Below are 115,343 nucleotides of genomic sequence, written 5' to 3' on the forward strand. Positions count from 1 at the left end.
AAGACCTGACCTTGAGAATTACCGAATTGAAGAGGTCCGAGCTTACTCATACCATATTCCATAACCATGCTTCGAGCTATGCCCGTTGCACGTTGGAAGTCATTATGAGCACCGGTACTCACTTCTCCGAATGTTACTTCTTCGGATACGCGGCCACCCAAAAGTCCTACGATTTTATCTTTAAGTTCAGGTTCCGTCATGAAGAAACGATCTTCTTTCGGCAGCATAACTGCATAACCGCCAGCTTGACCACGAGGGACAATCGTAACTTTATGAACGACTTCCGCATCATCCAGAACCAATCCAATAATGGTATGGCCCGCTTCATGCCATGCAACAATATTCCGTTCCTTTTTGGAAATGACACGATTTTTCTTGGCAGGCCCCGCGATAACGCGATCCGAAGCTTCATCCAAATCGGACATGTCGATCTTCTTCTTATCTTGACGGGCAGCTACAAGCGCCGCTTCATTCAGTAAGTTTTCAAGATCTGCACCAGAAAACCCTGGTGTACGCTGAGCGATTGCTTTCAAATCGACTGTTTCTGCTAAAGGTTTATTACGTGCATGCACTTTCAGGACTTCTTCACGGCCCTTAACATCAGGGCGGCCTACCGTTATTTGACGGTCAAAACGTCCTGGACGCAATAATGCCGGATCCAATACATCAGCACGGTTAGTTGCAGCAATGATAATGATTCCTTCATTCCCACCGAAACCATCCATTTCTACCAGTAGTTGGTTCAGTGTTTGTTCACGTTCATCATGACCGCCACCAAGACCTGCGCCACGTTGACGTCCTACTGCATCAATTTCATCGATAAAGATGATACATGGTGCATTCTTCTTAGCATTTTCAAACAAATCACGAACACGGGATGCACCGACACCCACAAACATTTCAACAAAATCAGAACCACTGATTGAGAAGAAAGGAGTACCGGCTTCACCAGCTACTGCCCGTGCAAGTAAAGTTTTACCTGTACCAGGAGGCCCAACTAAAAGTACCCCTTTAGGAATACGGGCTCCGAGCTCGGCATATTTGCGAGGATCTTTTAAGAATTCAACGACCTCGACAAGTTCCTGCTTTTCTTCGTCCGCTCCGGCAACATCATTGAAGCGTACTTTTTTCTTATCATCATTATACAATTTCGCCTTACTTTTCCCGAAGTTCATGACACGGCCACCACCGCCGCCCTGAGCTTGGTTAAGTAAAAAGAAGAAGAGGATAAAAATGATTACAAATGGAATGATGGAAGTGAAAAATGTCACCCAACCACTTGTCTTTTCTGGAGGTTCAACAGTGATGATGTCTTTATCCAACTTGGTAACGGCATCATTAATTCGACTCTGCGAATATTCACTGAAAGGCACGTAAGTCACAAAGAATTTATTTTCCTCATAACCTTTGAGCTTCCCTGTGATTTCAAAAACACTGCTTTCGGGCTGCATCGTTAGTGCTGTGACGTCCCCACTCTCCAAATGCTTATAGAATTCATCTTGGGTCATTTTCTCTGTTGGTTCATTGTTATTATTAAAGATGCTTACAATCCCAATGATGACCAAAAAGATCAGTAAATAAAATATGGTATTACGGAAGATCCGATTCATCCCTTACCTCCTCCCACGGGTAAACAAACTATAGTAAATACTATCATACAAAATTAATGAATTACAATAATTTAACACCGCTGTTTTTATCTGGTCTTCTCTTTCAAACAGGTACGATTAATTCGAGTAAATTTCAGGCTTCAATATGCCAATATACGGGAGATTACGATACTTTTCTGCAAAATCAAGACCGTATCCGACAACAAATGCATCCGGAACGATAAACCCAGCATAGTCCGGAGTGATATCCGCTTTCCTGCCTGTTGGTTTATCCAATAAGGTAACGATTTTAATTGATTTTGCTTTTCGATAACGGAAAAGTTCCGCAAGATAGCTAAGGGTTAAACCGCTGTCGATAATATCTTCGATGATTAAAATATCCCGGCCTTCTACAGATGTATCAAGATCTTTGATGATTTTCACTTCACCGGAAGATACAGTGGAGTTACCATAGCTTGAAACATCCATAAAGTCCATTTCAAGATGTGTATCCACCCGTTTCAGTAAATCTGACATAAATGGCATGGCGCCTTTCAGCACTCCGATGGCCAACGGGAACTTTCCTTGGTAATCAGCTTCAAGCTGCGCACCCAGTTCCCTGATTTTTTTTTGAAGTTCTTCCTCAGTTATTAAAACTTTTTCAATGTCGTTTTGCATGGTCATGTAATTAATTGCCCCCCATGAAGAATTAAGCTTTTTTATATTCTAAGTAGATTAAAGATTTTTCATCAGAAATTATATCCGGTTCAACATTCGATTTCTTTAAACCAGGAAGCCAAATGGCCGTTCCAGCTTGATCGATGATGACCGGCCACACATTTCTTTCTAGCATCGGGATCTTTTCATTAATAAAAATCTCCTTCAACTTTTTAGTTCCACCCAATCCCTTGACTGCCATCCGTTCGCCTTCATTCCTGGTTCGGACTGTAAGCGGGAACTGAACTGCAGATTCGGGAAGTATAAAAGAATTGTTTCCTCTAAGAGCCGGAATTTCTTCTTTTATATAGTGCGCTTTAATCTTATATCCATTCGGAAGAATAGTCTCACCGGGAATTTGTAATTTAAGGGAATATTTATGGCTTTTTTGCCGGAAAAATCTAAACGTGCAAGTTTGATATGATTTTTCAGCAATAAGGCCCTCCGGAAGATGCAATTCAGCAGATGGTTGAGGATTTAAAAACAAAACTAAAAGTTGGTCAATATGTAATGCCGAAAGCGATGAAGGTCTCTCCAAATAAAGATAGTTTAATATTAGTTGAATCGCCCTTCTTTGTAAAGGTTTAGGCATCGCGAGAACCTTATCAATCTGAATAACCGCTTGATCTTTATCCTGTTGTATCCAAACCTCGGACATTTTGCTTGAAACCAGGTTCTGAAAAAACTCTTCATCTTCATAAAGCTCTTCACTGAATCTTTGAAAATGCTCATGAACCCTTCTATTTTCTTTCTTTAAAAATGGAAGGACTTCATGTCTAAAACGATTTCTTACATAGACATCTTTTTCGTTACTCGGATCAAACCTTGGTTCAATATTATGAAGACCCGCATATTCGATAATTTGGCTTTTCGTGATTTCAAGAAAAGGCCTGATCAGGTGACCGGAATGAAAACGTCTCTTTATAGGAATACCTGCTCTTGCCTTACCTGTCGCCCCTCTTGTTAAACGCATGAGCATCGTTTCAATTTGATCATCTCCATGATGTCCCAGGACAAGGGTGGAGGCTTGATGCTTATCCATCATTTCTTCATAGAAAGCAAAACGTAACTTTCTTGACGTTATTTGGGAACTTTCCCCCGTCTGTTCCATCCTGGCAGGAACATCGATCCTTTTTCCTTCAAATGCGATGCCCCACCGTATACATATTTGCTCTACATATTTATAATCCTCATATGATTCTTCACCACGGAACATATGGTCAACACTTGCAACAATCATCTTGTAATGAAAAATAGATTGAATTTCCTTAAGGATATGGAGAAGCACCAACGAGTCCGGCCCCCCGGAAACGCCTATGAGCAACTTCGAGTTTTCCTGAATCAATTCGTTTCTATAAATGGTGTTCAGAACTTTTTTCTTTAACATACAATCTTCCTTCTTTATGACAGGCATTAGTTTATACGATTCAAACATGAAATGGTTTCAACTATTCCACGCATTCATCAATTAACTATATCATAACAACTGTTCATATATGTAAAGAACATAGAGCATCGATATTATGGCAACCAGCAAAAAAGTTTCAAAAAAACCTCCCCTTTTCTTATTGGAGTAGTTTTGGGACCTTCTAGCTTGCCTCGTTGAGGGTTGGATTGTTGATGGCTGACCTGTCGCTGCCTGACTCTGGCCCTTATTCTTCAAGTTATTTTGCTTACTTATCACAGTTATCAAATCCTCCCGCATTTGGAGGGCTGAATCATACTGCCCGTGGAGTGCTTTATCCAACATCTTTCTATATGGGTGCAATTCCTTTTTCTGCTTAATCAAGTCGTTAAGCTGTCTATACCCCTCCCCTTTCTTATGGAAACGTCCAGGATAGGCAGAATTGATTATAATCATCGCCACAGCGAACAAGTCATATTGCGGATCAGCCTTTCTTGATCCAAGTCCCCAGTACCCTCTATCAAAGAACTCGGTGAATTCTTTAACAGATCGCCCAATCAAGGTGGTTCCTCCTACATCCACGCACCGGACTTTATAGGCTGGTGAAGTCACTATCAAATTCTCAGGTTTTAAATCCCCGAACACCCAGCCGTTAGTATGCAAGGCAGACAAACTGGTTAAAAGCTGAAGCATCAAGACCCCAATCCACGATGACCCTTTCTTATCGATGAAACGCAAAAAATCGTGTCCATGGATATATTCCATGACATAAAAAGGGAGCTGCTTTCCTGTTTTCATGAAATCATCCGCTTCCAAAAAGGAAGGTCCAAGGGTAGACCCCTGGACCTTTGAAAAGGATTTTAGGATATTCATCTCCGAAATAATGGACGTCCCATTATCACTGAGCTTTAAAGCATAATGACGATTTTCTCTTTCAACCAAATAGACGATCCCGTTCGCTCCACACCCCAATTCCTTAATTATTTTGTACTGGTTCTTATTCCATTTTCCAGTGACCAAACTGTCAGGCAGGAGTTTACATTGATTCCTCAAAGTATTGTTCATCATCATGTGATAACAATCCCCTCAATGAACGTTTTTTATTGAAATATGTTAAAGCTTCACGAATGGCCGGACCTGTCGGAGTGAGTCCCCCAGTACTAAGCTTAGGAAAAGTTGCCGTCAAGGCTTCAAGGTTCGGGGTCCAATCCAGCAACTTTTCCACATCATTTCTTTTCCCAGGAAATACGAATACGGAAAAACGGCTGTCACCCATTCTTGCATTCATACTCAGGGAAAGATCCAATAAAGAATCTTTTACGGTAGGAAGTTTATGTTTCATGCTTGCACTGGTATCGACAAGAATCAGTACTTCGAGCTTGCTTGTTTCCCCAAGCTCATCAACCACCTCCATCACTTCCCCTCGTTTTTCCGGCGGAAGATCTTCCATCGTTCTTGAATCTCCAAGTATTTGTTGAAGTTCACGATTGATAACTCCCTGTATAGTTTGAGTCATTGCCTTTTGGGTCACCATTTGGACGGTTTGGGACAACTGCTGGGCATAGACTATTTGACTTACGCCACCTCCTGAACCAGCAATCTTCTCGATTTCCTTAAGTCCCTTTTCATCTATCACATCATTTTCCATAACACCTATGACATTGATGGTTATGCCTTCCTTCCTTGCTAACTCGGCCATGGCAGAAGGCTCCTCACCATGATTTGAACATCCGTCGGTTATAAGCAAAATCTGTCTTAATGTTCCTGCTTTCATGTTTTGCTCTCCCTTCCTTTCAATCTGTTACCATAATTGACTAAAAAGGGGGAATTTATACGCCAAAAACATACGCAATCAAGTCACATTCATGGCCTTGTGTTTATCTTTTTACCTTTTATCCGTCTTCCAATAAATCACCTCATTTATCGTTTTATTTATTTGATATATATAAACGGCCCCCTACTGGGCCTTTTTGCGTTTTGGAGAAACGGGAATCGATGCCCATTTCGGTGTATTATGTTTAATTTTGGATGTTACCACTGTCATATCATCATCTATGATCCCTTTTGTTCGGATGACCTCCTCCAATATTAAATCAGAAATTTCCTGCGGATCGTCTGTCTCCATTTCTTTTATTTTTCGTTTAAGCCAGAACTCAATATTTTCGACATGGGAGGGACCATCGAATACTCCATCGCTCATCATGATTAATATATCCCCTGCCTTCAGCTCTTCTGATACAACATCAACATCGAAATCCTGGATGATTCCCATAGGGAGGTTACTCGATTCAATTTTTATTATCCTATCCCCCCTTTTAATGAAACTCGGTATTGAACAGATTTTTAAAAACTTAGCCCTTGCGTCCTGAAGATCAATCATTGCCAAATCAAGAGTTGAAAAAATTTCATCGGTAGTGCGTAGAGATAATACGGAGTTTACGGATTTAATGGCTATTTTTTCTTCTATTCCCGATTGTAAAAATTTTTGAAGCAGCTTCAATGTCTCTGTACTCTCAAAATGGGCCCTTTCCCCATTTCCCATGCCATCACTAATGGCTATTGCGAATTTTCCGCAACCAATTTCCATGGTCGTATAACTATCTCCTGAAACAAGCCCTCCCCCCTTGGCAGCATGAGCCACACCCGTTTCGACCGTGAATTTTTTTGCTGACCTAAATATCACCTCACATTGCCCGTTTGGATACGTTGCACACTCTTCTGAATGAACGACTATCGTTTCCCCTAAAATGTCCGAAAGCATTGGTGCTATCAACTTTTCACATTCCCCTCTGCCCTGGCAGTATGGGACACTCATCTCTATATCAACATTTCCTTGTTCTAGACTGTATATTTCAACATAGCCTATATGCAGGCCAAAATCCTGGATGGCCTCCATAATTGATTCTTCATGTATATGATGATTCTTCCTTTCCCTTTGAATTTCTTTTGCAAAATCATCCATTACTGCAGAAACGCCCCGCAGCTGATCCGCAACCAGTTTCCGGCTTTCTTTCACCTGCCTTTTTAACTTTTGGTTTGCTTCAAAATAAGTAAGCTCCTGTGATATCGCCCCAATGACCTGAGGTCCGCGACTACAATATTTCCCCCATTCTTTCGAAGTCTTTTGGGGTAGTTGCCCATCATTTTCACTTAACTGAAGCATAATTTCCTGCATACCCTCATAAGTTGTATTAAAGTTCTTGGACCAGCATTGTTCCTTTTTAAAACAGAGCTGGCACGTCTTTTCCGTTACATTACTTAAGAAGTAGTCGAATTCTTTCTCATCTTCCTCCAATCTCCCCCTTTCATCCACTTGGGAAAAGCTATTTGAGAGCGCCTCGAATACATGTGAGAATTGCTCCACCCTTTGAGCGGTAACATCCCTCACTTTCCGGGCATACTGCTGCTGTTCATCGGAATTCTCGACGGTTCCCGGTATATGTTTCGCTATTTTGTTGATTATGGATGTCGGGGTTAATATAAATAAAGCCACCGCTACAAGTGATTCATAAAGGGTCACCATAATATTATTGGTGCCCTCACCATATAAACCTATCAGTGTCGTAGCGATTAAGAGGCCTGCTGCGACCCCTATCTTCCTTCCTTCCTTCAACAACCCGCCCAAAAGCCCGGAAAAAGCGAGAAGGCTCATTTGATAAAGACTTGCGATACTTGCCAAGCTGAATATCAATCCAGTAACTACACCTACAGTGGAGCCTATGGCGGCCCCTCCCGCCAGCCCGAAGAGGAGGACCAAGTATCGTGAGAATATATGGTCGAGTGATAAATCGTATATCATCCAGCCTATGGTTCCGGTCATCACCGAAGCCAGCAAGATGATGATACTGACGATTTCCTCCGTCTTTAATGATTGGGTTTTTGTCCGTACGGTTAGCAGCGGGATGGACTGTATGAAGATTAAGGTTAAGATCATGGCGAGTCCCGCCTCTACTCCTATCATCATCAGGTCGTACAGCTGAATCGTTCGAAATACCAGATATTGCTCGGCCAGGTTGACCAGGAATAGTGAAGCAAAGACGTACATCGACATCGTCTTGAATTGTCCTTCTACGGCGGGCCTCTTGATCTTATGAAATAACAGAAGCAGGAACGCCGATGCAAAGATGACTAAACTATTGGAATAGTGAACGGTCAGCCCACCTGCAATCAATCCGAATAATGCAAGTGGAGCCCTGTCACGCCTCATGAGAAAAACGGCTGCGAAAAACGGAAGTCCAAATGGTGCCAGCTGCGAAAGTATTAATGCCCGTCCTAATAAAAAACCGATAATGGCTAAAGAGATACCTTTCTTTATGAATATGTCTTCCGACTTCATTTGCAGTTGTTGGATCCAATTGATGGCTCCTGCCTTCGCTTCTTTTAACTGAACATCTCCAAGTGGTTCCATCATGGGTCTTTCTACTTTTTCCATTTCAACACCCCATTCGTATTAGTGATTTTTATTATATAGAGGGCTTGTTTATTTTTTTGTCAGAATTTTATAAGCTGATAAGAAAAACGTTCGACGAAATTCTTCTTGAACAATCATTTGTATACAGGTTTTTGTGCCTTTTTTTTCAATACAGAAACAGGTGTTCTTTTATTTTTGAAGAAAAGCAAAGTTTTTAGGTTATTTTTGCGGAAAATAACATGAATAAATAATCAGGAAATGGAAACCGACAAATTTTATTTTTTTTGTTGACATTTTTTCTTCACGAATGTAAGATATAACTTGTGCTTCAGTAGCACATACCATTTTGGCGGCGTAGCTCAGCTGGCTAGAGCGTACGGTTCATACCCGTGAGGTCGGGGGTTCGATCCCCTCTGCCGCTATCCTTTATTATTAAAATCATGGCCCGTTGGTCAAGCGGTTAAGACACCGCCCTTTCACGGCGGTAACACGGGTTCGAATCCCGTACGGGTCATCAAATACCAAAAGCGCCTCTGCACACTTATCCGAGTAAGTGTACAGAGGCGCTTTTTCTATTTATTGCCGTTGAATTCAATTCGATGAGTAAAACCTTATAAAATTAAAAGAAGACAAGCCGGCAAGCTTGCCTTTATCTACACTATGAATAATTTCACAGGAAAAGTTGCTAAACTATTATTTTTCAGCAGCAGTTTTATCCGCGTCTTCCTCCTCGACCTCCCCGTTTCGTTTCAGTGCTACGTTTAAGGGTCGTTAAGCGGTCTTCGCTATCTTTTAAGAATTTAGCCATTTTTTGCTCAAAGTTTTCCTTGGGTTGGAAACCATTACTTTTCGAGCGGAAGTCTTTGGAACGGCTGTCATTCCCTCTTCCTTGGCGCGGACGTGGTGTGTATGCAGGTTTTTGCTCACTTTCAGGTCGGTCTATCGCTTTTTTTATGGACAAGCCAATCTTGCCATCTTTCACATTGATGACTTTCACCTCAACCGTATCGCCCACTTTTAAATGATCATTGATATCTTTTACATAGTTATCAGCCACTTCACTGATATGGACAAGACCGGTTGAACCTTGAGGGAGCTCAACAAATGCACCAAAATTAGTTATGCCTGTTACTTTACCTTGTAACTTGCTGCCTACTTCGATTGACATAAAAAAAATGTTCCTCCTTAGAAATGTTAAAAAATCTCTTCACACTATATTATAACGAAAGTAAAAAAACAGTGTCAATATTAGTCACTATCTTCCTTCCCTTTTGGAAGGGTAAAAATGATTTCACCTTTTTCAGATAAGAAATAATCACGTCTGGCTATTTTCGCTATATAGTCGTCGTCATTTAGCTTCACGATTTCTTCTTTAAGAAGGGTCTCGTCTTTTTCCAATTTAGCTAACTTTCCCTTCAATTCTTCCTTCTGTTGAACTTTCCCATCCAGTGCAACATTTTGCGTTATCATGGTGGGAACAGCCAAAATCAAAAAGACAGCGGCGAAAACTGAGTATAGAGTTAATCTACGCATTAGACCACGCTTCTTTTTTTCTACGGTTTGCACTTTTTTCTCTTCTTGAGCGACGTAGGGATTTTCTATTTTTGCCACTTTCCTTTTACGAAGGCTACTCATTTTTTATCGCTCCTCATTTCTTTTTAGTTCTCCATCTTTTTAGCATTCTAATTATAGAATTCTTTATTTTCAATAAAATCCCTTTTCCTTTATTATAAAACTTCCCGACGTTTTTCGTAACAAAAACCGGCAATAAATTCCATATATGGGTCAGAATCCATTTTACTGGCCTCCAGAAAACATTTAATATAAAGAGAAGTATTTTCCCCGCCCATTTTAATAATGCTAAAACGAACTTTCCCATCCCGATGATGATGGCTATTAAAGATACTATTACCCATTTTATCGGAAGAAATATCAGCATGTGAACCGAATTCGTTATAAATCTCGCCAACTTTATCACCAGTATTATCAAAAACTCCAAAAACCGTTGATAGAAACCTTTGAAAAGTGCTTGATAAGCTGAAAAACCGCATAATAAGGCCAAAAATAAATAGAGGCGAAACTCCCCCTCATTCACTAAAAACAAAACATAAAAAATAAGGAGACCCTGAATGATCCAGAAAAGGAAGTCATGGATGAATACAATCCACCTTTTCCTTTCTGAACGCTTCAGAAACCGGCTATACGTATCTAGGGCAGCTCCAAAGCCACTGCCCATGCCTATCATCGCAAGCAACGTATAAAATTGGATCGTTAAGGTCATTTGAACAATTTGCCAAAGAAGCCTTTAGCTTTCTCCCCTGATTGCTCATCTAAATAAACAAGGTCGAAAATTTTTCCCTTAATGGAAACAATGCCTTTATCAACGTCCAAATTCTTCATTTGCAAGTTTTGACCCCTGATGGATAAGAACCCCATTACCGTTTCGAGCAGAAACTCTTCATTATCAAAGCTTTCCACTTGTTTGACACCGGTAATATCAAGTAAACGGCGGCCTTTCATCGTTACATCATGCTCTTGGATCGTTCCCTTTGTATAACTAGCATTCGGATCATTATATTGGCTCATTTTTTCATCCCTCACAGTACCACTGATTTTGTACAAGTGTATGTCAGTAAGAATGGAATTAGAACCAAGCCTGTCTTTACTCCTCCGCTAGCTTTTCTTCCTTTACGATGGTATACATGTCTGCAGCCGCTTCTTTTTTCGTCGTTTCTTGAATTTTATCGACTCGTACCGTAACCAGCTTTTGACCGAATCGGACAGTCAACTCATCACCATCTTTAACATTCGAACTTGCCTTTGCCTGTTGTCCGTTAATCGTGATTCTCCCTTTATCCGCGACTTCTTTCGCAAGCGTGCGGCGCTTGATCAATCTTGAAACTTTTAGGAATTTATCTAATCTCATCGACATTCAAATCTCTCCCTTAATTAAAGTCCTTTAGCTTTTGCCTCATCCCAATATGAATCCAGTTCTTCCAATGTATAGTCCTCAAACTTCTTGTCTGCCCTTTGAATGCACTCTTCTATATATGTAAAACGCTGGTGAAATTTCTGGTTTGCTTTGTAGACGGCTTCTTCTGCTTGTATGTCATAATAACGTGAAATGTTGACAAGCGCAAAAAAGAGGTCGCCCAGTTCCGATTTGATTCTTTCGACATCCCTGTTTGGGGTTAATACTTCCTCTTCTAATTCCTTCACCTCTTCCAAAACCTTTTTCCAGGCTTCGGAAACCTCATCCCAATCAAATCCAACCTTCGCAGCCCTTTTTTGGTACTCCTCGGCCCGAAGTAAGTTTGGCAGCGATTTTTCAATACCATCCAGTATGGAATGCATAGCTTTTGGTTCGCTCCCCTTTTCTTCTTCTTTGATTTTCTGCCAATTCACCAACACATCTTCCTCGCCATTCACTTCAACATTTCCGAATACATGAGGGTGGCGTCGAACCATTTTTGCCGTAATGCCTTCAATTACATCATCTATCGTGAACATGCCCTCATCTTCACCGATTTGTGAATGAAGCATCACCTGAAGCAGAACATCCCCCAGTTCACCAACCATGCCCTCATCGTCCTCTTGATCGATGGAATCAATAAGCTCGTATGCCTCTTCTATTAGATATTTCTTCAAGCTTTCATGAGTTTGTTTCTTATCCCAAGGACATCCTTCTGGACCTCTAAGTTCTGCGATGATTTGCCGCAGCTTGGAAAACTCCCGATACTGTAACGCTTCTGCTCTAACAGGCGGGACATAAACACTCGTCAAGTTACTTAACTCCATCTGACGGTCGAGTTCGAACAGGGCGCACTTTGTCACTTTTTCCTGACTGCTGCCTGCCGCTGTAACGATATATACCTCGTAGTCATCTGGAAGCTTTTCCATTAAAGTCAACTTCACATTCGATGCGCTGAATGCGTCATAAACCTGTCCGATTATCATATGCTGGGTAATGTGCAGATCATCGGGTGAAAGATCTGTACCATCCAACAACTGGAACCCTTCAATCGGATCGATTCTAACAGCCTGAAACAGGGGGTCAAGGAAACTTTGGCCGCCTTCCAGCTTAATGGCTATTCCAAGGGCCGGACCCTTTTCGAGCAAAAGCTGAACCGTTTTTTCCGCAACCATGGGATGCCCTGGAACCGCGTATAGAACGGAGCGGTTTAAGGCCTCTTGTAATAATGTTCCGGCTATTTCTTCATATACCGCTTCAAATTGGTCGTGCTTTTCATATATCTCGTCAAAAGCCGTGAAATTGACTCCTTCTTTTTTCAAGTCACCGATTACCGGATGATCCATCGTTCTGACGAAGCATTGTTCAGTTTGTGTCAATTTTTTGTAAATCCCTAGCGGTAACTGATCTAAATCCCCTGCACCAAGGCCTATTATAGTTATCTCATTCATGATTTCGTATACTCCTATTCGTTATTATAAATCGTTTAAGCTTTGAACCTGCAGGGATAAGTGAAAGTTCTTCTTCACCAAATAAGCCTGCACGAATGGCGGTCATCACAAAAACGGCTGCACCGATCCCCACACCGATCAGCGCTTGGATCGTAGCTAACATCCGGCTATCACCTGAAAACACCAATTGGAATATGGCATTGAATAAAACGACAACCGTACCCATGTAAACCGTACTCTTCAAGATTATTAACAGGTACTTCTTTTCAATTAATGTCTTTTTGATATGTACTCTCAAAACCGTATAAAATAATACAGTCATGATCATAAATGCAAGTACTGTTGCAGAGGCTGCTCCCGCAATTTTGTAATGGGGAACAAGAACAAGGTTCAAAGCCCACTTGCTGCCCACCCCCACAATCGTAATGATCACCGGTATAAACGAATAGCCTAAACTTTGAATCACTGCCGCTTTTGCCATTATGAGGGATGTGAATAAAATCGATAAGGAAAAAATCGCTAAAGTAATTGTCCCTTTGGAATTCGTGAACAGCATATGATTGACCGGCTTCATCGTCACTATCAGCCCAATCGCAGCAGCGATTCCAATCGTCGTACTTACACGCAGCGCCAATTTAATCTTATTGACTAATTCTTGTTCACTCCTCTTCTGAACGAATCCGGATATTACAGGTACAAGCGCCAAAGCAAAAGAATTAGCCACGACTGTCCCTAGCTGAAGCAAAGGCTGTCCACGGTCATATACCCCTTTCCACTCTTTAGCTTCCCTTTCCCCCATCCCCGTTTCCCTTAATAGAGAATACAGATGTAGTGAGTCGACAAACTGAAACAAGATAAGGATCAAGCCAGTTATGCAAAACGCCAATCCTTGGAAAACCAGGACTTTTGAAATTTTGATGAAATTTACCGGTTTGATTTTCACTTGTGAAAAAAGCTTCCATTCTGCTCTTAAAATAACGAAAGCAATAAGTAGGACAAGGCCGGTTATGCCGCCGGTAATCGAACCGAAGACGGCGCCCTTACCGACCACATAAGGAGAGTAGCCTAGATTCACGAATATCGTTGAAAGCACCAGTATCGTCAATACACGGATGCATTGTTCAGCGACCTGCGAACTTGCCGTGGGTAACATGTTGTTTATTCCTTGAAAATAGCCTCTTAAAACAGATGAAATCGGCATTAATAAGTAGGAATAGGCAATGATTCTCAGCAGACTGGCTAAATCCGGATCCTTCATCCATCCGGCAATCCAATCAGCGCCCAGGAACAGTGCTGCAAACATAATGATTCCTATCGAACTTAAGACGACGAATGATGTCACTAAAATGTCCTTGACCTCAAAATTATTTTTAGAAGACTCCCGTTCTGCGATCAGTTTGGATATGACAACCGGGAAGCCTAGTGTGGATAATGTAAAGGCTACACCGTAGAAGGGATATACCTGCTGATAGATATAAAACCCGATGTCACCCGCAATGTTCTGATAAGGTATGCGATAGGCCGCGCTCAAAACTTTTACGATAATCGCTGCTGCGCTCAGGATCAGCGCACCTCGCAAAAGTTCATTTGATGTTTTATAAGGCTTTTCAGCCATTCTTTTTCCCCTTTTCACTCATATGTGGTAGTTATTATAGCATAATTCAAGTGGTTATTTTTCAATTGCAACCACACTGTTAATTAATTTCCATGTTCATCTCAAAGAATTCTCTTCATTGCCCTTCCCAATCCGTTTAACCTTTAAGAAAGAGCAAAAAGGACAGCGATTGCTGCCCTTTCCACCTTTAAAAATATAATGGCATGTCCAAGCTTACTGTTCCATTTGTCTAGCTAGGAAACTTGCTGCTGTTTCAACCGATTTCTGTTCCACTTCACCAAGTGTACCTTCTTTTGAGAAAATCAGGACGGCACCAATCGGGTCGCCACTCGCAATGATTGGAGCTGCAGTATACGATTGGACTTCTTCATCATTTGAATCAACGAAAGAAATTTGTCCGTTCGGAGATTCCAAGACAGGATTTCTTTCTTCCATGATTTTTTCCACTAGTTCACTAACGCTTTTATTTAAGTATTCTTTTTTGGAGCCGCCTGCCACTGCAATGTAAGTATCCCTATCACAAATCATAACTGGATTTCCAAGGCTATCATAAAGTGCTTCTGCATATTCTCTTGCAAAATCGCCTAATTCACTAATAGGAGAGTATTTCTTTAAGATTACTTCTCCATCTCTATCCACAAAGATTTCCAAAGGATCCCCTTCACGAATACGGAGGGTCCTTCGAATTTCTTTCGGGATGACGACTCTTCCTAAATCATCAATTCGGCGAACGATACCAGTTGCTTTCATCTAATGTTGCCTCACTTTCATCTAATTGATTTGATAAATCCTCTTTTTGTAGCATTATAATCATCACCAGCTATTGTACTTAGTATTTTTCTAATGGTAAGTTCTATGCACTTTGAAAAAATTTTTCTTTTTGTTGCATTTTTTTACCATGGTATCTTAAAAACAATTTCTTCAAGAGGACTATCATTCACTTCAGTTTTTTGTGGCTTGAGTCTCTTTTTTTACATGCTGTAAACCCTTGGCCATCTCAAATAGTATGTTAAGCCATTTGCTTTGTTCTACACCTTTTATGTGCAGGACTAGCTTCATTCGATTTCCATCCATGCCGAAGCCGACCATACGGCCATACTTTGACCCCAGCTCAAACACTTTTTGTCCATCCACATCGCTGCTTACCTTTTCCCTGAGGAGAATGCTGATTTCCTGCTTCAATTGTTTAATGCTTTCAATTCCAGCCTTTTCAGCATATACCTTCATTTCGGCAATCATGAATAAATAGGCTACTTCTTCTGGATACTCTCCGAAACGATCGAGCATTTCATCTTGTAATTCTTCCACTTCTTCAAGAGAAGTAATGCCCCTGAACCTTTTATACATTTCTATTTTCTGATGTCCATCCATTATGTAGGCATCAGGGATATAAGCATCCACTTCAACGTCAATTTCAAGGGTGTTCTTTTCTTCGGTTGGCTGGTCATTACGTTTCGCGTCCACTGCTTCTTTCAACATTTGTGAGTACAAATCAAAACCAACTGAATCGATGAAGCCATGTTGTTGAGCCCCTAGAATATTTCCAGCTCCCCTGATGGATAAATCACGCATCGCGATTTTGAATCCTGAACCCAACTCTGTAAATTCCTTAATGGATTGAAGACGTTTTTCCGCCACTTCCGTCAACACTTTATCTTTCCTATAAGTAAAGAATGCATATGCAACCCGATTGGATCGCCCTACACGGCCACGTAGCTGATAGAGCTGTGAAAGTCCCATTCTATCTGCTTCATTCACTATAAGCGTATTGACATTCGGGATATCAACACCCGTTTCTATAATGGTTGTACTTACCAAAACATCATATTCGCCTTCCAAAAAGCCGAACATAACCGCTTCCAGTTCTTGCTCCGACATTTGCCCATGAGCAAAGGTGACTCGGGCATCGGGTACCAACATGGAAATTTCTTCTGCTTTTCTTGCTATATCCTCTACCCGATTGTATAGGAAATAAACCTGGCCATCCCTGGCCAATTCCCGTTCTATCGCTTCCGTTACCAACGAGCCATTATACTCCATGACATATGTTTGGATCGGGAACCGATTCTCAGGCGGTGTTTCGATAACGGACAAATCCCTCACGCCCAACATGGACATATGAAGGGTCCTCGGAATCGGTGTCGCAGTCAAAGTCAGTACATCCACATTTGTTTTTAAGCGTTTGATCTTCTCCTTATGTGTAACGCCAAAACGCTGTTCTTCATCAATGATAAGCAAACCCAAATCGCGATACACTATATCTTTGGATAAAATCCTGTGCGTGCCAACCACAATATCCACCGTGCCTGCCTTCAATCCTTTAATCGTTTCCGTTTGCTGTTTTTTTGTCCGGAAACGGCTCATAAGACCAATCGAAATGGGATAATCCTGAAAACGTTCCCTTAGTGTTTCAAAATGCTGCTGGGCGAGGATGGTGGTCGGAACAAGAAATGCAACTTGCTTGCCATCCATAATGGCTTTAAAAGCGGCACGGATGGCTACTTCCGTCTTCCCATATCCGACATCGCCACATAATAAACGATCCATCGGCCGTTCCCGTTCCATATCCTTTTTGATTTCGACTATAGAACGTAATTGATCCTCCGTTTCGTTATAAGCGAATGATGTTTCGAAATCTCTCTGCATATCACCATCAGGTGAAAAGGCATAGCCCTTGGCCGCTTCCCTTTCTGCGTATAGCTTGATTAAATCATCAGCAATGTTCTCAACGGATGATTGAACTTTACTTTTGACACGTTTCCATTCCGTTCCACCTAGCTTATAAAGCTTCGGTTCTTTCCCTTCAGAACCGACATATTTTTGCACAAGATCTATTTGGTCGACAGGAACATACAATTTGTCATCCGCTTGATAACGAATATGTAGGTAATCTTTATGGACCCCATTTATCGTAAGGGTTTCAATTCCCAAATATTTACCGATACCATGGTTAACATGAACGACATAGTCACCGATCTTCAGTTCGGAATAACTCTTGATTCGCTCCGCATTCGATAGTTTCTGTCTCCGTATCGATTTCTTTGATTTCTTATTAAACAATTCCGTTTCCGTAATGATACTGAATTTCTGCATGGGTAATTCAAAGCCGCTGTTAAGGCTGCCTCGTAAAATCTGTACTTTACCTGGAAGAATGCTGTTCGCATCAAACAGTTCTGTGGCCTCTATATCATAATCGGCTAAAACCGAATGCAGCTTTTTTACCCGTTCTTCATCCTGTCCAAGTATGACGACTGTATATTTCCCTTTTTTCCAACGTTCCAGTTCAGCTTTGAACACATTCATCTGTCCATGGAAATTTTGCATTTGTTTACTGGCAAAATTCAGGATATTCTGAGGATTCGTATGCGGTACATGCCGTAAAAACAATGAAAGATATACAAACGGCCTGCTGGATTTCATTATTAATTCCTGCATGGGATGAGCCAATTTTATGTCATGGATAATCTGTCCCTGACTTAAAAGGTCAGTGTACCAACCAGCCTCTTCCTTTTCCAATGAATCATTGATTTCCTGGATTCTACTGATCTCATCTAAGAAAACCAAACCGTTTACAGGTAAATAATCTATTAAACTAGCTGGATCTTCATAAGCCAAACTTAAGTATTTAAAGATTTGGTCGGGTTTATTTCCCATTTTCAGCTGTTCTAGTTCATAGCTGATCGTTTGAACCAGTTGTTCCTTTGTTTTCTCATCTTTAAGTTTCTTCAAGCTTTTACTTAATCCGCTCTCAAGCCTTGTTATGATTCTTTCGATATGCTCTGTCTCTAGCAAGGCCTCACTGACGGGACCAATCATCACTTTCTTGAGTTTCTCGATGGATCGCTGATCTTCGCTTGAAAAAGTCCTTATTGAATCTATTTCGGTATCGAATAACTCTATTCGTATTGGATTAGGTTCCGTGATCGGATAAATATCGATTATACCGCCACGGATACTGAATTCACCTGGTGAAGCAACCATTTCAGACCGGTTATAACCCATAGCAATGAATTTATTAAGTGTTGGTTCGAGCTCGATGTCTTCCCCTAAATTAAACGTAAGCTGATGCCTCTTCCAAATATCCTTAGAAGGAAGCACACGACGGACCCCGGGAATCGGCGCAATGACAATCCCTTTCTTTCCCTCCGCCCAAAAGTTCAATGCTTCTACACGTTGGGCCCTTAATTCCGGACTGGCCACACTCAAATCGGCCGCAATCAATTCATTGGCGGGATATATATATAATTCTTCCTCGGGAATGAAACTGGATAAATCCTCATGGAATTTTTGTGCTTGCAATAAATTATGGGTAACTAATAAAATCGGCCTATTCGTCTTTTCATATACGGAAGCCAGCAATAGTGATCTCGAGGAACCTGTCAGACCAGAGACTATTTGTTCCTTAAGTCCTTCATCAATGCCGGCGATTAACGAATGAACATCATCTTGTTTGGAGAACAAGTTTTGCAATCCATTCATTTTCTTCCCCCCCTCTCTTTAACGTGCGAAAACCATTTGTAATCCTTTTATTTAAACTTGGCCAATTTAACCAAGCGTCCTCTTTATTAACGGCAATTTTTCATTTTATGTGCCTTTGTAAACCAGACAAACGGAAAAATGCTTTGGATTTTGTCCAAAGCCCTCTCCCGCTAATGAATAATATAATCGTTTTCATATAATTCAGGGTTCCTTTGCAGCGATTCATGACAATCTTCACATATCGCCCTTACATGCATATCCCCTTCAGAATCATAAACGATCATCTCTTGTCGCTCTTCATCGGTAAGTTGATTAAAACCTAACTGCTCCGTACTCAGTGAGTGTGCCTCGATTGAGCCCAGCTTAGTTCCGCAATGTCGGCATCGATAATGGAGAGCCATTTCGTAACCCCCTATTTTTGTAATAGTGTTAGTATGTACAATTAGAGGGGATTTATTCAGCGAAACAGGAAGATATTATTCTTTACTTATATCTACTCTTTGCTTATTGGTTATATTCGTTCATGACCTGTATAAATGGTTTTTCCATCCAAGCTTCACAAGAAGCCGCGCTTTTTTCGATCGTTGCCCCTACATGATCCCATTCTTCAGGCGAAAAACGTCCTAATACATAATCAGGTACTGGAATACGGCCAATCGGGCGGCCAATGCCTATTCTGATGCGATTGAATTCTTGCGTACCCAAATGGGCAATTGAAGATTTTATCCCATTATGACCGCCTGCACTTCCTTTTTGACGAAGGCGAAGCTTCCCTGGAGGCAAATCAAGGTCATCATATATAATGACCACATCCGCGATATCCACCTTAAAGAAATGCATGACAGCCGAAATGGATTCTCCTGATAAATTCATGTAAGTTAAGGGTTTAAGCAATAAAACTTTTTCTCCCTTTACCATTCCTACACCATAGATACCCTTGTGTTTTGCTTGATCAAGTGGAATTGACCATTTTCTGGATAACTCATCTATTACTTCAAAGCCGACGTTATGCCGAGTTTTTTCATATTGTTTACCTGGGTTCCCTAACCCTACAATAATTTTCATGATTCACACTCCGTCATTACGGTTATTTAGGGAGTTACGTTGGGACGAAGTTTTTCCAAGCTTATTGACCTTAGAAAAATAGTACCCTAATTTCAAGCTGGCCTGCAAGCGACCGGAGAACTAATTAGAAAAAAACCCTAATTAAAGGAATCAGTTCCGGAAAATGGACCTGTTTAAATTGACGCATCCAGAGATTGAAAAGACGTAACTCATTAAGAGCTACGCCTATTATATCACGATTCACTTGTTTAATCCCTGCATCATGACTCTGGTGATGCCTTGGTTTCCCTGCCCTCTTCATTTTCAGGGATACCGCCATCTTGCTGTTCACCTGTACTTATTTCCTCTTCCTGACGAGGAGCCAAAACAGATGCAACTACTTCCTCACCATCGTTGTCGATTGTAACTTGCTTATTCGTTTGGATATCAGATATGTAGATTGTATCCCCTACCTGAAGTTCGGTAACGTCAACATCGATGGAGTCAGGAATGTCATTTGGTTTAGCCGTAACCGTCACTTCATGAAGAGACTGCTGAAGGACCCCACCGTCTTTCACGCCTTTACAAACTCCGACAAGGTTAATGCGAACTTGTGCCTGTAATTGAGCGGACATATCTACAATTAAAAAGTCTGCATGATAAATGGAGTTCTTTATAGGATCCTTTTGATAGTCAGAGAGCATGACTTTATAACTCGTTCCTTCCAAGTCCAAAGAAATGATACCATTACGGCCTATTTCCTTGATTGTCTTTTGAAGCTCAATATTATTGACTGAAATGGCTGTACTGTCATTTTTATTGCCATATACTATCGCTGGGATTTCCCCGCTTTCCCTCAAATTCCTTAAATTAGAGTGTTTTGAATCCGTACGTTCTTTTGCAGCTAATATATTACTCATACATCCTCCGCCTTCCTAAATATGAATTACAAGTCTCTCTATATTTAACATTTCCCTAAATGGCGAATCATTAAACATGGAAGGTAAAATCCGAAGGCTGCCACAAGAGGCTAAACATATGGTAAACATAGGAATTCACCGTAAAATCTTTTTTCTTGAATTTAAGCGTGAATCGCTTTGTTTTCCCTTTCCCCCTCAACTTGCATGACTCGGTTAAGGATTTGGGCTGCTAGTGAGGAATATTGAATGCTATCCTTTTTCCGTGGTCTCGGCAGATTGATTTCCTTATTCATTGCGACTTTGCCTTCTTCAATTAATATGACACGGTCGGCAAGCAGTACCGCTTCTTCAACATCATGTGTAACAAGTATGGCAGTAAAATTCCTTTTCCTCCATAATTCTTCAATCAGCCTTTGCATGCCAATTCTTGTCAAAGCATCCAATGCCCCTAACGGCTCATCCAAGAGGAGAATGTCAGGTTGGTTCACCAATGCCCTCGCTAAGGCTATCCTTTGCTTCTGCCCACCAGATAAAACGGACGGCCAATCATTTGCTCGATCTGCAAGGCCCACTTGTTCCAGTAATTCCATAGCGTTTGACTTCCAATCCCCTTTTAAGCCGACACCAATATTTTGAAGGATTCTTTTCCAAGGAAAAAGCCTTCCATCCTGAAACATCGTACGTGACGATTTATTCAATCCATTCAATGGTCTTCCATTCACCAGTATCTTCCCGCCCGTCGGCTTTTCCAGTCCTGCCACAAGGCGCAGCAAGGTGCTCTTTCCACATCCACTCTTACCGACAATGGCTACGAATTCCCCTTTTTTAAAAGTGAGATCCATTCCCTTTAAAACTTCAAACTCCCCAAAACCCTTTCTTACGCCCTGCAATTCCAACGAATTTCCATTTATCATATTAATGACCTCCTCATTGGTATGATGGATGCCACTTTAAGCATCTTTTTTCAATTAATTTGGCCGCAACGTCCGATATTTTTCCTAATAATGCATATAAGAGAATACTGAGAACAACAATATCCATCCTCATGAATTCCCGGGCATTCATAGCCATATATCCTATTCCGGAATTAGCGGATATTGTTTCTGCGACAATTAATGTGACCCACATGATTCCAAGGGAGAAGCGGATACCCACCAAAATGGATGGAAAGGCTGCAGGGAGGATCACATTCCAGAATAAAGAAAGACCACTTAACCCATAAACCCTTGCCGCTTCAATTAAATCCTTATCCACCGATTTCACTCCATGAAATGTATTTAAATAGATGGGAAATAGAACCCCTAAAGCGACAAGGAAAATTTTCGCTTCTTCTTCTATACCAAACCATAGGATCACCAGTGGTATTAAAGCTAAATGCGGAATGTTACGCAACATCTGAAGCGATGTATCGAATAGGCTTTCAGCAATGGATGATAACCCATTTAACAACCCTAGTACAAAACCAATAATCCCGCCGATTAAAAAGCCGATGAAGGCCCGCTGAGCACTGATGCCGATATAATCTATAAGTTCCCCTGTTTTCAATAAAGTGACGCCAGCTTGAAAGACTTCAGTCGGGGCAGGCAATATCCGTTCCGACAGAATCCCCCACAAAGAAAGGAGCTGCCAAGTTACCAATAGCAGAATGGGCACAAGCCATGATATGAGGTGGAACCTATTGAACTTTTTGTTTAACTTCTGCATCTTCAATTTCACTTCCTTTTGTAGGGTAGTGGTCATTCGCCAGTATTTCCCCGAACGGACTCGTCGCTTTCGAAACGGGAACTTGCAGCTGTTCGACAGGGAGTAAAGGGAATAATAATTCCGCAACACGGTACGCTTCTTCCAGGTGAGGGTACCCAGATAAAACGAAGGATTCTATTCCGATTTCTTCATATTCCTTCATTCTGGCGGCAACATTTTCTGCACTTCCGACTAGTGCTGTACCGGCACCCCCGCGCACAAGACCTACACCCGCCCATAAGTTTGGACTAATTTCGAGTGAATCCCTGTTTCCATTATGAAGTTGCGACATCCGCTTCTGGCCCACCGAATCAAATCGCCCAAAAATCTTTTGTGAATTTTCAATCATTTCATCATCCACATATTTAATGAGTTCCTCCGCTGCCTGCCAAGCTTCTTCTTCCGTTTCTCTTACAATGACATGCATGCGAATGCCGAATCTGACTTCACGCCCATACTCTGCTGCTTTTTTACGTACCTTTTCAATTTTTTCAGCCACTTGCACCGGCGGCTCACCCCAGGTCAAGTACACATCAATATGCTTTCCTGATATATCGATGGCTGGATCGGATGAACCTCCGAAATATAGCGGTGGGTACGGTTTTTGTACAGGTGGCAACAGAATATTTCCACCTTCAACCTTTAAGTGCTCCCCTTCAAAGTCCACTCTCTCACCGGATATTTCCTTTCTCCAGATATCGAGAAATTCATCTGTTTGCTCATAGCGTTCCTTATGATTTAGAAACACGCCATCACCTGCCAATTCAACTGGGTCACCCCCAGTTACTACATTGATCAAGAGACGGCCATTCGACAACCTGTCGAAGCTTGAAGCCATACGCGCAGCTAAGGTTGGCGACATTAAACCTGGACGAATCGCAACTAAAAATTTCATTCTTTCCGTTGCGGAAATCAATGAAGAACCCACCACCCAAGCGTCCTCACAAGACCGACCTGTTGGAAGCAAAGCCCCTTCAAAACCTAAATGATCGACTGCCTGTGCTATTTGTTTTAAATAAGGGAGTGTAATCGCCCTCCCTCCCTTTGTCGATCCTAAATAGCGACTTTCTCCATGTGATGGCAAAAACCAAAATACTTTCATTTTATTTCCCCCTTAATTTTTTTTAACATCTGCAGATGCATCTAGAACATTAATCTTGCTTGGAATTAATTTAAGATTAAAAAATGTATCGGCAATCTTTTGTTGATCATCCAAAACCGTACTGGAAATCTCCTCAAGTCCATATTCTTTTCTTTTTAATGTTTTTTCTAATGCTTCCACACTAATCCCAATTTCTGGAGATAAAAATTCAGCGACGTCGCTTGGGTTTTCTTCAATCCATTTATCAACCTTTATCAGTTCTTCTTTGATGATTTTCAAAGCCTCTTCGTTCTCGGAAAATGAATCAGTTGCCAAAAAGAATTCACGATTCGCCACTAGTCCTTCTCCATCCTGAATCGTTTTCGTTTTAAGTTCCAATTCCGCCGCTGATAAAAATGGGTCCCATATTACCCAGGCATCGATTTGGTTTCCTTCAAAAGCGGCTCTCGCATCAGCCGGTGGCAAGTAGACGGGCTGAATGTCATCAAGAGTAAGACCTGCTTCCTCTAAAGCTTTGACCAATAGGTAATGAACATTTGAACCTTTATTCAAGCCAACCTTCTTACCTTTTAAATCTTTCACATTTTTAATGGATGAATCCTTTTGCACGACTATAGCCTCTCCTGAAGGGTTTGCGGGCTGATTAGCAATGTAGACAAGTGGTGCATTGGCTGCCTGTGCAAATATCGGTGGCGCCTCCCCTGTGTGCCCAAAATCAAGGCTGCCGACATTCAAGGCTTCAAGTAGCTGAGGTCCCGCAGGGAATTCAGTCCAATCGACGGTATATCCCAATTCTTTTAAATGTGTTTCCAGCTCCCCTTTGGATTTTAAAATATTTAATGTCCCGAATTTTTGATAACCGATTCGAATGGTCTTATCCGTTTCTTTTGCGTCAGCACTTTTGGAACTGTTCTTTTCCTGTCCACATCCACTTAATATCAGCATGAAGATGCTAATAATGGAAATCAGCCACAAATTTCGTTTTTTCTTCATATTCTGCACACCCTTCTTAAACTATTTATATAAAAATAAAAGGCTCCTTTCCTTAACCAATAGGACAATAGGGCAAAAAGATGCCTAATGTTCAATGGTAAGTGAAAAGGAGCCTTCGGTAGTCCGATCGGCGCTAACCAGTATGCACTTGCGTTAGTACAGTTTTTCATTTCAGAAAATATGAATTGAATATTTGTATAGTCATTTTATTATTAGTATTCATATCTGTCAACTAAGAATTAAATATTTTCTGAAACTTTTAAACGAAAACACGGCGAGCCCGAAGGCCCGCCGTGTTTTCGTTTATTTTATTATCAATCGAATAATGTGCTGACTGATTGTTCCTCATGGACACGAATAATCGCCTCTGCGATCAAAGGTGCTACAGAGAGTCCAACAATTTTATCGATTTTCTTATCTTCAGATAGGGCAATCGTGTTAGTCACGACCAATTCCTTAATCGTTGAATTTTGAATCCTTTCGATGGCAGGACCTGAAAGGACTGGGTGTGTACAACAAGCATACACTGCTTTAGCACCATTCTCTACAAGGGCATTGGCCGCTAGTGTAATAGTGCCTGCGGTATCGATGATGTCATCAATCAGTATTGCTGTCTTCCCTTCAATATTACCAATGATGTTCATGACTTCAGCCACGTTCGGTCTTGGGCGGCGCTTATCGATAATGGCAATCGGTGCTTTTAGGCGATCCGCCATTTTACGAGCCCGTGTAACCCCACCATGATCAGGGGAAACGATGACGATATCACTTAAATCTTTTTCCTTGAAGAAATCAGCTAAAATTGGAACAGCAACAAGGTGATCGATCAGAATATCGAAGAAACCTTGAATTTGTGGCGCGTGAAGATCTAATGTGATTACACGGTGTGCACCAGCAGTTTCTAAAAGATTTGCGACAAGTTTAGCTGTAATTGGTTCACGTGCACGTGCTTTACGATCTTGTCGGGCATAACCGTAATATGGCATTACAATATTGATCGTTTTAGCTGAAGCACGTTTAAGAGCATCGATCATAATTAAAAGTTCCATTAAATTTTCATTGACTGGTTGGCTTGTTGATTGGATTACGTAAACGTCACAGCCACGAATACTTTCTTCAATATTAATCTGAACTTCACCGTCACTGAAACTTGTTACGCTACATTTTCCAAGTTCAACACCGATTGCAGCAGCGATTTCTTGTGCTAAATCGAAGTTTGAATTTAAAGAGAATACTTTTAAATTAGGATCTAAATACTGATTTGACATGATGACCTCCGTCGGTTATTTATTGAATTTCAAATTCTTGACATAATCTTCTTTGTTAACTTGACGAGCCCGAGCAACGGATAGGGCTTCCTGCGGTACATCTTGTGTGATGGTTGACCCAGCAGCCACATATGCTCCTTCTCCTATCGTCACAGGTGCAACTAGATTAGAATTGCAGCCTATGAAGACATTGTCTTCAATCTTCGTCGAATGTTTATTTTTCCCATCATAATTCACGGTAATAGATCCGCAGCCTATATTAACATTCTCCCCAACCTCTGCATCGCCAATATAACTCAAATGAGAGGCCTTGCTTCCTTTGCCAAAAACGGCCTTTTTAATTTCGACAAAATTACCGATTTTAACGGAATCCTTAATATCTGATTGAGGTCTAACATGTGCGAAAGGACCGATTTTAACAAAACTTCCAATATTGCTTTCGTGTACAACCGATTGTAGGACTTCCGTTCCATCACCGATTTCACAATTACTGATTTCCGTATTCGGGCCAATCAAGCAATCCTGTCCGATAATACTTTTTCCTTTTATGAATGACCCAGGGTTAATGACCGTATCCTGTCCGATTTGCACATCCGCTTCAATGAACGTTGTAAGCGGATCGACGATCGTTACGCCATTCCTCATATGCGATTCATTAATGCGTTTCCGTAAAATATGCTCAGCCTGCGATAAAGCCACTCGGTCATTTACACCTAATGTCTCTTCGAAATCACTGGATTGGAAGGCCGTCACCACTTCCCCTTCTTCTTTTAAAATTTCAATAACATCCGGTAAGTAATATTCTCCCTGGACATTTTCATTTGAAACCTTTTTCAGCGCGCTAAATAATGCTTGGTTATCGAAGCAATATGTACCGGTATTTATTTCCTTAACATATCTTTCTTCATCAGTGGCATCCTTATGCTCGACGATTTTTTCTACAAGTCCGCCTTCACCTCGAAGGACCCTTCCATAGCCAGCTGGGTTATCTGCATATGCTGTTAAGATTGTTGCTTTCGCCTGACTTTGCTCATGCAATGCTATAAGCTCTTTCATCGTTTCCGCTTTGATCAAAGGCGTATCACCGCAAATCACAAGGGTCGTTCCACTTTTAACGGATAAAACGCTTTCCGCTTGCATTACAGCATGTGCCGTACCTAATTGCTGATCTTGTAAGGCATACTTGCATGAATCACCAAGTTGTTCTTGAACTTTTTCAGCTCCATGGCCAATGACTGTTACAATATCTTCTATTTGAAGTTGATTGACTTGATCGATAACATGTTGTACCATTGGTTTCCCGCAAACAGGGTGCAAAACCTTATAAAGCTTAGATTTCATCCTAGTACCTTGCCCAGCGGCCAATATTATTGCATAGCGATTACTCATAACAGGCCTCCATTTTCACCTTTTTATCCACTAAAAATATTATCTCATATAGTGATTCTTTTCAAGGTAACAATTAAAAGTACATATAATTGTCAACCGCGAAGGTAAGAAAAAATTCAAATTCCGACTTCCTTCAAACGTTATTATTGGATCTGTTAGCAGTCTTTTTAATCATTCAAATAATAATATTTGCTTGATCAATGTCATTTTCATTATTAGCATAATACAGAAATCGCGCCTTCTTCCCCTGTTAACACCAGTCACCCCCCATCATCCCAAAACATACCATGATTGCACTACGCCCTATGTACAGGCCATTAGGAAGCACTGCATCCGTTGTTAACTCCCATTCCGATATCAGGTTGCCGATTCATCTCATATTCACGTCATTGGAGGTTATGATAATTTTCATAAATGGTATTCCTTCCATCCGCTTACAGGGATTTTAATATATCAGGATGTATAAAAAGGTTTGAAAAATAAAAAGGAGGGGTACTTAAACCATTGAAGATGGCATCATAATATATACCATTTTAGTAAAATTACTAGATGGAAAGGGAATAAGTTCTAAACTTATCGTTTCAGAATAAAATAAAAAAGAGCACTACTAATGAAGTAGGCTCTAGATGCACGAATTATAAAATAAAAGTTTAAAGGTAAGTTAATTAAGAAGCACCTGCTCCAGCTTCCTCTAGTTCAGTTTCAAGTTCTCCCAATCGGTGATATTCTGTCAAGACAGCTTCTTGAATTTTCCCGCGTGTCGAGGAATTGATTGGATGAGCGATATCCCGGAATTCTCCATCTGGAGTTCGTTTACTTGGCATTGCTACAAATAAACCATTGTTTCCGTCGATCACACGAATATCATGAACCACAAATTCATTATCCAGTGTAATTGATGCGATAGCTCTCATACGACCATCCGTATTCACACGGCGTAATCTTACGTCAGTTACTTCCATTTAAGCTCACCATCCCTTTTTGTTGTTGTTAAAACTTAAAGTACATATTCAACAAAAAAACGGGAACTCCTTCTATTATCTGTAATTTTTTTAGAAAATTCAGCCTAGTTTTCTAAAATACTATAAATACCCCTTATATTACAGGAAAATTACCCATTACGAATTCCCCTTAAAAAATAAAAAAAAACGCCCGTTTATTTAACGAGCGCAACCACTTCTATTTCCACTAGTGCATCTTTAGGAAGCCGGGCAACCTCTACACATGAGCGAGCAGGTTTATGATTAGAAAAATATTCTCCGTATATTTCATTAATCGAACCGAAATCTTCCATACTTTTAATGAATACAGTAGCTTTAATAACAGTTTCCAATGAGGCTCCTGCTTCTTTCAATACAGCTTGGAGATTCTTAAAGACCTGGTGTGTTTGTTCCTTAACATTCCCTGTTATCATCTCACCAGAAGCAGTAAGTGGGATCTGTCCTGAACTGAAAAATAACTTATCCACGATAACGCCTTGTGAATATGGTCCGATCGCTGCCGGTGCTTCATCCGTATGTATCGTTTTCATGAAATGATTCCCCCTATTCCTTTTTCGTAAAATAATTCCCACGGCTGACCTTGATTTTTTTGTCTCTTTCGACCACCTGTGTCAACTTGATTAAAGAAACATAGTCCTCGACAAGGCACTCCTCCGTATGTTCGGATTCGACCAGCACCGCTATTCCGGCAACTGTTGCCTTAAATTCATCCAATAAACTGACCATACCGTTAATGGTACCCCCAGCCTTCATGAAATCGTCTACAATCAATACATTCGAACCCTCAACCAAGCTTCTCTTAGAGAGTACCATAGTCTGAATCCTCTTTGAAGAGCCTGAAACATAATTGATGCTCACTGTAGAACCTTCCGTTACTTTATTATTTCTACTTACAATGACAACTGGAACATTCAAATAATTTGCCACGGCGTATGCTAATGATATCCCTTTGGTTGCCATTGTCATGATGACTGAGACATTTTTCTTGGCATACATTGAAGCGATTATCCTTCCAACCTTATTCACTGTTTGCGGATGTCCTAATATGTCTGTCATATATAGATAACCGCCAGGAAGTAGCCTTTCGGGACTAGCGATCGTATCGCATAATCCGTCAATGAAAGCATTGGTTTCTTCTTCCTTGATGGACACAATATATTTCACTCCACCAGCCGCACCTGGAACGGTTGTTAAAGATCCTATCCCGCGTTGTTCAAAGGTATCCTTGATGATTGTCAAATCTTCACTGATTGAGGACTTTGCCGAACTGTACCTTTCAGCAAAATAAGTCAGTGAAACCAATTCCCCCGGATGTTCTAATAAATAATTGGTCATATCGACTAGCCTCTCGCTGCGACGAAATTTCATTGAGACACCCCCTTTGTGAATTCCGAATATTATATAGCAACTATACCACTAATGTACGTTTCTATTCAAGATTGTTTCGATCACCCAATAAACGGACCGCATAAACTTGATCACAAAATCCCCGAAGCCCATTATAAATTCTTTGCATGCGCGAATCATGTTCCACCAAACCAAAAACGGTCGGACCACTTCCGCTCATCAAGACCGAATCTGCTCCAAATGTCTTCATTTGATCTTTAATGTTCGCAACCTCTGGGTATAACTGCAATGTCACTTGTTCCAGAACATTGCCCAATCCCCCACATACATCGTGATAATTGTTTTCCTTAATAGCCGAAATCATTCCAGGTACATCCGGATGCTCCATTTTTGAAATTTGGAGCCTTTTGTATATATCAGCAGTCGAAACACCGATTGTCGGTTTGGCCAAGATGACCCAGCATTTTGGCGGTGCAGGAAGATGCGTGATTTTTTCCCCGCGCCCTCTGGCCAATGCCGTACCTCCATATACACAAAATGAAACATCAGAGCCAATTTCAGCTCCTATTTCCGCAAGTTCATCCATGGAAAGACCAAGCTTCCACAGTCTATTTAAGCCTCTCAACGTAGCTGCGGCATCACTGCTTCCACCAGCAAGTCCTGCGGCTACAGGTATATTTTTCTCTATAGTTATAGAAACACCTTTATTGATTCCAAAACGTTCCTTTAGAATAAATGCGGCTTGATAAGCTAAATTCCGATGATCATCCGGAACAAATCGATTATGGGATAGAATTTGTATATGATTTCCCTTTATTTCCTTTAATTCAATTCTATCGGCAAGGTCGACTGTCGTCATGATCATTTCCACCTCATGATACCCATCAGGCCGTTTGAAAAGCACATCCAAAGCCAAATTAATTTTAGCCGGGGCTTTTTCCATAAGCTTCAATATGTCCACCTACTTTAACGTTCTTAAAAGTTCTTGTCCTATTCTATCATATTTGTTTATATTCTAAAGGTTTTTTCATCGTAATTTCAATGTAATGAAGCTAAGACTGACCTTTAGAGGAGAATAGACACATGTAGGCACATGGGGTGAGCAGCACGTTCCTGCTTCCCAAAAGACTTGCTACATATCCATATAGCATCACCGATACATAAAAAAAACCAGACTCCATATCTACAATGTAAGCAAAAATGAATAGGGCTATACATTGTATAAAGAGTCTGGCTTCTTCAATAGGACAGCATGATGCAATTAAGTGTTTTATCTTACTCCTTGTTCACCAATTGACGTTGTGCTTTTTCGATAGCAAGTTTTACCATGTTTCCTGCGTCCTTGGCCCGGATTCCTCCCCAGCCTTCTTTCTGGACAACATCGTAAAATCCAAGTTCTTTTGCCAATTCTTCTTTAAGATCATTTGACATAATCCCTTTTTTCCTGCCCAAGCGAAACAACCCCTTTCACATGCTGTCACATGCCTAGTCTTTGCATCATACGCTATTTCATTACATCCTTTTTAAGCCTTTATTGGAGCTCACAGGATATTTTATACAAAACAAAAAGCAGCAAACATAATTGTTCGCTGCCTCCTCTAAGTTACATCTCTTGTTGTTTGTTTAAAAATGTTAGTTCTACGGTTTCCGTTAAAACATCCGCATAGCTGTAAGATACTCTTTCAAACGCATTTTCATCTTGGTCGAGCTCAATTACAAAAACAGCCGGATAAGTTTCCGCCAAAGTTCCAAAACGTTCTACAGTCTTTCTTCTTCCACCGTTTGCTTTTAAGAGCAATCTTTTACCTAGGTTTGAATCAAGTGCAGTTTTAATGTCAGCTAGAGTTTTTGGCATTTTCGGTCCACCTCACTAAGTTAAGTATATCACAATTTACAAATACACGCAAACAAAATAATAAATTATATCAGCACTTAAAAATGTAGTCAATATATTTTTATCTGAAATTCGGCAAAATCGCGAACATTTTTATTATATCCTGGGAAATGAAAAATTATGTAAACGAACTATTTCATTATTCAATAAGCCGAATTTTCGTAATTAAATCCTCACCTAGTGTCATTACTTAACAAAAACCCTGGTATTTTGTCATAATATCCGAATTCTGACACGATGAAAGCAAGCTGCATTCTTTCAAAATGCAGCTCGTTCATTCTTCCTGAAATGGCTTGAAAGGCAACCCGGTCCGGAGCACTCCTTTTGTCTCAATTCCCCCTAACCCCTTCTCTCCCGTTAATGTATTCCGAAGGACATCCCATACATGGATATGCTCAGAAAAAGGCGTAAAGCTTATCTTTCCGACAATATATACTGGATCAAGAGCATGTATATTAACACGGGAAGGGGAACTTGCAAAGTTTGCCCCCGCTTGTATTAGCGATTCAAAATGCGATTGACAAGCTCCGGCAAATATAATCAGTTGGTCTAAATGAGAAACCTTTCTTCTCGCTTCTCTTACTGTCTGTACAAAATCCTTTGAGTGACGGTAGGCGTTGATATCGGACATTGGTCCTTTTGATTTTGAATAGGCATCATGACCGGTGACAACAAGGATATCCGGCCGATAGTGGTCCAATAACCCCCCGATTCTTTGGGGCATTTCCTTTTCATTGCAATAGATACCATTGACCGGAATACCGAATTTCTGATATAGATCCATGCATTTCCTTAAGTATGATGCATCCCCATCAACATGGAGGACCCTGCCTGGTATCTGAAAATATTCACCGCTATAACGATATCCATTACTGGATTGATAGCCGTTTTTTTGTTGTTGTAACTCTAAATCTTGTGTTAATAAGCGGTAAGATTGTTCTTGAAGTACCTCATTCGACCTTTGCCGATCATGTCTTTCATTATCATTTATGATTATTAAATCTTGAAAAGGTGCATCTGCAATCAATCGGATATCTTCCCCATAAAGAACAGCTTGGCGTCTTCCGTCAATATCATGGATATCGATTACCCGGAACAACACGTCACATTTATAAGAAACCCGACCAACAATATCGTTTATTTGAATATTCATGGCCCCACCCCATGAGAAGACTTATTTTCAGCCCGCCCTAGTTTATTTTCATTCTTAAGTTATGCGAACCATTCTTGAATGGTGAAAGGTGGCATTGACTACATTTTGGTTACGTTCCATTCATGGTAGGCCAATTTAAAAATGAAAAAAGCCGGAAGCTGGGAGTGACCCCGTTCCGACTTTGAATTTTCACATAACCTTTATTTGAAATTTGGCAATAACGCATCACTCAAGCGTCCAAATTCTTTGATACTCAATGTTTCACCACGTCTGGAAGGATCAACTTCCGCGACTTCGAGAGCGGCAAGTATGAGTTCTTTTTTCGATTTACCATCTGGCAGCTGACTGGTTAAGTTGTTTAAAATCGTTTTCCGACGCTGCGCAAAACTCGCCCGGGTCACAATGAAGAGGAAATCCTCATCCAGGACCTCGACGATTGGCTTAACCCGCCTAGTAAGGCGGATTACAGCTGAATCAACATTAGGTTGAGGCATGAATACCGTTTTGGGTACGATCATCACTGTTTCAGCTTCGGTATAATATTGAATGGCAATGGATAAAGAACCGTATTCCTTTGTCCCAGGTTTAGCGGCAATTCGATCAGCCACTTCCTTTTGCAGCATGCACACGATGCCTCTAATGGGCAGATCCTCGGACAATAGCTTTAAAATGATGGGCGTCGTGACATAGTAAGGCAGGTTTGCAACAACCATCAGGTCCGAGAAGCCAGCAAATTCTTCCTCGATGACCTTCTTAACATCAGCTTTTAGAACATCGCCGTGAATGATGTTTACATTGTTATAAGGAGACAGTGTATCCGATAAGATCGGCAGTAGTCGCTGATCAATCTCAAAGGCCGTAACCTTTTTGCTGCTTTTCGCTAATTGTTCCGTCAGCGCGCCGATCCCCGGCCCAATTTCAATGGCACCACTTTCCTCTGTCAAATTTGCATGTTCGACAATACGTTTCAAGATATTCGTATCGATTAAAAAGTTTTGACCTAAGCTCTTTTTAAAAGAGAATCCGTACTTCTTTAATATATCTTTCGTTCTGACAGGGGTTGCAATATCCTTATTCATTTTTTTCCTCCTGATTTATCTGTACCATCGCTTCAGCAAAAGCCTCAGTTGATATTTGGAACATTTTTAGTCTCTTATATAACTGTTTACCATTGGTAAACCCAATTTTCAAAACAGATCCAAGTTTTTCCCTTCGTTCCTTGGCACCGGATCCCCCAATTAAACCTGCATCTATTAAATCCTGCTGTGAAATCTCTTCTGAAGCCTCTTCATCCATTAGTTGGGCATCCTTTAAAGCATTACGAATTGCCTCAGGAGAAGCATGTTCAACTCCTATCCCTCTACCTGACTTAGGAAGGGCTTCCTTCTTCGTTAAAAAGGCGTGTTTGCAGCCTTTTACTTGTTCTGAAATTGCATTCCTGATTTTTTGACCAGGAAAATCAGGGTCTGTGAAAATGATGGCTCCACGTGTCTTTTGTGCAAGCCTCACCTGCTCAATACAGGAATCATTCACCGCGGAACCGTTCGTTTCTATTGTATCAGCATTAACAGCCCTTTTTATCGCTACCGTATCGTCTTTACCTTCTACAACAATAATTTCTTTAATCTTTTTCATGTTTTCCTCCATACAGAAAAGCGCAAGCGCTTTGATTGGCTCTTTATAAACGTAACTGGTCCCCGTAAGACACCCACCCATTTTCATAGGAATGAAACCAGTCAACATCATTTATGAAAGTTTAAACGATTATGAAATCTTATGGAATATTGAGACGTCTATCTTATTAAAACAGTTTTATATAGGGTTTTTCAACAAATGGAAAATAAAACGTCAAAAAACAGGAGACGAATTCATCTCCTGCGAGAGAAACCTTATTAGTTCAATACGCGAATCTTAACTTTCTTTACACCCCAGCGATAGGCATCATCTTTTGAGGAAAAGAAGACATCAATCCTATTTCCCTTTATTGCTCCGCCTTTGTCAGCAGCCACTGCATAGCCATAGCCCTCTACATATACTTTCGATCCCATAGGAATCACACTTGGATCGACAGCTATGATTTTCGCTCCCGGATTACTCTTTAGATCGACGCCTGTAGACGTGACACCGGAACAGCCCTTACAACTGGCAGTATAAGCCGTTGATGATACGTATATTTCTTTTCCACTTGAAGAACTAACGTTAGTTACTCCGCGTGATGCCTGGGCAACCGTCGTTTGAGTTCCGACCGTGACAACTTTATCCTGCTTTTTATTAACTACTTTTTCTGATAGTAATTCTCTTTTGACCTCTTTGCCATTTTCTTTAATAACTTCATATTTTTTGGAAATCAGTCCGTCTTTTCCTTCTTTGACAACTTTCTCTTTCCCTTTTGATAAAGAGTCATCTTTTTTAGTTATGACAGCAAAGTCAACTGGTTCTTCCACTACATCGGTGACTTTTTCAATTCGAATTACGTTTACCGTATTCTCAGCTTCAACTTTTTCGGCTAATTCTGGCTCAACTCGGTCCAAATCATTGAGCTTTACTCCTTGTTGCTTTAAAAAGTCAGCGACAGTAGTCGAAGTTGACCATACCTGCTTTTCTTCCCCACCTACAACTAATTTCAGTGAAAAGGCTTTGTCTATGGCAACTTCCATATCCGCTTTCAGCTTCATATTTTTTGAAGGCGTGATCTTATCATGTTCCTTCACACTAAGATCTTGTTCTTTTAAAAGTTCGTCTACCGTATCGGCAGTGGACCAAACTTCCTTCGGTTTACCGTCTTGTACCATGACGATTTTTTGTGCAGGCTTCCAAACCACCTCTAAATCACCATCAACCTCTGTGTTTCTTGATGGGTGGACATAGTCTGCTGCTTGAACGGTAATCTCTAAATCTTTCAACATATCATTTACAGTAGCCGCGTGTGTCCGCACTACCTCTTTTTTTCCATCTAGCATAATTGTGACTGTATGCTTTGTTCCTTGATAGATAAGTATTCCCAATGCTGTAGAAACAAGAATCGCACTGCATATGGCAATTGCCATTCTCTTCTTCCCAAAAGGTTTGGGAATAAGGTTTTTCATAGTTTTTAATAGAATGAAAAACTCCTCCTTCCTCCCGGTGATTATATAGACATAGTTATCAAGCTGTCAACCCATTCACTTCTCATTAAGGAAATTAATACCTATTATGCATATTCCATATTAAAAAGGAAAGGGCGAATTCTCGACATAATAAGCCTATAATTGGAGTGAGATTTGTAGAATCCTAAAAAAATGCGATTTTAGCTAGCGAATCCCGGGAGATATTGTAAAAAAAACTGTCAGTTAATGCCGAATAATTTCTTGGCATTTTCCGTTGTTGCCTTGGAAACTTCCTCTATTGTGAGCTGTTTGATTTCTGCGATTTGTTCAGCAACAAACTTCACATACGAAGGTTCATTACGCTTCCCTCTATATGGATGGGGAGCCAGATATGGACAATCGGTTTCAATCAGTAAACGGTCTAAAGGTACGGCTGCTGCCACCTCTTTTGGTTTTTTTGCATTCTTGAAGGTCACAGGGCCGCCCAATGAAATATAAAAATTCATATTAATGCATTCCAAGGCAGTTTCTGCACTTCCGCTAAAGCAATGCATGATTCCTCCTACCTCTGAGGCCTCTTCTTCCTTTAATATCTTCACGATATCCGCAGTCGCTTCCCGATTATGGATGATAATGGGCAGACCCACTTTTTTCGCCAAACGGATTTGCTTCCTGAACACCTCCATTTGAACTTCTTTCGGTGATTTATCCCAATGATAATCGAGTCCCATCTCACCTATAGCCACAACCTTTGGATGATTGGATAATTCCTCGATCCATAGTAAGTCCTCCCCGGTCATATCGATAGCATCAACAGGATGCCATCCGACTGCGGCATACATGAAATCATAGGCTTCTATTAATTCCATTGCCCTTATAATAGTAGGCCGGTCAAAACCAACGACTACCATATTGTTCACTCCTGCTTCCTTAGCTCTTTCTATGACGTCCTCTAGATCCTCGTTGAATTGTTCCGCATTAACATGTACGTGTGTATCAAATAGCATTATTTTTCTTCCTTTCTAGCACTATTTTATTAAAAAATGAAAGTTTTATGTTTCACATTTAGGTAACAAAAAGATTACAAAGGAGCCTATATGCCCAACAAGTAAATTTAGAACTAATAAAACCTTTATAATTTACTGTTTCCAAAAGCATAAAGAAAAAAACATAAAAATGTTTCATATGAAACACCTTTATGTTTTCGAGGGTTTATTTCACCTTTGAACCATTTGGAATCGATGAATCTATTGTAGCGACTGAGAGCACACCATCCTGGCTGCCCGCCAAAATCATTCCTTGAGAGAGCTCGCCACGAAGTTTAACAGGTTTCAAATTGGTTACGCATATCACTTTTTTGCCTACTAAATCTTCAGGTTTATAGTGCTGTGCAATGCCTGATACGACTTGCCGTTTCTCATAACCTAAATCAAGCTGCAGTTTAAGAAGCTTATCCGCTTTCTTTACCGGTTCGACTTCCAAGACCTGGGCAACACGAAGTTCCACTTTTGTAAAGTCATCAATAGTGATTTCATCAACCTCTGGAATCGTCTCCACCACTTTTTCCTCGGCCTTAGGGGCTCCACCCTGCATTTGTTCTTTTATATATGAAACTTCCTCTTCCATATCCAAACGAGGGAAAATCGGGTCGCCCTTCAAAACTTTTGTTTCAGCAGGAATTTGACCGAACTCCGCTAAACTGTCCCAGGATTTTAAAACACTATCCGTGATGTTAAGTTGAGCAAAGATTTTTTCCGGTGTTTGCGTCAAGAAAGGTTTCAAAAGAATGGCCGTCCTGCGTAATGATTCCGCCAAATGAACCATGACACTACCAAGGTCTTCCTTCCTTGATTCATCTTTAGCAAGAGTCCAAGGCTGGGTTTCGTCAATGAATTTGTTAGTTCTGCTCACGAGTTGCCAAATGGATGTTAGTGCAACTGAAAATTCCATGTTTTCCATGGCTTCCTCATACTTGCCTACCGTATCTTGGTTCATTTCAAGCAAAGCCTTTTCAAATTCGCCATTGGATCCTTCGTAACTTGGAATCACACCATCAAAATATTTATTGACCATTGCTACTGTCCGATTTAATAAATTACCTAAATCATTTGCCAGGTCAAAATTGATCCGTTCCACAAAACCTTCCGGTGTAAATACACCATCAGAACCAAATGGGACTTCACGCAATAAGTAGTAACGTAAAGAATCCAAACCGTATCGATCAATCAATGTAACGGGATCCACTACATTCCCTTTTGATTTGGACATTTTACCATCTTTCATGAGAAGCCAGCCGTGGGCAAAGACTTTCTTTGGAAGCGGTATGTCCAGAGCCATTAACATAATCGGCCAATAGATTGTATGGAAACGAACAATTTCCTTTCCGACCAGATGTACATCGGCAGGCCAATAATTCAAGTATTTAGAATCATTATCCGTTCCATACCCTAATGCCGTTATGTAATTGGTCAATGCATCAATCCATACATAAATAACATGCTTTGGATCTCCAGGTACCTTGATGCCCCAATCGAAAGTAGTACGTGAAACGGCCAGATCTTCCAATCCAGGTTTGATGAAGTTATTGATCATTTCGTTTTTGCGGGATTCCGGTTGAATGAAATCAGGGTTTTCCTCATAAAACTTCAGTAATCGGTCCGCATATTTACTCATCTTGAAGAAATAAGACTCTTCTTTCACCTTTTCAACTGGTCTGCCGCAATCTGGACAGTTACCATTGCTTTCTTCCACCTGACGCTCCGTGAAGAAAGATTCACAAGGTGTACAATATAACCCTTCATATTGGTCCAAGTATATATCACCCTGGTCCAAAAGCCTTTTGAAGATCTTGGCTACAACCTCTTTATGGCGATCTTCCGTCGTCCTAATGAAATCATCATAAGATATATCAAGCTTTTCCCAGAGCTCTTTAATCCCTGATACGATATTATCTACATATTGCTGTGGAGTGATTCCTTCTTCAGCCGCTTTACGCTGAATTTTTTGACCATGTTCATCAGTGCCTGTTAAATACATGACATCAAAGCCACGCATCCTTTTATAACGAGCCATGGCATCCCCTGCCACTGTCGTATACGCGTGCCCTATATGTAAATTACCACTCGGATAATATATGGGTGTCGTGATATAGAATGTTTTTAATTTATCTTGCACTTCGTTCCCTCCTCATCTTTTGGAAAACCAGCTTTGGGTCTAGGCCAAAGCCATTAGACTATATTTAAGCTATTATCTCTATTTTAACGCTATATACCATTCTACGCGACAATAATCACTAATCAAATCATGATGTTAATAGAATAGAAAATATTATAAGTGAATGTCATTTTAAACTAAGGGATCATGATGTAAAATTCCCTTATTTCAGCATTACCTCTTACCTCAACAAAATATACCTAAAATTCTTTTTTTGTGCAACAACTCACATATTCGAACTTTTTCGGAAAATTATCCTTAATTCAGAACTTTTGTTTTGAAACTAAATTGTAATTAATCATATAATAAAAGAGGAGAGGTATGTTCTTATATGCACACTTTGTCGAATTGTGATGAAGTGAGTAGTTCTTTGTAACCTATCGTTTCTTGAATTATAAAGACATAACCAGTTTTTTCTCATTAAAGCCGTTTGTTTCAGCGGAATGCAGCCACACTATTACTTACAAAAAAATGAAAATAAATCATTGACGAATTTGGGAATGGCTGGTATTATAAATTTATAAAAAAATTTGTCGAATATTGGCGAAAAAAATAGAAATAGGGTACTAGATTGTAACTGAGAGGAGAATTTTTAAAAATGAAATCTACAGGTATTGTTCGTAAAGTTGATGAGTTAGGCCGGGTGGTAATTCCAATCGAACTTCGTCGTACATTGGGTATCGCTGAGAAAGACGCTCTTGAAATCTATGTTGATGACGAGCGCATCATCCTTAAAAAATACAAACCAAACATGACTTGCCAAGTTACTGGTGAAGTTTCCGATAACAACCTTACACTTGCTAATGGTAAATTGATTCTTAGTCGTGAAGGTGCAGAATTACTTATCCAAGAAATTCAACAAAACTTCACTACTTCTAAATAATTGATATAATAAAAAACTTCCGATTTTCGGAAGTTTTTTTATGCTTATTTATCATTGTATATCAATGTGATACGCTTGATATACATCGCGCTTTTGTATATTCCGATCTTTTGCGACCTGCTTGATTGCGTCCTTGGAAGTGAACTGCTTGGCTTCTATATAATGATTTACATGACCGACTATATCAAGGGCCATCCACCAAGATTCTTCAGGTTCATCATCCGACCATTGCCCACCTTCTATTATTAAACAGAACTCACCGCGAATCTCGGATTCCATTGCCCAAGTCAACGCTTCACTCACCGTCCCCCGAATGAATTCTTCAAATTTCTTGGTTAATTCGCGGCATAAAACTATACGGCGGTCACCTAAAATTTCATGCATATGTTTCAACGTTTCTTTCAATCGATGTGGCGATTCATAAACGATCCAAGTCGTTTCCATTTTTTTTAATTTTTCCAGCTCCTGCTTTTTTTCTTTTGCTCCCCGTTGTAAAAAGCCATAAAAGTAAAAAGGCTGCGGAATGAGTCCCGATGCAATCAATGCAGTTAATGCAGCATTGGCCCCCGGCAACGGTATGACTTTAAACTTTTCGGCAATGGCATCTTTGACCAGTTCATATCCCGGGTCGGATATCGTCGGCAATCCAGCATCACTTACCAATGCGATTACCTCTCCTGCTCGAAGCCTCTCGAGCATCTGCTTCCCGCTATATTCCTTATTATGTTCATGGTAGCTGACGATAGGTGTCGAAATTTCAAAGTAGTTACATAATTTCTTCGTATTTCGCGTGTCCTCAGCAGCAATGACATCAGCTTCCTTTAAGATTCTTAGAGCCCGAAAGCTCATATCCTCAAGGTTTCCTATCGGTGTAGGAACCAGATAAAGAGCTGGCTCCAACCCTTCTTTTTCAAAACTCTTTTGCTGCCACATATCATGTATCCTCCTTTGCCATCCACTTTTGCTTTTGTTTTCTTGTTAATTGCTTAAACTGGTATTCAGCCTGCATGGCCATTGTCTGTGTTTCAAAAACTTCATGGTAAATCAGTTCAACCGGGGTCCGCCCTCGCGTATACTTTGCCCCCCTGCCTTGATTATGGGCATCAATCCTGCGATCCAGATTATTTGTATACCCAGCATAATAGCTGCCGTCCCTGCATTTTAAAACATAAAAATAATGCTTATTCCTCTCCATATAAAATCCTTCTGATTTCCGGATTATAATCATTTTGATCATTATACACAACGAGCGGAGGAAGAATCTTCAAATCGGGGTTACCGTCCTTTATCCCTTCAATAAGAATCGTATTCGCTTCCTTTGAACTTTTTGGATAAACGAACTGCAGCCGCTTCGGTTCAATTCTGTACATCCTCATTAAATGGAGGATATCCATAAGACGGCCCGGTCTATGAACGAATGCCGCTTTCCCACCTTGACGTAGCAACTGACTTGAAACACGTATGACGTCCTCAAGATTACACATTATTTCATGCCGGGCAATTGCAAAATGCTCATTTTTATTTATTTCCTCGATAGATGGCGTCGGGAAATAGGGTGGATTGCAAGTAACAACGTCATATTTGCTATACCCTATCTGTTTTGGAATCTCTTTTATATCCCCATGAATCATCTTGATCCGGGAGGATACGCCATTATAGTCCATGCTCCTCTGGGCCATGTCATATAACCGCTCTTGAATCTCAACACCCGTAATTTCCCCTTTTGTTCTTGTACTCAGCAGTAAAGGTATGACCCCATTCCCTGAGCAAAGATCTACGATTTTCCCCTTTTGAATCGGGACATTTACGAACCTTGATAATAAAACGGCATCTAATGAAAAAGAGAACACCGATGGGCTCTGGATGATCCTTAAATTCTCAGCCAATAGATAATCCAGGCGTTCATCTCCTTTAAGTTCTACCATTGCTGTTACCCTCCTAATTATGTATCGAAAAAGCATGTTTAGGGTCCATGCTACGACATTCATATCGAACAAAAAGGGGCCTGACTCATAGTATGCGTCAGACCCCGAATCACTATATATTGTAAACGGTCCACTATCACGTAAAAGAGATGGAACATCTTTTATATTATTCCATTATCACTTCTTGTTTAAAAAAGATAAACAGAACAGGCAATCCCCTTCTTTTCGCAAACTGCCGAAATGCAGATTGCAAATATGAAAGCCTTCTTGATAGATACGGGCTAAATTATCATAGCCTTCCCCGATATCCATAACCTTGTCCGAACTAGCAGTACGGTTTTTCACTTTTTGTTTAACCTTTACTGCAGCAGGCGCGCTTTTTACTTCCACAAGGCCTAACCGTTGGCGCAAGTGCTCGTTCTCCAGCTTGAGCGACTGGTTTTCCTCTAGTATTTCAGCTAAGTTCTGCTTCAATTCTCCAAGCTGCTTATATAATTGGCCTATCTGGGTTTCCATATTGGTCACCGACTCAAATATATCTTTCTTATCCACGCTCTCCCACCACCTTAATAATCTGTGGCTTGAATAGAAACGGCTCCCTCTTTTAGAATCTCATCTAGAGTATACTCTAATACTCTTTCCTGCTCGATTAGTTCAATCTGAAGTACGCGTTCTAGAATATTAAGCCCCACTACCTTGCCTTTGCCACCAGGCGTATTAATCATTTCACCTAAATCAGGAAGCATTTCCTTCGCACTTTCATACTCATCATTTTCATATTTCAGACAGCACATCAATCGACCGCATAATCCTGAGATTTTTGTAGGGTTTAGTGATAAATTCTGATCCTTCGCCATTTTGATGGAAACCGGTTCAAAATCACCAAGAAATGTGGAGCAACAAAGCATTCTGCCACAAGGCCCGATGCCACCAAGCATCTTAGCCTCATCCCTGACCCCAATTTGGCGCAGTTCTATACGAGTTCTGAATATGGCAGCTAAATCTTTGACTAAATCACGGAAATCCACGCGACCATCCGCTGTAAAATAAAACACGACTTTATTTCTGTCGAAAGTATATGACACATCAACCAGCTTCATATCCAGCTTATGCTCAACAACCTTTTGACAACATATAGAGTAAGCCTCTTCTGCAGCCGCTTTGTTCTCGTCAACTATAAGCTTATCTTTTGCATCAGCGACCCGAAGCACTTTTTTCAATGGCAGGACAACATCGTTTTCATCTACTTGTTTACGGGCTGTAACAACTTTACCGAATTCAACACCGCGGACAGTCTCCACTATTACAAAATCGTCCTTAGGAATAGCGAATTCGCCCGGATCAAAGTAGTATATTTTGCCCGCCTTTTTAAAACGGACACCTACAACATCATACAAATCATGATCCCTCCTGCAAATTCAGCACAAGCTGTTCCATCAACAGCTGTGGATTCGTGTTGGACATCAGCTTCCTTTTTGCTTCCAAAATACAACCCATATGTTCAGCAAGGCGTCTTGGGGAAAGATGAAGAGCGTGAGTTTCAAATTCCTTCAGTTTATTTTGGAACACAACGAAGTCCTTTTTGTCCAACTGAATGTATAATAAATCCTTATATATAAGAAGTAACAAATCAAGACCTCTGTCAACCTGTTCTCTTTCTTTAAAGTGTGCAAACCAATCCGTCTGAAGGTACAACAATGCCTTCAAGGAATTAAGTTTTAACACTTCATATAATTTTACCACTATTTTTTGAGCTTGTACAAACCATTCATCATGACTAAGCTCGATTCCGGCTTCCACATTCTGTGTTATATGCGAGATTACCGAGGCAAGCTGTGGTTCTAAATCATGTTCCATCAGCTTCCGTTTCACATTCTCCGGGGATAATGGCTTAAATGAAATCACTTGGCATCTTGATAATATGGTCGGTAGAATCCTCTGAATCTGTTCAGTCATCAATATGGCAACGGTATCGGCCGAAGGTTCTTCTAAAAATTTCAATAGACTGTTGGCGGCCCCCACCGACATTTTGTCTGCATCTGCAATCATATAAACCTTTCGATCGGCCTCTACGCTTTTTTTCGAAAATTCTTCTTGGAGCCCCTTAATTTGTTCTTTCTTTATCGAGAGACCGTCTCTCTCAATCAAATGGACATCAGGATGATTCCCGCTTGAAATCCGTTTGCAATTCCGGCAAAGTTCGCATGGCTTATAACCTGCTGTCGGGGCTTCACATAGTAAGCTTTTGGCAAAGGTCTTGCTTATATCTTGCTTACCTGTACCTTTTTCCCCTTCAAATAAATACGCATGAGCCACTCTGTTCTTCATTATGCTGTTTTGCAGCATCGTCATTACCTGCGGCTGAATTTGACTCATGTCCTGCCATGTTTTATCCAAAACCATCAACTCACTTAAGTATATAAATTAATCAGAAGCCCTTTAATTTCACCTATCATTTCCAATATTTCAAGCGAGCTTTTTTCTTTATTAAGAATTTCCTCGCTTAACTGAACTAGTCTTGCATCTATCGTTTCCACGGTTTTCAACGGCCGGCTCTGTCCAAATTGGTTCCAGCTCGTGGATTGCTTCAGTTCCAGTCCATATTCAACAGCTTCTTTTACAAACCGTTTCACCAATGCTTTATATTTTGCCAATTCCCTAAAAGTACGTGACCTCACCAAACGCTGGCCCGCACCTTCAATATCGCCTATCAAACGGTTTAATGTTTGGATTTGCATCTTTTGATCCTGTGTTTGGACCATTTGTTGAAATCTCCCATTTCCGGTTTGAAACTGTTTGGCATCCTGTCGGGATTTATCAAGCTTAATAGGGATATCATGGTTGATTTTCATAATGAACCTCCCTGCAACTAACCGTTAAAATTGTAAAAAGTTTTCGACCGGCAGTACAAAAATGGTCGCACCGCCTACTTGAATCTCCACTGGATAAGGTACATAGGACTCGGCATTCCCGCCCATCGGTGAAACCGGTGATACTAACTGGGATCGTGACTGGCAATTCTGTTTGATGATCTGGATGGCTTGATCAACACGTTCATCCTCGGTGCCAATCATAAAGGTCGTATTACCTGATTTTAAAAACCCGCCAGTGCTGGCTAGCTTGGTTGTTCCGAAATTATTTTCCACTAATTCATTCAGCAGGCGATGACTATCCTTGTCTTGAACGACAGCAATGATCATTTTCATTCTCATCATCCTCCGGTTACTCTGAATTTTTCCTAACTCCATTATAGCAACTAGTCTTTGCCTGGAATAGTATTCGGTTGAATAATATGGAAACCTATATTCATTTTCCAGCTTTTTCTAAAAAATCTAACAAACCTGCTTTCGTTTCTTCAAAAACTTCATCAATTGTCCCGCCTGCATCCACGATAATGAAACGGTCTTTCCATCTATTTATAATGAACTGATACCCGTCACAAACTTTTTTATGAAAATCCAGGGCTTCAAGATCCAGCCGGTTCACTTCCCGTTCTCCATTGGACTGGATACGCCTCAATCCTTCTTCTGGGTCGATATCAAAAAAGAACGTGGCATCCGGCATCATATCTCCAATTGCGAATTTATTGATATTATAAACCTCTTCAATATCCAAGCCCCTTGCATGGCCCTGATAGGCTAGAGAACTATCTATAAATCGGTCACAGAGGACAATTCCCCCTCGTTCCAACTCCGGCATGACCACTTCCACTAAATGCTGACGTCTTGCAGCTGCATATAATAAAGCCTCTGTTCTCGAATCCATAGCTGTATTATCCTTATTAAGGATCACTTCCCTAATTTGTTCTGAAATGGGGACTCCTCCTGGCTCACGCGTTAATAGCACTTGGTAGCCTTCTTGTTGCAGAGCCTTGCCAAGCATTTGGGTAATTGTTGTTTTCCCAGCACCCTCGGGCCCTTCCATTGTTATAAAAATACCGCGTTTCATCGATGTACCTCCAAGGTTCTTTGTTTGTAGTATATCATTTTAACCAGCCTGCCCGCTTTCATAAACGATCAACTCTCCGTTTGAAAGGGAGGAACCGCCATGAAACCTTGATCCCAGTTCAAGCAGTCTCCTTAAATTGGTTATATGCTCCGGAGTAATCATTTCCCCGGACATAATTAAAGGGATTCCCGGCGGATAAGGAATCACCATCTCCGCTGAGACCTTTCCTATTGCTTTCCTTAATAGAACAGGTCTCGACTTACTATGCTTCATGACGGAATATGGCATTTCTAGACCTGTCATTGACCTTCCTTCAAGCCAGCTAACCCCAAGATCTGCTTCCCCGTTTCCGGTTCTGTCTTTAGTGGCACTTTTTATATTTTGAACGATTTCATGAAAAGGAAAATCGGTACTCATTTTTAATAAGGGTAAAATCATCAATAAATTATTAGGATCAGCTAATTCTGTAAAAATGCCTTTTGTTTCACATAGCTGCTGTAACTCAAACCCACTTAAACGACTTGTTGATTGAATGACTACTTTCAATGGGTCTGCTGAAGTACCTAGTGGTGCCTCCAGCACCCTTACTGTTTGTAGGGAACCTAATTCCCCTCTGAAATCTGATATCTTTTTAATAAGGGATATTTTATCTTCTGATGTAAAAGCGGCTAAGTAGGCCCTGGCTAAGTCGAGCGATCCCATAATCGGGTAGGATGGACTGCTCGACTGAAGCATTTGTAAATAGAATGATACTTGATCCACATCAACTAAGGATGAATTGACATGAAGATACGACCCCATCGTCATAGCCGGCAGTGTTTTATGCGCTGAATGGACAACGGCATCTGCCCCTGCCAAGATGGCTGTTTTAGGAAACGGACTCCCTAACTGAAAGTGAGCGCCATGTGCCTCGTCCACCAGCACCGGGATTCCCTTTTGATGTGCAAGTCTAACCATTTCCGTCAAGTCTTCACCAAGACCATAATAATTCGGATAGGTTACAACGATGGCTTTTACATCTGGATGGGCACTCAAGGCTTTTTCAATTAATTTTGATCCTACACCGCCAGCAATGCCCCATTTCTCATAAAAAACCGGTTGTAAAAAAATAGGTTGTACATTCGCTAACATCAATCCATGTAAAATTGATTTATGGCAATTTCTTTGGACAAGCACCTTATCACCTTCGCGGCAAGTAGCAAGAATCATCGCAATGTTACCTACGGTTGACCCGTTAATCAGAAAATAACTCCTCTTTACTCCATATAATTCAGCGAGTAGTTGCTCGGACTTTAAAATCGCTCCCTCTGGAGCATGCAGGTCATCTAAACCGCTTAGCTCCGTGGCATCTATACCAAGCAGTGGGTTATACAACGCTTGGCCCTTTTCACTAAATACCCAACCATTTTTATGTCCTGGGACGTGCAGGGATATTGGCCTTTTTTTATAAAAAGCACTCATTGCATCGAACAATGGTGTCTGTGATTGATTCATTTATCTCTTCCCTCAAATCATAGTATTCCTTCATTTTATCAAATAAGTTCAAATTTATCTCATATTGCTTCGACAGAAAGGCAATTATATATCTCCCAACAGTCTGTTTGGAGGGAACCTACAGAAACATGCAGCTTGTTGCCAAGCATTCTTCTAAAGTACTAAAAAAAGAGTCAGAGAATAAAGAAAACAATCCATTTCTTTATTCTCTGACTCTTCAACTTTCCATAAACTATTTTTTCATGAAAATATTTCAGGATTAGTGATTTTTCTTAATTGCTTTAAGTAATATTTGTACTTGGGATCGTTCGTATCCGTCCCGATCATATCCCTTTCGCATTCCTCACAAATAAAAGTCGTATATAGATGTATTCCCAGTCCTTTTATTTGTTCACAAACCACGCACGATTCCCCTGCCGTTGTTTTGATTGTTGTTGTTCCCAACATCTCCACCTCCATACCTGCATTCTCCCCAAAAACCATTGTTCGCATACATTAATTTAAATAGTTTAAGAGAACCCGGGATGCTTTTAACAATGTATGATGAAGATTTTCATTACGTGTATGTCTTTATAAAAGTTTCCATAATTGATAAACCCTTCATATCCAATGGTTTTTCTTTTCATTAAGCAAAAAAAGACCAGCCAGATGGCTGATCTTAGAAATGGCTTGGCGGCGTCCTACTCTCACAGGGGGAAACCCCCAACTACCATCGGCGCTGAAGAGCTTAACTGCCGTGTTCGGAATGGGAACGGGTGTGACCTCTTCGCTATCGCCACCAAACAATAAAGGAACGTTGTTCCTTCAAAACTAGATAATAAGAAGGTATTTCATTTTTTATAAAGCGTTGGTTAAGTCCTCGATCTATTAGTATCAGTCAGCTCCACATGTCGCCACGCTTCCACCTCTGACCTATCAACCTGATCATCTTTCAGGGATCTTACTAGCTTGCGCCATGGGAAATCTCATCTTGAGGGGGGCTTCATGCTTAGATGCTTTCAGCACTTATCCCGTCCGCACGTAGCTACCCAGCTATGCCTTTGGCAAGACAACTGGTACACCAGCGGTGCGTCCATCCCGGTCCTCTCGTACTAAGGACAGCTCCTCTCAAATTTCCTGCGCCCGCGACGGATAGGGACCGAACTGTCTCACGACGTTCTGAACCCAGCTCGCGTACCGCTTTAATGGGCGAACAGCCCAACCCTTGGGACCGACTACAGCCCCAGGATGCGATGAGCCGACATCGAGGTGCCAAACCTCCCCGTCGATGTGGACTCTTGGGGGAGATAAGCCTGTTATCCCCGGGGTAGCTTTTATCCGTTGAGCGATGGCCCTTCCATGCGGAACCACCGGATCACTAAGCCCGACTTTCGTCCCTGCTCGACTTGTAGGTCTCGCAGTCAAGCTCCCTTGTGCCTTTACACTCTACGAATGATTTCCAACCATTCTGAGGGAACCTTTGGGCGCCTCCGTTACTCTTTAGGAGGCGACCGCCCCAGTCAAACTGCCCACCTGACACTGTCTCCCACCCCGATAAGGGGCGCGGGTTAGAATTTCAATACAGCCAGGGTAGTATCCCACCAACGCCTCCACCGAAGCTAGCGCTCCGGCTTCTCAGGCTCCTACCTATCCTGTACAAGCTGTACCAAAATTCAATATCAGGCTGCAGTAAAGCTCCACGGGGTCTTTCCGTCCTGTCGCGGGTAACCTGCATCTTCACAGGTACTATAATTTCACCGAGTCTCTCGTTGAGACAGTGCCCAGATCGTTACACCTTTCGTGCGGGTCGGAACTTACCCGACAAGGAATTTCGCTACCTTAGGACCGTTATAGTTACGGCCGCCGTTTACTGGGGCTTCGGTTCAAAGCTTCGCTTGCGCTAACCTCTCCCCTTAACCTTCCAGCACCGGGCAGGTGTCAGCCCCTATACTTCGCCTTGCGGCTTCGCAGAGACCTGTGTTTTTGCTAAACAGTCGCCTGGGCCTATTCACTGCGGCTTTTCCGGGCTATTCACCCTAAAAAGCACCCCTTCTCCCGAAGTTACGGGGTCATTTTGCCGAGTTCCTTAACGAGAGTTCTCTCGCACACCTTAGGATTCTCTCCTCGCCTACCTGTGTCGGTTTGCGGTACGGGCACCTTACATCTCACTAGAGGCTTTTCTTGGCAGCGTGGAATCAGGAACTTCGGTACTATATTTCCCTCGCCATCACAGCTCCGCCTTAATGGAAACGGGATTTGCCTCGTTTCCGGCCTAACTGCTTGGACGCGCATATCCAACAGCGCGCTTACCCTATCCTTCTGCGTCCCCCCATCGTTCAAACGATGTATAGGTGGTACAGGAATATCAACCTGTTGTCCATCGCCTACGCCTTTCGGCCTCGGCTTAGGTCCCGACTAACCCTGAGCGGACGAGCCTTCCTCAGGAAACCTTAGGCATTCGGTGGAAGGGATTCTCACCCTTCTTTCGCTACTCATACCGGCATTCTCACTTCTAAGCGCTCCACCAGTCCTTCCGGTCTGACTTCAACGCCCTTAGAACGCTCTCCTACCATCGACACCTAATGGTGTCAATCCACAGCTTCGGTGATACGTTTAGCCCCGGTACATTTTCGGCGCGGAGTCACTCGACCAGTGAGCTATTACGCACTCTTTAAATGGTGGCTGCTTCTGAGCCAACATCCTGGTTGTCTAAGCAACTCCACATCCTTTTCCACTTAACGTATACTTTGGGACCTTAGCTGGTGGTCTGGGCTGTTTCCCTTTCGACTACGGATCTTATCACTCGCAGTCTGACTCCCAAGAATAAGTATTTGGCATTCGGAGTTTGACTGAATTCGGTAACCCGTTGGGGGCCCCTAGTCCAATCAGTGCTCTACCTCCAATACTCTCATCTTGAGGCTAGCCCTAAAGCTATTTCGGAGAGAACCAGCTATCTCCAGGTTCGATTGGAATTTCTCCGCTACCCACACCTCATCCCCGCACTTTTCAACGTGCGTGGGTTCGGGCCTCCATTCAGTGTTACCTGAACTTCACCCTGGACATGGGTAGATCACCTGGTTTCGGGTCTACGACCTCATACTCATTCGCCCTATTCAGACTCGCTTTCGCTGCGGCTCCGTCTTATCAACTTAACCTCGCATGAAATCGTAACTCGCCGGTTCATTCTACAAAAGGCACGCCATTACCCATTAACGGGCTTTGACTACTTGTAGGCACACGGTTTCAGGATCTATTTCACTCCCCTTCCGGGGTGCTTTTCACCTTTCCCTCACGGTACTGGTTCACTATCGGTCACTAGGGAGTATTTAGCCTTGGGAGATGGTCCTCCCTGCTTCCGACGGGATTTCTCGTGTCCCGCCGTACTCAGGATCCACTCAGGAGGGAACGAAGTTTCAACTACAGGGTTTTTACCTTCTTTGACGGACCTTTCCAGATCACTTCATTTACCCCGTTCCTTTGTAACTCCATGTTGAGTGTCCTACAACCCCAAGAGGCAAGCCTCTTGGTTTGGGCTAATTCCGTTTCGCTCGCCGCTACTCAGGAAATCGCATTTGCTTTCTCTTCCTCCGGGTACTTAGATGTTTCAGTTCCCCGGGTCTGCCTTCAGTACCCTATGTATTCAGGTAAAGATACTGTTCCATTACGAACAGTGGGTTTCCCCATTCGGAAATCTCCGGATCAAAGCTTACTTACAGCTCCCCGAAGCATATCGGTGTTAGTCCCGTCCTTCATCGGCTCCTAGTGCCAAGGCATCCACCGTGCGCCCTTTCTAACTTAACCGTTAAAAAGATCTTACAGATGCTTTGAAAAAAATTAATTGCCTTCTATCTATTATCTAGTTTTCAAGGAACAAGTTGTCCCAATCACAACGTGATTGATTCATTGGTGGAGCCTAGCGGGATCGAACCGCTGACCTCCTGCGTGCAAGGCAGGCGCTCTCCCAGCTGAGCTAAGGCCCCGTTTTGGGAAATGGAATGGTGGGCCTAAATGGACTCGAACCATCGACCTCACGCTTATCAGGCGTGCGCTCTAACCAGCTGAGCTATAGGCCCATTCACATAAATAATAAGCTTCTGCTTCCCAAGCTTATCGCGGGATTACTATTAAATTGAATGAATCACTCATTCAAAACTGAACAAAACAAAAGCGCTCTCGTAATTATCCTTAGAAAGGAGGTGATCCAGCCGCACCTTCCGATACGGCTACCTTGTTACGACTTCACCCCAATCATCTGTCCCACCTTAGGCGGCTGGCTCCATAAAGGTTACCTCACCGACTTCGGGTGTTACAAACTCTCGTGGTGTGACGGGCGGTGTGTACAAGGCCCGGGAACGTATTCACCGCGGCATGCTGATCCGCGATTACTAGCGATTCCGGCTTCATGTAGGCGAGTTGCAGCCTACAATCCGAACTGAGAATGGCTTTATGGGATTCGCTTACCTTCGCAGGTTTGCAGCCCTTTGTACCATCCATTGTAGCACGTGTGTAGCCCAGGTCATAAGGGGCATGATGATTTGACGTCATCCCCACCTTCCTCCGGTTTGTCACCGGCAGTCACCTTAGAGTGCCCAACTGAATGCTGGCAACTAAGATCAAGGGTTGCGCTCGTTGCGGGACTTAACCCAACATCTCACGACACGAGCTGACGACAACCATGCACCACCTGTCACTCTGTCCCCCGAAGGGGAAAGCCCTATCTCTAGGGTTGTCAGAGGATGTCAAGACCTGGTAAGGTTCTTCGCGTTGCTTCGAATTAAACCACATGCTCCACCGCTTGTGCGGGCCCCCGTCAATTCCTTTGAGTTTCAGCCTTGCGGCCGTACTCCCCAGGCGGAGTGCTTAATGCGTTAGCTGCAGCACTAAAGGGCGGAAACCCTCTAACACTTAGCACTCATCGTTTACGGCGTGGACTACCAGGGTATCTAATCCTGTTTGCTCCCCACGCTTTCGCGCCTCAGTGTCAGTTACAGACCAGAAAGTCGCCTTCGCCACTGGTGTTCCTCCAAATCTCTACGCATTTCACCGCTACACTTGGAATTCCACTTTCCTCTTCTGTACTCAAGTTCCCCAGTTTCCAATGACCCTCCACGGTTGAGCCGTGGGCTTTCACATCAGACTTAAGGAACCACCTGCGCGCGCTTTACGCCCAATAATTCCGGACAACGCTTGCCACCTACGTATTACCGCGGCTGCTGGCACGTAGTTAGCCGTGGCTTTCTGGTTAGGTACCGTCAAGGTACCAGCAGTTACTCTGGTACTTGTTCTTCCCTAACAACAGAACTTTACGACCCGAAGGCCTTCTTCGTTCACGCGGCGTTGCTCCGTCAGACTTTCGTCCATTGCGGAAGATTCCCTACTGCTGCCTCCCGTAGGAGTCTGGGCCGTGTCTCAGTCCCAGTGTGGCCGATCACCCTCTCAGGTCGGCTACGCATCGTCGCCTTGGTGAGCCATTACCTCACCAACTAGCTAATGCGCCGCGGGCCCATCTATAAGTGACAGCCGAAACCGTCTTTCCATCTTCTCTCATGCGAGAAAAGAACGTATCCGGTATTAGCTCCGGTTTCCCGAAGTTATCCCAGTCTTATAGGCAGGTTGCCCACGTGTTACTCACCCGTCCGCCGCTAATCTCAGGGAGCAAGCTCCCATCGATTCGCTCGACTTGCATGTATTAGGCACGCCGCCAGCGTTCGTCCTGAGCCAGGATCAAACTCTCCGAAGAAATGTTTGACTTGCTCATTTTGCTTTTTTAATAGTGTGTGCTCACTTAAAATTTAACGTTGGCGCTTTGTTTTGTTCAGTTTTCAAAGAGCGATACTTCGTTGTCCGCTTCATAAGCGACTTTATTATCTTATCACTTAGCTAATCTAATGTCAACATTTATTTCATATTGTTTTTTGATTGAGCATTTGTGATGTCGTTATTGGCGACTCCTAATATATTATCAGGTTAATCGGCTATCGTCAATGGTTAAATCAGTTTTTTTCAAAAAACACAAATGACCTATAAACATGATAAAAACCCCAAGGAGGTATCCATGAGGTTTTCATTAAAGTGACATCGAAGCATATAGCCTTTAAATAATCCAATAACCAATGGCCGCCAAAGCTGCTACTCCTGGTATTCCAAGCAGGCCGGCGACTGCCGAGGTAACAGGGTTGATGGGTACATGGATGCCCGCTTGATTCCCAAGTGTATTCAGAAAGAACAAAAAGGCTGCACCGATGATGATTTTTATAATCCCCTGCCCTATAAACCGGACGGGTCTTAAAGGCGCCCCGATAATGAGAAGCATTAAAATCAGGCCACCAACTACAGCAACAAAGACAACTGGTTCCAAACTCATTCCTCCCCGCAAGCTTGTACTACACTTATATGAACGGATCTACGGATTAAGAACTGAAACAAAAAAATGGCTATGAGGAAAATGCAATCCTTCACAGCCATCTCCTTATCATCTTTTTAAGCGGACGTTCCTTCTTTTAACTTCCCTGAATAAGTAGAAATATTTCACTTCCGCCAGTCTTGCTTGGGCGATTACTTCCTCAGATGGATCAACGCTTTTTTCAAGTAATGATTTTTGATTATGCCAATTCCATTTCAAATGTTCAAGCTCCTCGATTAATGAATCATTGAATTCATTTCGAAGTTTCTTTTTTTTACGAAAGAACAAGTGAAGTCCTCCCAGCTATCTTATATTTCTCTTCTTCCTTCTATTGCTTTTGATAGCGTTACTTCATCCGCATACTCCAAATCTCCGCCAACTGGAAGTCCGTGGGCAATTCGGGTCACTTTAATCCCTGACGGTCTGAGCAACCGCGAAATATACATGGCTGTCGCTTCACCTTCAATGTTAGGATTAGTAGCCAAAATGACCTCCAACACAGTTTCATCTTGCAGGCGCTTTAATAAATCAGGAATATTTATATCTTCCGGACCGATTCCGTCCATCGGGGAAATACTGCCGTGCAGTACATGGTATAAACCACTGAACTCTCTCATCTTTTCCATGGCTATTACATCTTTTGGGTCCTGAACCACACAAATCAAACTTCTGTCCCTCTTTTGATCTTCACATATATAACAGGGATCTTGATCTGTAATATGACCACAGACTGAACAATACATTAGATTCCGTTTGGCATTCACAAGTGCTTTTGCAAAATCCAAAACAGTATCTTCCTTCATGCTTAGTACATGAAAGGCTAATCGAGCAGCAGTTTTAGGCCCAATCCCCGGCAATTTCATAAAACTGTCAATGAGCTTGGAAATTGGTTCTGGATAATGCATCGAATTCCTCCTAAAAATTTCAAAAGAAACCTCCTGAAAGGAAGTTTCTTTTGAACTTGCTTAAAACATACCCGGAAGGTTCATTCCCTTAGTGAATTGTCCCATCGTTTGGTTTGTCAGTTCTTCCGCCTTTTTCAAAGCATCGTTAGTTGCAGCCAGGACTAAATCCTGAAGCATATCTATATCATCCGGATCGACAACTTCCGGTTTGATGATTACATCAACTATTTCCTTATGGCCTGTCACGATAACCGTTACCATTCCACCGCCAGCTGTGCCTTCAATCTTTTTTTCACCTAATTCTTCTTGTGCCTCTGCCATCTTCTTTTGCATCTTTTGCATTTGTTTCATCATGTTTTGCATATTACCGCCGCGCATACCCATTTTCCTTACCTCCAATTATTCTTTAATTTCAAGTAAATCATCGCCGACTAATTTTCTAGCCTCTGCTATAAAGGGGTCTTCTTCTTTTGATTCCGTTTCTTCTGGACCGTCGAACTGCTGTGTTGAGATGAAATCCTCCCGCAACCTTTGCCACTGGCTCTCCGGAACACCAGCGATTTCCATTCTGTGTCCGGTCAATTGCTGCATGATCGAGGCAATCACTTCCACGAAACGGTTATTTTCCATTGCCATTTGACAATGAATATCATATTTGAATTTTACCACAAAAGCTTCAGTTGACGCAGCAACAGGTTCTGCCTCCGTTAATAAAGCTGCCAATGACTTTTGGTTTTGCTGACCTAACTGTTCAAGGACTTCCCCCCACTTACTTTTCACAGCATTAAGACCTGGCTTAGTAGCTTGTTTCAAAACTTGATTGATCTTTCCTGCAGGAGCTTTATACGCCTTTTTAATGGACCTTTGTGCCTTTGCCTGCTCTGCAGGTTTTTCTGTCATGGCTGCTGGAACGCCATTTTTCTGCATTTCCAGTAATTTCTTCTCTAAATCCTCTATTTTCTGCTGCAGCTGTTGAAGCTGCCCATTATCCACTTGATTGGGCCTCTGCTCATTACATAACTTCACAAGTGCCACTTCAAGGAAAATCCTTGGATGATTTGTCCATTTCATATCCTGCTGTGTTTGATTGAAGCTTTCAATAATGGAGTAAATCGATTCAGATGAAATTACTTCTGCCAATTCTTTAAATTGGGGATCTATCAATACACGCTCGAAGGATTCTGCCAGTGCCGGTGCCGTTTGAAACAAAAGCATGTCACGGAAATAATAAATCATGTCTTCTATGAACCTAGCCGGGTCTTTTCCCATAGCTAGCAACTCTTCAAGGACTTCAAGTGCCACCGCTACTTCTTTATCATAAATAGCTTTTGCCAACCGGCTTAAAAATGCCTGCGAAACTGAGCCGGTGACAGTCAATGCATCTTCCATAGAAACCGTATCTTCACTGAAGGAAATCGCTTGATCAAGAAGGCTTAGGGCATCTCGCATCCCGCCTTCAGCTGCCCTTGCAATGATATGCAGGGCTTGTTCATCACATGAAACACCTGTCTCTGCGATGATCTGTGACATCCTGCCAACTATATCTTGAGGCTGAATCCTTTTAAAATCAAACCTTTGGCAACGGGAGATGATAGTTAGTGGAATCTTATGAGGTTCAGTCGTCGCCAATATGAAAATTACGTGCTTCGGGGGTTCTTCCAATGTCTTTAAAAGCGCATTGAAAGCCCCTTGTGAAAGCATATGTACCTCGTCAATGATATAAACTTTATATGTAACCGCGTTCGGTGCATATTTGACCTTATCACGAATGTCACGGATTTCCTCGACACCATTATTGGATGCTGCATCAATTTCTATAACATCTGATATGGAGCCATCAGTGATTCCGCGGCAGGTAGCACATTCGTTACAGGGCTCACTTGTCGGGGCATGCTCACAATTCACTGCTTTTGCAAGAATTTTGGCAGCACTTGTTTTCCCTGTCCCACGTGGACCGGAAAATAAATAGGCATGCGAAACCTTTTGCCCGACCAAGGCATTCTGCAACGTTTTCGTTACATGTTCCTGCCCCACTACATCAATGAATTGTTGTGGCCGCCATACCCGGTATAATGCTTGATACCCCACGGAAATCCCTCCTTTTTTTCTCCATCTTGTTTATTATACATTACTGATTTCCTTAATTTCAAAGTCTAAAAAGAAATTTCATGATTGCCTGATTTTTTTCAAAACGCCAATCAGTTTACCTTCTTGGCATAAAAAAAAACCCACCCGAAACGAATGAGTTTTTTGTTTATGTAAAATAACTGCCGTGCACCTTCTGTCGATTAGCAACCATAAGCGTTACTTAAGCAGTTAGCTCGGCCCAGGCAACCCTGCGGCACATGAGAACTTCCACTTAATGCTGCTTCCTTCCGGACCTGACATGGTTCATGGAGTCCCATTGCGCAGGACCCGGGCGTCAACACCACTTACTTAAGGCAGGCCCTACAGAATGCTAACCTCGAGAAGGGATTCAACCTCGCTAGAGCGGATTGCGAGTACAGGGCACCGCTACCTCCCCGTCTAGCACGGCAAATGTAATACCAATTTCGCAGCGTCATTACGACGCATAATTCATTATACTAAGGTAACAAAAAAAACGCAAGTGTTGTTAACGGAACAGTATGATTCCATTTTTTTCAAAAGAAGCAAGGCCGCATGTTCAATGATCATTTTTTACCTATTTATTTTCTTCGACTCTCTTTAGTGCCTGCTCTCTTTTCAAAGTTTTCTTTCTATTCCTAAGCTCTTTAAAAAAAGAAGTCAATATCCAACCACACTCTTCGCCTAATACACCGCTAGTTACTTCACATTGATGGTTAAAGCGTTCATCTCGAAGTAAATCCATGAATGTCCCTGCACAGCCAGCCTTTGGATCGTGCGCTCCAAAAACAACCCGTCTTATCCTCGATTGCAAAATGGCACCGGCACACATGGGACAGGGTTCCAACGTTACATATAACGTCGCATCCTCAAGACGCCAACTGCCAAGTGCATTGCAAGCCTCATTGATCGCAAGTAGCTCCGCATGTGCCGTCGCATTCTGTTCCGTTTCCCTCAGGTTATGCCCCGTCGAAATAACTTGATCATCTATTACGATTAAAGCGCCAATCGGCACCTCATTCAACATCTGCGCCTTTTCTGCTTCCTTTAAGGCTAAATTCATGTAATAAAAATCATCCTTCATAAAAAAACCCCCTCATATTAAGTAGGAGTAAACAGACAAATATAAGACAAAATAAAGGTCATACTACTTATTCTAATGAATAGTAACGCAATCTGCATATGTGCCGCAAGTAAATTCTCACATTAAAGGAGCATATACCATGAATCGACCAGAATCGCCTACTTTCGCCTTACTTATCATTGATATGATCAATGATTTTGATTTCAAATACGGGAATATGCTCCTTGAACATACGAAGGATATCGTCGATCCGATATTGAAATTAAAAAAGCAAATGAAAGAAAAAGGATTCCCAATTATATATATCAATGATCATTACGAGTTATGGCAGGCTGACTTCGATAAAATTATTGATACATGTAAAAATGATCGAAATGCCTCTTTAATAGAACGGATAAAACCTCAGCAAGACGAGTTCTTTCTCATCAAGCCGAAGCATTCTGCATTTTACGGGACAGCCCTCAACACATTACTCAAACGATTAAAGGTGGATACCCTGATCATTACCGGCATAGCTGGTAACATCTGTGTGCTATTCACGGCCAATGATGCCTATATGCGTGAATATCAATTATGGATACCCAAGGATTGCATCGCTTCAGCCTCAAAGGAAGATAATCATTATGCATTAAAGATGATGAAACATGTTCTCAAGGCATCCATAAAATGTGGGGAAATTTAACAGACGAACCAGGCACTAACCTATCATATCTCCTCGTTAAACAATCTTTCATTCTCCTTCATTAGCAAGCTGACAAAAATATCACTTAAGACCCAAGTCTGTGTTACAATATCTCTTGGCTGAAATACCTAATAAACTGGGAATTTTAGTTTGATACCTCATGAAGGAGGACAGATTGGATGAAATCCACCCCATTTATCACTGTCGAAGGTCCAATTGGCGTGGGAAAAACATCACTTGCAAAAGTTATCGCAGATCATTTTCAAATTTCATTATTGAAGGAAATCGTTGATGAAAATCCATTTCTCGGGAAATTCTACAACGATATTGATGAGTGGAGCTTTCAAACAGAAATGTTTTTTCTATGTAACCGTTATAAACAATTGGAAGATATCGAAAAGAATTATCTTACCAATGACCAAGCCGTGGTCGCTGATTACCATATATTCAAGAACTTGATATTTGCTGAACGAACTTTAAAAAATGAACAGTACAATAAATACCTTGAAATATTCAATATTTTAACACGGGATATGCCCAAACCTAATATGGTCATTTATTTAAACTCAAGTCTAGATACCCTTCTCTCCCGAATCGATAAAAGAGGCCGTGAATTCGAAAAAAATATATCCTCCGTTTATTTAGAGCAGTTATCCGCGGATTATCGAACATTCATGGAAACGTTCGAGATACGGCACCCTGACATACCTGTTCTTACATTCAACGGAGATGAACTGGATTTCGTAGGCAACAAGGATGATTTGAAAACGATAATCAACCAAATAGAGAATGCCCTGCAAAAAGGAGTAAAGTCAAATGAACTTACGAAAGAAATATAATATTCCAAACAACGCCGTCATTACGATAGCAGGGACGGTTGGAGTAGGAAAATCGACCATGACCAATGCATTAGCCGATGCCCTTCAATTCAGGACATCCTTTGAAAAGGTTGATACGAACCCCTACCTGGATAAGTTTTACGATGATTTTAATCGTTGGAGTTTCCACCTGCAAATCTATTTCCTCGCTGAACGTTTTAAAGAGCAAAAAAAAATCTTTGAATATGGCGGCGGTTTTATCCAAGACCGTTCCATTTATGAAGACACTGGAATATTTGCAAAAATGCATTATGAAAAAGGTACGATGAACGATGTCGACTACGAAACATACACAAGCCTTTTCAACGCGATGGTTATGACGCCATACTTCCCGCACCCTGATTTACTTATCTATCTCGAAGGTTCACTGGACGATATCCTCGACCGGATCCAAGAGCGTGGGCGTCCAATGGAACAGCATACCCCAATTGAATATTGGCAGGAGATGCATGGCCGTTACGAAGAATGGATCGATCAATTTAACGCCTGTCCTGTCCTTCGATTAAATATAAACGAATATGACCTTATGCAGGATGAAGCAAGTATCGAACCTCTTATAAAACGGATTGCCGAATATATGGAGCAAACCAAATTGTTACGAAATATGTAAAACAGAAAAACCACCGATTATCTGGTGGTTTTTTAATATATTAGAAAACAAAAATTCCGTTACATTTCTGTAACGGAATTCATCGATATCCAATTTATGCGCTGTGGTTATTAATAAGTTATGGAGGAGGTAGAGGGATTCGAACCCCCGCGGGATTTGACTCCCCTGTCGGTTTTCAAGACCGATCCCTTCAGCCGAACTTGGGTATACCTCCGTATCAACATTTATTATAATACATTGATTTAAAATTAAAGTCAAGCAGTCTACAAAGTTTTTTTAAAATAATTTTCAAACTTAGCTAAAAAGGAGAATCAGCCTCTTATATTAAGAAGCTGATTCCTTTTAACTTACGGTTTAATGACTTCCGCACCGCGCATATATGGACGTAAAACTTCAGGAATGATGACACTGCCATCTTCCTGCTGATAATTTTCCAAAAGCGCGGCGACTGTGCGGCCGATTGCCAAACCTGATCCATTTAGAGTATGGACATGTTCCGGCTTACCTTTTGCATCACGTCGGAAGCGGATATTGGCACGTCTAGCCTGGAATGCTTCAAAGTTACTGCAAGAAGAAATTTCGCGATAAGTTCCATAACTCGGGATCCAAACCTCGATATCATACTTTTTAGCAGCAGTGAAACCAAGATCTCCCGTACACATGCTTAGTACTCGATATGGAAGACCTAGCAATTGAAGGACCTTTTCGGCATGACCTGTAAGATTTTCTAATTCCGCATAAGAATCTTCCGGCTTCACGAACTTCACTAACTCAACTTTATTGAACTGGTGCTGACGAATTAAGCCGCGGGTATCACGACCAGCAGATCCTGCCTCTGAACGGAATGAAGCACTGTATGCCGCATAGCTTATTGGCAGATCGTCCATGCTCATGATTTCATCACGATGGAAATTTGTCACCGGGACTTCAGCTGTAGGAATTAAGAAGTAATCTTCACTTTCAATACGGAAGGCATCTTCCTCGAATTTTGGCAATTGACCTGTGCCAGTCATACTTGCACGGTTCACCATATATGGAGGCAGCATTTCTTCATATCCATGTTCTTCAACATGAAGGTCTAACATAAAGCTAATTAAAGCACGCTCTAATCGAGCACCAAGACCCCTATAAAATACAAATCGGCTTCCGGTCACTTTTGCTGCCCGTTCAAAATCCAGGATACCTAGATCTCCAGCAACATCCCAGTGTGGTTTCGGTTCAAACTTGAATTCCGGCAATTCTCCCCATTTACGGATTTCAACATTATCGTCTTCCGTTTCACCCACTGGCACACTTTCATGCGGAATATTAGGAATGGAAAGAAGTAATGTTCCTAACTGGGCTTCCACTTCACGAAGCTCATCATCGAATCCTTTGATTCGATCGCCAACTTCACGCATTTCAGCAATCAACTGATCAGCATCTTTTTTCTCCCGTTTCAATATGGCCACTTGATTTGAAACTTCATTTCTTTTGCTTTTCAATTTTTCCGTATCAGCAATCAAAGCCCGACGCTTTACATCCAATTCCTCAAATTTACCTAAATCGGTTAAATCTTCACCTCTAAATTGCAGTACACGTTTCACTTCTTCAAAATTATTTCTTACATATTTCAAATCCAACATACTCAATTCCTCCTTAATATTTTGATGATCTATCAAAGAACGCAAAAAACTCCCGTCCCCTGAAGAAGGGACGAGAGTTAACCCGCGTTGCCACCCTAGTTGAAGGCATATGAAAAATGCCTACCACTTATCACGATAACGGCTTTTAACCGAAAGCATTTACTGACCCAAAAGGCTTTCCATACTCTGCTCCAGGAGGGATTCACAAAACTCTCACACCGATTTTCACCAGCCATCGGCTCTCTATAGAAAGAAATACTTGTTACTATATCCTGTCATTGCTTTCTTATATATCAGATTGTTTTCCATAATGTACTATAATTTTGTACATTACGCAACCGTTTTATACACGAAACTTAAAACCAGCCTTTAACAGTAGAAGCTACACTGCTCCATACATCACCAAAGAATCCGCCAACCGCTCGCATTGATAACACGAACCAGTTTGCCTTTTCAACAGATTCAGCAGCTACGACGTTAACCTTCACTGGATCACCGTTAATGTACCCGTAATCTTCGCCGTTTTTAGGAGTGACTGTGATGTAACCAAGCTTTTCACCTTTTTTGATTGGTGCAGACAACTTACCATCATCATTCAATTTGTTTTTATCGATCACTAAGTCTGTTTTATAGTTATCTTTCTCGCCATTTTCAACAAGCAGCTCGATCGCTTTTTCAGATTGAATCTTAACGTTTTTTTCCTTACCTTTTACTACCGAAAGAGTTTCTTTCCCTTTCACCTGGTAATTGGCTGGAAGGATTTTTTCTTTTTTAAAGGTTGCATAAGCATAGTCCATCAGCTTAGTGCTATCTGCAAAACGTTCATTTTTATTAGTGGACTTCATAACCACTGTAATATAGCGCTGACCATTCTGGATAACCGTCCCTGTATGACCATAACCGGCAAAGTCGGTAGATCCAGTTTTCAGTCCATCTACGCCTTTATATTCAAATATCAGACCAGGCAACATCCAGTTGAAGTTAGGATATTCTTTTCCATCACGGAACTTCAATTTAGAAATACTTGCGATTTTTAACACTTCCGGATAATCGTTTATTAGACGATAAGCAAGAAGAGCAGTATCTTTTGCTGTCATGATATTTTCTTCATCTTCTTTACCCGCAGGATACTGCCCTAATAGATCGGTGTTATTCAAACCGCTGGCATTAACGAATTTATGGTTTTTCAAGCCTAATTGTTTTGCTTTTTCGTTCATTAATTTAACGAAATTCTTTTCACTTCCGGAAACCAACTGTGCTAAAGCAACTGTTGCCGCATTTCCGGAATAGACGGCCATAGCTTGATATAGTTCCTTAACTGTATAATCTTCACCTTCTGTTAACCCAACATTCGACAAATTCGGTGCTTTTGAAAGATCATGTACGTATTTATTTATTTTAACTTTTTGATCCCAACTGATTTTCCCATTTTCAATTGACTCCATTATGATGTACTCAGTCATCATTTTTGACATGGATGCAATCCCTAATACTTTATCGGCATTTTTTTCATAAACGATTTGTCCTGTTTCGCCATCAATGATGATGGCTGCTTCTGCTTTTAAATCTAAATTATCAGATTCAGCAACAGCTTCCCCCGGTTGATAGGCAAATTGCGACATAACAAGAACAAAAACAAAAGTGAAAATGAGGGTCATCTTGCTGATTTTTTTCAATTTCCAATACCTCCAACTTTTAAGCTAATCTCTATAACAAAGAAGAAACTTTATGTAATTCCCTTGACACCTTGTCTAGTTTATCACAGAAAAAATAAAAAAAATAGACAGAGTAATCGTAGACTCTGTCTATTTTAACAATAAATTTTAATGACGATTATATGTTAAATTCATTACATTGAGTAGTTAGGTGCTTCTTTAGTAATTTGGACATCATGAGGGTGGCTCTCCCTTAATCCGGCACCAGTCATTTTGACAAATTGAGAGTTTTCTCTTAACTCTTCCAATGTGGCTGTACCGCAATATCCCATACCTGAACGAATGCCGCCAATCAGTTGGAAAATGGTATCTGAAAGAGGTCCTTTGTATGGAAGGCGCCCTTCGATGCCTTCCGGTACGAATTTCTTGTTATCTTCTTGGAAGTAACGATCCTTAGATCCCTTTTCCATTGCAGCAACAGAACCCATACCCCGATAAACTTTAAAACGGCGACCTTGGAAAATTTCCGTTTCACCTGGGCTTTCAGTTACACCCGCAAGCATACTGCCTAGCATTACTGCATGTCCGCCTGCAGCGAGGGCTTTAACGATGTCACCAGAGTATTTGATTCCGCCATCAGCGATAATCGTTTTACCATATTTTCTTGCTTCTGTCGCACAATCGAAGACTGCCGTGATTTGGGGAACACCTACACCAGCTACAACCCTTGTCGTACAGATCGATCCTGGTCCGATTCCCACTTTCACTACATCAGCTCCCGCTTCAATCAATGCTTTCGTTCCTTCAGCTGTTGCCACATTACCAGCAATGATCGTCAATTCAGGATATGCCTTGCGGATTTCCTTCACCATTTCAAGGACGCCTTCTGAATGACCGTGAGCAGTATCAAGTACAATTGCATCGACTTGAGACTTAACAAGCATTTCTACACGTTTCATTGTATCTTTTGTCACACCGACAGCAGCACCTGCAAGTAATCTTCCTTGCTTATCTTTCGCCGAGTTCGGGAACTCAATGACTTTTTCAATATCCTTGATCGTAATGAGTCCTTTAAGAACACCATTATCGTCTACAAGGGGAAGCTTTTCAATTTTGTATTTTTGAAGAATCTTTTCTGCTTGTTCCAAGTTAGTTCCCACTGGCGCTGTAACTAGATTCTCAACAGTCATGACACTGGAAATCTTCAAGGAAAAATCGGAAATAAATCGCAAATCACGGTTTGTAATGATACCCACAAGTTTTTGATCCTCTATATTGTTGACTACAGGCACACCCGAAATGCGATATTTGCCCATTAAATGCTCTGCATCAAATACTTGATGATCTGGCGTTAAGAAAAACGGATCGGTAATAACACCGCTTTCTGAACGTTTTACTTTATCCACCAGTTCAGCTTGTGCTTCAATAGACATATTTTTATGAATGATACCTAATCCACCTTGACGAGCCATGGCAATTGCCATTTCAGCTTCTGTCACGGTATCCATTCCTGCGCTGATGATAGGAAGGTTGAGCTTTAAATTTTCAGATAAGCTGACTTGAAGGTTAACATCTTTCGGCAAAACCTCTGATTTCGCTGGAATTAATAGGACATCATCAAAGGTTAAACCTTCTTTTGCAAATTTATTTTCCCACATTATTTTCCCCTCCTGCTTAAAAATATTATTTGTAGGTTATCAATAGGACATACTACTGTCAAGAAGAGAAATAAATGTTTGATTATTCTATTAATTCGGAGGAGAGGCTGCAATGCCTGAAAACAATGATAATTTCGATAAATATACACCTTTTTTTTCCGCATCTGCCTCACAACTTTTTTTACAAAAATGTTACACGCATGAAAAAATTGCAGAAGCGGAAATAAAAAGTTACGAAAATTGTTATCCATTTATATACCATCTTGAACATGCTAAAACTTATTATAATCAGGCTGCGATCGCTCCACTTTCCATACAACCAATCCTAACATTTTATGGATTCGCCCAATTGTTGAAGGCCTGTCTGCTCACGATTGATCCCAACTATCCCGAATCAACTTCGTTACTTGCCCATGGGGTAACTACGAGAAAAAGGAAAAAACAACAATACGAATTTATAAAGGACGAAGTGAAAACGCAAAAGAATGGACTTTTCACCTGCATTGCCGAGAAGTTATTCCATATCAAGCATCTGGAGGGCGAAAAATTTTCCATGGGTACGTTATTGAAGGAAATCCCAGATATGCAAAACTTTACATGGTCTATTTCCAAGAAAAATTTCGTCGTCCTGTTACCCTCTTCAAACGGCTTTCAATTACCTTCATCCGTATTGGATAGCTATCAAATGTCCAGCAATCGATTGGAAGAATTTTTAAAATCCAAAACGAACCAAGTTTACAGTATTTCAGAATCTCCTGGGACACTGCATTTAATAACAGATAACGTTCCTATTTATAATGCTACCTCTCCAATACGCTATAATTTGGCAGAAGGAGAGTTCATGCTATCACTCAATAAAGATTCGTCGGCTTTTTCATTACCTGAACTTTTAATACATTATTTGATTTCTTATAACCTTAGTATAATAGCCCGTTATGAAACAGAATGGTGGGCAGAGCTGATGAAAACTATGCCTAATGATGATTACCCTTGCATTGTGCAATTCCTTAAAATAAGCCAAGCTAAGGTGCCATTCTTAATATTTGAATGGATTAAGACAGAAAGGTTAAACTTTTCATCCTTTTAACTATCAATGTTGAAATGATCTATCCCAAAACGACGAAAAAAGACCAGCCGGATGGCTGATCTTTAAAATGGCTTGGCGGCGTCCTACTCTCACAGGGGGAAACCCCCAACTACCATCGGCGCTGAAGAGCTTAACTGCCGTGTTCGGAATGGGAACGGGTGTGACCTCTTCGCTATCGCCACCAAACAATAAAGGAACGTTGTTCCTTCAAAACTAGATAATAAGAAGGTATTTCATTTTTTATAAAGCGTTGGTTAAGTCCTCGATCTATTAGTATCAGTCAGCTCCACATGTCGCCACGCTTCCACCTCTGACCTATCAACCTGATCATCTTTCAGGGATCTTACTAGCTTGCGCCATGGGAAATCTCATCTTGAGGGGGGCTTCATGCTTAGATGCTTTCAGCACTTATCCCGTCCGCACGTAGCTACCCAGCTATGCCTTTGGCAAGACAACTGGTACACCAGCGGTGCGTCCATCCCGGTCCTCTCGTACTAAGGACAGCTCCTCTCAAATTTCCTGCGCCCGCGACGGATAGGGACCGAACTGTCTCACGACGTTCTGAACCCAGCTCGCGTACCGCTTTAATGGGCGAACAGCCCAACCCTTGGGACCGACTACAGCCCCAGGATGCGATGAGCCGACATCGAGGTGCCAAACCTCCCCGTCGATGTGGACTCTTGGGGGAGATAAGCCTGTTATCCCCGGGGTAGCTTTTATCCGTTGAGCGATGGCCCTTCCATGCGGAACCACCGGATCACTAAGCCCGACTTTCGTCCCTGCTCGACTTGTAGGTCTCGCAGTCAAGCTCCCTTGTGCCTTTACACTCTACGAATGATTTCCAACCATTCTGAGGGAACCTTTGGGCGCCTCCGTTACTCTTTAGGAGGCGACCGCCCCAGTCAAACTGCCCACCTGACACTGTCTCCCACCCCGATAAGGGGCGCGGGTTAGAATTTCAATACAGCCAGGGTAGTATCCCACCAACGCCTCCACCGAAGCTAGCGCTCCGGCTTCTCAGGCTCCTACCTATCCTGTACAAGCTGTACCAAAATTCAATATCAGGCTGCAGTAAAGCTCCACGGGGTCTTTCCGTCCTGTCGCGGGTAACCTGCATCTTCACAGGTACTATAATTTCACCGAGTCTCTCGTTGAGACAGTGCCCAGATCGTTACACCTTTCGTGCGGGTCGGAACTTACCCGACAAGGAATTTCGCTACCTTAGGACCGTTATAGTTACGGCCGCCGTTTACTGGGGCTTCGGTTCAAAGCTTCGCTTGCGCTAACCTCTCCCCTTAACCTTCCAGCACCGGGCAGGTGTCAGCCCCTATACTTCGCCTTGCGGCTTCGCAGAGACCTGTGTTTTTGCTAAACAGTCGCCTGGGCCTATTCACTGCGGCTTTTCCGGGCTATTCACCCTAAAAAGCACCCCTTCTCCCGAAGTTACGGGGTCATTTTGCCGAGTTCCTTAACGAGAGTTCTCTCGCACACCTTAGGATTCTCTCCTCGCCTACCTGTGTCGGTTTGCGGTACGGGCACCTTACATCTCACTAGAGGCTTTTCTTGGCAGCGTGGAATCAGGAACTTCGGTACTATATTTCCCTCGCCATCACAGCTCCGCCTTAATGGAAACGGGATTTGCCTCGTTTCCGGCCTAACTGCTTGGACGCGCATATCCAACAGCGCGCTTACCCTATCCTTCTGCGTCCCCCCATCGTTCAAACGATGTATAGGTGGTACAGGAATATCAACCTGTTGTCCATCGCCTACGCCTTTCGGCCTCGGCTTAGGTCCCGACTAACCCTGAGCGGACGAGCCTTCCTCAGGAAACCTTAGGCATTCGGTGGAAGGGATTCTCACCCTTCTTTCGCTACTCATACCGGCATTCTCACTTCTAAGCGCTCCACCAGTCCTTCCGGTCTGACTTCAACGCCCTTAGAACGCTCTCCTACCATCGACACCTAATGGTGTCAATCCACAGCTTCGGTGATACGTTTAGCCCCGGTACATTTTCGGCGCGGAGTCACTCGACCAGTGAGCTATTACGCACTCTTTAAATGGTGGCTGCTTCTGAGCCAACATCCTGGTTGTCTAAGCAACTCCACATCCTTTTCCACTTAACGTATACTTTGGGACCTTAGCTGGTGGTCTGGGCTGTTTCCCTTTCGACTACGGATCTTATCACTCGCAGTCTGACTCCCAAGAATAAGTATTTGGCATTCGGAGTTTGACTGAATTCGGTAACCCGTTGGGGGCCCCTAGTCCAATCAGTGCTCTACCTCCAATACTCTCATCTTGAGGCTAGCCCTAAAGCTATTTCGGAGAGAACCAGCTATCTCCAGGTTCGATTGGAATTTCTCCGCTACCCACACCTCATCCCCGCACTTTTCAACGTGCGTGGGTTCGGGCCTCCATTCAGTGTTACCTGAACTTCACCCTGGACATGGGTAGATCACCTGGTTTCGGGTCTACGACCTCATACTCATTCGCCCTATTCAGACTCGCTTTCGCTGCGGCTCCGTCTTATCAACTTAACCTCGCATGAAATCGTAACTCGCCGGTTCATTCTACAAAAGGCACGCCATTACCCATTAACGGGCTTTGACTACTTGTAGGCACACGGTTTCAGGATCTATTTCACTCCCCTTCCGGGGTGCTTTTCACCTTTCCCTCACGGTACTGGTTCACTATCGGTCACTAGGGAGTATTTAGCCTTGGGAGATGGTCCTCCCTGCTTCCGACGGGATTTCTCGTGTCCCGCCGTACTCAGGATCCACTCAGGAGGGAACGAAGTTTCAACTACAGGGTTTTTACCTTCTTTGACGGACCTTTCCAGATCACTTCATTTACCCCGTTCCTTTGTAACTCCATGTTGAGTGTCCTACAACCCCAAGAGGCAAGCCTCTTGGTTTGGGCTAATTCCGTTTCGCTCGCCGCTACTCAGGAAATCGCATTTGCTTTCTCTTCCTCCGGGTACTTAGATGTTTCAGTTCCCCGGGTCTGCCTTCAGTACCCTATGTATTCAGGTAAAGATACTGTTCCATTACGAACAGTGGGTTTCCCCATTCGGAAATCTCCGGATCAAAGCTTACTTACAGCTCCCCGAAGCATATCGGTGTTAGTCCCGTCCTTCATCGGCTCCTAGTGCCAAGGCATCCACCGTGCGCCCTTTCTAACTTAACCGTTAAAAAGATCTTACAGATGCTTTGAAAAAAATTAATTGCCTTCTATCTATTATCTAGTTTTCAAGGAACAAGTTGTCCCAATCACAACGTGATTGATTCATTGGTGGAGCCTAGCGGGATCGAACCGCTGACCTCCTGCGTGCAAGGCAGGCGCTCTCCCAGCTGAGCTAAGGCCCCGTTTTGGGAAATGGAATGGTGGGCCTAAATGGACTCGAACCATCGACCTCACGCTTATCAGGCGTGCGCTCTAACCAGCTGAGCTATAGGCCCATTCACATAAATAATAAGCTTCTGCTTCCCAAGCTTATCGCGGGATTACTATTAAATTGAATGAATCACTCATTCAAAACTGAACAAAACAAAAGCGCTCTCGTAATTATCCTTAGAAAGGAGGTGATCCAGCCGCACCTTCCGATACGGCTACCTTGTTACGACTTCACCCCAATCATCTGTCCCACCTTAGGCGGCTGGCTCCATAAAGGTTACCTCACCGACTTCGGGTGTTACAAACTCTCGTGGTGTGACGGGCGGTGTGTACAAGGCCCGGGAACGTATTCACCGCGGCATGCTGATCCGCGATTACTAGCGATTCCGGCTTCATGTAGGCGAGTTGCAGCCTACAATCCGAACTGAGAATGGCTTTATGGGATTCGCTTACCTTCGCAGGTTTGCAGCCCTTTGTACCATCCATTGTAGCACGTGTGTAGCCCAGGTCATAAGGGGCATGATGATTTGACGTCATCCCCACCTTCCTCCGGTTTGTCACCGGCAGTCACCTTAGAGTGCCCAACTGAATGCTGGCAACTAAGATCAAGGGTTGCGCTCGTTGCGGGACTTAACCCAACATCTCACGACACGAGCTGACGACAACCATGCACCACCTGTCACTCTGTCCCCCGAAGGGGAAAGCCCTATCTCTAGGGTTGTCAGAGGATGTCAAGACCTGGTAAGGTTCTTCGCGTTGCTTCGAATTAAACCACATGCTCCACCGCTTGTGCGGGCCCCCGTCAATTCCTTTGAGTTTCAGCCTTGCGGCCGTACTCCCCAGGCGGAGTGCTTAATGCGTTAGCTGCAGCACTAAAGGGCGGAAACCCTCTAACACTTAGCACTCATCGTTTACGGCGTGGACTACCAGGGTATCTAATCCTGTTTGCTCCCCACGCTTTCGCGCCTCAGTGTCAGTTACAGACCAGAAAGTCGCCTTCGCCACTGGTGTTCCTCCAAATCTCTACGCATTTCACCGCTACACTTGGAATTCCACTTTCCTCTTCTGCACTCAAGTTCCCCAGTTTCCAATGACCCTCCACGGTTGAGCCGTGGGCTTTCACATCAGACTTAAGGAACCACCTGCGCGCGCTTTACGCCCAATAATTCCGGACAACGCTTGCCACCTACGTATTACCGCGGCTGCTGGCACGTAGTTAGCCGTGGCTTTCTGGTTAGGTACCGTCAAGGTACCAGCAGTTACTCTGGTACTTGTTCTTCCCTAACAACAGAACTTTACGACCCGAAGGCCTTCTTCGTTCACGCGGCGTTGCTCCGTCAGACTTTCGTCCATTGCGGAAGATTCCCTACTGCTGCCTCCCGTAGGAGTCTGGGCCGTGTCTCAGTCCCAGTGTGGCCGATCACCCTCTCAGGTCGGCTACGCATCGTCGCCTTGGTGAGCCATTACCTCACCAACTAGCTAATGCGCCGCGGGCCCATCTATAAGTGACAGCCGAAACCGTCTTTCCATCTTCTCTCATGCGAGAAAAGAACGTATCCGGTATTAGCTCCGGTTTCCCGAAGTTATCCCAGTCTTATAGGCAGGTTGCCCACGTGTTACTCACCCGTCCGCCGCTAATCTCAGGGAGCAAGCTCCCATCGATTCGCTCGACTTGCATGTATTAGGCACGCCGCCAGCGTTCGTCCTGAGCCAGGATCAAACTCTCCGAAGAAATATTTGACTTGCTCATTTTGCTTTTTTAATAGTGTGTGCTCACTTAAAATTTAACGTTGGCGCTTTGTTTTGTTCAGTTTTCAAAGAGCAATTTGTATCGTTCGTTTAGAAACGACTTTAATAATATATCAACTATATTATTTTTTGTCAACAACTTTATTCTTTCGCTGTCGACTTAGTTATTATATCTAGTATCAGAAATAAAAGCAAGAGTTATTTTAAAATAAATAAAATACATGAATCCATAGATAACAATAAATTTGGTTGTCCACCTAATAGCAAGAAAAAGCTTATCTTTTTAGGAGTAAACTTTTTCTTTAGCATTATAGTATTTCTTCTATATATAATTCACGATTTAACCCTTAATTGATTATTTGATCACTATCTTTCACCTTGATAATCGGTCTTGTTTACGAGCTGGCATCAATAAAAATGATTTCAGCGATGAATCCATTGTTTAGTTTGACCTTGTTTCCCATAGAAAAGTTAGCGAATCCTGATAACAGGGTATTTACTACTCCAATACCAAATTTACCAAAGTCATCATGGAAGATCATTTCTAAAACCTTGAATGGTGACTGTCTCTTTCTATATGTCCTTTCTGAAGTCATGGCGTGAAAGACATCTGCAACAGCGATGATTTTTGAGAATAAGTTCATGGACTTTGTTTTCAACCTTTGGGGATAACCCGTTCCATCTAATCTTCCATGATGTTCTAGGACGGCTATCTTCACACTATCCTTAATACTTGAACTATCTTTTATCATTTTGTAGCTGAAAATAGGATGATTGTGAATCTCCTCATAATCCTCGGCAGTTAGACTTTCCGTTTTATTTAATAACCTAGGTGGCAGCTTTGCCATCCCGCAGTCTGCCAAACATCCGCCAATTGCGGCCTGGTAGACATCCGCCCTATTGCATTTCATTTAATATTCAATATATCCTCCTATCAATCCAATTGAAATGGCATGATGGTATACATAGTCTTCTTTATTGCAATAGTGGTGCAGCATCAAAATGTTTCCTGGTTCCTCTAAAGCTTTGTCCATTAAAGGAACCAGGATTAAACGAATCATGGCCACATCGACTTTACTGCCCGCTTGCCAATTTTTAAATAATCGTTTATATGTTTGTACTGACTCAAGATACAAATCCATAAAATCCGATGACTCTTCCATTTCACCCAAATAAGGATCTATTACTTCTTTCGGTAAAAATTTCTTTCCATCAATCAAAGTTTTTTCAACACTTACCTCATGTATTAAAAAAGCTTGCAAAGCCTCAATTAACCCCTTGGTCAATATTGTTTTTTCATACAGGCGGTCCGAAAGACCTCTAATCTCTTTCGAGAGTATGCAGCCTTCGATTAAATCCCTAAAAAAATTCAATTTATTAGCATTACAATCTTTAATTTACTTGAAATCATAAGAATTTTTACCCACACCCAAGCACTGTAGTATATTTTTTTGTAAAAGCATCTAATACAAAAAAAAGACCCAGCATAATTGCCAGGGTCTTTTTTTATGGAATAATTATTCTTCCGTATCTTTTTCAGTTACTTCATTTTCTTCGATTACAGTAGGTTCCGAATCAGAATCAGAATTGGTATCTATTGTTGGACCCTGTTCTGTATCCATATCTATTTCTTCTTCTTCTTCTCTTCCAACGATGGCTACCGTAGAAACATATTCATTATCTGCGGATTCGAGTCGGATGAGCTTAACACCCTGTGTGTTACGTCCCGTTTTAGAAATGCCTTCGACTTCCATTCGGATTAATACACCAGCTGCTGTAATCAGCATCAAATCCTCATCTTCACCCATTACTGTTTTCACAGCTATAAGTTCACCATTTTTCTCAGTGACATTACATGTTTTTATCCCTTTGCCTCCACGGCTTTGAATACGGTACTCTTCCGCAGAGGTCCGTTTTCCATAGCCGTTTTTCGTAACGATAAGGACTTCTTCATCATCTTCAAGAATTTCCATGCCGACCACTTCATCATTGGCCCTTAAGGAAATCCCTTTCACTCCCGCTGCAGTACGTCCCATTGTCCGTACATCCGTCTCAGGGAAACGAATCATCATCCCGGCTTTCGTTCCAATTATGATTTGCTTCTCTCCATTCGTAAGACGGACAGAAATCAATTCATCATCTTCACGTAAACCTAGGGCAATTAAACCGTTATTACGGATATTTGCAAACGACGACAAAGGTGTACGCTTCGATATCCCATGTCTGGTCGTGAAGAATAAATACCAATCGTCAGCAAATTCCTTCACCGGTATGATTGCATTGACCCACTCACCTTTATCGACTTCCAACAAGTTGATAAGCGGCAACCCTTTTGCCGTCCTACCATATTCAGGTATTTCATATCCTTTGGAACGATAGACCTTACCTTTGTTAGTGAAGAATAATAGAGTGTCATGAGTCGAAGTGGTTAACAAGTGACCGACAAAGTCATCTGTATTCGTTCCCATACCCTGTATCCCGCGCCCTCCGCGTTTTTGACTGCGGTACGTGGTTGCAGGCAAGCGTTTAATATAACCGTTATGCGTCAGTGTCACGATTATATTTTCCTCTGGAATTAAATCCTCATCTTCAAGGCTTTCAAAGCCGGCCAATGTGATTTCAGTTCTCCGTTTATCATCAAAACGTTCTTTAATTTCAAGAAGCTCTTCACGAATAATTTCAAGAACCTTTTCCTCATCAGCAAGAATGGCTTTATATTCTGCAATTATAGCCATTAAAGCCTGATACTCATCTTCTATTTTTTCACGTTCCAGACCTGTCAAACGTTGTAAACGCATATCCAGGATAGCTTGCGCCTGTTTCTCGGAAAGCGAAAATTGTGTCATTAAGCCTTCACGGGCAATTTCCGTCGTTTGGGAACCACGGATTAATGAAATGACCGCATCCAAATTATCAAGTGCAATGCGCAAACCTTCCAAAATATGAGCACGGGCTTCCGCTTTCCGTAATTCAAATTCAGTCCTACGCCGTATGACTACCTGCTGATGCTCTAAGTAATAGTGTAGGCATTGTTTTAAATTCAACACTTTAGGCTGACCGTCCACCAAAGCAAGTAGATTGATTCCGAAGGTTGTCTGCATTGCAGTATGCTTATACAGGTTGTTTAAAAGGACATTTGCATTAACATCCTTTCGAAGCTCCATTACGATACGCATGCCATTACGATCCGATTCATCCCGTAAATCGGTAATGCCTTCGATTTTCTTATCTCGAGCAAGTTCTGCAATTTTTTCAATCAATCTTGCTTTATTTACTTGATAAGGGATTTCTTTAACAAGGATTACCTGTTTTCCATTAGGTTTTTCTTCAATCTCGACTCTCGCCCGTTGAATGATTGACCCTTTTCCAGTTTCATAGGCCTTCCTGATTCCGCTTCGTCCTAAAATTAAACCGGCGGTCGGGAAATCCGGACCAGGGATATATTCCATCAACTCTGGAATTGTAATTTCAGGATTCTTGCTTAAAGCCAATACGCCGTCAATTACCTCACCTAATTGATGGGGTGGAATATTGGTTGCCATCCCTACTGCTATACCTGATGAACCATTCACTAACAAGTTCGGGAAACGGGCTGGCATAACGGCTGGTTCTCTTTCTGAACCATCGTAGTTATCCTGGAAATTAACCGTATCTTTATTTAAATCGCGAAGTAACTCCATCGAGATCTTCGACATTCTTGCTTCTGTATACCTCATTGCGGCAGCTTGGTCTCCATCAACCGAACCAAAATTCCCGTGACCATCGACAAGCATATAACGATAGTTAAAAGGCTGCGCCATCCGTACCATCGTTTCATATACGGCAGAATCACCATGCGGGTGATATTTACCGATAACTTCCCCTACAATACGGGCTGATTTTTTAAATGGTTTATCCGAAGTCATTCCAAGATCATTCATTGCATAAAGAATTCTTCGGTGTACCGGTTTTAAACCGTCCCTTACATCAGGCAAAGCCCGAGACACGATTACGCTCATCGCGTAATCCAAAAATGATGTCCGCATCTCGGTACTTATATTTATTTCTTTCACACCTGATCTTTCATTTTCTGACATGGAGCCAACCTCCTATAAAAAGCTTATACTCTCATTTAGTTTTAACTGTACGTGCACTATGTAAAGAACAGGATGTAAAAAGCATCCTGTCAAAAAATCAGATATCGAGATTTTTTACATAAATTGCATTTTCTTCAATGAAGTTACGTCGCGGTTCCACCTTGTCACCCATCAACATCTCGAAAGTCTCATCTGCCTCGGCAGCATCTTTCAAACTGACTTGAAGTAGAGTTCTTGTATCTGGGTTCATGGTCGTTTCCCACAATTGCTCTGGATTCATTTCCCCCAGCCCTTTATAACGCTGCAGGTTAGGCTTTGGAGTACTTGGCATACTAGCCATGATTTCTTCAAGCTGCCGATCATTATAGGCATAATCCACTTTTTTCCCTTGCTGAATTTTGAAAAGTGGCGGCTGAGCAATATATATATATCCATACTCGATAATTTTTCTCATATAACGGTAGAAGAATGTCAACATCAACGTTCTGATATGGGCACCATCCACATCCGCATCGGTCATGATAACAATTTTATGGTATCTAGCCTTTTCAATATTGAATTCATCACCAATGCCTGTTCCAAGTGCTGTGATGATCGTACCTATTTCTTCATTGTGCAGGATTCTATCCAATCGTGCTTTTTCAACATTCAGGATTTTACCTCTTAGCGGCAAAATGGCTTGGAAATGGCGGTCCCTTCCTTGTTTAGCAGAGCCTCCCGCCGAGTTTCCTTCAACGATGTACAATTCGCTGATAGCCGGATCCTTAGATGAACAATCTGCCAATTTCCCCGGTAGATTGGATACTTCCAAAGCACTTTTCCTTCGTGTCAATTCACGGGCTTTCTTGGCTGCCATACGGGCTCTTGCTGCCATAAGCCCTTTATCTATAATTTTTCTGGCCACTGCAGGATTTTCGTATAAGAAAGAATCAAGCCGTTCCGAAAGGATGGAATCAGTAACCGTCCTTACTTCAGAGTTTCCCAGTTTGGTTTTCGTCTGACCTTCAAATTGTGGTTCAGGATGCTTAATCGAAATGATTGCCGTTAGACCTTCCCGGACATCTTCACCGGAGAAATTGGAATCGGCTTCTTTTAAAAGACTATTTTTCCGAGCATAATCATTGATGACACGGGTCAAAGCAGTCTTGAATCCTGATTCATGTGTACCGCCTTCATAAGTATGGATATTATTAGCAAAAGAAAAGACATTACTGATATAGCTGTCATTATATTGCAATGCTAATTCAACAGAGATTCCATCTTTCTCGCCTTCCATGAAAATCGGTTCCTCATGAAGGACCTCTTTTGAACGGTTCAAATGCTCGACATAAGATTTGATGCCGCCCTCATAGTGGTATTCCCTGATTTTCTCTTCCTCTTCACGTTTATCTTCAATGATCAGTTTCAAGCCTTTATTCAGGAACGCAAGCTCACGGATACGTGTGGCTAATGTATCAAAATCATATTCCAAGGATTCCGTGAAAATTTGACCATCAGGAATGAAGTGTACAGTCGTACCTGTATGATCGGTTTCCCCGATAACTTTCAAATCTTCTTTAGGAACCCCACGGTTGAATTGCTGATAATGGATTTTTCCTTCACGATGAACATAAACTTCCAATACCGTGGATAAAGCATTTACTACTGAAGCTCCCACACCATGCAGACCACCGGAGACCTTGTAACCTCCGCCGCCAAATTTACCGCCCGCATGAAGGACCGTCATAATTACTTCTACAGCTGGCCGTCCCATTTTTTCATGGATACCTACTGGAATACCCCGACCATTATCGACTACTGTTATGCTATTGTCTTCTTCGATCGTCACTTTGATTTCAGTACAGAAACCAGCTAGTGCCTCATCGATACTATTATCGACAATTTCCCAAACAAGATGGTGAAGTCCTTTTGCAGAGGTAGTACCGATATACATCCCCGGACGTTTACGAACTGCTTCTAAGCCTTCTAAAACCTGTATCTGATTCTCATCGTATGCCTGAGCTTGTACTTCTTTTTGTTCCATTGTCATACGTATCACCTACACTTTTCTTTTGGCATTTATCAATTTTTCAGGAGTAATTATTACGTTATGGCTACAATTCAAAGAATATCTATATCATCGATCAAGAACGATGGCTGCATTGAACGCTTTTTTAAAGTGGACGATGCAAGCGGTGAATAATAGACCTGTTTATCCGTCACCACAATCGATTTAACCGAGTTTTTTGCTAAATGGTAAGTTACATCAGACTTTTTCTCCAGAAATTCACTCATAATTGGAGAAGCCTGGAGCAGCTTCTTATCTAAAATGGCTATGACATCGTCCGTTTTCACAAGAATGTCTTCACCAATATGGAGATACATTCATTCACCTCATCATTTAACCTTTTTTATACTTCCTTGACTAACATAAAAGGTGGACGCTTCTCTTAGGGTTTGATGATCGATTCCATCAACGGAGGGTGTCGTCACAAATGTTTGCACTTTCCCTTGTATCGTATTCAGTAAATGGGATTGACGGAAATCGTCAAGTTCCGATAACACATCATCCAATAATAAAATGGGATACTCGCCGATTTCTTCATGGATCAGCTCAATTTCGGCAAGTTTCAATGACAGGGCAGTTGTACGTTGTTGTCCTTGTGAACCATATGTCTGGACATCACGGTCATTCACAAAAAAAACCAGGTCGTCACGATGAGGACCTACCAGTGTTACACCCCGTTCAATTTCCCTTGTTTTTATTTTATCAAATTTTTCTGTGTATACTTCTATCATTTTCGTCAAATCCATAGATTCTGATACATCAAGCGACGGTTTATATTGGATTTTCAATACTTCTAGATTTCTGGAGATCCCCGAGTGAATCGGCTCTGCCCATTGCTGGAGCTTTAAAAGAAACTCGTACCTTCTTTCGACAATTTTCGCTGCATACTGAATAAATTGGTCAGTTAACACGTCAAGCATTGTCGTATCCGTTTGTTTCCGGGTCTGCAGAAGCTTTAAGTAATGATTTCTTTGTTGAAGTATTTTATGATATTGGCTCATATCATGAAGGTATACGGGAGAAACCTGGCCAATTTCCATATCTATAAAACGGCGTCTGACTAAAGGACTCCCCTTTACAAGGTTTAGATCCTCAGGCGCAAACATGACCACATTCATATTTCCTACATATTGACTCAACTTTCTTTGTTCAATATGGTTGCACTTCGCCTTTTTCCCTTTTTTTGAAATGGTCAGCTCAAGTGGTATTGAGGTATTTCTCTTTCTAACTCTTCCTTCTATTTTAGCATACTCTTCATCCCAGCGAATAAGTTCTTTATCATTTGAGGTACGATGAGATTTTGCCATTGCTAAAACGAAAATGGATTCCATGACATTTGTTTTCCCCTGAGCATTTTCGCCGAGGATTACGTTGACTTTATTTTCAAAAGTCAGATTCAGTTCGGTATAGTTGCGGTAATTTCTCAAACTTATATTTTCAATATACATATTCCGCTCTTCCCTTATGTTTTAGCTTGTAATTGTGTAGGTGCCAAATCCAGGAATTTCTATTTTATCACCTGATCTTAATTTTCTGCCTCTTCTCACGTCTAATTCGCCATTAATGTAAACTTCGTATTCACTTAAGAACCATTTTGACATTCCGCCGCTTTGGATTAAATCGGCCAATTTCAAGAATTGTCCTAGTGTAATATATTCTGTGCTGATTTTTATGGAGTCCATTTCATGCTTCACTCATTTCCAAGTAGTCTTTTAATACTTCATTTTACTAAATTAATCCCATTAAGACAAAGTATAGCTTTTTCAGCTCTTGTTTTTAGCGGTTCTGAGTTCCGTACGGTATTTAAAAAACCCTAAAAACCCTTTGGGAACCTATGTTAAAAATAAAAAAATTAAAGGCCTGCTAAACAAGCCTTTAATTTTTTTGAAATATTATTTTTGCTTAATAAGTCCTTACCGGCAGAATTAATTGCAGCATGGAATCATCATGTAGTGGACGAATGACGAACGGTCGCATTGCACCGGTGAAATTAATTTTTATATCGGAACCTTCCAATGCCTTTAAAGCATCCATTACAAATTTGGCACTGAATGAGATTTTCAGATCTTCACCTTCAATGGCTTCTGCCTGAACCTCTTCAATTACTTTACCAATTTCAGGGGTATTGGAAGAGACTTCGATTATACGGCCTTCCAGGGTTGTCAATTTGACGACATTATTTCTTCCTTCTCTCGCCAATAAAGAAGCCCTATCGATAGCTTGGAGAAAATCTTTAGTATGAACAATCACATCCGTTTTACTATCTGATGGAATCAAGCGTGATGTATCAGGATAATTCCCTTCAAGAAGTCTTGAGAAAAATAGTAAATTTTCAGCTTTGAAAAGTACTTGGTTGTCGGTAATGACGATCTCAATGAGTTCGTTTGTATCATCAAGGATTTTACTCAACTCATTCAGACTTTTACCTGGGATTACAACGCTATAAGTCCCTGTAATTTTATTTTCTATTTTGGCTGTTCTCATGGCCAGCCTATGACTATCTGTTGCAATACAGGTCAATTCGTCATCTTGAACCTTTAAGTTTACACCTGTCAAGATGGGACGTGTTTCTGACGTGGACACTGCAAAACCCGTTTGGCGAATAAGGGTCTTTAAAAGATCCGTTGGAAGTTTGAAAATATTTTCTTCTTCAATGATCGGAAGATGTGGATATTCCTCAGGATCTAGTCCATTTAGATTAAATTCAGCTTTACCTGAGCGGATAATCGTTTGAAAGTTGTTTTCCACTTCAATTTCTACAGTATCCATCGGTAGCTTTTTGACAATTTCACTGAAAAAACGGGCATTAAGTACAATACCGCCGCTACTTTTAACTTCAACAATCTCATCTCCGTCAACTTCAGCTGGGATGAATGATTGGATGGAGATATCTGAGTCACTTCCTGTTAGAGTGACACCTTCACTAGTAACGCTTATTTTTATTCCCGTCAGAATCGGAATCGTCGTCCTTGATGTGACTGCTTTCATTACTTCTTGGACACTATGAACTAATCGATCTCTTTGGATTATAAATCTCATGTTTCATCCTCCAATTTTTTTATTGCCGAATAGGCATATTTATTAATAATTTTTATTAAAAAAGATAGTAGTAATAGTAGTAGGGCCTGTTGATATGTGGATAAGTCCACTCAACCTAAGGAAAAACAGTCTATCCACTTGTGGACAGACTGTGTGTAAGTAGTCGTCAGTTATACACAATATCCAGAATCGATTATACCCTCAGCTGGTCCTGTATTTCTTTAACCTGACGTTGAAGCTGGGTATCCGTTTGCATGAGTTTAGAAATCTTTTCATGCGCATGGATAACGGTCGTATGATCGCGACCTCCAAATTCATCTCCTATCTTAGGCAGGGATGAGTCCGTTAATTCCCTGGAAAGATACATGGCAATCTGTCTTGGAAAGGCTACGGATTTAGTCCGTTTTTTCGCCTTGAAATCCTCAAGTTTGACACTATAATGTTCACCGACCGTCTTCTGGATTTCTAAGATGGTGATTATTTTAGGCTTTGAGCTTGGGATGATGTCTTTTAATGCTTCAGCTGCCAAATCGGCATTTATATCTTTATTAATTAATGAAGAATAAGCGACGACACGAATAAGTGCACCCTCAAGTTCACGAATATTGGAATCGATTTGGTTGGCAATATAGAGCATGACTTCATTCGGGATATCAAGACCCTCAGCTTTTGCCTTTTTACGCAAAATGGCAATCCGCGTTTCTAGATCAGGAGGTGTGATATCCGTGATCAAACCCCACTCAAACCTGGAACGGAGGCGATCCTCAAGTGTAGGGATCTCTTTTGGTGGACGGTCACTGGAAATGACGATCTGTTTGCTTTCTTCATGCAACGCATTGAATGTATGGAAAAACTCTTCTTGGGTTTGTTCTTTTCCCGCAAGAAATTGAATATCATCAATTAATAAAACATCTACACTCCGGTATCTATCTCGAAATTCCCCAGCTTTATTATCCCGGATGGAGTTTATGAATTCATTCGTGAATTTTTCAGACGATAAATAAACGACCTTTGCATTTGGATTATGCTCAAGAACATAATGCCCGATTGCATGCATTAAATGAGTTTTCCCAAGGCCTACGCCTCCGTATATAAATAAGGGATTATAAGCTTTGGCTGGAGCTTCTGCGACAGCGAGAGACGCGGCATGGGCAAAACGATTGCCGGAGCCGATGACAAATGTATCGAAGGTATTTTTCGCATTCAGCATATGCTGTGGAAATGCAGCATGCTCTTTATCCCGTTTCTTAATCTTTTTAGGCTGAACAGGAACGGTAAAATCATCATCTTCTTGATTGGGGGGAATGATGAATTTTGCTTCCAATTCCTCACCTGTAAGCTCAAACAATACATCAGAAATAAGATGGGAATAGCGTTCTTCAAGCCAATCCCTGGCAAATTCATTGGGAGCGGTGACTGTTAATGTATCACCCTGCAGTAAATAGGCCTTGGTGGATTTAAGCCAAGTTTCAAAGCTTGGTTTACTGATTTTTTTTTCGATTTTTCCGAGCGCCTGGTTCCAGAGGCTATCGATATTATCCAAACTTATCCCTCCTTTGCAAAATATTTTTAATAATAGTTTCTAAAATGTATAGGCACAAATAAACTCATCGATTGCCGTCTTTATATAAATTTTGACAGCAAAGGTTCGGTGAGCTGTATAAGGGATTTTTGTGTTGTGTAATGTGAAGTCCCTAAAACTATATCTTGCGCTGTACAACCTTTGTACAGACTACATCTGGTAAGCCGGTGTAGATTTGGATGTTTATTCATCAACAGGTATTTTGAGAAATATATAATAAAGAAGAAAAAAGGGTTTTCGACAATATCCACCATCTGTGGACAGATTAATATACACAGGTCGAATAAGCTATCCACATGTTATACACAGTCTGTGGATAACCGTTACCTGTTGATAAAGTTATTCAGAGTGAAAACACAAATATAATATCAGAAATTCAGGCGTCTTGCAATGGGTTAGAAAACTTTATCCACAACTTACCGAGCCTGTGGGAAAAACTTTTCCACAGGCTATTGTTATGTGCAAAAGTCTATAAATTGGGTTGTGGATAGAAAAAAACATGTCGAATTTTATCCACAGACCATGATTATGAGTTGGATTAATTTAATTTTATTTTTGGATGAACTAAGTTGTTCAAGCTGGAAAACCTACATTGATAAAAATCGAATGCTACATATTGAAGATGGTTTAGGTTCGTCCAAATTATGTCGAATGCTAGTCGGTCAATTGAAGATACCTCGGGAATCTCATATATTTATTCGTGGATGAATCGATGGAAATTTTCCTCTCCCCAAAAATTTCTATATCAGTTCGGAGCAAAATCATTTACAATAGGCTAGGTAGTAAAAAAAGACCTACTGGACATTGAGCATTAAAAAGAAATATTTTTTTGGATGAGGTTGACAAGTAGAAACCTCCATCTATATAATTGTAAAGACTGTCTTTAACTGTTATTCCTCAGGGAGGTGTCATATAATGAAAAGAACTTATCAACCGAATAACCGCAAACATAGTAAAGTTCACGGTTTCCGTGCACGTATGAGCACGAAAAACGGACGTAGAGTAATCGCAGCACGTCGCCGTAAGGGCAGAAAAGTATTATCTGCATAGACCACTGAAAAGTCTCAGTGGTCTTTTTTCGCAAAATAAGGGATTTACTGAGACTCAATTCATGTAATGAAGGTGTAAAAATGAAAAAAAAGTTAAGGATTAAGAAAGAGGATGAATTTCAGCTTGTTTTTAAAAAAGGTGAATCTTCTGCTAATCGGCAATTCGTTGTCTATGTCCTTGAAAAGCCAGGTCAGGATTATTTTCGGATCGGCCTTTCAGTCAGTAAAAAAATCGGGAACGCCGTTGTAAGGAACCAAATTAAAAGATACATACGGCAAGCGTTTTTGGAATTGAAAGAAGATATAGAAGAGGGTAAGGATTATATTGTGATTGCTCGAAAACCAGCGGCGGAGATGGACTTTTTCCAGGTGAAAAGCAGCTTGATCCACGTCCTGAAACGTTCTAAATCACTAAACTTTAAAATGAAAAAACAATAAAGTCCCCTTTATATCGAATACTAAGCATTCCTCGGATCATGTAGTTACTTGAGAAAAGATAATATAGAAAATTCCTATGGAACTGTAGAAAAATGTGGATTACATATTCTTGAAATCTGCTAATAAACAGTTCACAATTGTTTCAAAAAAGATTGATTGCAGTTAGGAGGAAATTACGGTTGAAAAAACGAATATTACTCATTATTGGACTAGCCTCGATAATGATGCTGTTAGCAGGGTGTACGGAAATTAAAGAACCTATTACTGCGGAAAGTGAAGGTTTTTGGAATTCATACATTGTCTATCCATTATCAGCCCTGATCATTTGGCTTTCTGAAGCATTTGGCGAGAATTATGGTTTGGGAATCATCGGTGTTACATTAATCATTCGCTTAGCATTACTTCCACTAATGATCAAACAGGTGAAAAGCTCGAAAGCAATGCAGGCCATTCAGCCTGAGATGAAAGAACTTCAAGCAAAATACAGCTCAAAAGATGCTGCCACACAACAAAAACTACAGCAAGAAACAATGGCTTTATTTTCAAAATATAATGTGAATCCATTGGCGGGATGTTTGCCGATAGTGGTGCAAATGCCGATTTTGATCGGATTTTACCATGCCATCAGCCGTACGGAAGAAATTGCTTTACATAGTTTTCTTTGGTTTGATTTAGGTTCCCCGGATCCTTTTTATGTTTTACCGGTTGTTGCTGGTATTACGACTTTTATCCAGCAAAAAATGTCCATGGCTGGAATGAACTCCAATCCACAAATGGCGGCACAAATGACGATGATGCTTTACATCATGCCAATTATGATTGTTGTTTTTGCAATTAATTTCCCCGCTGCTCTTTCTCTTTACTGGGTAGTAGGTAACCTTTTTGGTATCGTTCAAACATATTTCATTAAAGGTCCGGATCTTAGAAAAGCAGCTGCGGAAAACGCGGGAGGGGCAAAGAAAAAGTGAAAAAGGTAACTGCTACAGGACAATCTGTCGAAGAAGCAGTAAATTTAGCTTTAGCTCAACTGAACAGCACTAAGGATCGCGTGGAGATAGAAATAGAAGATGAAGGCAAAAAAGGATTTTTTGGTTTATTTGGTGCAAGGAAGGCAATTGTCCATGTGACATTGCCTGCCGATCCCATTGAAGAGACACTTGAATTTTTGAAGAATGTCAGCGTGGAAATGGGAGTCAATGCAGAAATTGATGTCCACCGTAAAGGTAAGAACGTAACATTCCATTTATCAGGTGAGAAAATAGCATTATTAATTGGAAAAAGGGGTCAAACACTAAATTCCCTTCAGTATTTAGCGCAGCTGGTTGCAAATCGATATTCGAAGCAGTTTTTGAATATTACTGTGGATGCAGAAGATTATCGAAATCGCCGCAATGAAACTTTAATCCAATTGGCTGAAAGAATGGCAATTAAAGCCAAGAAAACAGGTAAGGCTGTTTCACTGGAGCCGATGCCTTCCTATGAACGTAAGGTCATCCATAATGCTCTCCTGCATTATCCAAAAATAAAAACAACTTCAAGTGGGACGGAACCATATCGCCATTTGGTCATTACTCCACTCAAATGAACCTTCTGCTTTAAAGCAGGGGTTCTTTTTTTTAGGACATAATATCGATGTGTGTCGAATATCTTTTTATATAAGGATAATTCAACAATAACTGACAACTCTTTTTATATTCCCATGATAAAGAAAAGGGAATGGAATAAAGGGAGGCTGGCGATATTTGTTATTCACATGTGGATAAGTTAAAATGAATGTTACAGAATATGGATTCATTGCATGTGGATAACCCTTGAAAGGAAGGAGTATCTACTTTTTTTCATGAATATACTGTGGTATTGTAGTAATTTAGGGATTCGACGATTTTATTATCAGAAAAAAATAGAAACATCAATATATAAGAGGTGAAAGCATGGAATTCGATACAATCACCGCTATCTCTACTCCCTTAGGGGAAGGGGCAATCGCCATCGTTAGAATCAGCGGTGATGAGGCCATAGAAATAGCCGATAGGATCTTTAAAGGACCAGGTGGAAAAGGATTGCTTGAAGTGAAATCACATACGATTCATTATGGCCACCTAATCCAGCCTAAAACAGGTGAAATCATAGAGGAAGTCATGGTTTCGGTCATGAAGGGTCCAAAGACATTTACAAGAGAAGATGTAGTTGAAATAAATTGTCACGGTGGAATCGTTTCGGTCAATCGGGTATTACAGCTCATTCTCTCACAAGGTGCTCGTTTAGCAGAACCTGGTGAATTTACGAAACGGGCTTTTTTGAATGGCAGGATCGATCTTTCTCAAGCTGAGGCCGTTATGGATTTAATCCGGGCTAAAACGGATAAAGCCATGAATGTTGCATTAGGTCAAATGGAAGGCCGGCTTTCGAAATTAATCCAAAACCTACGTCAAGAAATTTTACAGACCCTCGCTCAAGTCGAGGTAAATATAGATTATCCGGAATATGATGATGTCGAAGAAATGACGCATCGTTTATTTTTGGAAAAAGGCAGTTATGTGAAGACTGAAATAGAGAAACTGCTTCACACGGCCCAACAAGGGAAAATCTTGCGGGATGGGCTTGCGACGGTTATCATAGGGCGCCCTAATGTTGGAAAATCTTCTTTGCTGAACAGCTTGGTTCATGAGAATAAAGCGATTGTCACTGATATCCCAGGTACAACACGTGATGTAATTGAAGAGTATGTCAATGTTCGCGGTGTACCGCTTAAACTTGTCGATACAGCAGGAATACGCGAAACGGAAGATATCGTTGAACGAATTGGAGTTGAACGGTCCCGTGCAGTATTAAAAGAGGCTGATCTAATATTACTTGTATTGAACTATTCCGATGATTTTACAACGGAAGATGAAAAACTATTCCAAGCGGTTGCGGGAATGGATGTTATCGTTATCATCAATAAAACCGACCTTCCACAGAAAATCGATTTGGCAAAGGTTAAGGAAAAGGCGGCATCCCATAAGGTTGTTTCCACTTCTTTACTTGAGGATAAAGGGGTCGATGAATTGGAAGAAGCCATCGCTTCACTATTTTTTGAGGGTTCTTTAGAAACGGGAGACCTGACCTATGTTTCCAATGCCAGGCATATAGCCTTGCTAGGACAGGCATTACAGTCAATCGAAGACGCAATCGAAGCTATTGAAATGGGTACGCCGGTTGATTTGGTTCAAATTGATTTCACGAAAGCATGGGAGCTTCTTGGAGAAATCATTGGTGAAAGCGTTCAGGATAATTTAATCAACCAATTGTTCTCACAATTTTGTTTAGGAAAATAAGCGTAAAAGGAGGAAAAGGATATGCAATACGAAGCAGGTAGCTATGATGTCATTGTTATTGGTGCTGGTCATGCTGGTAGTGAAGCTGGCCTTGCAGCTGCAAGAGTCGGAGCTAAAACGTTGATGATCACCATTAACTTGGATATGGTCGCCTTTATGCCATGCAATCCGTCCGTTGGTGGGCCGGCAAAAGGTATAGTTGTTAGGGAAATTGACGCTTTAGGCGGTGAAATGGGAAAAAATATCGATAAGACCCATATCCAAATGAGGATGCTGAATACTGCTAAAGGTCCGGCTGTTCGAGCGTTGCGGGCGCAGGCAGATAAATTTCTCTATCAACAAGAAATGAAAAAGACGATAGAAGACCAAGAAAATTTGACATTGATTCAGGGAATGGTAGAAGAATTAATTGTTGAAAATGACGTTTGTACGGGTGTAATCACTAAAACGGGTGCGGTGTATCGTGCGAAAACTGTCGTAATAACGACGGGAACATATTTACGCGGTGAAATCATATTAGGGGAACTGAAATATTCAAGCGGTCCTAATAATCAACAGCCTTCCATCAGGCTATCTGAACATTTAGAGCAGTTAGGATTTGATTTGGTCCGTTTTAAAACGGGAACACCACCACGTGTCAATAGTTCTTCCATAGATTACAGCAAAACGGAAATTCAGCCTGGTGATGAAGTGCCACGTGCATTTTCTTATGAAACCACAAAGTTCATCACTGATCAATTACCTTGCTGGTTAACGTATACGAATGAGGGGACACATCAGCTCATTGATGATAATCTACACCGTTCACCAATGTATTCCGGAATGATAAAGGGAACTGGACCTCGTTATTGTCCTTCGATAGAAGATAAAGTCGTCCGTTTTAATGATAAACCACGGCATCAAATCTTCCTGGAACCTGAAGGTCGCAATACAAAGGAAGTTTATGTGCAAGGTTTATCTACCAGTTTGCCTGAAGATGTACAAGTGAAAATCCTACAAACCATTCCAGGCCTCGAAAAGGCGGAAATGATGCGTGCTGGATATGCAATAGAATATGATGCTATCGTTCCTACGCAGCTTTGGCCTACACTGGAAACGAAAAAAATCAAAAATCTGTATACTGCTGGCCAAATTAATGGGACATCCGGCTACGAGGAAGCAGCAGGACAAGGATTGATGGCCGGTATTAATGCAGGATTGAACGCAATAGGTAAAGAAGAACTGATTTTAAGCCGTTCGGATGCCTATATTGGTGTTCTCATTGATGACCTTGTAACGAAAGGTACGAATGAACCATACCGATTGCTTACTTCACGAGCAGAATATCGTTTATTATTGCGTCATGATAATGCCGATTTGCGCTTAACGGAAATTGGATTCAATATCGGAATGATCCAAGAAGAACGCTACAATCGTTTCCTTTTGAAAAAAGAAGCGGTTGAAATGGAAAAGGAACGACTAAAATCAAATTTCATCAAACCGACTAAAGAGGTACAAGAAATCATTACAGCAAGTGGCGGCAGTGAGTTGAAGGATGGAATCCGTGCCTCTGATTTATTGAAACGGCCTGAAATGGATTATTCCCATATTCAGAAGTTGGCGCCAAGTGATGTCGAACTGAGCGATGAAGTGACGGAACAGGTCGAAATCCAGATCAAGTATGAAGGTTATATCGAAAAATCTCTACAGCAAGTCGATCGCCTGAAAAAAATGGAGAATAAAAAGATTCCAGAGAATATCGATTATGATGCAATTTCTGGTCTAGCAACGGAAGCACGTCAAAAATTAAAGCAGGTCCACCCGCTATCAGTAGCTCAGGCTTCAAGAATTTCCGGTGTGAATCCCGCTGATGTTTCCATTTTGCTTGTTTATTTGGAACAAGGTAAAATTGCCAGAGTATCTCAGTAATGGAAATACCCGAAAAGGATTGAAGAAAACATGAATATTGAACAGTTCCAACAAGCACTGCAGGAGAAAGGGATCGAGCTTTCTCCTCACCAGCTTGATCAGTTTGACACTTATTATCGATTATTGGTGGAATGGAACGAAAAGATGAACTTAACAGCCATCACTAATAAGGAAGAAGTTTATCTAAAGCATTTTTATGATTCAATCAGCGCAGCCTTCTATTTCGACTTTAACAAGTCATATCGAATTTGCGATGTTGGGGCTGGAGCCGGATTTCCGAGTATTCCATTGAAGATTTGTTTCCCTGATATCCACGTATCGATTGTGGATTCTTTGAATAAGCGAATCTCTTTTTTGAATCACCTTGCTGAGTCCTTGCAATTAAAGGGAGTTTCCTTCTACCATGACCGGGCGGAAACCTTCGCCCAAAAACCGGAGCATCGCGAATCCTATGATATTGTCATGGCAAGAGCGGTAGCCAGGATGTCCGTTTTAAGTGAACTATGTTTGCCGCTTGTTAAGCCAAACGGGACGTTCATTGCCATGAAAGCGGCTAGTGCACAAGATGAAATGGACACAGGGAAAAAGGCCATTTTTACATTAGGCGGAGAAATCGAAGAAATTCATCCTTTCACATTGCCAGAGGAAAATAGTGAAAGAAACATCATTACTGTAAAAAAAGTGAAGAAGACTCCTAAAAAATACCCAAGAAAACCAGGGACACCGAATAAGCAGCCTATTGAATAACCTCTATTATATGGAGATGGTTTCATATTAAGCGTAAATGATTCGGATATATGGCTGGTACTTGCCCTAATTTTCTTTTACTATAAATGTATGACCTTATTATCAATATTGTATTTGCCAACAAGAAAGCAATTTTTCGGTACAATGTCAAACGTGTGCCAGATTTTACAGCTGGGCTAGAGAGTCGGCGATTTTTCTTTTTGATTCAGGGAAATAATCTTGGGCAAGCCGGCGATATTTATAATAACTGGCCGTCAATTCCTCATTATTGCCTTGATGACGCCAGTCGACATGTTTTTCACAGTGAAGGACCATATGTATAACCATGTCGGGAAATGTATGCAGGACTTGTCCTTTAAATAGAGAATATGTTATTTGGGAGTTTTAAAAGGTGGTGTAGGAAGATGAAGCATCCTTTTTCGCGGTTCTTTGGGTTTGGCGAAAAAGAAGAACAGCAACTAGAGATGGAGACACCTAGCAATAATAATGAAGAGATAAGAAAAATTTCTATTTCTGATATTGTGCCTAATCGATTTCAACCAAGGACCGTTTTTAATGACGATAAAATTGCTGAATTGGCTCAAACGATTCATACACATGGAATCATTCAACCAATTGTAGTAAGGGCTTATGGACAGGGGAAATATGAAATCATTGCTGGTGAGCGTCGTTTTCGAGCCATGCAAAAGCTTGGCTGGGAATTGGCACCTGCAATAATCAAAGATTTCACCGATACAGAAACGGCTTCCGTTGCGCTGATAGAAAACCTTCAGCGTGAAGAACTGACACCGATTGAAGAAGCTTTGGCTTACGGTAAACTATTGGAGCTGCATAGTTTAACCCAAGAAGCCCTGGCACAAAGACTGGGAATAGGACAATCTACCGTGGCGAATAAGCTTCGGTTGCTTAAGCTGCCCCAAGAGGTTCAAGATGCACTTCTTCAAAAGCAAATTACGGAACGCCATGCCCGCTCGTTGATACCGTTAAAAAGTCCTGAAAAGCAGCTTAAACTGCTTTTGGAAATCATTGAAAAGGGATTAAACGTCAAGCAGACCGAAGAGCAGGTCGTCAAGCTCTTAACGGGTACTGTGCAAAAGCCGAAACCTAAGCGGAAAGCGTTTAGTAAAGACATGAGGATTGCCGTGAATACTATACGCCAATCACTCAGTATGGTTACAGACAATGGAATAAATTTGGATGCAGAGGAAGAAGAATTCGAGGAGTATTATCAATTCACGATTAAAATACCTAAGAAAAAAACTTGATTCCCTATCCTTAACCCTGCTTGGTAGTCTCCGATTACCAAGCTTTTTTTATTTTGTCGCCAACACTGGCATTTGCCATCTCAAAAAGGTTTCAATTTTTTCCGGTATTTAATGCTGTTTTAGATATATTTCAATTTTTAAGAGGAATTTAAGAAAACGATTTCTTCCACTAACATTCATGATAAAATAGAAAGAAATAAATGGATTTACGGTAAAAGTTAATAGATATAGCGTGATGAAGATAGTTGAAAGCAGGTGAATTCGTGGGTAAGATTCTCGCCATTGCCAATCAAAAAGGCGGTGTTGGAAAAACGACAACTTCTGTCAGTCTAAGTGCTTGTCTTGCATACATAGGACAGAAAGTCTTAATGGTCGATATCGATCCGCAGGGAAATGCTACAAGCGGGGCAGGTATCGATAAAGCAGATGTGGAACAATGTATTTATGATGTATTGGTTGATGATGTCGAGGCCAGTACCGTCATCATGGAAACAAAGGTAGAAAATTTATATGCTATACCTGCGACCATTCAACTTGCAGGTGCTGAAATTGAACTTGTTCCAACCATCTCAAGGGAAGTCCGATTAAAAAGGGCATTGGAAGAGGTGCAAAGCCAATATGATTACATTGTGATTGACTGCCCTCCATCATTGGGTTTGCTCACGCTTAATGCATTAACGGCAGCTGATGCCGTTTTGATTCCTGTACAATGTGAATATTATGCACTGGAGGGCTTGAGCCAACTTTTGAATACGGTCCGTCTCGTCCAAAAGCATTTGAACCATGATTTGAAAATCGAGGGTGTGCTATTGACGATGTTGGATGCCAGAACAAACTTAGGTATCCAGGTTATAGAAGAAGTCAAAAAATACTTTCAGGATAAAGTCTATCAAACCATCATCCCCCGCAATGTCCGTTTGAGTGAAGCACCGAGCCATGGGGAACCAATAATTATATATGATCCAAAGTCACGAGGAGCGGAGGTCTATCTAGAACTGGCAAAGGAAGTGGTATCAAATGGCTAAAGGACTTGGCAAAGGACTTAACGCACTTTTCAACAATGGGGAGATCAGTAAAGATGAAATCGTGCGCGAAATCAAATTAAGGGAATTAAGGCCAAATCCTTATCAGCCCCGAAAGAGCTTCAGACTTGAAGCTATAGAGGAATTAAAGCAATCTATCATGGAACACGGGATATTACAGCCGATTATTGCCCGGAAAAGCATTAAGGGATATGAAATCGTGGCTGGGGAAAGGCGTTATCGTGCTGCCAAGGAAGCGGGTTTAAAGACAGTTCCGGTTGTTGTGAGGGAATTGAATGAACAGCAGATGATGGAACTGGCGATTTTGGAAAACCTGCAACGGGAAGATTTAAATCCGATTGAGGAAGCGGCTGCTTATCAAACACTTCTTGAAAAATTGGAATTTACCCAGGAGCAGTTGGCCAATCGCTTGGGTAAAAGCCGACCCCATATCGCGAATTATGTAAGATTACTGTCTTTGCCTGAAGGGATTAGGAATTATATCTCCGATGGGGAAATTTCCATGGGGCATGGCCGAGCATTACTGGGTTTAAAGAAAAAAGAGATGCTAAAGCCAGTAGTGGATAAAATCCTCAAAGAAGGAATGAATGTCAGACAGCTAGAGCAATATATACATCAATTGAATGATACCGTTTCACGTGAAACCAAACCTAAGAAACAAGAGAAAAAAGATATATTCATAAAGCAGCGGGAGTCAAGTCTGCGTGAAAGACTAGGAACGAGTGTAACGATAAAACAAAGTAAGAAAAAAGGGAAAATAGAAATCGAATTCTTTTCAAAAGAAGATCTAGAGAGAATTTTGGACTTGATCGATCAAGAGAACCTTTCCTCTTAGATTGCCTTTAAGAAAAGATAGTGGCAACAGAAGTTAGATCTATTTTTCACTGTAGAAAATTAGGTGGATGAGATGGTATTATTAGGGGCTTTGGTGAATGGTGCCTGCATTTTAATCGGTTCGATTTTGGGAAGGTTTTTACAACATATACCTGAAAAGATAAAAGAAACGGTCATGAGCGGGATCGGTTTAGCCGTCATGGTCTTAGGCTTGCAGATGGGGCTGAAAAGTGATCAGTTCCTCATTGTCATTTTAAGTATTGTTGGAGGGGCAGTCCTTGGCGAATGGATGGATCTTGAGGCAAGGCTTAATTCTTTAGGCAATTGGATTGAACGCAGGATGAAAGCGACTGAAGGAACTTCGATATCTCAGGGGTTTGTAACGGCTACGCTCATATTTGGCATTGGGGCGATGGCCATTATCGGTGCTCTGGATAGTGGTATCCGGAATGATCATGACGTTTTGATAACAAAAGCGATCATCGATGGATTTACAGCACTGGTCCTCGCCAGTACGCTTGGCATAGGTGTACTTTTTTCAGCATTTCCAATCATTCTTTATGAGGGATTTTTAGCAATTTTTTCAAGACAGATCAATACGATGATCCCAACCGCTTTAATGGATTCCTTCATATTGGAAATGACGGCAACTGGAGGAGTCATGATTTTAGCCATTGGTTTGAATATTATCGGTGTCACCAAAATAAGGGTGGCGAATCTGCTTCCAGGCATAATGATTACCGTCATTCTGGTTACTATCATGTATTATGTATAAAAAAAGAAGGAAGGGGTAAACCCTTCCTTCTTTTTTATGATCAGAAATACCAATCAAAGGGATTTTTCTTGCTTGAATGACCATGTGAAAGGAGTGATGGAAGGTTTTACTGGATAATGATCTTGTGCTTCGGAAATTCCTTCGGCGATGGTTTTGGCCATCTTCAGCACCAGATTAAGACGAGTGTTTTGTAAAACCATGAACTCCATGAATCCACTTACATTCACGATTCCTGTAATATGGGCATTTCCAACGGAAGGAAGTTCTTTATTGACTCCGGCACCTGGTTTCACTGGTCCTTGACCGATTTGAACAATACCCACACTTTTCATTTTGCCTAAACAAGCGTCGATTCCGACAATAAAGGCATTGGTATGAATCTTTTTTATTTCATTTAATTTTTCCTGTAAATTCATCGCATGAATAGGGTCATCCAGAGTACCGTACACATGGAATGTAGAAGAACTGCTTCCAGCTTTTTCACTAAGCAGAGTGCCGACAAGTGGTCCGAGGGAATCGCCTGTAGAACGGTCTGTGCCTATACAGACGATGACGATTGGTTGAAGCTTTCCAGTTGGTAGAAGGTTGATTAATTCCTGGGAAATTTGTTTGGATGCATCCGTATCTTCATGCAGGATGCGACTCAATCTATTTTTATTATTATTAAATAGACTAGAATTCAGATTCATCGGCTCCACTCCTTTACTTTATTTGGTATTACAGTATACGGATAATAAGGGAAAAATATACGGTATTTAACGTAATGGATGAGGGAATTTTTTGTAGAACATGCAAACAGGTGAAGGGGAAATGGATTGACGTTCTTCCTCTACCAATTGCTTTCATTTATACATTCTATTAAAAAAATACTTGATTAATTCGGAAAAAACTTCTAATTCTTTTACCTATATACCCATATTTTTTTTGTACAGAAACCCTTATTTATTGATAAAATAGAGAAAACTTCTCTTATTTAGGGTTATCTCACAGCAGTAGGGGTAGAGGACTACGTCTATATGGAAAAGTCATAGAGAAGATATAAAAGTTTTGCAGTTTGCATTAGGCAGGAGGAAAAGATGGATCGCATTTATGATAACGTTACAAAAGAGGTATTGGATGAAAAGGTATGGCTGCTGATGGGCGAGGGCATTATTAAAATCTTCCTTGTTCTGTTATTATCGCGTATTATTATTTCAATAGGAAAGACGGTTATAAGTAAATTTTTCGCGGTTCGCTTAAGAAGTCCTATTCGTGTTTCAGAGCGTAGAGAAACGACACTCATTAAGTTACTGGAAAATATTTTAACTTACGTTATCAATTTCATTGCCTTGATAATGATTCTTGAAATTTTCTCATTCGATGTAAAGGCCTTACTGGCTGGAGCTGGTATTCTTGGTTTGGCAGTTGGGTTTGGTGCTCAAAGTTTGGTCAAGGATATAATTACAGGGTTTTTCGTTATTTTTGAAGATCATTTCTCGGTTGGGGATTATATTAAAATAAATAATTTTGAAGGGGAAGTCATTGAAATCGGGCTTCGTACTACGAAAATTAAAAGTGGTGCAGGGGAATTGCACTTCATACCCAACGGCAGCATCATCCAGGTTACGAATTATTCCATTTTAAACAGTATGGCTGTGGTTGATGTGACCATACCTAACGATGGGTCGGTCGAGCTTGCTGAGAAGGTGCTCATTGAACTCTTAAGCAGTATGGAAGGCAAATATGAAGCCTTGATTAAAGCACCTGAATTTTTGGGAATCGAAACAATAAGTGCTGAAGAAATCGTCCTTCGGATTACAGCGGAAACAAAGCCGATGCATCACATCGAAATCAGTAGGATATTAAGAAAAGAAATAAGTGCTGCGCTTGATTTAAGTGGGATTAAATCTACGTACAATGGCAGCGAGTCATAGGAATTAGGGGGGGCTCATGGTTATGGAGGAGAAAGAATTTGGGCTTAAGGATGTTGTGGAAATGAAAAAGCCGCATCCCTGTGGAATAAACAAGTGGAAAATCATTAGGCTTGGTATGGATATCCGGATAAAATGTGAGGGTTGCGGTCATAGCGTAATGCTGCCTCGACGTGAATTCGCGAAGAAAATGAAAAAAGTTCTGCAAAAGCATGAGGAGTGATCATGCTTTTTTTTTGGAATGAAAGTAGTCCTGCCATCTCAATGATTTACTTGTCTTTTTAGGGAGCGAAATCTATAATTGGGAAAGGTTTAGGTAATTGGATGGTCTTTATAGAAGATCAGTCTTTTTCCATATGTACGAATTATCTTGAAGGAGTGAAATATAAATGGCTTTAACAGCTGGTATAGTTGGTTTGCCTAACGTAGGTAAATCCACTTTATTTAATGCAATTACTCAGGCAGGTGCGGAATCTGCCAACTATCCTTTCTGTACGATTGATCCAAACGTCGGGATTGTGGAAGTGCCGGATCACCGTCTGCAAAAATTGACTGAATTGGTTAAACCGAAAAAGACGGTTCCGACAGCATTTGAATTCACGGATATCGCCGGGATTGTAAAAGGAGCAAGTAAAGGAGAAGGACTGGGTAATAAATTCCTTTCCCATATCCGTCAAGTGGATGCCATTTGTCAGGTCGTCCGATGTTTCGCAGACGATAACATTACTCATGTTTCCGGAAAAGTAAATCCAATCGATGATATCGAAGTCATCAACCTTGAATTGATCCTTGCCGATTTGGAATCCGTTGACAAACGCATCGACCGTGTCGGAAAAATGGCCAAGCAAAAAGATAAAGGCGCAGTGGCAGAACATGAAATCCTTGTGGCTTTAAAAGAGGCATTGGAAGATGAAAAACCAGCCCGTTCAGTTGAATTCACTGAAGAACAGCAAAAAATCGTGAAGGGCATGCATTTACTTACAGCGAAGCCGACGCTTTATGTGGCGAATGTGAGCGAAGATGAAGTGGCTAATGCTGACGATAATGAATATGTTCAGCAAGTTCGTGAATATGCTGCTAAGGAAAATGCCGAAGTAATCGTAATTTGTGCCAAAATCGAAGAAGAAATTGCAGAGCTTGAAGGTGAAGAAAAGGAAATGTTCCTATCTGAACTTGGCATCGAGGAGTCAGGTCTTGACCAGTTGATCCGTGCTTCATATAATCTGCTTGGATTGGCAACATACTTTACGGCTGGTGTACAGGAAGTGCGTGCATGGACATTCCGAAAAGGTATGAAGGCCCCTCAATGTGCAGGCGTCATTCACACGGACTTCGAACGTGGTTTCATCCGTGCCGAAATCGTTTCTTATACCGATTTGCTTGAAGCGGGTAGTCATGGTGCTGCAAAAGAAGCAGGAAAAGTTCGTTTGGAAGGAAAAGAATACATCGTTAACGATGGCGATGTAATCCATTTCCGTTTTAACGTTTAAGATTCAACTCCAGTCTGAAAGATCCTACAGCTCCATATGTAGGGTCTTTTTTGAGCCTTTAATCATTAGATTTCAATTAATTGTAATAAGTCGAACCGTTCGTTGCAAAGCCTCTTTAACTATGCTATAATTTTATCTTGTGAGTAATTATAAATAATTGCTCCTTGCCCAATTGGGCCGCTTAGACCAAAAGGAGGTGACAGTGATGAGAAAATACGAAATTATGTATATCATCCGTCCAAACATTGAGGAAGAAGCTAAAAAAGCTTTAGTTGAACGTTTCAACACAATCCTTTCTGATAATGGTGCGGAAGTAGAAGCAAAAGAATGGGGTAAACGCCGTCTTGCATACGAAATCAATGATTTCCGTGACGGTTACTACATGCTTCTTAAAGTTAACGCTGAAAGTGCTGCGATTCAAGAATTCGATCGTCTTGCTAAAATCAGTGAAGACATTATTCGCCACATGGCTACTAGAGAAGAAGTATAATCACATATTTAATATAAATTCTAATCTTGTTTCACATGAAACAGGCTTGAAACCTAGGGGTTGATTCTGATGATGAATCGCGTAGTTTTGGTAGGACGCTTAACTAAAGATCCTGAATTACGATATACACCTAATGGAGCTCCCGTAGCTACCTTTACTTTAGCTGTGAACCGTAGTTTTACGAATCAGCAGGGTGAACGTGAAGCGGATTTCATTAACTGTGTTGTTTGGCGTAAACCGGCAGAAAATGTAGCTAACTTCTTGAAAAAGGGCAGTTTAGCTGGCGTGGATGGACGTGTCCAAACACGTAATTATGAAGGACAAGACGGCAAACGCGTATATGTGACGGAGATTCTGGCTGAGAGCGTTCAATTCCTTGAACCACGAAGCAGTTCAGCGGGTGAAAGAAATGAAGGCGGTTCTTACGGTGGAGGTCAAAAAAGTTATGGCAATAATAATAACGGAAATGACAACAATTCGTATGGACAAAATCCTAATCAGAATCAACGGAGCAATAACAACTACACTCGTGTAGATGATGATCCATTTGCAAATGACGGTAAAACAATCGACATTTCAGATGACGATCTTCCGTTTTAAACAGCCGTTTAAAATGAAAATTGAAAAAGCAGGGAGGGAAATTTATTATGGCAATGGGTGGACGTAAAGGACGCGGTAAGCGTAAAAAGGTTTGTTATTTCACATCTAACGGAATCACTAAAATTGATTACAAAGATGTAGATCTTCTTAAAAAATTCGTCTCAGAACGCGGTAAAATTTTACCACGTCGTGTAACTGGCACTAGCGCTAAATATCAACGTAGATTAACGATTGCTATTAAACGCTCACGTACTATGGCATTACTTCCATATGTATCTGGTGAATAATAAATTGGCACATTGAGGAGTTTTCCTTAATGTGCCTTTTTTATAAAATCGGCTCTTATGCCTGAAAACCGCTGAATTGCGGTTTTTTTATTTTCAAAAGTAATTCATATGGCCATTTTCCTTAGAAAAAGTAATCATATCCTAAAAAAGAATGTGATGTTTGAAATATCCTGGCCGTAACGGATACAATATAAAGATGGAGATAAGACATTAATTTTAATCTTAACAGGGGGGTGAAAACAAAGATGAATAGCGGAAGACGAATTGCGGAGGGTGGAGCCCTTTTGGCACTATATTGCATTTTATTGTTCATCACCATTCAAGTACCATTAGTGAGTATCTTCACCACTTTCTTTTTACCCATTCCATTCATACTGTTCACAGTCAAACAAAAGTTATCGTGGAGTCTGGGTTACTTATTTATAGCCTCGCTGTTGTCAATCCTCATTGGGACGCTATTGTCTGTTCCGCTTACCTTACTTATGGGGGCAACCGGAATTGCGATCGGTTATTTTTTGAAAAAGGACAAATCGATGGCAACTATGTTCATAAGTGCAGTACTTGTCTTCCTGGGAGGCATTTTATTAATATATGCAGCTTCAGTGTTGATAATGGATGTTAATTACATAGAAGAATCGATGGATATGGTTGAAGAGTCCGTTGAAAATACAGTGGGCATCATGGATTCTTTTGGCCAGGCACCGACGGAACAAGTCAAAAAGCAGGTGTATGAAACAGTCGATATGTTAAACACACTGATGCCAAGTTTGTTCGTTCTGATGTCAGTCATCATGGTTTTATTGATTTTCTTCGCTGCGCATCCAATTGTGAAGAGGTTCAGTGATAAAACGTTAAAATGGCCCCATTTTCGAGATCTGCGACTCCCGAAAAGTCTTTTATGGTATTATTTAATTACGATGCTTCTTGCTCTTTTTGTGAATACGGACAAGAACAGTTTTGTATATATGGCCATAACGAACATATTTTTCATCTTGCAGTTCTTCATTTTATTACAAGGATATTCCCTGATATTTTATATCGCTCATGTGAAGTCATGGGCTAAAGCCATACCTGTTTTAATCGTGGTTTTTTCTTTGCTGCTGCCGATTCCGATTATTACAACAGCCGTACGATTTTTAGGTATAATAGATTTAGGCTTTCCTTTTAGGGAGACAATCAAGAAAAAGGAATAGACTTTTTTGTAAAACAGATGCTTTTAGGAGCTGAAACTATGCCATCTTATTTGAAAGAATACTCGATTAAGTCCCCGTTGTATGGGATGCTGGCCGCGGGCGTTTTACTTTTGGGCGTACTGGCTTATTATAATTGGGTTATTGCACTTGTTGGACTATTGATTCTTGCTGGTTTATTTTATTTAACATTAAGAATGGTAGAAAAAAAGCAACGTAAGACAGAAGAGTATATAACGACTTTATCTTACCGATTAAAGAAGGTCGGCGAGGAAGCGTTATTGGAAATGCCAATTGGGATCATGCTCTTTAATGAGGATTATTACATTGAATGGACCAATCCATTCCTGGCTTCCTGTTTTAGTGAAGACTCCTTGGCAGGAAGATCGCTCTATGATGTCGCGGACTCGATCGTTCCATTAATTAAGCAAGAGATCGAGACAGAGACACTTACGCTCCACGATCGGAAATTCAAAGTGGTCCATAAGCGTGAGGAAAGGCTTCTTTACTTTTTTGATGTGACGGAGCAAGTTGAAATCGAGAAATTATATGAAGATGAGCGAACGGCAATTGCGATCATTCTCCTTGATAACTATGATGATTTGACACAGGGTATGGATGATCAGCGTAAAAGCAGCATTAATAGCCTGGTCACCTCACTTCTTGATAAATGGGCAAGGGATAATGGCGTTTTCTTTAAACGGGTTTCCTCGGAACGATTCATCGCTGTCTTTAATGAGCATATCCTTCAGCAGCTTGAGAAGGGGAAATTCTCGATTTTGGATGAAATCAGGGAAACGACAGCCAAGCAAAATGTACCATTGACCTTGAGCATCGGGGTCGGCTCGGCCGTGTCATCCTTACCGGAACTAGGTACGCTTGCACAGTCCAGCTTGGATCTCGCTCTAGGTCGGGGCGGTGATCAGGTAGCAATAAAGCAAGCGAATGGAAAAGTGAAATTCTATGGCGGTAAAACCAATCCGATGGAAAAACGCACAAGGGTCCGTGCACGTGTGATTTCCCATGCATTGAAGGATATAGTCCTTGATAGCGATAAAGTCATTGTCATGGGCCATAAAAACCCGGATATGGACGCAATCGGTTCAGCGATAGGCATCTTGAAAGTTGCCCAAATGAATGAACGTGAAGGCTATATTGTCATAAACACCCAGCAGCTTGATAGCAGTGTCCTCCGTTTAATGGAGGAAATCAAAAATAAAAAAGAGCTTTATGCCCGGTTTATAACTCCTGATGATGCATTTGAAATGATTACGGATGAGACATTGCTGGTTGTGGTCGATACACATAAACCTTCCATGGTAATTGAAGAGCGGTTATTGAATAGGATCGATAAAGTTGTAGTCATCGACCATCATCGCCGGGGTGAAGAGTTCATCAAAAACTCATTGCTCGTCTATATGGAGCCATATGCGTCTTCAACAGCTGAACTTGTAACCGAACTGCTTGAATATCAGCCGAAACGGAGCAAGATTGATATGCTGGAATCGACGGCGCTTCTTGCGGGTATCATCGTCGATACGAAAAGCTTCACCTTAAGGACGGGTTCACGTACTTTCGATGCAGCCTCTTATCTTAGGGCACATGGAGCTGATACGGTACTTGTCCAGAAATTCTTAAAAGAAGACGTGGACACCTATATTAAACGGTCAAAGCTCATTGAAGAGGTAATTTTTTATAAAAAGGGAATTGCCATTGCCTCGGCAAAAACCGATCAGGTCCATAATCAGGTGCTCATAGCTCAGGCTGCTGACACCCTATTGACCATGGATGGCGTTGTCGCTTCCTTTGTAATGGCTAAGCGATCTGATGATACAGTAGGCATAAGTGCGCGTTCTCTTGGTGATATCAATGTACAGGTGATCATGGAAATGTTGAATGGGGGCGGCCATTTGACAAATGCCGCTACTCAACAGGCATGCTCCATTGATGAAGCCGAAAGTCGATTGAAAGTAGCTATTGATGAATATTTAGAAGGGGGACAAAAAGAATGAAAGTAATATTTTTAAAAGACGTTAAAGGTAAAGGGAAAAAAGGGGAAGTTAAAAATGTTGCAGATGGATATGCGCATAATTTCCTGCTTAAACAAGGATTGGCTGTTGAAGCAAATAATACAAATGTGAAAACTTTGGAAGCACAGAAGAATAAAGAAGAATCGCTTGCTGCCGAGGAACTGCAACATGCTGAAGAATTGAAAGTCCAACTGGAGAAATTAACGGTTGAGCTATCGGCCAAAGCCGGTGAGGGCGGGCGTTTATTCGGTTCCATCACGACTAAACAAATTGCATCAGAGCTTCAGAAGAAACATGGTATCAAGATTGATAAACGCAAAATGGAGCTTGCTGACGGTATCCGTTCTTTAGGACACACCAAGCTTCCAGTCAAGCTTCATCCTGAAGTCACTGCGACACTTACTGTGCATGTGAAAGAAATTAACTAATTTTAGTTGTTTCATATCTGTGAAAAATTGATAAAATAGAGGTAGACGAAAAATGTGATTGGGCATGTTGTCCTTTCACTTTTTTCTTTTTCACTAGAAACATATAAAAGGTATCCTCTTAGAATGGGAGGTTTTAAGATATGATAGAACAATTTCAGGATAGGATTCCCCCTCAAAATATAGAAGCCGAACAGGCTGTACTAGGTGCCATTTTTCTTGAGCCCTCTTCATTGACCGTTACATCGGAAGTTTTGATTCCGGAGGATTTTTACAGAAGCTCTCATCAAAAAATCTTTAATGTGATGCTTAAATTGAATGACGAAGGAAAAGCTGTCGATTTGATTACGGTGACAGAGGAACTGGCTGCGACCAAAAACCTTGAAGAAGTTGGCGGAGTTTCTTATTTAAGTGAATTGGCCGGATCGGTGCCTACCGCGGCCAATATTGAATATTATGCCCGCATCGTCGAGGAGAAGTCATTGCTTCGCCGTTTGATCAGGACAGCGACCAACATCGCCCAGGAAGGCTACAGTCGCGAGGACGAGGTCGAGGAGCTGCTCGGGGAAGCAGAAAAAACGATCATGGAAGTGGCCCAGCGTAAGAATTCCGGGTCTTTTCAAAATATTAAGGATGTATTGGTGCGGACGTACGATAACATAGAAGTTTTGACTACCCGTAAAGGGGATGTCACGGGAATACCGACCGGGTTTGCTGAACTGGATCGAATGACAGCCGGGTTCCAACGTAATGACCTCATCATAGTGGGCGCCCGTCCTTCGGTTGGTAAAACCGCCTTTGCATTGAATATCGCACAAAACGTTGCAACCAAAACGGATGAGAATGTAGCGATTTTCAGTCTTGAAATGGGTGCAGAGCAGCTCGTTATGCGTATGCTCTGTGCTGAAGGAAATATAAACGCCCAGAATTTACGGACAGGTTCCTTAACTGATGAGGATTGGCGTAAACTGACGATGGCGATGGGAAGCTTGTCGAATGCCGGCATTTATATCGATGATACGCCGGGTGTGAGGATTGGCGAAATCCGTTCAAAATGCCGTCGTTTGAAGCAGGAACATGGCCTTGGCATGATATTGATCGATTACTTGCAGTTGATTCAAGGCGATGGTCGTTCAGGCGACAATCGTCAGCAAGAGGTATCCGAGATTTCACGTTCACTCAAAGCGCTCGCCCGTGAACTTCAAGTGCCCGTCATCGCCCTTTCCCAGCTATCGCGGGGAGTGGAGCAGCGCCAGGATAAGCGCCCGATGATGTCCGATATCCGGGAATCAGGGAGTATTGAGCAAGATGCTGATATCGTGGCATTCTTATACCGTGATGATTATTATGACAAGGAATCCGAGAATAAAAACATCATTGAAATCATTATAGCGAAACAGCGTAATGGTCCAGTAGGAACGGTTTCGCTTGCATTCGTAAAAGAATACAATAAATTCGTTAACCTCGAACGTCGCTTCGATGATGATTCGATGTCTCCCGGGGCATAGAGAACAGCCTACCATTCATGGAATGGCAGGCTGTTTTTATTTTGGGAAAAAGAACGGGGCTGGTGATAATAATAAAAGAAATCAAAGGGCAGAATAATTATTGACAATCCAAAACCAATTTTAAAACGGAAAGGATTTTTTTATATTTACGAACAAATAATTTATTAAAATGTGTATTGTTCGGATTTTGTATTGACTTCCAGTTTGGATTATTGATAAAATAGGTTTGTTTGATAAGAACCGGTTAAAAATCGGTATTACGTGAACCTTTGGAGGTGCTTTATTCAGATGTCATCAGTTGTAGTAGTCGGTACACAATGGGGAGACGAAGGTAAAGGTAAAATAACAGATTTTCTATCCCAGAATGCGGAAGCCATCGCTCGTTATCAAGGTGGGAATAATGCAGGGCATACAATAAAATTTAACGGCGTTACCTATAAACTGCATTTAATTCCGTCAGGGATTTTTTATAGTGATAAAATTTGTGTCATTGGAAATGGTATGGTGGTTGATCCAAAAGCTCTTGTAGAGGAGCTTGCTTATTTACATAGTCACGGTGTAAGTACGGATAATCTTCGTATCTCAAACCGTGCACATGTCATTCTTCCTTACCATATCAAATTGGATGAAGTCGAAGAAGACCGTAAAGGCGCCAACAAAATCGGAACGACAAAAAAAGGTATCGGCCCTGCTTATATGGACAAAGCTGCTCGTAACGGAATCCGCATGGCAGATCTTTTGGATCGTGAGATCTTCGAGGAAAAATTGTCTCAAAATCTTGTCGAAAAAAACCGTATGTTTGAACGTTTCTATGAAACGGAAGGTTTCAAGATCGAAGATATCATGGAAGAATACTATGAGTACGGACAACAAATTCAGAAATATGTTTGTGATACATCCGTTGTATTGAATGACGCACTTGATGAAGGAAAACGGGTATTATTCGAAGGGGCACAAGGTGTCATGCTTGATATCGATCAAGGAACATACCCATTCGTCACTTCATCTAACCCGGTTGCAGGTGGGGTTACCATCGGTTCTGGCGTAGGCCCTACTAAAATCAACCATGTAGTTGGAGTATGTAAAGCATATACAAGCCGTGTGGGTGATGGTCCTTTCCCTACAGAATTGCATGATGAAATCGGTAACCAAATCCGTGAAGTTGGCCGTGAATATGGTACAACTACAGGCAGACCGCGCCGTGTCGGCTGGTTTGACGCTGTTGTCGTCCGTCATGCTCGCCGTGTCAGCGGGATTACCGATTTATCATTGAACTCGATTGACGTATTATCAGGTCTTGATACGGTCAAAATTTGTGTAGCTTATGAATACAAAGGCGAGATCATTCATGAGGTACCAGCGACCTTGAAAGCGATTGGCGAATGTAAACCAGTCTATGAAGAGCTACCAGGCTGGCCAGAAGACATCACAGGGTGCAAATCATTGGATGAGCTTCCAGAGAACGCACGCCACTATGTAGAGCGCGTATCTCAATTGGTAGGCATTCCTTTGACTACTTTCTCTGTCGGTCCTGACCGTAACCAAACAAATGTCGTGAGAAGCCCTTGGCGTCTAGCGTAATTCATGAAAAAGGAGCTGGCTTTTTTGCCAGCTTCTTTTTTCTTTATTAGGGTGCATGCATTCTGATGTCACGTTCGTAAGGCACGGGATACAGAATTAATGGAGTGAAACAGTAGTGAAAAAGGAAAAAGATAATAAAATTTTAATTTTATTTCAAAAAACTATTGCCTAAACTATATTAACCATGATATTATCAAAAGCGTCGTCACAATAGAACAAGCCATTAACAACAGCAAGCGAGTAGCTGCATTGGAGATGTTAAGTTTACATCCGGACGAAGTTACATTTCATTAGAACGAGCCATTAGCTCAGTTGGTAGAGCATCTGACTTTTAATCAGAGGGTCGAAGGTTCGAATCCTTCATGGCTCACCATTTTTTTCGGCCCATTGGTCAAGCGGTTAAGACACCGCCCTTTCACGGCGGTAACACGGGTTCGAATCCCGTATGGGTCACTTCTTTATAAATGCTTTACTGGTCCCGTGGTGTAGCGGTTAACATGCCTGCCTGTCACGCAGGAGATCGCGGGTTCGATTCCCGTCGGGACCGCCATTTTATTTTTTTGTTCTAAAATAGAATATTTGGCTCAGTAGCTCAGTCGGTAGAGCAAAGGACTGAAAATCCTTGTGTCGGCGGTTCGATTCCGTCCTGAGCCATCCTTTTTAAAAACGCCTTTCCTTTAAGGCGTTTTTTTGTTTTATATCAGACGTATTTTAAATGAAATCTTGTTAATAGATTGTTAACGATTTGTAACATACCAATTTTGGCCAATTTGTCATATAACTCGCTTTTAACCATACGGGGCTTATATCCACTCCTTTTTTCGTAATTTACCGAACTATCGTCATTAACATATTTATTGGTACTTGTTGTCTCCATTTATACAGTTCTATTACATTATGAAGTCTATTTCTTGTTTTTTTTCTTATTATGGTAGAGTTATGAGTGGAAAAATCATTAAATCAGTCATATGTATGTGGATATTTAAAATGGACTAATAAATCTCAAAATAAATTCGATTAGTTTCTTAATTGGTGACTGAGCCGTTAAGGAGGACAATATATGTTTAGCTCAAAAGGTAAGGGGATCATCCTGTTGATGGTTTCCGTCATTTTATTGCTTGCAGGAAATCGGGCAACGGCTGCAGGGATATCGGAAACTAACACCATTCAGCATGTTTACCTTAACGATGAGTTCGTCGGAAGTGTGACGGATGAAACGGAAATAGAGAAGGTCGTAGCCGAAAAGGTAGAAGAAGCACAGGAAGATTATCCTGACTTTACATTCGATAGGGAGACACAGCTGACGTTTGTACCTGAAGAGGTATTCGATGTAGAGGTTAAAGAGGATCAGGCTGTAAAGGGTATTCAAGATCAGTTGAATGTGAAGGCAGAGGCGTATGAAATCGATATAGATAATCAGGCGGTCGCCTATGTTGCGTCAAAGGATGATGCTGAGGACGTTTTGGAGAAAATCACTTTATTATATGTAAATGAAGAGGAATACTCCGAATATGAATCAATTAAAAAAGAAAGCGAAACGGATGCGGGAGCGTTAAAAGAACCGGGAAGCAGAATTCTGGACATCGAATTTTCAGTTCCCGTCACGTTTACAGAAACAATGGTCGATCCACATGATATCAAGACCGTCGATAAAACCCTTTCCATGATTGAAGAAGGAAAGGAAGAAAAGACGATCTATGAGGCTAAGGAAGATGAGGATCTTGAATCAATTGCCACTAGGCATGATATGGACCTGGATCAACTGTTGGAGCTAAATCCAGGACAGGAAGAGGACAAAGGTATTAAAGAGGGAGAGCGCCTCTATGTGACCCAGCGTACGCCCTATGTGAACGTAATGGTAGAAAGAGAAGTTTTTAAGGAAGAGAGGATTCCTTTTGAAAAGAAAGTGAAGGAGGATGACGAACTTCCAAAGGGCGAACTCATTACTGAACAAATAGGCAATGAGGGGATTCGGGCATACACCTATGCAGTATCTGAAACAAACGGTAAGAAAATCAGCGAAACGATCGTAAAAAAGGAAGTCACGGAAAAAGCCAAAACGGAAATCACCAGAAAAGGCACGAAGGTCATTCCTTCACAGGGAAGCGGTACATATTCATGGCCTGCAGACGGGGGTTATATTTCCAGTAAGCAGGGCCAGCGTTGGGGGAAACTTCATAAAGGTATTGATATCGCCCGGCCAACCACCAGAACCATAACGGCAGCAGATCATGGAATAATCGAAACTGCCGGAAACTCCGGAGGGTATGGAAATAAGATAACGATCAATCATAATAATGGGTATAAGACAGTGTATGCCCATTTGGATTCAATAGATGTAAAAGCAGGACAAAAGATTGAAAAAGGCATGAAAATAGGCATGATGGGTTCAACAGGGCACTCAACCGGTGTCCATCTCCATTTTGAAATATATAAAAATGGGTCTCTTGTAAATCCGCTAAACTATATAAGTCAGTAATCGATGGAAGTCTTCGAAAAATATTCGAAGACTTCTTCTGCTTCATATATAGATGAGAATAATAGGAAAAAGGTGATTTAATGCCTATAAAATGATAAAGTAGAATAGATACAATTTGCTTTCATTCCGGTGTTCAGCCCCTTTTATTGGGTATATATATATAATTTTGTTGAATCAGGTTGTTAGATTGGTGCAAACAGAAGGAAAAGTGAATAAGGTCCCGGATAAGGACACGGTTTTTAATAGATTCAGTTTAGTTATTAAAAAGGAGATAAGTACATGGATAAGAAGATTCTGGTAGTGGATGACGAAAAGCCAATTGCTGACATATTACAATTCAATCTAAAAAAAGAAGGCTATGAAGTTTTTTGTGCTTATGACGGCAATGAAGCCCTCAAGATGGTAGAAGAGCGGCAACCTGATTTGATTTTACTTGATATCATGCTACCGCAGCGCGATGGAATGGAAGTTTGCAGGGAAGTAAGGAAGAAGTATGAAACGCCAATCATCATGTTAACGGCTAAGGATTCAGAGATAGATAAGGTCTTAGGCTTAGAGCTTGGAGCAGATGACTATGTGACAAAGCCATTTAGTACCCGGGAAATAATTGCCCGCGTTAAGGCGAACTTAAGACGTCAGCAAGCTGTCCCGGTCCCAGATCAAGAAAATGAACCGAAGGAAATTACGATAGGAACGCTCACTATCCATCCGGATGCCTATGTGGTATCCAAGCGGGGCGATACGATTGAATTAACGCATCGCGAATTTGAGTTGCTTCATTACTTAGCGAAGCATATCGGTCAGGTCATGACAAGGGAGCACTTATTACAAACCGTGTGGGGCTATGATTATTTTGGTGATGTACGGACAGTCGATGTAACGGTCAGGCGTCTTCGTGAGAAGATTGAAGACAATCCAAGCCATCCTGGTTGGATTGTAACTAGAAGAGGGGTCGGTTATTACCTGCGTAACCCTGAACAGGAGTAGTCCTTATGAAAAAGGTTGGTTTTTTTCGCTCAATTCATTTTAAATTTGTTCTGATTTATGTTTTGCTCATTTTCGTAGCGATGCAAATAATCGGGGTATATTTTGTTGGGGAATTGGAAGAAAATCTTGTCGGGAACTTCACGAAATCAATAAAAGGTCACGTTAACCTTCTTACCTACAGTATTGGTGAAGAAATGGAAAAAGAGAGGGGAGAGGAAGATCCAACCCTCGAAGAAGCGATTGATACGATATTGAAAGACCGGGATAACTCATCGAATGATATTTCGGAAGTACGTGTCATCGACACCCGCAGCAGGCGTGTGATCGGAACTTCAGCCCCAAGTAACCAAGGTATCGTAGGAAAGAAGACAACGGAAGTCCTTATTAAAAATACGCTGATTTATGGAAAAGAAGATAGTGATGTTTTTCGAGATCAGAAAACCGGCAGGCGGCTCTGGGTCCTTTCGACACCCATTGAAGCAAATGGGGAGGTCATTGGTGCCGTTTATGTAATAGCAGAGATGGAAAATGTCTTTGAGCAGATGGATGAAATCAATAGTATCTTCATGACGGGCACAGCCATTGCCCTAGTGATTACGGCCATCTTAGGGATCCTGCTCGCACGAACGATCACCAGGCCCATGTCTGATATGAGAAAACAGGCCCTGGTGATGGCGAAAGGGAATTTCTCCAGAAAAGTTAGGGTATATGGCGATGATGAAATTGGTCAGCTTGCCGTCACTTTCAATAATTTGACCAAAAAGCTTCAAGAATCGCAATCAAGTACAGAAGGAGAGCGGCGTAAGCTTTCATCTGTCCTTGCCAATATGACGGATGGCGTAATTTCAACGGACAGGCGCGGTCGGGTGAACTTGATTAATGAACCGGCGGCACAATTATTGAATGTCTCGCGTGAAACCGTCATGAATCAACCGATCATTGAGGTTTTGGGTCTTGAAGAAGAATATAAATTCGAGGATTTACTGGAAGAGCGAGAGTCCGTGATCCTTGATTACAGCAAAAAAAATCGGCCATTCATTTTGAGGGGAAATTTTTCGGTCATTCAAAAGGAAACGGGATTCGTTAATGGCTTGATTACTGTTTTGCATGATATTACAGAGCAGGAAAAGATCGAGGGTGAACGCAGGGAATTTGTTGCCAACGTTTCACATGAACTGCGAACCCCGCTTACAACGATGAGAAGTTACCTGGAGGCATTGGCTGAAGGGGCATGGAAGGACGAGGAAATCGCTCCATCCTTTTTAAGTGTGACCCAAAATGAAACAGAGCGAATGATCAGGCTTGTTAATGATCTGTTACAGCTTTCGAAAATGGACAGTAAAGATTACAGGCTTAAAACAGGCTGGGTGAATTTCAATAAATTCTATGACCATATCATCGATCGTTTTGAAATGACGAAAAATGATGATATCACGTTTAAGCGTGATTTGCCTAAGGAAGCTTATTTTGTGGATATTGATGAGGATAAAATCACCCAGGTTCTCTATAATGTAATCTCCAACTCATTAAAGTACTCACCTGAAGGGGGTCAAGTGACTTTCCGTGTCAGGGCATCGGATGGCTTTATCATTGTGAGCATTACAGATCAAGGAGTGGGTATCCCGAAAAACGTCATTGATAAAATATTCGACCGCTTCTACCGTGTGGATAAAGCAAGGTCGCGGAACTTAGGCGGGACCGGGCTTGGTTTAGCGATCGCAAAAGAAATGGTCGTGGCGCATGGCGGGAAAATATGGGCGGAAAGTGTGGATGGAAAAGGAACTACCGTGTTCTTTACACTTCCTTACGAACAGGAAGAAGAGGATGATTGGTCATGAATTTTGAACGTGCAAAAAGCATCATACTGATTATTTTGGTTGGGACAAGCATTTTTTTGACTTGGAGCATTTGGACGTACGAGCCTGAATATGATAAATTTGGTGACCAATCGAATTATATAAAGATTAAAAGCGATGTCCAGATTGTTAGTGATGTCATTAAACCTGTCAGTATCCTTTTTCATGGAAATGGTCGACATTTCCAGACTTCCAATCCGGTAGAGATAAATAGAATGGAAAAAGAATTTTCGCAATGGAATTTTACCGGCGTAAAAGAGATATCCGTAAAAAGGCTGCAAAGGAAATTTGATGATTTTGTCCACGAAGATGGGTCGATTGAAATCGAATATTCCGATGAGGTTCCCATCTCCCTCTATAAAACGGTATTGGGTATTACGGATACGGAAGTGCCTGGATTTTCATTCGATAGAATCATCATTAAACAAAAGGATATCAGTGGTAATGAATCTGCCGTTTATTTTGTTTCCTACGATCAAGGGAAAATCTATCAAGGTATGGTCGACTCTAAAAGACTAAGGCGTTTTATGGATTTGTTTTATACGGGTTCTTACGATAGGCACCCTGAATATACGGCCGAAACCATAAACAGCAAAAGGACATTGTTCGTTCCTGAAAAACCAGTGACGATCAGCAAATTTCAATATTATATCGACTATTTGGATATTGGAGACCTTAAAAACGCTCTATTTAATAATCCGAAGTATGTACGACAGGAATCCGTTTCGGTCGGTGAGGAATACACGGATGGAACAAGACTCATGACGGTCAATAAAGAGAATTACCTAATTTCTTATATCAATCCGGCACAAAAGAGGAAGTTATTTGGCAGTTCCAGTGACCTTCTCCAAAAAGGCATAGAGTTCATCAATGATCATGCTGGTTGGGAAGATAACAATTACCGCTTTGCCTATATGTCGGAGAATGAGCAACGAGTGGTATTCCGCTTATTCGTAAATGGTTATCCGGCCTTCAATGAATCCGGAATGACCGAAATCGAGCAAATTTGGGGAAAAGAAGAAATTTATAGCTACGAGCGCCCATACTTTTCACTTGCCTCAGTCCTTCCGTCTGAAGGGTCGGAAATGACTTTAAAAAGTGGTAGAGAAGTCTTGAATCAGTTGAAATCGAAAGATAATATCGACTTCAAGAGCGTGGAGGACATCTCGATTGGCTATAAACTGCATAAATCCCTTGATTCCAAACTTGTCACACTAGTTACGCTTGAACCCACTTGGTATTATCGTATCGGCGATAAATGGTTTATTGTGCCTTTTGAAGAAGATACGGGAGGCGATCAAAGTGGATTGGAATAATACAAAGTCAATATTCATCATGGTTTTCTTCGTTTTGAATATTTTTCTTCTTTATCAATTTCTGGAAAAGATAAATGACTACCAAATTGAAAATTTCACAGAGTCCACAACGGAAGAACTCTTGAAGGAAGATGAGATTTCAATTGAAATCCCACTTCCGAAACAAAAGAATGATCAATTCCTGATTGCCAACAGCAAGACTTTCGAGAAGAAAGATATACAGTACCTGAAAAATCAAAAAGCAAAAATCATAGATGATAAGAAGCTTGTAGGTACATTTAAAACACCAGTTGGCATGAAAGCGGAAATTCATGCAGCAGACGTTGATATATTCCTGAAGGAGTATATATTAAATGGAAATGAGTATCGTTTTTGGAGCTATGATCAAATCAACCAGACCATCACCTGCTATCAGGTGGCAGATAAAAAGATGTTTTATAATAATAGTAAGGGGAAGGTCACTCTATATCTGAACAAGAAGGGTGAAATCGTTTCCTATGAACAGATGTATTTAGAGGGAATTGAAAAATTCAATAAACCTAAAGAATTGAAATCTGCCTTAAATGCTATTGGAGCATTGTATAGAAATGGTGATATTAATCCCAAAAACACAGTCACGAATGTAGAACTGGGTTTTTATAATTCGCTGCAGACGACATCTGTGTCACATTTACTTGTGCCAACATGGTGGGTGGTCATTGATGATGAAACGGATCTCTTCGTGAATGCTTTTGATGGAGAGGTCATTGAATTGAATACAGAAGAAAAAATACTGGAGTGAGTATAGATGACTATGCATTTTAGTGTTCTCGCAAGCGGGAGTACAGGAAATGCCTTATTCGTGGAAACGGAGGATCAATCATTCCTTGTCGACGCCGGTTTAAGCGGTAAGGCCTTGGAAGCATTGTTTCAGGATATAGGCCGTGATATGTCGAAGTTATCCGGTATCCTTGTTACCCATGAACACAGCGACCATATTAAAGGACTTGGCGTGGTTGCCAGAAAACATAAACTCCCGATATATGCTAATGCAAAGACATGGAATGCCATGGATCGATCAATCGGTGAAATTGCAACCGAACAAAAGTTCACATTTGAAATGGAACAGGTCAAAACATTCGGCAGTCTTAATATAGAATCTTTCGGCGTTTCACATGATGCGGCAGAGCCGATGTTTTACGTCTTTCATCATGAAGATAAGAAACTCGTGGTCATTACTGATACAGGGTACGTAAGTGATCGCATGAAAGGAATCATCTCGAATGCCGATGCATATGTATTCGAAAGTAACCATGATGTGTCCATGCTTAGGATGGGAAAATATCCATGGAGCATTAAGCGCCGGATTTTAAGTGATGTCGGACATGTTTGTAATGAAGATGCCGCCCTTGCAATGAGTGAAGTGGCCGGTGATAAGACCAAGCGGATTTACTTGGCCCACTTAAGCCTTGATAACAATATGAAGGATCTAGCGAGAATGTCGGTAGAACAGACGTTAAAGACAAAGGGGATCATCGTTGGTGATCAATTTTCCTTATATGATACTGACCCGAAAAGACCAACTGAACTTGTTACCTTATAAAAAAAAGGAATGGATGAGGGATACCTTGTTCATTCTTTTTATTTTTAAAATTTCGATTCGTAAGTTACTATTCGGATTAAAAGGGGTATCGTTTGGTTAGAACTGTATAGGAAAAAGAAAAGTATTTTAAGTTTCCCTAAAATAAAGGCATGCTTTTTTTTAGAAAAATTTCGGTAATTGAGTATAATTGAGGGAGGATACCAAACAATAGAATTGCTATAATTCATTCCTAAAATGAGAGGATGGAGCGGTCTTGGGTTATTATGATCAGAATGAGGAGAACCAAAATAAACGGCAAAAGAGCCATACGAGCTATTTTCTAGCTGGCTTGGGGGGCGCCATCATCGGGGCCTTACTTATTTTATTAGCCTTTCCAGGAAGTGGACTTTTAACTAACGAGGATAACGAAATTAAAACGGAAAAATCAACGGGAGGTGAGTCCACGGAGCAGTCCCAGCAAAACCTTACAGTTGATGTAACAAGTGCCGTCACCAATGCCGTTGATAAAGCCAGCGACGCAGTGGTAGGCATCACGAACATTCAGGAAACGGACTTCTGGGGTCAAGGGAGCAATGCTGAGGACAGTTCAGCTGAAGCTGGCACTGGTTCTGGTGTTGTCTACAAAAAAGATGGTGGCAAGGCCTATATTGTCACGAATAATCATGTCATTGAAGGTGCCAATGAACTGGAAGTGACATTAAGTGATGGCACTAAATTGCCAGCAGAACTACAAGGCAGTGACCCATGGACAGATTTAGCCGTCATTGTCGTTAGTGGTGATAAAATCAAAACCATTGCAGAATTCGGAAAATCCAACAAATTGAAACCTGGTGAGCCTGTGATTGCCATTGGTAACCCATTAGGCCTCCAATTCTCTGGATCCATCACACAAGGGATCATCTCTGGTGTGGAGCGTACGATAGAGGTGGATATCAATGAGGACGGACAAGTCGATTGGAATGCGGAGGTCATCCAGACCGATGCAGCGATTAACCCAGGTAACAGCGGGGGAGCACTCGTTAATATGTCAGGGCAGGTCATTGGAATAAATTCCATGAAGATTGCAGAAAATGCAGTGGAAGGAATCGGTCTTTCCATCCCAATTGATTCAGTTATTCCAATTATTAATGATATAGAAGAATTTGGTGAAGTGAAACGTGCCTTCTTGGGTGTAAACTTGGCATCTGTAGAAGAAATTTCCCAATACCATCAGCAAAATACATTAAAGTTGCCAAGGAAAGTTACTGCAGGCGTTGCAATTACAGGCGTTCAAAGCAACTCTCCAGCATCAAAAGCAGGATTGAAGGAATTTGATGTCATTGTTGGAATGGATAATGAAAAAATCCATGATGTCGTCGAATTAAGAAAATACCTTTACAATGAAAAGAAAATCGGTGATAAAGTTAAAATCATTTATTACCGTGACGGAAAGAAGGCAACTACGGAAGTCACGCTTTCAAGCAGCGAAATCTAAAACGCAAACGGACAGGGGGCGGGCAATGCTTCCTGTCCTTTATATTTCCTTGCGATTTTCTTATTTTTTGTTACGATTACCTGTGGATATATAATGAAATTAATTGAGTTCACCCAACCTGTGGATAATTGGGAACAGAAGTACTTGGAATAATGAGAGAGAAAGGAGATATGAAAGATGAAATTATATTGCTGTCAGGAGCATGTTGACATGGCGCTGGATGAAGTGGTATACGAATGTGAAACCTATCCTGTTTTAACACTGGTTCCTGAAGAAAATCAGTTATCAACAACCTGTGAATATTGTCGAAACGTGGCAATATATCTAGTAGGGAACTAATATTCCCATACAAGATGTGGATAGAATTTGTGGATATGTGGATAACTATTGTGGATAACATGTTTGTAACCTGTTCTTAACTTGTTCTTAACATTTTTCGAACAATAAACCTGAGGGTGGAATTGTTTAGATTCAAGCTTTTTGTTGTTCAAAATAATAGCTCTGTTGGAAAGTGGTTCCTTGGAAATCCACCATTATTCTTTATCGGATCTGAACTTGATCGATCCAAATTTTTTACCGTTGCCGCTTTCAGGGGCAGCGGTTTTTATTTGAAGGGGCATGGAACCCCTTCATTAAAAATTGGAAAGGATATGCTTGTTTTGCTTATAGGTCACTCTAAGGTATGATAATAGGTAGGCAAATCCGACAACTGATAGTAAAACCATAATGAAAGTTAGAGGATATATATGAAAATAACGATTATTACTGTTGGCAAGCTAAAGGAAAAATACTTAAAGCAAGGTATTGCTGAATATACAAAAAGGTTAAGTGCCTATGCTAATATAGAACTTGTTGAAGTACCTGATGAAAAAGCTCCGGAGAACCTGAGTGCAGCGGACATGGACATTGTAAAGCAAAAGGAGGGTGAACGGATCCTGGCCAAAGTCAGCCCGGACTCCTACGTGATAACGCTTGAGATCAATGGAAAACAACTTACTTCAGAGCAGCTGGCCACTCATATGGATCAGCTCGCCACTTATGGAAAGAGCAAAATTGCCTTTATTATTGGCGGGTCGCTTGGGCTTGGCAACGAGGTGTTATCAAGAAGTGATTATGCCCTTTCCTTCTCGAAAATGACTTTTCCGCATCAATTGATGAAACTGGTT

At 41.4% G+C, this 115,343-nt stretch carries 102 protein-coding genes, 11 tRNA genes, 6 rRNA genes, 1 other RNA gene and 1 other annotated feature (2 of these 121 running past the window's edge); of the genes, 42 read left to right on the plus strand and 78 right to left on the minus strand.

The window, feature by feature from the left end; translation table 11 throughout:
• The 6 genes from ftsH to spoIIE all read right to left on the minus strand — a co-directional run.
• Positions 1 to 1,610, minus strand: partial view of an ATP-dependent zinc metalloprotease FtsH gene (ftsH, locus tag QUF86_RS05095; RefSeq protein WP_289314076.1) — the 5' portion only. It extends 451 nt beyond the left edge of the window; the window shows 1,610 of its 2,061 coding nt (coding positions 1–1,610); it begins with the start codon at positions 1,608 to 1,610; its stop codon lies beyond the left edge, outside the window.
• Positions 1,611 to 1,727: 117 nt separating this feature from the next.
• Entirely contained in the window at positions 1,728 to 2,267 is a 540-nt protein-coding gene (gene hpt, locus QUF86_RS05100) for a hypoxanthine phosphoribosyltransferase (RefSeq protein ID WP_137018539.1), read from the minus strand.
• 31 nt (positions 2,268 to 2,298) lie between these two features.
• The gene (gene tilS, locus QUF86_RS05105) at positions 2,299 to 3,693 is read right to left on the minus strand and encodes a tRNA lysidine(34) synthetase TilS (protein ID WP_289333740.1); all 1,395 of its coding nucleotides are present in this window, start codon (positions 3,691 to 3,693) and stop codon (positions 2,299 to 2,301) included.
• A 90-nt stretch (positions 3,694 to 3,783) separates the two neighbouring features.
• On the minus strand, positions 3,784 to 4,782 hold the full coding sequence (locus tag QUF86_RS05110) for a protein kinase domain-containing protein (protein ID WP_353957645.1): 999 nt from the start codon (positions 4,780 to 4,782) through the stop codon (positions 3,784 to 3,786).
• The gene (locus QUF86_RS05115; protein ID WP_353957646.1) at positions 4,748 to 5,485 is read right to left on the minus strand and encodes a VWA domain-containing protein; all 738 of its coding nucleotides are present in this window, start codon (positions 5,483 to 5,485) and stop codon (positions 4,748 to 4,750) included. The genes QUF86_RS05110 and QUF86_RS05115 overlap by 35 nt, the downstream gene beginning before the upstream one ends.
• Positions 5,486 to 5,668: 183 nt before the next feature.
• A complete protein-coding gene (spoIIE, locus tag QUF86_RS05120) occupies positions 5,669 to 8,143 on the minus strand; it encodes a stage II sporulation protein E (protein ID WP_289314078.1) in 2,475 nt (824 codons plus the stop codon).
• A 327-nt stretch (positions 8,144 to 8,470) separates the two neighbouring features.
• Here spoIIE and QUF86_RS05125 point away from each other — a divergent pair.
• Positions 8,471 to 8,544, plus strand: a tRNA-Met gene (locus QUF86_RS05125).
• 20 nt (positions 8,545 to 8,564) lie between these two features.
• Positions 8,565 to 8,636: transfer RNA gene (locus QUF86_RS05130), tRNA-Glu, on the plus strand.
• Positions 8,637 to 8,834: 198 nt separating this feature from the next.
• Here the strand turns inward: QUF86_RS05130 and QUF86_RS05135 are convergent.
• The 30 genes from QUF86_RS05135 to metG form a co-directional block, all read right to left on the minus strand.
• A complete protein-coding gene (locus QUF86_RS05135) occupies positions 8,835 to 9,290 on the minus strand; it encodes a S1 domain-containing RNA-binding protein (RefSeq protein WP_289314079.1) in 456 nt (151 codons plus the stop codon).
• A gap of 80 nt (positions 9,291 to 9,370) precedes the next feature.
• The gene (locus QUF86_RS05140) at positions 9,371 to 9,757 is read right to left on the minus strand and encodes an FtsB family cell division protein (RefSeq protein WP_289314080.1); all 387 of its coding nucleotides are present in this window, start codon (positions 9,755 to 9,757) and stop codon (positions 9,371 to 9,373) included.
• Positions 9,758 to 9,770: 13 nt separating this feature from the next.
• Positions 9,771 to 10,403 (minus strand): spore cortex biosynthesis protein YabQ, encoded by a 633-nt coding sequence (yabQ, locus tag QUF86_RS05145; protein WP_289333741.1) that lies wholly within the window; start codon positions 10,401 to 10,403, stop codon positions 9,771 to 9,773.
• Complete coding sequence (gene yabP / locus QUF86_RS05150) at positions 10,400 to 10,708, minus strand: sporulation protein YabP (protein WP_289314082.1); 309 nt, start codon at positions 10,706 to 10,708, stop codon at positions 10,400 to 10,402. The genes yabQ and yabP overlap by 4 nt, the downstream gene beginning before the upstream one ends.
• 76 nt (positions 10,709 to 10,784) lie before the next feature.
• The gene (locus QUF86_RS05155) at positions 10,785 to 11,048 is read right to left on the minus strand and encodes an RNA-binding S4 domain-containing protein (protein WP_034316386.1); all 264 of its coding nucleotides are present in this window, start codon (positions 11,046 to 11,048) and stop codon (positions 10,785 to 10,787) included.
• A gap of 23 nt (positions 11,049 to 11,071) precedes the next feature.
• The gene (gene yabN, locus QUF86_RS05160; protein ID WP_289333742.1) at positions 11,072 to 12,544 is read right to left on the minus strand and encodes a bifunctional methyltransferase/pyrophosphohydrolase YabN; all 1,473 of its coding nucleotides are present in this window, start codon (positions 12,542 to 12,544) and stop codon (positions 11,072 to 11,074) included.
• Positions 12,537 to 14,159 carry a putative polysaccharide biosynthesis protein gene (locus QUF86_RS05165; RefSeq protein ID WP_289333743.1) on the minus strand — a complete coding sequence of 541 codons (1,623 nt, stop codon included), beginning with the start codon at positions 14,157 to 14,159 and terminating at the stop codon, positions 12,537 to 12,539. Before QUF86_RS05165 ends, yabN begins: the two co-directional genes overlap by 8 nt.
• A gap of 213 nt (positions 14,160 to 14,372) precedes the next feature.
• Positions 14,373 to 14,909: a stage V sporulation protein T gene (gene spoVT / locus QUF86_RS05170; RefSeq protein WP_289314085.1), complete on the minus strand. Its 537-nt coding sequence runs from the start codon at positions 14,907 to 14,909 to the stop codon at positions 14,373 to 14,375.
• Positions 14,910 to 15,101: 192 nt separating this feature from the next.
• Positions 15,102 to 18,638, minus strand: a complete 3,537-nt coding sequence (mfd, locus tag QUF86_RS05175) for a transcription-repair coupling factor (protein WP_289333744.1) — start codon at positions 18,636 to 18,638, stop codon at positions 15,102 to 15,104.
• Between the two features lie 170 nt (positions 18,639 to 18,808).
• A complete protein-coding gene (gene fin, locus QUF86_RS05180; RefSeq protein ID WP_061440335.1) occupies positions 18,809 to 19,039 on the minus strand; it encodes an anti-sigma-F factor Fin in 231 nt (76 codons plus the stop codon).
• Between the two features lie 103 nt (positions 19,040 to 19,142).
• A complete protein-coding gene (pth, locus tag QUF86_RS05185; RefSeq protein ID WP_289314087.1) occupies positions 19,143 to 19,703 on the minus strand; it encodes an aminoacyl-tRNA hydrolase in 561 nt (186 codons plus the stop codon).
• 260 nt (positions 19,704 to 19,963) lie between these two features.
• Complete coding sequence (locus tag QUF86_RS05190) at positions 19,964 to 20,602, minus strand: 50S ribosomal protein L25/general stress protein Ctc (protein WP_289314088.1); 639 nt, start codon at positions 20,600 to 20,602, stop codon at positions 19,964 to 19,966.
• A gap of 161 nt (positions 20,603 to 20,763) precedes the next feature.
• Positions 20,764 to 21,516, minus strand: a complete 753-nt coding sequence (locus QUF86_RS05195) for an ATP-binding cassette domain-containing protein (protein ID WP_289333745.1) — start codon at positions 21,514 to 21,516, stop codon at positions 20,764 to 20,766.
• Positions 21,517 to 21,529: 13 nt separating this feature from the next.
• Positions 21,530 to 22,306 carry an aliphatic sulfonate ABC transporter permease SsuC gene (gene ssuC / locus QUF86_RS05200; protein WP_289314090.1) on the minus strand — a complete coding sequence of 259 codons (777 nt, stop codon included), beginning with the start codon at positions 22,304 to 22,306 and terminating at the stop codon, positions 21,530 to 21,532.
• A complete protein-coding gene (gene ssuD / locus QUF86_RS05205) occupies positions 22,278 to 23,447 on the minus strand; it encodes an FMNH2-dependent alkanesulfonate monooxygenase (RefSeq protein ID WP_289333746.1) in 1,170 nt (389 codons plus the stop codon). Before ssuD ends, ssuC begins: the two co-directional genes overlap by 29 nt.
• Before the next feature lie 12 nt (positions 23,448 to 23,459).
• Positions 23,460 to 24,440: a sulfonate ABC transporter substrate-binding protein gene (locus QUF86_RS05210; RefSeq protein WP_289333747.1), complete on the minus strand. Its 981-nt coding sequence runs from the start codon at positions 24,438 to 24,440 to the stop codon at positions 23,460 to 23,462.
• A gap of 314 nt (positions 24,441 to 24,754) precedes the next feature.
• Positions 24,755 to 25,708: a ribose-phosphate diphosphokinase gene (locus QUF86_RS05215; RefSeq protein WP_289314093.1), complete on the minus strand. Its 954-nt coding sequence runs from the start codon at positions 25,706 to 25,708 to the stop codon at positions 24,755 to 24,757.
• 15 nt (positions 25,709 to 25,723) lie between these two features.
• Positions 25,724 to 27,097 carry a bifunctional UDP-N-acetylglucosamine diphosphorylase/glucosamine-1-phosphate N-acetyltransferase GlmU gene (glmU, locus tag QUF86_RS05220; RefSeq protein ID WP_289333748.1) on the minus strand — a complete coding sequence of 458 codons (1,374 nt, stop codon included), beginning with the start codon at positions 27,095 to 27,097 and terminating at the stop codon, positions 25,724 to 25,726.
• Positions 27,098 to 27,762: 665 nt separating this feature from the next.
• Entirely contained in the window at positions 27,763 to 28,059 is a 297-nt protein-coding gene (gene spoVG / locus QUF86_RS05225; protein ID WP_034316332.1) for a septation regulator SpoVG, read from the minus strand.
• 194 nt (positions 28,060 to 28,253) lie between these two features.
• Entirely contained in the window at positions 28,254 to 28,628 is a 375-nt protein-coding gene (locus QUF86_RS05230; RefSeq protein ID WP_289314095.1) for a RidA family protein, read from the minus strand.
• Positions 28,629 to 28,641: 13 nt separating this feature from the next.
• On the minus strand, positions 28,642 to 29,466 hold the full coding sequence (gene purR / locus QUF86_RS05235; protein WP_289314096.1) for a pur operon repressor: 825 nt from the start codon (positions 29,464 to 29,466) through the stop codon (positions 28,642 to 28,644).
• Positions 29,467 to 29,527: 61 nt separating this feature from the next.
• Complete coding sequence (ispE, locus tag QUF86_RS05240) at positions 29,528 to 30,397, minus strand: 4-(cytidine 5'-diphospho)-2-C-methyl-D-erythritol kinase (RefSeq protein ID WP_289314097.1); 870 nt, start codon at positions 30,395 to 30,397, stop codon at positions 29,528 to 29,530.
• A gap of 323 nt (positions 30,398 to 30,720) precedes the next feature.
• Positions 30,721 to 30,897, minus strand: a complete 177-nt coding sequence (locus tag QUF86_RS05245; protein WP_089364277.1) for a small, acid-soluble spore protein, alpha/beta type — start codon at positions 30,895 to 30,897, stop codon at positions 30,721 to 30,723.
• 151 nt (positions 30,898 to 31,048) lie between these two features.
• Positions 31,049 to 31,300, minus strand: a complete 252-nt coding sequence (gene veg, locus QUF86_RS05250; protein WP_034316343.1) for a biofilm formation stimulator Veg — start codon at positions 31,298 to 31,300, stop codon at positions 31,049 to 31,051.
• Between the two features lie 313 nt (positions 31,301 to 31,613).
• Positions 31,614 to 32,492: a sporulation peptidase YabG gene (gene yabG, locus QUF86_RS05255; RefSeq protein ID WP_289314098.1), complete on the minus strand. Its 879-nt coding sequence runs from the start codon at positions 32,490 to 32,492 to the stop codon at positions 31,614 to 31,616.
• A gap of 200 nt (positions 32,493 to 32,692) precedes the next feature.
• The gene (rsmA, locus tag QUF86_RS05260; RefSeq protein WP_289333749.1) at positions 32,693 to 33,571 is read right to left on the minus strand and encodes a 16S rRNA (adenine(1518)-N(6)/adenine(1519)-N(6))-dimethyltransferase RsmA; all 879 of its coding nucleotides are present in this window, start codon (positions 33,569 to 33,571) and stop codon (positions 32,693 to 32,695) included.
• Positions 33,564 to 34,127, minus strand: a complete 564-nt coding sequence (gene rnmV, locus QUF86_RS05265) for a ribonuclease M5 (RefSeq protein ID WP_289314100.1) — start codon at positions 34,125 to 34,127, stop codon at positions 33,564 to 33,566. The genes rsmA and rnmV overlap by 8 nt, the downstream gene beginning before the upstream one ends.
• A 257-nt stretch (positions 34,128 to 34,384) precedes the next feature.
• Entirely contained in the window at positions 34,385 to 35,539 is a 1,155-nt protein-coding gene (locus tag QUF86_RS05270) for a G5 and 3D domain-containing protein (protein ID WP_289314101.1), read from the minus strand.
• A 278-nt stretch (positions 35,540 to 35,817) separates the two neighbouring features.
• The gene (locus tag QUF86_RS05275; protein ID WP_289314102.1) at positions 35,818 to 36,585 is read right to left on the minus strand and encodes a TatD family hydrolase; all 768 of its coding nucleotides are present in this window, start codon (positions 36,583 to 36,585) and stop codon (positions 35,818 to 35,820) included.
• Positions 36,586 to 36,790: 205 nt separating this feature from the next.
• Positions 36,791 to 38,752 (minus strand): methionine--tRNA ligase, encoded by a 1,962-nt coding sequence (gene metG, locus QUF86_RS05280; protein ID WP_289323285.1) that lies wholly within the window; start codon positions 38,750 to 38,752, stop codon positions 36,791 to 36,793.
• Positions 38,753 to 39,389: 637 nt separating this feature from the next.
• Here metG and QUF86_RS05285 point away from each other — a divergent pair.
• A complete protein-coding gene (locus tag QUF86_RS05285) occupies positions 39,390 to 39,674 on the plus strand; it encodes a transition state genes transcriptional regulator AbrB (protein ID WP_057915383.1) in 285 nt (94 codons plus the stop codon).
• Between the two features lie 51 nt (positions 39,675 to 39,725).
• Here the strand turns inward: QUF86_RS05285 and rsmI are convergent, their stop codons facing one another.
• From rsmI to tadA, 23 genes are all read right to left on the minus strand, one after another.
• Positions 39,726 to 40,607, minus strand: coding sequence for a 16S rRNA (cytidine(1402)-2'-O)-methyltransferase (rsmI, locus tag QUF86_RS05290; RefSeq protein ID WP_289314104.1), 882 nt, complete (start codon positions 40,605 to 40,607; stop codon positions 39,726 to 39,728).
• Between the two features lies 1 nt (position 40,608).
• Complete coding sequence (locus tag QUF86_RS05295; protein ID WP_289314105.1) at positions 40,609 to 40,869, minus strand: GIY-YIG nuclease family protein; 261 nt, start codon at positions 40,867 to 40,869, stop codon at positions 40,609 to 40,611.
• A complete protein-coding gene (locus QUF86_RS05300) occupies positions 40,856 to 41,599 on the minus strand; it encodes a tRNA1(Val) (adenine(37)-N6)-methyltransferase (protein WP_289333751.1) in 744 nt (247 codons plus the stop codon). Before QUF86_RS05300 ends, QUF86_RS05295 begins: the two co-directional genes overlap by 14 nt.
• A gap of 177 nt (positions 41,600 to 41,776) precedes the next feature.
• Positions 41,777 to 42,151 (minus strand): DNA replication initiation control protein YabA, encoded by a 375-nt coding sequence (gene yabA / locus QUF86_RS05305; protein WP_289314107.1) that lies wholly within the window; start codon positions 42,149 to 42,151, stop codon positions 41,777 to 41,779.
• A gap of 14 nt (positions 42,152 to 42,165) precedes the next feature.
• Positions 42,166 to 42,996 (minus strand): PSP1 domain-containing protein, encoded by an 831-nt coding sequence (locus QUF86_RS05310; protein ID WP_061440314.1) that lies wholly within the window; start codon positions 42,994 to 42,996, stop codon positions 42,166 to 42,168.
• 1 nt (position 42,997) lies between these two features.
• Entirely contained in the window at positions 42,998 to 44,002 is a 1,005-nt protein-coding gene (gene holB / locus QUF86_RS05315) for a DNA polymerase III subunit delta' (protein ID WP_483313625.1), read from the minus strand.
• Positions 44,003 to 44,010: 8 nt separating this feature from the next.
• Positions 44,011 to 44,451, minus strand: a complete 441-nt coding sequence (locus QUF86_RS05320; RefSeq protein WP_289314109.1) for a YaaR family protein — start codon at positions 44,449 to 44,451, stop codon at positions 44,011 to 44,013.
• A 24-nt stretch (positions 44,452 to 44,475) separates the two neighbouring features.
• Positions 44,476 to 44,805 (minus strand): cyclic-di-AMP receptor, encoded by a 330-nt coding sequence (locus QUF86_RS05325; RefSeq protein ID WP_061440312.1) that lies wholly within the window; start codon positions 44,803 to 44,805, stop codon positions 44,476 to 44,478.
• A 100-nt stretch (positions 44,806 to 44,905) separates the two neighbouring features.
• The gene (gene tmk / locus QUF86_RS05330) at positions 44,906 to 45,547 is read right to left on the minus strand and encodes a dTMP kinase (protein WP_289333752.1); all 642 of its coding nucleotides are present in this window, start codon (positions 45,545 to 45,547) and stop codon (positions 44,906 to 44,908) included.
• A gap of 39 nt (positions 45,548 to 45,586) precedes the next feature.
• Positions 45,587 to 47,041 (minus strand): aminotransferase class I/II-fold pyridoxal phosphate-dependent enzyme, encoded by a 1,455-nt coding sequence (locus tag QUF86_RS05335; RefSeq protein WP_289333753.1) that lies wholly within the window; start codon positions 47,039 to 47,041, stop codon positions 45,587 to 45,589.
• A 240-nt stretch (positions 47,042 to 47,281) separates the two neighbouring features.
• On the minus strand, positions 47,282 to 47,500 hold the full coding sequence (locus QUF86_RS05340; RefSeq protein ID WP_289314112.1) for a sigma factor G inhibitor Gin: 219 nt from the start codon (positions 47,498 to 47,500) through the stop codon (positions 47,282 to 47,284).
• A gap of 208 nt (positions 47,501 to 47,708) precedes the next feature.
• Positions 47,709 to 47,824, minus strand: a 5S ribosomal RNA gene (rrf, locus tag QUF86_RS05345).
• A gap of 64 nt (positions 47,825 to 47,888) precedes the next feature.
• Positions 47,889 to 50,821 (minus strand): 23S ribosomal RNA (locus tag QUF86_RS05350).
• Between the two features lie 103 nt (positions 50,822 to 50,924).
• A tRNA-Ala gene (locus QUF86_RS05355) sits at positions 50,925 to 51,000 on the minus strand.
• A 16-nt stretch (positions 51,001 to 51,016) separates the two neighbouring features.
• Positions 51,017 to 51,093, minus strand: a tRNA-Ile gene (locus QUF86_RS05360).
• Positions 51,094 to 51,209: 116 nt separating this feature from the next.
• Positions 51,210 to 52,760, minus strand: a 16S ribosomal RNA gene (locus QUF86_RS05365).
• Together the 16S, 23S and 5S rRNA genes with 2 tRNA genes alongside form the textbook arrangement of a ribosomal RNA operon.
• 354 nt (positions 52,761 to 53,114) lie before the next feature.
• The gene (locus QUF86_RS05370) at positions 53,115 to 53,384 is read right to left on the minus strand and encodes a pro-sigmaK processing inhibitor BofA family protein (RefSeq protein WP_375090815.1); all 270 of its coding nucleotides are present in this window, start codon (positions 53,382 to 53,384) and stop codon (positions 53,115 to 53,117) included.
• A gap of 108 nt (positions 53,385 to 53,492) precedes the next feature.
• The gene (locus QUF86_RS05375; RefSeq protein WP_260288908.1) at positions 53,493 to 53,711 is read right to left on the minus strand and encodes a YaaL family protein; all 219 of its coding nucleotides are present in this window, start codon (positions 53,709 to 53,711) and stop codon (positions 53,493 to 53,495) included.
• Between the two features lie 20 nt (positions 53,712 to 53,731).
• Entirely contained in the window at positions 53,732 to 54,328 is a 597-nt protein-coding gene (gene recR, locus QUF86_RS05380; protein WP_289314114.1) for a recombination mediator RecR, read from the minus strand.
• Positions 54,329 to 54,388: 60 nt separating this feature from the next.
• On the minus strand, positions 54,389 to 54,706 hold the full coding sequence (locus tag QUF86_RS05385) for a YbaB/EbfC family nucleoid-associated protein (protein ID WP_053348895.1): 318 nt from the start codon (positions 54,704 to 54,706) through the stop codon (positions 54,389 to 54,391).
• A gap of 21 nt (positions 54,707 to 54,727) precedes the next feature.
• On the minus strand, positions 54,728 to 56,416 hold the full coding sequence (gene dnaX / locus QUF86_RS05390) for a DNA polymerase III subunit gamma/tau (protein ID WP_289333754.1): 1,689 nt from the start codon (positions 56,414 to 56,416) through the stop codon (positions 54,728 to 54,730).
• A gap of 182 nt (positions 56,417 to 56,598) precedes the next feature.
• An RNA gene (gene ffs / locus QUF86_RS05395) (signal recognition particle sRNA large type) lies at positions 56,599 to 56,863 on the minus strand.
• Positions 56,864 to 57,011: 148 nt separating this feature from the next.
• Positions 57,012 to 57,518: a tRNA adenosine(34) deaminase TadA gene (tadA, locus tag QUF86_RS05400; protein ID WP_289314116.1), complete on the minus strand. Its 507-nt coding sequence runs from the start codon at positions 57,516 to 57,518 to the stop codon at positions 57,012 to 57,014.
• Between the two features lie 139 nt (positions 57,519 to 57,657).
• On the opposite strand from tadA, the gene QUF86_RS05405 reads away from it, so the two are divergent.
• From QUF86_RS05405 to QUF86_RS05415, 3 genes are all read left to right on the plus strand, one after another.
• On the plus strand, positions 57,658 to 58,200 hold the full coding sequence (locus QUF86_RS05405; protein WP_289333755.1) for a cysteine hydrolase family protein: 543 nt from the start codon (positions 57,658 to 57,660) through the stop codon (positions 58,198 to 58,200).
• Positions 58,201 to 58,379: 179 nt separating this feature from the next.
• Positions 58,380 to 59,039, plus strand: coding sequence for a deoxynucleoside kinase (locus QUF86_RS05410; protein WP_289333756.1), 660 nt, complete (start codon positions 58,380 to 58,382; stop codon positions 59,037 to 59,039).
• Positions 59,017 to 59,688: a deoxynucleoside kinase gene (locus tag QUF86_RS05415; protein WP_289314119.1), complete on the plus strand. Its 672-nt coding sequence runs from the start codon at positions 59,017 to 59,019 to the stop codon at positions 59,686 to 59,688. The genes QUF86_RS05410 and QUF86_RS05415 overlap by 23 nt, the downstream gene beginning before the upstream one ends.
• Positions 59,689 to 59,809: 121 nt before the next feature.
• Here QUF86_RS05415 and QUF86_RS05420 read toward each other — a convergent pair.
• From QUF86_RS05420 to guaB, 4 genes are all read right to left on the minus strand, one after another.
• Positions 59,810 to 59,902 (minus strand) — tRNA-Ser (locus QUF86_RS05420).
• 133 nt (positions 59,903 to 60,035) lie between these two features.
• Positions 60,036 to 61,313: a serine--tRNA ligase gene (serS, locus tag QUF86_RS05425; RefSeq protein ID WP_289333757.1), complete on the minus strand. Its 1,278-nt coding sequence runs from the start codon at positions 61,311 to 61,313 to the stop codon at positions 60,036 to 60,038.
• Positions 61,314 to 61,376: 63 nt separating this feature from the next.
• Positions 61,377 to 61,601 (minus strand) — a binding site (T-box leader).
• 68 nt (positions 61,602 to 61,669) lie between these two features.
• Positions 61,670 to 62,989, minus strand: a complete 1,320-nt coding sequence (locus QUF86_RS05430; protein ID WP_289314121.1) for a D-alanyl-D-alanine carboxypeptidase family protein — start codon at positions 62,987 to 62,989, stop codon at positions 61,670 to 61,672.
• A gap of 173 nt (positions 62,990 to 63,162) precedes the next feature.
• Positions 63,163 to 64,626, minus strand: coding sequence for an IMP dehydrogenase (guaB, locus tag QUF86_RS05435; protein ID WP_289314122.1), 1,464 nt, complete (start codon positions 64,624 to 64,626; stop codon positions 63,163 to 63,165).
• Between the two features lie 112 nt (positions 64,627 to 64,738).
• Between guaB and QUF86_RS05440 the strand changes: the two genes are divergently transcribed.
• Positions 64,739 to 65,713, plus strand: a complete 975-nt coding sequence (locus tag QUF86_RS05440) for a YaaC family protein (RefSeq protein ID WP_289333758.1) — start codon at positions 64,739 to 64,741, stop codon at positions 65,711 to 65,713.
• 70 nt (positions 65,714 to 65,783) lie between these two features.
• Here the strand turns inward: QUF86_RS05440 and rrf (QUF86_RS05445) are convergent.
• The 14 genes from rrf (QUF86_RS05445) to dnaA form a co-directional block, all read right to left on the minus strand.
• Positions 65,784 to 65,899: ribosomal RNA gene (gene rrf / locus QUF86_RS05445) — 5S ribosomal RNA — on the minus strand.
• A gap of 64 nt (positions 65,900 to 65,963) precedes the next feature.
• Positions 65,964 to 68,896 (minus strand): 23S ribosomal RNA (locus tag QUF86_RS05450).
• 103 nt (positions 68,897 to 68,999) lie between these two features.
• Positions 69,000 to 69,075, minus strand: a tRNA-Ala gene (locus QUF86_RS05455).
• 16 nt (positions 69,076 to 69,091) lie between these two features.
• Positions 69,092 to 69,168, minus strand: a tRNA-Ile gene (locus tag QUF86_RS05460).
• A 116-nt stretch (positions 69,169 to 69,284) separates the two neighbouring features.
• Positions 69,285 to 70,835: ribosomal RNA gene (locus QUF86_RS05465) — 16S ribosomal RNA — on the minus strand.
• A gap of 412 nt (positions 70,836 to 71,247) precedes the next feature.
• Positions 71,248 to 71,763 (minus strand): HD-GYP domain-containing protein, encoded by a 516-nt coding sequence (locus QUF86_RS05470; protein WP_289333759.1) that lies wholly within the window; start codon positions 71,761 to 71,763, stop codon positions 71,248 to 71,250.
• Positions 71,764 to 72,114 (minus strand): hypothetical protein, encoded by a 351-nt coding sequence (locus QUF86_RS05475; protein WP_289314125.1) that lies wholly within the window; start codon positions 72,112 to 72,114, stop codon positions 71,764 to 71,766. It lies immediately after the preceding gene.
• Positions 72,115 to 72,369: 255 nt separating this feature from the next.
• Positions 72,370 to 74,928, minus strand: coding sequence for a DNA gyrase subunit A (gene gyrA / locus QUF86_RS05480; protein ID WP_289333760.1), 2,559 nt, complete (start codon positions 74,926 to 74,928; stop codon positions 72,370 to 72,372).
• Positions 74,929 to 75,025: 97 nt separating this feature from the next.
• Positions 75,026 to 76,951 (minus strand): DNA topoisomerase (ATP-hydrolyzing) subunit B, encoded by a 1,926-nt coding sequence (gyrB, locus tag QUF86_RS05485; RefSeq protein ID WP_289318248.1) that lies wholly within the window; start codon positions 76,949 to 76,951, stop codon positions 75,026 to 75,028.
• Between the two features lie 77 nt (positions 76,952 to 77,028).
• A complete protein-coding gene (remB, locus tag QUF86_RS05490; RefSeq protein WP_289314127.1) occupies positions 77,029 to 77,292 on the minus strand; it encodes an extracellular matrix regulator RemB in 264 nt (87 codons plus the stop codon).
• A 12-nt stretch (positions 77,293 to 77,304) separates the two neighbouring features.
• Positions 77,305 to 78,423, minus strand: coding sequence for a DNA replication/repair protein RecF (gene recF, locus QUF86_RS05495; protein ID WP_053348304.1), 1,119 nt, complete (start codon positions 78,421 to 78,423; stop codon positions 77,305 to 77,307).
• Positions 78,424 to 78,444: 21 nt separating this feature from the next.
• A complete protein-coding gene (gene yaaA / locus QUF86_RS05500) occupies positions 78,445 to 78,657 on the minus strand; it encodes a S4 domain-containing protein YaaA (RefSeq protein ID WP_289314128.1) in 213 nt (70 codons plus the stop codon).
• A gap of 220 nt (positions 78,658 to 78,877) precedes the next feature.
• Positions 78,878 to 80,014 (minus strand): DNA polymerase III subunit beta, encoded by a 1,137-nt coding sequence (dnaN, locus tag QUF86_RS05505; protein WP_289314129.1) that lies wholly within the window; start codon positions 80,012 to 80,014, stop codon positions 78,878 to 78,880.
• A gap of 193 nt (positions 80,015 to 80,207) precedes the next feature.
• Positions 80,208 to 81,557 (minus strand): chromosomal replication initiator protein DnaA, encoded by a 1,350-nt coding sequence (gene dnaA, locus QUF86_RS05510; RefSeq protein WP_289314130.1) that lies wholly within the window; start codon positions 81,555 to 81,557, stop codon positions 80,208 to 80,210.
• Between the two features lie 954 nt (positions 81,558 to 82,511).
• Between dnaA and rpmH the strand changes: the two genes are divergently transcribed.
• From rpmH to QUF86_RS05565, 11 genes are all read left to right on the plus strand, one after another.
• Positions 82,512 to 82,646, plus strand: coding sequence for a 50S ribosomal protein L34 (gene rpmH, locus QUF86_RS05515; RefSeq protein WP_034316183.1), 135 nt, complete (start codon positions 82,512 to 82,514; stop codon positions 82,644 to 82,646).
• 80 nt (positions 82,647 to 82,726) lie between these two features.
• A complete protein-coding gene (gene rnpA / locus QUF86_RS05520; RefSeq protein ID WP_063234313.1) occupies positions 82,727 to 83,083 on the plus strand; it encodes a ribonuclease P protein component in 357 nt (118 codons plus the stop codon).
• Positions 83,084 to 83,262: 179 nt separating this feature from the next.
• Positions 83,263 to 84,051, plus strand: coding sequence for a YidC family membrane integrase SpoIIIJ (gene spoIIIJ, locus QUF86_RS05525; RefSeq protein ID WP_289333761.1), 789 nt, complete (start codon positions 83,263 to 83,265; stop codon positions 84,049 to 84,051).
• Positions 84,048 to 84,668, plus strand: a complete 621-nt coding sequence (gene jag, locus QUF86_RS05530; RefSeq protein ID WP_289314132.1) for an RNA-binding cell elongation regulator Jag/EloR — start codon at positions 84,048 to 84,050, stop codon at positions 84,666 to 84,668. The genes spoIIIJ and jag overlap by 4 nt, the downstream gene beginning before the upstream one ends.
• 346 nt (positions 84,669 to 85,014) lie before the next feature.
• Positions 85,015 to 86,400 carry a tRNA uridine-5-carboxymethylaminomethyl(34) synthesis GTPase MnmE gene (gene mnmE / locus QUF86_RS05535; protein WP_289333763.1) on the plus strand — a complete coding sequence of 462 codons (1,386 nt, stop codon included), beginning with the start codon at positions 85,015 to 85,017 and terminating at the stop codon, positions 86,398 to 86,400.
• Positions 86,401 to 86,421: 21 nt separating this feature from the next.
• Positions 86,422 to 88,308 (plus strand): tRNA uridine-5-carboxymethylaminomethyl(34) synthesis enzyme MnmG, encoded by a 1,887-nt coding sequence (gene mnmG, locus QUF86_RS05540; protein ID WP_289314134.1) that lies wholly within the window; start codon positions 86,422 to 86,424, stop codon positions 88,306 to 88,308.
• A gap of 30 nt (positions 88,309 to 88,338) precedes the next feature.
• Entirely contained in the window at positions 88,339 to 89,055 is a 717-nt protein-coding gene (gene rsmG, locus QUF86_RS05545; protein ID WP_125159987.1) for a 16S rRNA (guanine(527)-N(7))-methyltransferase RsmG, read from the plus strand.
• Positions 89,056 to 89,459: 404 nt separating this feature from the next.
• A complete protein-coding gene (gene noc, locus QUF86_RS05550) occupies positions 89,460 to 90,320 on the plus strand; it encodes a nucleoid occlusion protein (protein WP_289314137.1) in 861 nt (286 codons plus the stop codon).
• A 263-nt stretch (positions 90,321 to 90,583) separates the two neighbouring features.
• Positions 90,584 to 91,345, plus strand: coding sequence for a ParA family protein (locus QUF86_RS05555; RefSeq protein ID WP_289314138.1), 762 nt, complete (start codon positions 90,584 to 90,586; stop codon positions 91,343 to 91,345).
• On the plus strand, positions 91,338 to 92,198 hold the full coding sequence (locus QUF86_RS05560) for a ParB/RepB/Spo0J family partition protein (RefSeq protein ID WP_289314139.1): 861 nt from the start codon (positions 91,338 to 91,340) through the stop codon (positions 92,196 to 92,198). Before QUF86_RS05555 ends, QUF86_RS05560 begins: the two co-directional genes overlap by 8 nt.
• 72 nt (positions 92,199 to 92,270) lie before the next feature.
• Complete coding sequence (locus tag QUF86_RS05565) at positions 92,271 to 92,972, plus strand: DUF554 domain-containing protein (protein ID WP_289314140.1); 702 nt, start codon at positions 92,271 to 92,273, stop codon at positions 92,970 to 92,972.
• 53 nt (positions 92,973 to 93,025) lie between these two features.
• On the opposite strand, the gene yyaC is transcribed toward QUF86_RS05565, so the two are convergent.
• The gene (gene yyaC, locus QUF86_RS05570) at positions 93,026 to 93,661 is read right to left on the minus strand and encodes a spore protease YyaC (RefSeq protein ID WP_289314141.1); all 636 of its coding nucleotides are present in this window, start codon (positions 93,659 to 93,661) and stop codon (positions 93,026 to 93,028) included.
• A gap of 387 nt (positions 93,662 to 94,048) precedes the next feature.
• Here yyaC and QUF86_RS05575 point away from each other — a divergent pair, with 387 nt between their 5' ends.
• From QUF86_RS05575 to rlmH, 24 genes are all read left to right on the plus strand, one after another.
• The gene (locus QUF86_RS05575) at positions 94,049 to 94,885 is read left to right on the plus strand and encodes a mechanosensitive ion channel family protein (protein ID WP_289314142.1); all 837 of its coding nucleotides are present in this window, start codon (positions 94,049 to 94,051) and stop codon (positions 94,883 to 94,885) included.
• Positions 94,886 to 94,907: 22 nt separating this feature from the next.
• On the plus strand, positions 94,908 to 95,105 hold the full coding sequence (locus QUF86_RS05580; protein WP_289314143.1) for a DUF951 domain-containing protein: 198 nt from the start codon (positions 94,908 to 94,910) through the stop codon (positions 95,103 to 95,105).
• Between the two features lie 166 nt (positions 95,106 to 95,271).
• Entirely contained in the window at positions 95,272 to 96,372 is a 1,101-nt protein-coding gene (gene ychF / locus QUF86_RS05585) for a redox-regulated ATPase YchF (protein ID WP_289314144.1), read from the plus strand.
• A 205-nt stretch (positions 96,373 to 96,577) separates the two neighbouring features.
• Positions 96,578 to 96,862, plus strand: coding sequence for a 30S ribosomal protein S6 (rpsF, locus tag QUF86_RS05590; RefSeq protein ID WP_034316153.1), 285 nt, complete (start codon positions 96,578 to 96,580; stop codon positions 96,860 to 96,862).
• Positions 96,863 to 96,931: 69 nt separating this feature from the next.
• A complete protein-coding gene (gene ssb / locus QUF86_RS05595) occupies positions 96,932 to 97,462 on the plus strand; it encodes a single-stranded DNA-binding protein (RefSeq protein ID WP_289333764.1) in 531 nt (176 codons plus the stop codon).
• 47 nt (positions 97,463 to 97,509) lie between these two features.
• Positions 97,510 to 97,749, plus strand: coding sequence for a 30S ribosomal protein S18 (gene rpsR, locus QUF86_RS05600; protein ID WP_230161608.1), 240 nt, complete (start codon positions 97,510 to 97,512; stop codon positions 97,747 to 97,749).
• Positions 97,750 to 97,994: 245 nt separating this feature from the next.
• Complete coding sequence (locus QUF86_RS05605) at positions 97,995 to 98,942, plus strand: YybS family protein (protein ID WP_289314146.1); 948 nt, start codon at positions 97,995 to 97,997, stop codon at positions 98,940 to 98,942.
• Positions 98,943 to 98,980: 38 nt separating this feature from the next.
• Complete coding sequence (locus QUF86_RS05610) at positions 98,981 to 100,951, plus strand: DHH family phosphoesterase (RefSeq protein WP_289314147.1); 1,971 nt, start codon at positions 98,981 to 98,983, stop codon at positions 100,949 to 100,951.
• Positions 100,948 to 101,397: a 50S ribosomal protein L9 gene (gene rplI / locus QUF86_RS05615; RefSeq protein WP_289314148.1), complete on the plus strand. Its 450-nt coding sequence runs from the start codon at positions 100,948 to 100,950 to the stop codon at positions 101,395 to 101,397. The genes QUF86_RS05610 and rplI overlap by 4 nt, the downstream gene beginning before the upstream one ends.
• Positions 101,398 to 101,537: 140 nt before the next feature.
• On the plus strand, positions 101,538 to 102,902 hold the full coding sequence (gene dnaB, locus QUF86_RS05620) for a replicative DNA helicase (RefSeq protein WP_289314149.1): 1,365 nt from the start codon (positions 101,538 to 101,540) through the stop codon (positions 102,900 to 102,902).
• 288 nt (positions 102,903 to 103,190) lie between these two features.
• On the plus strand, positions 103,191 to 104,483 hold the full coding sequence (locus tag QUF86_RS05625) for an adenylosuccinate synthase (RefSeq protein ID WP_289314150.1): 1,293 nt from the start codon (positions 103,191 to 103,193) through the stop codon (positions 104,481 to 104,483).
• A 297-nt stretch (positions 104,484 to 104,780) separates the two neighbouring features.
• A tRNA-Lys gene (locus tag QUF86_RS05630) sits at positions 104,781 to 104,856 on the plus strand.
• An 8-nt stretch (positions 104,857 to 104,864) separates the two neighbouring features.
• Positions 104,865 to 104,936: transfer RNA gene (locus QUF86_RS05635), tRNA-Glu, on the plus strand.
• A gap of 21 nt (positions 104,937 to 104,957) precedes the next feature.
• Positions 104,958 to 105,033: transfer RNA gene (locus tag QUF86_RS05640), tRNA-Asp, on the plus strand.
• 31 nt (positions 105,034 to 105,064) lie between these two features.
• Positions 105,065 to 105,137: transfer RNA gene (locus tag QUF86_RS05645), tRNA-Phe, on the plus strand.
• A 406-nt stretch (positions 105,138 to 105,543) separates the two neighbouring features.
• On the plus strand, positions 105,544 to 106,962 hold the full coding sequence (locus QUF86_RS05650; protein WP_289333765.1) for a peptidoglycan DD-metalloendopeptidase family protein: 1,419 nt from the start codon (positions 105,544 to 105,546) through the stop codon (positions 106,960 to 106,962).
• Positions 106,963 to 107,241: 279 nt separating this feature from the next.
• A complete protein-coding gene (yycF, locus tag QUF86_RS05655; RefSeq protein WP_034316131.1) occupies positions 107,242 to 107,949 on the plus strand; it encodes a response regulator YycF in 708 nt (235 codons plus the stop codon).
• Positions 107,950 to 107,954: 5 nt separating this feature from the next.
• Entirely contained in the window at positions 107,955 to 109,787 is a 1,833-nt protein-coding gene (walK, locus tag QUF86_RS05660; RefSeq protein WP_289333766.1) for a cell wall metabolism sensor histidine kinase WalK, read from the plus strand.
• Complete coding sequence (locus tag QUF86_RS05665) at positions 109,784 to 111,121, plus strand: YycH family regulatory protein (protein ID WP_289333767.1); 1,338 nt, start codon at positions 109,784 to 109,786, stop codon at positions 111,119 to 111,121. Before walK ends, QUF86_RS05665 begins: the two co-directional genes overlap by 4 nt.
• Positions 111,108 to 111,902: a two-component system regulatory protein YycI gene (locus tag QUF86_RS05670; RefSeq protein ID WP_289314154.1), complete on the plus strand. Its 795-nt coding sequence runs from the start codon at positions 111,108 to 111,110 to the stop codon at positions 111,900 to 111,902. Before QUF86_RS05665 ends, QUF86_RS05670 begins: the two co-directional genes overlap by 14 nt.
• Positions 111,903 to 111,908: 6 nt before the next feature.
• Positions 111,909 to 112,703 (plus strand): MBL fold metallo-hydrolase, encoded by a 795-nt coding sequence (locus QUF86_RS05675; RefSeq protein ID WP_289314155.1) that lies wholly within the window; start codon positions 111,909 to 111,911, stop codon positions 112,701 to 112,703.
• 253 nt (positions 112,704 to 112,956) lie between these two features.
• On the plus strand, positions 112,957 to 114,177 hold the full coding sequence (locus QUF86_RS05680) for a S1C family serine protease (protein WP_289333768.1): 1,221 nt from the start codon (positions 112,957 to 112,959) through the stop codon (positions 114,175 to 114,177).
• A gap of 177 nt (positions 114,178 to 114,354) precedes the next feature.
• Positions 114,355 to 114,516, plus strand: coding sequence for a CxxH/CxxC protein (locus tag QUF86_RS05685; RefSeq protein ID WP_065310847.1), 162 nt, complete (start codon positions 114,355 to 114,357; stop codon positions 114,514 to 114,516).
• Positions 114,517 to 114,923: 407 nt separating this feature from the next.
• Positions 114,924 to 115,343 carry the 5' portion of a 23S rRNA (pseudouridine(1915)-N(3))-methyltransferase RlmH gene (gene rlmH / locus QUF86_RS05690; protein ID WP_289333769.1) on the plus strand. Its footprint extends 60 nt past the window's final position, so 420 of the gene's 480 nt are visible here — the first part of the coding sequence; it begins with the start codon at positions 114,924 to 114,926; its stop codon lies beyond the right edge, outside the window.

The organism is Peribacillus sp. NJ11 (genome assembly GCF_030348405.1).
Classification (GTDB): Bacteria; Bacillota; Bacilli; order Bacillales; family DSM-1321; genus Peribacillus.

Bases quoted from the DNA above. Each gene is read 5' to 3' on its own strand.
- hpt (WP_137018539.1), bottom strand. From the start codon at position 2,267: ATGCAAAACGACATTGAAAAAGTTTTAATAACTGAGGAAGAACTTCAA.
- tilS (WP_289333740.1), bottom strand. From the start codon at position 3,693: ATGTTAAAGAAAAAAGTTCTGAACACCATTTATAGAAACGAATTGATT.
- QUF86_RS05110 (WP_353957645.1), bottom strand. From the start codon at position 4,782: ATGATGATGAACAATACTTTGAGGAATCAATGTAAACTCCTGCCTGAC.
- QUF86_RS05115 (WP_353957646.1), bottom strand. From the start codon at position 5,485: ATGAAAGCAGGAACATTAAGACAGATTTTGCTTATAACCGACGGATGT.
- spoIIE (WP_289314078.1), bottom strand. From the start codon at position 8,143: ATGGAAAAAGTAGAAAGACCCATGATGGAACCACTTGGAGATGTTCAG.
- QUF86_RS05135 (WP_289314079.1), bottom strand. From the start codon at position 9,290: ATGTCAATCGAAGTAGGCAGCAAGTTACAAGGTAAAGTAACAGGCATA.
- QUF86_RS05140 (WP_289314080.1), bottom strand. From the start codon at position 9,757: ATGAGTAGCCTTCGTAAAAGGAAAGTGGCAAAAATAGAAAATCCCTAC.
- yabQ (WP_289333741.1), bottom strand. From the start codon at position 10,403: ATGACCTTAACGATCCAATTTTATACGTTGCTTGCGATGATAGGCATG.
- yabP (WP_289314082.1), bottom strand. From the start codon at position 10,708: ATGAGCCAATATAATGATCCGAATGCTAGTTATACAAAGGGAACGATC.
- QUF86_RS05155 (WP_034316386.1), bottom strand. From the start codon at position 11,048: ATGAGATTAGATAAATTCCTAAAAGTTTCAAGATTGATCAAGCGCCGC.
- yabN (WP_289333742.1), bottom strand. From the start codon at position 12,544: ATGAATGAGATAACTATAATAGGCCTTGGTGCAGGGGATTTAGATCAG.
- QUF86_RS05165 (WP_289333743.1), bottom strand. From the start codon at position 14,159: ATGGCTGAAAAGCCTTATAAAACATCAAATGAACTTTTGCGAGGTGCG.
- spoVT (WP_289314085.1), bottom strand. From the start codon at position 14,909: ATGAAAGCAACTGGTATCGTTCGCCGAATTGATGATTTAGGAAGAGTC.
- mfd (WP_289333744.1), bottom strand. From the start codon at position 18,638: ATGAATGGATTGCAAAACTTGTTCTCCAAACAAGATGATGTTCATTCG.
- fin (WP_061440335.1), bottom strand. From the start codon at position 19,039: ATGGCTCTCCATTATCGATGCCGACATTGCGGAACTAAGCTGGGCTCA.
- pth (WP_289314087.1), bottom strand. From the start codon at position 19,703: ATGAAAATTATTGTAGGGTTAGGGAACCCAGGTAAACAATATGAAAAA.
- QUF86_RS05190 (WP_289314088.1), bottom strand. From the start codon at position 20,602: ATGAGTAATATATTAGCTGCAAAAGAACGTACGGATTCAAAACACTCT.
- QUF86_RS05195 (WP_289333745.1), bottom strand. From the start codon at position 21,516: ATGATAAATGGAAATTCGTTGGAATTGCAGGGCGTAAGAAAGGGTTTT.
- ssuC (WP_289314090.1), bottom strand. From the start codon at position 22,306: ATGCAGAAGTTAAACAAAAAGTTCAATAGGTTCCACCTCATATCATGG.
- ssuD (WP_289333746.1), bottom strand. From the start codon at position 23,447: ATGAAAGTATTTTGGTTTTTGCCATCACATGGAGAAAGTCGCTATTTA.
- QUF86_RS05210 (WP_289333747.1), bottom strand. From the start codon at position 24,440: ATGAAGAAAAAACGAAATTTGTGGCTGATTTCCATTATTAGCATCTTC.
- QUF86_RS05215 (WP_289314093.1), bottom strand. From the start codon at position 25,708: ATGTCAAATCAGTATTTAGATCCTAATTTAAAAGTATTCTCTTTAAAT.
- glmU (WP_289333748.1), bottom strand. From the start codon at position 27,097: ATGAGTAATCGCTATGCAATAATATTGGCCGCTGGGCAAGGTACTAGG.
- spoVG (WP_034316332.1), bottom strand. From the start codon at position 28,059: ATGGAAGTAACTGACGTAAGATTACGCCGTGTGAATACGGATGGTCGT.
- QUF86_RS05230 (WP_289314095.1), bottom strand. From the start codon at position 28,628: ATGAAAACGATACATACGGATGAAGCACCGGCAGCGATCGGACCATAT.
- purR (WP_289314096.1), bottom strand. From the start codon at position 29,466: ATGAAATTTCGTCGCAGCGAGAGGCTAGTCGATATGACCAATTATTTA.
- veg (WP_034316343.1), bottom strand. From the start codon at position 31,300: ATGCCAAAAACTCTAGCTGACATTAAAACTGCACTTGATTCAAACCTA.
- yabG (WP_289314098.1), bottom strand. From the start codon at position 32,492: ATGAATATTCAAATAAACGATATTGTTGGTCGGGTTTCTTATAAATGT.
- rsmA (WP_289333749.1), bottom strand. From the start codon at position 33,571: ATGAATAAGGATATTGCAACCCCTGTCAGAACGAAAGATATATTAAAG.
- rnmV (WP_289314100.1), bottom strand. From the start codon at position 34,127: ATGAAAAAGATTAAAGAAATTATTGTTGTAGAAGGTAAAGACGATACG.
- QUF86_RS05270 (WP_289314101.1), bottom strand. From the start codon at position 35,539: ATGGCAATTGCCATATGCAGTGCGATTCTTGTTTCTACAGCATTGGGA.
- QUF86_RS05275 (WP_289314102.1), bottom strand. From the start codon at position 36,585: ATGCTATTTGATACACACGTACATGTTAATGCGGAACAATTCAACGAG.
- QUF86_RS05285 (WP_057915383.1), top strand. From the start codon at position 39,390: ATGAAATCTACAGGTATTGTTCGTAAAGTTGATGAGTTAGGCCGGGTG.
- rsmI (WP_289314104.1), bottom strand. From the start codon at position 40,607: ATGTGGCAGCAAAAGAGTTTTGAAAAAGAAGGGTTGGAGCCAGCTCTT.
- QUF86_RS05295 (WP_289314105.1), bottom strand. From the start codon at position 40,869: ATGGAGAGGAATAAGCATTATTTTTATGTTTTAAAATGCAGGGACGGC.
- QUF86_RS05300 (WP_289333751.1), bottom strand. From the start codon at position 41,599: ATGGTAGAACTTAAAGGAGATGAACGCCTGGATTATCTATTGGCTGAG.
- holB (WP_483313625.1), bottom strand. From the start codon at position 44,002: ATGGTTTTGGATAAAACATGGCAGGACATGAGTCAAATTCAGCCGCAG.
- QUF86_RS05320 (WP_289314109.1), bottom strand. From the start codon at position 44,451: ATGAAAATCAACCATGATATCCCTATTAAGCTTGATAAATCCCGACAG.
- QUF86_RS05325 (WP_061440312.1), bottom strand. From the start codon at position 44,805: ATGAAAATGATCATTGCTGTCGTTCAAGACAAGGATAGTCATCGCCTG.
- tmk (WP_289333752.1), bottom strand. From the start codon at position 45,547: ATGAAACGCGGTATTTTTATAACAATGGAAGGGCCCGAGGGTGCTGGG.
- QUF86_RS05335 (WP_289333753.1), bottom strand. From the start codon at position 47,041: ATGAATCAATCACAGACACCATTGTTCGATGCAATGAGTGCTTTTTAT.
- QUF86_RS05340 (WP_289314112.1), bottom strand. From the start codon at position 47,500: ATGGAGGTGGAGATGTTGGGAACAACAACAATCAAAACAACGGCAGGG.
- QUF86_RS05370 (WP_375090815.1), bottom strand. From the start codon at position 53,384: ATGAGTTTGGAACCAGTTGTCTTTGTTGCTGTAGTTGGTGGCCTGATT.
- recR (WP_289314114.1), bottom strand. From the start codon at position 54,328: ATGCATTATCCAGAACCAATTTCCAAGCTCATTGACAGTTTTATGAAA.
- QUF86_RS05385 (WP_053348895.1), bottom strand. From the start codon at position 54,706: ATGCGCGGCGGTAATATGCAAAACATGATGAAACAAATGCAAAAGATG.
- tadA (WP_289314116.1), bottom strand. From the start codon at position 57,518: ATGAAGGATGATTTTTATTACATGAATTTAGCCTTAAAGGAAGCAGAA.
- QUF86_RS05405 (WP_289333755.1), top strand. From the start codon at position 57,658: ATGAATCGACCAGAATCGCCTACTTTCGCCTTACTTATCATTGATATG.
- QUF86_RS05410 (WP_289333756.1), top strand. From the start codon at position 58,380: ATGAAATCCACCCCATTTATCACTGTCGAAGGTCCAATTGGCGTGGGA.
- QUF86_RS05415 (WP_289314119.1), top strand. From the start codon at position 59,017: ATGAACTTACGAAAGAAATATAATATTCCAAACAACGCCGTCATTACG.
- serS (WP_289333757.1), bottom strand. From the start codon at position 61,313: ATGTTGGATTTGAAATATGTAAGAAATAATTTTGAAGAAGTGAAACGT.
- guaB (WP_289314122.1), bottom strand. From the start codon at position 64,626: ATGTGGGAAAATAAATTTGCAAAAGAAGGTTTAACCTTTGATGATGTC.
- QUF86_RS05440 (WP_289333758.1), top strand. From the start codon at position 64,739: ATGCCTGAAAACAATGATAATTTCGATAAATATACACCTTTTTTTTCC.
- QUF86_RS05470 (WP_289333759.1), bottom strand. From the start codon at position 71,763: ATGAAATGCAATAGGGCGGATGTCTACCAGGCCGCAATTGGCGGATGT.
- gyrA (WP_289333760.1), bottom strand. From the start codon at position 74,928: ATGTCAGAAAATGAAAGATCAGGTGTGAAAGAAATAAATATAAGTACC.
- gyrB (WP_289318248.1), bottom strand. From the start codon at position 76,951: ATGGAACAAAAAGAAGTACAAGCTCAGGCATACGATGAGAATCAGATA.
- remB (WP_289314127.1), bottom strand. From the start codon at position 77,292: ATGTATCTCCATATTGGTGAAGACATTCTTGTGAAAACGGACGATGTC.
- recF (WP_053348304.1), bottom strand. From the start codon at position 78,423: ATGTATATTGAAAATATAAGTTTGAGAAATTACCGCAACTATACCGAA.
- yaaA (WP_289314128.1), bottom strand. From the start codon at position 78,657: ATGGACTCCATAAAAATCAGCACAGAATATATTACACTAGGACAATTC.
- dnaN (WP_289314129.1), bottom strand. From the start codon at position 80,014: ATGAGATTTATAATCCAAAGAGATCGATTAGTTCATAGTGTCCAAGAA.
- rpmH (WP_034316183.1), top strand. From the start codon at position 82,512: ATGAAAAGAACTTATCAACCGAATAACCGCAAACATAGTAAAGTTCAC.
- rnpA (WP_063234313.1), top strand. From the start codon at position 82,727: ATGAAAAAAAAGTTAAGGATTAAGAAAGAGGATGAATTTCAGCTTGTT.
- mnmE (WP_289333763.1), top strand. From the start codon at position 85,015: ATGGAATTCGATACAATCACCGCTATCTCTACTCCCTTAGGGGAAGGG.
- mnmG (WP_289314134.1), top strand. From the start codon at position 86,422: ATGCAATACGAAGCAGGTAGCTATGATGTCATTGTTATTGGTGCTGGT.
- rsmG (WP_125159987.1), top strand. From the start codon at position 88,339: ATGAATATTGAACAGTTCCAACAAGCACTGCAGGAGAAAGGGATCGAG.
- noc (WP_289314137.1), top strand. From the start codon at position 89,460: ATGAAGCATCCTTTTTCGCGGTTCTTTGGGTTTGGCGAAAAAGAAGAA.
- QUF86_RS05560 (WP_289314139.1), top strand. From the start codon at position 91,338: ATGGCTAAAGGACTTGGCAAAGGACTTAACGCACTTTTCAACAATGGG.
- QUF86_RS05565 (WP_289314140.1), top strand. From the start codon at position 92,271: ATGGTATTATTAGGGGCTTTGGTGAATGGTGCCTGCATTTTAATCGGT.
- yyaC (WP_289314141.1), bottom strand. From the start codon at position 93,661: ATGAATCTGAATTCTAGTCTATTTAATAATAATAAAAATAGATTGAGT.
- QUF86_RS05575 (WP_289314142.1), top strand. From the start codon at position 94,049: ATGGATCGCATTTATGATAACGTTACAAAAGAGGTATTGGATGAAAAG.
- QUF86_RS05580 (WP_289314143.1), top strand. From the start codon at position 94,908: ATGGAGGAGAAAGAATTTGGGCTTAAGGATGTTGTGGAAATGAAAAAG.
- ychF (WP_289314144.1), top strand. From the start codon at position 95,272: ATGGCTTTAACAGCTGGTATAGTTGGTTTGCCTAACGTAGGTAAATCC.
- rpsF (WP_034316153.1), top strand. From the start codon at position 96,578: ATGAGAAAATACGAAATTATGTATATCATCCGTCCAAACATTGAGGAA.
- ssb (WP_289333764.1), top strand. From the start codon at position 96,932: ATGATGAATCGCGTAGTTTTGGTAGGACGCTTAACTAAAGATCCTGAA.
- rpsR (WP_230161608.1), top strand. From the start codon at position 97,510: ATGGCAATGGGTGGACGTAAAGGACGCGGTAAGCGTAAAAAGGTTTGT.
- QUF86_RS05605 (WP_289314146.1), top strand. From the start codon at position 97,995: ATGAATAGCGGAAGACGAATTGCGGAGGGTGGAGCCCTTTTGGCACTA.
- QUF86_RS05610 (WP_289314147.1), top strand. From the start codon at position 98,981: ATGCCATCTTATTTGAAAGAATACTCGATTAAGTCCCCGTTGTATGGG.
- rplI (WP_289314148.1), top strand. From the start codon at position 100,948: ATGAAAGTAATATTTTTAAAAGACGTTAAAGGTAAAGGGAAAAAAGGG.
- dnaB (WP_289314149.1), top strand. From the start codon at position 101,538: ATGATAGAACAATTTCAGGATAGGATTCCCCCTCAAAATATAGAAGCC.
- QUF86_RS05625 (WP_289314150.1), top strand. From the start codon at position 103,191: ATGTCATCAGTTGTAGTAGTCGGTACACAATGGGGAGACGAAGGTAAA.
- QUF86_RS05650 (WP_289333765.1), top strand. From the start codon at position 105,544: ATGTTTAGCTCAAAAGGTAAGGGGATCATCCTGTTGATGGTTTCCGTC.
- yycF (WP_034316131.1), top strand. From the start codon at position 107,242: ATGGATAAGAAGATTCTGGTAGTGGATGACGAAAAGCCAATTGCTGAC.
- walK (WP_289333766.1), top strand. From the start codon at position 107,955: ATGAAAAAGGTTGGTTTTTTTCGCTCAATTCATTTTAAATTTGTTCTG.
- QUF86_RS05665 (WP_289333767.1), top strand. From the start codon at position 109,784: ATGAATTTTGAACGTGCAAAAAGCATCATACTGATTATTTTGGTTGGG.
- QUF86_RS05675 (WP_289314155.1), top strand. From the start codon at position 111,909: ATGACTATGCATTTTAGTGTTCTCGCAAGCGGGAGTACAGGAAATGCC.
- QUF86_RS05685 (WP_065310847.1), top strand. From the start codon at position 114,355: ATGAAATTATATTGCTGTCAGGAGCATGTTGACATGGCGCTGGATGAA.